We start from the raw sequence: 115343 nt of genomic DNA, 5'->3' as shown, positions 1-115343 counted from the left end.
CGGGTTGCGTGATCAGCCGCACCCGAGAAAACACCAGTGCACCATGAGTCACATCGGGATCGTCGCCTGCATCCTTGATCGTCCCGGCTTCGGCGCCATCGGCAAACACCCGGCAGAACTCCAAGCGCATCTGCACGTGCTTGCCCTTGGGCAACACGATTTGCACCGCGTCGTTGATTTCGCCATTTAAGAGTAATCGCGCCGCCGCCAGACAGGTCGCCGTCGCGCAACTGCCGGTGGTGTAACCGGATCGCAGGGGCGCGGGTTGTTCGGCGGTCTCGGCGCGCATCAGGGTTTGATCGCTTCGAGCAGGGTGATGGGCAAGGCTTGGCGCCAAGTGTCGAATTCACCCAGGGGCTTGGCCTGGGCCACATGCAGGCGGGTCAGTTCGCCGCCGAACTGCTCGCGCCAGACCACCAGCGTGGCTTCGCTTTGCAGCGTGACCGCGTTCGCGACCAGACGCCCGCCTGAGCGCAGCTTTTGCCAGCACACGTCGAGTACGCCGGGACGAGTGACGCCGCCGCCGATGAAAATCGCATCTGGGGTTTCCAGATCAAACAACACCTTGGGTGCTCGGCCGCGAATCAGTTGCAAGCCCGGCACGCCTAGCGCATCGCGGTTGTGCTCGATCAATAGCTGACGGCCTTCATCGGCTTCGATGGCCAGCGCGCGGCAGCTTGGGTGCGCGCGCATCCATTCAATGCCGATGGAGCCGCAGCCCGCGCCGACGTCCCAAAGCAATTCACCCGGCGTTGGCGCGAGGCGGGCCAGGGTGATGGCGCGGACATCGCGCTTGGTCAGCTGGCCGTCGTGTTTGAACGCGCTGTCGGGTAGGCCTGCCAGCATCGACAAACGCGGTGTGCCCACGTCGGCGCGGCATTCGATGGCAACCACATTCAGCGCGGCAATGGGCAGGTCGATCCATTGGCTGGCGATCCCTTCGATGCGGCGTTCAGTCTCTGCGCCTAAATGCTCCAATACTGTAATGCGGCTTGGGCCATAGCCTCGGGCATGCATGAGCTCGGCAATTGCGGCCGGGCTACTGCCGTCGTTGCTTAATACCAGCAAGCGCACGCCGTTATGGAATTGAGCATTCAACGCTGCCAATGGCCGGGCGACTACCGACAACGTGACCACGTCTTGCAGCGCCCAACCGAGGCGGGCGGCAGCCAGGGAATAGGACGATGGCGAGGGCAGCACGCGCATTTCCTCGGCATCGACCTGCCGTGCAAGGCTAGCGCCGACCCCAAACAGCATTGGATCGCCGCTCGCCAAGACGCAAATCGGCGTGCCGCGTTGTTCGAGGGCGGCGATCAGGGAGAACGGACTGGGCCAGAGGCTGCGTTTAGCGCGAATACAAGCAGGCAATAAATCCAGCTGACGCTGGCTTCCAAACACGTGAGCAGCGCTCAGTAGCGCGTGGCGAGCCGTCTTGCCCAGGCCTTTGAAGCCCTCTTCACCGATTCCCACGACTGTCAGCCACGGTGCCATGCATTTTCCTCAACCGACTTAAATAAGCAGTTCCGACAGAGCGGCTTTTCATGCCTGCGGACAAAGCAGGCATAATACCGCGCCCATAGGGCTGTAGCGTTTTTCAAATTCAGTTTGGGTGACCCTTTGAACAAGCCGACGTCCGCATCGCCTTTACGCCCCTCGGCTTGTCCGGGGTTGTGGCGCATCGTCCCGGCGCTGGACGGCGGCATCTGCCGCATTAAATTGGCTGGCGGTTCGATCACAGCGACCCAGGCGATAGCCGTGGCTGACGCAGCGGAGCGTTACGCCGGGGGCGTGATCGAGGCGACGAATCGCGCCAACTTGCAGATTCGTGGCATCGGTGCCGAACAAGATCCCATGGTCGCGCTGTTGTTGAGCGCTGGCCTGGGGCCGAAAAACCCCGCTGGCGACGATGTTCGTAATCTGATGCTGAGCCCTACGGCCGGGATTGACCCGCAGCAGTTGTTCGACAGCCGACCGTTGGCGGCGCAAATTCTCGACACGCTGCAGAATGAAAGCCGCTTCCATGACCTGTCGCCTAAATTCGCCATCTCACTGGACGGTGGCGAAGCGTTGATGATGCGCGAACATCCCCATGACCTGTGGTTGTCGGCGCTGGAAGTTGACGGGGAAGTCCTGTTGGCCTTTGGACTGGCGGGTTGTCCGGCTCATGATGCGCCGCTGGGTGCGGTGGCGTTGGCCGAGGGGCACGCGTTGGTGGTAGCGGTACTGGATGCGTTTCTTGAAATAGCGCGACCGGATCAAACGCGGATGCGCCACCTGCTGGCAGCGATGCCGGTTGAGGCGTTTCTTCAGGCCGTAGGGCAGCGGTTAATCGGTCCTCTTCGCAGGCAAGCCTGCTCCCACGGTGGCATGGAACTCCCAAATCCTGTGGGAGCAGGCTTGCCTGCGAAGGCGTTGGGTGTGTCCCACAGTGGCATGGAAGTCCCAAATCCTGTGGGAGCAGGCTTGCCTGCGAAGGCGTTGGGTGTGTCCCACAGTGGCATGGAAGTCCCAAATCCTGTGGGAGCAGGCTTGCCTACGAAGGCGTTGGGTGTGCCTTACAGTGCCATGGAAGTCCCAAATCCTGTGGGAGCAGGCTTGCCTGCGAAGGCATTGGGTGTGCCCCACAGTGCCATGGAAGTCCCAAATCCTGTGGGAGCAGGCTTGCCTGCGAAGGCGTTGGGTGTGTCCCACAGAGCCATGGAATTCCCAAATCCTGTGGGAGCAGGCTTGCCTGCGAAGGCGTTGGGTGTGTCCCACAGTGGCATGGAACTCCCAAATTCTGTGGGAGCAGGCTTGCCTGCGAAGGCGTTGGGTGTGTCCCACAGTGGCATGGAAGTCCCAAATCCTGTGGGAGCAGGCTTGCCTGCGAAGGCGTTGGGTGTGTCCCACAGTGGCATGGAAGTCCCAAATCCTGTGGGAGCAGGCTTGCCTGCGAAGGCGTTGGGTGTGTCCCACAGAGCCATGGAATTCCCAAATCCTGTGGGAGCAGGCTTGCCTGCGAAGGCATTGGGTGTGTCCCACAGTGGCATGGAACTCCCAAATCCTGTGGGAGCAGGCTTGCCTGCGAAGGCGTTGGGTGTGCCCTACAGTGCCATGGAACTCCCAAATCCTGTGGGAGCAGGCTTGCCTGCGAAGCCGTTGGGTGTGCCCCACAGTGCCATGGAACTCCCAAATCCTGTGGGAGCAGGCTTGCCTGCGAAGGCATTGGGTGTGTCCCACAGTGCCATGGAACTCCCAAATCCTGTGGGAGCAGGCTTGCCTGCGAAGGCGTTGGGTGTGCCCTACAGTGCCATGGAACTCCCAAATCCTGTGGGAGCAGGGTTGCCTGCGAAGGCGCTGGGTGTGTCCCACAGTGGCATGGAACTCCCAAATCCTGTGGGAGCAGGCTTGCCTTCGAAGCCGTTGGGTGTGTCCCACAGTGGCATGGAACTCCCAAATCCTGTGGGAGCAGGCTTGCCTGCGAAGGCATTGGGTGTGTATCAGCAGTCGGTTGCCGGGCGGGTTGCGGTCGGCGCCGCCGTACCATTGGGTCGTCTCGACGCGTCGATGTTGCGCGCTGTTGCGCAGCTGGCGACGGAGTGGGGCGACGGGACATTACGGGTGACGCCGTGGCAAAGCGTGTTGCTGCCCAATGTGCCTGCCGAAGACGCCACGACCGTCATCACCCGCCTGCTTGCGGCGGGACTGATCTGCGACGCCAAACAGCCTTTGGCAAACATCATCGCCTGCACCGGCTCCGATGGCTGCATCAAAGGCGTGGCCGATACGAAAGCGGATGCCGTAAAGCTGGCGTCGTTATTGGCGCTTCACGGCCTGAGCCTGCCGGTTCACCTCACGGCCTGCTCACGCACCTGCGCTGCCGCGCACATTGCGCCAATGACCTTGCTGGCAACCCGCGCCGGGCATTACGACCTTTATTTTCGCGACACGCAGCAGCCAGGTTTTGGCGCATTGCGGGCGCGTGACCTCACTATAGAAGCAGTCGGCGCGTTGTTCGCTGCCGACTCACGGAGCAGTACTGATGATTGATTACATCCGCGACGGTCAGGAGATTTATCGCAACTCCTTCGCGATCATTCGTGCCGAAGCCCGGCTCGATCAGATCCCGGCCGACCTGGAAAAACTCGCCGTGCGGGTAATTCATGCCTGCGGGATGGTCGAAGTCATCGAAGATCTGCGTTTCTCACCCGGTGCTGGCACCGCTGGGCGCAACGCCTTGGCCGCTGGCGCACCGATTCTTTGTGACGCCCGCATGGTGTCCGAAGGCGTAACCCGTACGCGCCTGCCCGCTAACAATCAGGTGATCTGCACCCTCAAAGACGACAGCGTCCCGGAGCTGGCTCGCGAATTGGGTAATACCCGCTCTGCCGCCGCACTGGAACTGTGGCGTCCGCATCTGGAAGGCGCGGTGGTGGTGATTGGCAACGCACCGACTGCGTTGTTCTACCTGCTGGAAATGCTCGATGCCGGTGCGCCAAAACCGGCGTTGATCCTCGGTTTTCCGGTGGGTTTCGTTGGCGCGTCCGAGTCCAAGGCGATGCTCGCGGCCAACAGCCGGGGCGTACCGTTTGTGATCATGCAGGGTCGTCGCGGAGGTAGCGCGATGGCCGCCGCTGCGGTTAATGCCTTGGCCACGGAGATCGAATGATGCAGCAACCCGGTCGTTTGATTGGCCTCGGCGTCGGGCCCGGTGATCCCGAGCTGATAACCGTTAAGGCCCTGCGCTTGCTTCGCGAATCCCCCGTGGTTGCCTACTTCGTGGCCAAGGGTAAGAAAGGCAACGCGTTCGGCATCATCGAAGCGCACCTGCAAGACGTGCAAACCTTGATGCCGTTGGTCTACCCGGTCACCACCGAAGCATTGCCAGCGCCGTTGTCCTATGAGCAAGTCATCAGTGACTTCTACGATGAGGCCAGTGAAGCCTTGGCTGCGCACTTGGACGCCGGGCGCGATGTGGCAGTGATCTGCGAAGGCGATCCGTTTTTCTACGGTTCATATATGTACCTGCACGACCGCCTCGCTGAACGTTATGAGGCTGAAGTGGTGCCCGGTGTTTGCTCCATGCTGGGCGGCGCTTCGGTGCTGGGCGCGCCGCTGGTCTATCGCAACCAAAGCCTGTCGGTGTTATCCGGCGTGCTGCCCCACGATGAACTCAAGCGGCGTCTGGCGGACGCCGATGCCGCCGTGATCATGAAGCTGGGCCGCAACTTCACTAAGGTCCGCCACGTGTTGGAAGAGTTGGGCATGGCCGACCGCGCTTTGTATGTTGAGCGCGCAACTATGTCCAACCAGAAAATCGTTCCGTTGGATCAAGTCGAGCCCATGTCGTCGCCGTATTTTTCGCTGATCATTGTTCCCGGCGAACGGTGGCAAGGCTGATGACTGCGCACGCACCGGCCATTGTCATTCTGGGCAACGGCAGCCTCGACACCGCGCACCGCATTCAACGGCTGTACCCGGATTCGTTGATCCATGGCCTCGAAACCCGAGTCGATGGCGCCGACCGGACCTACACCGAGTTCGGCTCTAGGCTGCGCCAGCTCTATCAACAGGGCACCCCGATTATTGCCCTGTGCGCCGCCGGGATTGTGATTCGTACGTTGGCGCCGCTGTTGCTGGAAAAGGGCGCCGAGCCGCCAGTGCTGGCGGTGGCCGAAGACGGCAGCGCGGTCGTACCTTTATTGGGCGGTCTGGGCGGCGTGAACATCATGGCTCGGGAGATCGCGCAAGGACTGAACGTGGCTGCGGCCATTACCACCAGCGGCGAATTGCGCTTTGGTACCTGCCTGCTGAATCCGCCCAGTGGGTACGCCTTGGGTGATCTTGAACTCGGTAAGCGCTTTGTCTCGGACCTGTTGTCCGGCGAACGCGTGCGTATCGAAGGGGCGGCACCCTGGTTGGCTGACGCGCAGTTACCCGAGGATGATCAGGCGCAGTTGGCGATTCATGTGACGTGCGCCGAGCGTGAACCTTCGGCCAATGAATTATTGATCTACCCACGTAGCGTGTTGGTGGCGGTGAGTGCGTCGATTCCCGAGCTGGCGTCCAGCGTTCGCGCTGCGTTGCTTAACGCTGGCATCGCTCTTCAGTCGTTGGCCTGTTTGTTGGCTAGCGATTCGGAGATGGCCAACCCTAAGCTGCATCAGGCGGCCGTTGAGTTGGATGTGCCACTGCGATTCATCGCTGCGCACGCATCGGTCAGTGAGCTGGCGCAGCACGCGCTGCCCCAGGTGTCGGGGCCGATCTGCGTCGGTGACGGCATCGCTATCGCGGTTGCTGCGCTGCCGTTGGAGGTGTTGAGCATCGGACGTGGGCGCGGGCGTTTGGCGGTGATTGGCCTCGGTCCCGGCGCGGCGCAATTGATGGTCCCGGCGGTCAAGGCTGAACTGGCGCGGGCTAACGATATTCTCGGTTACGAAACTTACGTGCGCATGGCCGGGCCATTTCGCGCCGATCAGGTGCAGCACTGCACGGACAACCGCGAAGAAATGCAACGCGCCCGGCATGCTTTTGAACTGGCTGCGCAAGGGCGTTCGGTTGTCGTGGTGTCGTCGGGCGATCCGGGCGTATTTGCCATGGCGTCGGCGGTGCTTGAAGCGCTGCATGAGTCGACAAACGCCCAATGGCACACCGTCGATCTGGAGATTTTGCCGGGGGTTTCCGCGTCCTTGGCAACCGCCGCGCAAGCCGGTGCGCCGCTGGGGCATGACTTCTGCGTGATGTCGCTGTCGGACAACCTCAAGCCGTGGGACGTGATTGAAAAACGCCTGGAACTGGCGTCTCAAGCTGACTTGGCCTTGGCATTCTACAACCCGATATCTCGTTCCCGGCCTTGGCAACTTGGCCGCGCACTGGAGATCGTGCGCCAACATCGAACCCCAAACACCCCGGTGACCTTAGGCCGAGACATCGGTCGCCCAGGGCAAACGCTGCGGGTGATTACATTGGGTGAACTGACACCGGACCAAGTGGACATGCGCACCATGGTGTTGATTGGCTCATCCACGACCTGCACCTTTCCCCGCGCCAATGGCGGGAAGTGGGTGTATACGCCGCGTTGGTACGGGGAAAAGCCGTAACCCGATCTGTAAGAGGGTCCGCCACGTCTTCGACGCCACGCTGTCGCGCAGCAAGCTGGGTGGCACTTGGTGTGGTTTAAGGTTGCAGGGTGTCAGGACTGAAGCCTTCCCGAATAAATTCGGTCCCACGGTTTTTGGCGCTACACAGATTCTGTAGGAGCTGAAGGCTGCGATAGGTCCGAAGGACCTTCGCCAACAAGTTGGTTCCTACAGGAGGGGCGACACTTCGTCTGTGACTTTCGGTGTTCAACACGTAAGAAAGGTCCCTGGTTATAGGGATGAAAGTCAGAGCGTTCTAAGGTGAATACCCACAAAGTAGTACCGAAAAATCACCGGGCCATGTATTTAGCCGCGTGACGGCACCGTGGGAATATTTAACTAAAGTTTTCTTGAAATAACGGAAATTAAAACGATCGGAAAAGTGCGCTAGTTTGATGACTGCCCAAGACGGGTGACTCTTAACTAAAAAGGAAGTTGCGCATGAATACGTACATGGATGCCCCTCTCAGTGCTGAAAACTGCCTGGATTATATTGAAGGTTGTCAGTTGCCTGAAGGGCACGTGCATCTGGCCAGGGCCACCAGCCCCTCGCTCCGCCGCTCGCGCCGTTCGTTGACACTGGAGGAGAAGAAAGAAAGTGCAGCAGTGGTTGCCAATAGCGTGATTGCCTTTGTTGCGGGTATGTCGATGCAGAACAAGGAAGATATCAAAAACGCCGTTCTGTTTGCGACCTTGGTGGCTAACAGGGCGGTCCCGAGCCTGACGGGCCCGCGCTGGTATGAAAAGTTCATGGAAGTGATGTCCCGGGCCTGCGGGTGGGTGCCAACCCGCCGGGAATATGCCAAGCACTCGGCCTCCGAAAAGCTGTTCACCATGGATCAGGTCGGCCTGAAAATCCTTGCATCGACCGTAGCGGCGGTTTCGGTCCCCGGCGCAACGGCTGTGGCAATGGTGGGTGTGGCGAAGCAAGCGCTTGAAGCACTTCAGTCCAGCGACAAACCGCTTAAGCTCTTTGAAAACCGAAGCCGCCGCCACAAGGGTGGGGTCTTCAATATCGCTTCGTGTGACGAATCGGTAGATGGCGAAGTGCAGATGTCCATGGGCTCGGTTGATTTTTCGTCCACGCTGAACGTCACCAATGTCCTGTTCTGGGACTGGAGTAGCAGCTCGGTCAGCATGTACCGAGCCGAGTCGCACCTGGTATTGAATCAGCGCATTTACGCGGAAGTTCGAGACACCATCATTCGCCGCCTGGGGGATAACGCTAAACAGGCCGTTGAAGACTACGAGATTTAAGGTCGCGAGTCCGCCACAGGAGACTGCGGCGGACTGCCGAGTCGACTATTAGGAGAATGTTATGGGCAATGGAATGCCAACTAGCTATATCAATGCGGGTTCGATGATGTTCTTCGACGATCCCGTCAAAGATGCTGATAAACGAGATATTCTCGACGCCAGTTTGTATACCCAGCTGGCGGCGTCGAAAAAACACCCCAAGTTTGCTGAGTTTGACGCCTGGTACACAACCTATCTAAAGGCGATGGCGACGTTTGGCTGGATAGTCTCTGAGCGCGGTTACTGCAGTGAACCGATACAAGGCCCCGGACCTTTTGACCTGTGGTTACTCATTGAAGCTGAGCTTGAGGGACGCGTACCGGTTTCACTTATTCAAACAGCTGAGCGCATCGCGGTGCATTCACCCGAACACGTTTTTAACCCGGCGGCTCAATCGCTGCTCGGAGAACACGCCTTGCGGTCTGATCGGCCCGAAGGGGGTGACCTGCTTTCCTCGGTGGTGCTGCAACTGAGCTTCGTACACGGCGCTCCGTCCATGACCTCAATATTTATCGCGTTCAAAACCCGAGCGAAAGTTGCAGAACACGCTTTGCTCAAGCCGTTTGATCGCAATCAGATAGTGGGCAACGTAGAACTGGCGTCGTTCTCGGCGCAACTGTCGGACCTTCGTTATTCTCAGTTCAGAGATACCTTTATTTCGGCACTCGGCGCTAGACGGTCGTCACTGATTTTGGCGCTTGAGGCGTCTCAACAATGATCACTAAAAAAACCCATATGGCCATAGCAGGCAATAATCTGGTCTCGTTTGTAGCGGGAATGTCGGTCCAGGAAAAGGAGGACATATTGGATTTGTTGTTGCACGCGGACTTTTTTGCCAGTCAGGCCTATGACCAGCACGTGCATTGGAAGAGTTGGCTGGATTACTACCGAAACAGGATGGTCAAACACGGCTGTCAGTTAAAAAGCCAGATTCTCAGGGCCCCCGTAGTCATAACCGACCCCTACGAGCTGGATCGACTGACCTTTAAAGTGGTGGGCACGGAAGGCTCAGCCAAGCTCGCCCGTTTGGTTCAAGCGTCATTTAACGCGATACGAGTCAATGAATACGCCCAGGCGTTTTTTCGACGAGGTACGGGGGCGGGGCGCATCGGCAGTTTTCAAATTGTGCCGTGCGAAAGAACCGCTAACGGCGAAATAAGGGTTTTCTTGTGTGCTTTGCGAATTAACGCGCTGGCCGTAATCGATGACAGCTGGTTTTGGGAGAGCACTCACCGTGACTTGGTGCTCCACTTGGTCGGCGGCGTTTACGCGTTCAGCACCGCTCGCTATGCGCCCTTTCGTGAGCAGATACGCACCAAGCTGGTTCAGAATTCCACCCGCTTCATCCAGGACATCGAGCTCTGAGGCCCCTAAGGCAACAAATACCCTCTGACCCCGGTAAAGATAATTTGCGCCGCCAGTGCACAGACGAACAACCCCATCAACCGACTGACGATCTGCAAACCCTGATCGCCCAGGATGTTTTCGATTCGGTTCGACAGGTACAACACAATGCCGACGGTCAGGCTGGCGAGGGCAATACTGAGGATGGCGGTGAGCTTGTCATCCCAGTGCGGTTGGCTCACGCCCATCACCAGCAACGCGCCGATGGTACCGGGGCCGACGGTCAACGGGATGGTCAGCGGGACAATGGTGACGTCCTGTTGAACGTTGTCGGTTTGCACCGCAGATTTGCCTTGGGCCATGCCCAACGCCGAAATGAACAAAACGCTGCCCGCACCAATGCGAAACGCGTCAACGGTGATCCCGAATACCGAGAAAATGACCCGCCCGAACAGGTAAAGCAGCACGCTGGAGACCAGAGTGGCCAGTGCGACTTTCCACGCCAGTCGACGACGTTCCTTGCTGGAGTAACCACGGGTAAGGCTGATGAAACACGACAGGACGAAGAACGGGCTGTAGAGCACCAACATCTTCAGGTAAACGCTGAACAACACGTGAAGCATGGCTTGGGCTCGCGCGACTAATTAAGGACGACGGGAAGTCTATCAGGCGCGGCAGCTTATCTCGTTGAGGAATATCAGTTCAACAGTGGGAAAAGCAGCAAGATCCCCGCTGCCGGGACTCAATGGGTCTCGGAATACGACTGACTCTGCTGACGCTTGGCAACCCACTGCTCGATCAGTTCGCGCAGTTGCGACAGTTCGACGGGTTTGGCCATGTGGCCATCCATGCCGGCCTGACGCGCGCGGTCCTTGTGTTCGCTCAAGATGTGGGCAGTCAACGCCACCACTGGCGTACGAACGCGTTGATTGGCAATTTCCCAAGCGCGTAACTGTTGGGTTGCAGAAAAGCCATCAAGGATCGGCATTTCGCAGTCCATCAGTACCAGGTCATAGCGCTGGGCCTTCATCGCGAGCAGGGCTTCTTCGCCATTGCTGGCGGTGTCAGGTTGTAAGTTCAGTTTGCCTAGCATGCCGCGAATCACTTTGGTCGATATGCTGTTGTCTTCGGCGACAAGAATACGGAAATCACTCGGTACGTTGATCGGGTTGATCAGCGGGTTGGCGGTTGCGTATGGCGTGCCGGTGGGGGTCCCTCGAGTTCGTTGGTTTAGCTCGTCGGCCAAGGTGGTCTTGAGGGTGTAGCCGGCCACCGGTTTTGCCAAGATGCGTTTGATGCCGGCATTGCGCGCAATGATTTTGCTTGGCGCATTACTGATACCGGTAAGCATGATCAGCAAGATATCGTGATTGAGGCTCGGGTCTTCCTTGATCTTGGCTGCGAGCTGCATACCGGTCATGCCCGGCATGTTCTGGTCGAGCAGCACCACGTCGAAATAGTCGCGCAGGTGGGCTTTGGTTCGCAGCAGTGCCAGTGCTTCTTTGCCCGACGGCACGGCGCTGACATTCAAACCCCAGGCGGTGCATTGCTGCACCAACACTTTGCGGCACGTGTCATTGTCGTCCACCACCAGGACCCGTGCGCCCTGAAGCGGGCCGTCCAGATCGGTGGTCGGTTGCTCAAGCCGATCCGGGTCCAGTGGTAACGTCAGCCACAGCGTGCTGCCATGGGAATTACCGGTTTGAATGCCAAATTCGCCATGCATCAACATGATCAATTGACGCGCAATCACCAACCCCAGATGACCGCCTAATTTGGTCGTGGCAAGAAAGTTTTTGCTGTGCAGCTCGGCATGGAGAAGGCTGTCGCGTTCATGGGCCGCTAAGGGCTCGCCACTGTCTTGCACCGCGATGCGCAAACGCGGCTTGCCGCTGCGCGAATCCAGCGCGACCACCAGCAGGATTTCGCCTTCGTCGGTCTTTTTCATGGCGTTTTCAAGCAGGCTGAGCAGCGCCTGGCGCAAGCGCGTCGGGTCGCCGCTGATCACCCGTGGAACCTGAGGCTGGATGAAACTGATCAGCTCGACATTTTGCTGCTCGGCTTTGGCTCGGAAGATATTCAGGCAGTCTTCGATCAATGCGTTGAGATCGAATTGCACATCGTCGAGTTCGATCTGTCCGGATTCGAGCTTGGTGATGTCCAGAATTTCGTTGATCAGTGTCAGCAGCTCGTTGCCTGCGCTGTGGATCGTCTGAACATAATCGCGTTGTTTCACCGAAAGCGGCGTGCCCAGCAATAGCTCGGTCATACCCAGGACGCCATTCATCGGGGTGCGAATTTCGTGGCTGATTTTGGCCAGAAACTCGGCCTTGGCGTTGATTTCAGCAGTGCTGGCGGCGAGGTCGCGGCTGACACTGAACTCGTCTTCGGTAATGCTCCGATGACGCTCGCTCAGGGCCACGCTCATGAACAGCCCAGAAGCGCAGAACACACCTAACAACGTAATGATCAGCCATTGTGGCGCTATCATCGTCAGGCCGAGCAAGGCGGGCATAATCACCAGGCAACCCAGGTTGAACACGACCATTCCCAGCACAAACAGGCGGGCCGGGTTGTAGCCCTTTTGCCAGTGATATACCGAGACAAACAGGATGCTCAGGCTCGCAAGCGCCACCACACCATAGGTGATCAGGTTCAGTGGCAAGCGGGTGACGAACAGCTCCAAGAGGCCAGCCAATGCAATGACCAGCATGTCGCCCAGCAGAAAACGATTCAAAATAATCGAGGCACAGGGCGCGAAGAAGCGGTACGCAAACATCAACCCACTGAGGGCGGCCAGAATCAACGCCCAATAGGCATTGGGGGTCTGGGCCACGTGCCAGTTCGGCACCCAAGGCGCCAGAAGATTGAGCAACAGCATCGCGCTCAGCGTCAGCATCGCTTCGCACGCCGCCAGCCATAAGCTGGTATGGGAGCGAGTGTGGGTGAAACGGGTAATGTTCTGCAGGATCAGCATGGCCAAGCAACCTAAAAACAGGCCGAGCAATAAAGGTTGGCGTTCATCCGCTGCGATTGAAATGGCGGACTGCAAGGTAATGTTGGGGCGCAGTTGTTGCTCTGAAACCAGGCGCAGATAAACGTCCAGCACACGGATGCTCTGCGGCATCGGCATCAGAAAGTCGGTGGAGTGCAACGAATGGGTGTCGCGTGGGATGTTATTGCCGGTGCGTGAATGAGTGATGAGCTTGTCGCCATCGAGCACGTAAAGGTCAAGGCTGGCCAAGTCCGGGGCAAAGACGCGTAGCAGCTGTTCGTGCTCGTCAGGGAGCAACCGATAATGAAGCCAGACAGCACTGTTTCGATCACCGGCGACGACTTGATCGAGGTCAATAGGGCTGAATTGATTAACGTAACGAGCTGAGCGTACGTCGCTCAATTGCAGGCTGGCCTGATCATCGAGCAGCGTTGACCAACCACCACGTTGCTCGGCATAGCTGGGAAGCATGCAGAGAAGCGTCAGCAGACTGAGGGTAAAACCTATGGCAATCCTGAGCCAGCGCACAGCGAAATCCCTTCGTAGGTGAATGCCAGATAACTATGCGCGGGGCTGCAATAAACAGGCAAGACCCCGTTGAGGCGCTTGCCTGAGTGGCTGTTTGCCTTATTCCAGGTCTTCACCACGCTCGCGAGCAATGGCACGATAACCAATATCCTTGCGATAGAAGCAACCTTCCCAATCAATTTCAGCAGCCAATTTGTACGCTTGTTCCTGTGCGTCGCTTACGCTGTCGCCCAGTGCTGTGGCACACAAAACACGTCCGCCGGACGTTACGACCTGACCATCCTGCAACGCCGTACCGGCATGGAATACTTTGCCGTTCATGCTAGCTGCGGTGTCCAGGCCTTTGATCGCAGCGCCTTTGGCGTAATCACCTGGATAACCGCCAGCGGCCAGTACCACGCCCAGACTTGGACGGGGATCCCACTGCGCTTCAACCTTATCCAGGGCCTTGGCCAGCGCGGCTTCGATCAACAACACCAGGCTCGATTGCAGGCGCAACATCACCGGTTGGGTTTCGGGATCGCCGAAACGGCAGTTGAATTCGATGACCTTCGGATTCCCGACTTTGTCGATCATCAAGCCAGCATAGAGGAAGCCAGTGTAAACGTTGCCTTCCTCGGCCATTGCGCGGACAGTCGGCCATATCACCAAGTCCATAACCCGTTGGTGAACCTCGGCAGTGACGACCGGGGCCGGAGAGTAAGCACCCATACCGCCGGTGTTGGGGCCGCTGTCGCCGTCGCCGACACGCTTGTGGTCTTGGCTGGTGGCCATGGGTAAAACGTTTTTGCCGTCGACCATGACAATGAAGCTGGCTTCTTCGCCATCAAGAAATTCTTCGATCACCACCCGTGAACCGGCTTCGCCAAATGCATTGCCGGCAAGCATGTCGCGCACGGCGTCTTCGGCTTCAACCAGGGTCATGGCGACGATCACGCCTTTGCCCGCTGCGAGGCCGTCGGCCTTGATCACGATGGGTGCGCCGACTTTCTGCAAGTACGCCAGCGCTGGCTCGACTTCAGTGAAGTTCTGGTAATCAGCGGTTGGAATCTTGTGGCGCGCCAGGAAGTCTTTCGTGAAGGCTTTCGACCCTTCCAGTTGCGCAGCGCCAGCGGTAGGGCCAAAGCAATCCAGACCACGGGAGCGGAACAAGTCGACAACGCCCGCCACCAGTGGCCCTTCGGGACCGACAATGGTCAGGGAAACGTTTTTTTCTGCGAAATCTGCCAGCTCGGCGAGTGCAAGGACGTCGATATCAACGTTTTCGCACTTTGCTTCGGTCGCGGTCCCGGCATTGCCCGGTGCAACGAAAACCTTCACGACACGCGGGTCCTGTGCGACTTTCCACGCCAACGCGTGTTCACGGCCACCGGCGCCAATGATTAGAACGTTCATTTCAAAAACCTCGATGACGCTGAATTCTGGGGGATGCAGCAAGCACTATCATCTGTAGGAGCCAACGTGTTGGCGAAGGTCTCGCCAATACGTTGGCTCCTACAGTAAAAATCAGTGCCTGAAATGACGCATGCCGGTGAAGACCATGGCAATGCCTGCTTCGTCGGCGGCAGCGATCACTTCGTTGTCTCGCATCGAGCCGCCTGGCTGGATGACGGCGGTGATGCCCGCCTTGGCTGCGTTGTCGATGCCGTCGCGGAACGGGAAGAACGCGTCCGATGCCATGACCGCGCCTTGCACCGACAATCCGGCGTGTTCTGCCTTGATTGCAGCGATGCGCGCGGAGTTGACGCGGCTCATCTGGCCCGCGCCGACACCGATGGTCTGGCGGTTTTTCGCGTAGACGATGGCGTTGGACTTCACGTACTTGGCGACTTTCCAGGCGAAGATCAGGTCATGAATTTCCTGTTCGCTCGGTGCGCGCTGGGTGACGACCTTCAGGTCGTCGCTGCCGATCATTCCGATGTCGCGGCTCTGAACCAACAAGCCACCGTTGACGCGCTTGAAGTCCCAGGCCGGGGTGCGCTCGGTTGCCCATTGACCGCTAATCAGCAAGCGGACATTGACCTTGGTTGCAATAATGGCTTGGGCTTGGGCGGTAACGCTCGGCGCGATAATCACTTCAACAAACTGACGCTCAACGATCGCCTGGGCGGTCTTGGCGTCCAGTTCGCGGTTGAAGGCAATGATGCCGCCAAACGCAGATTCGCTGTCGGTGGCGTAGGCCAGTTCGTAGGCCTGACGAATGCCGCCTTCGTCGTCCGGGCTGACTGCAACGCCACACGGGTTGGCGTGTTTGACGATGACGCAGGCCGGCTTGACGAAGCTTTTTACGCATTCCAGCGCAGCGTCGGTGTCCGCCACGTTGTTGTACGACAATTCCTTGCCTTGCAACTGAGTCGCGGTGGCAATGCCGACTTCGGCAGGATGGGCTTCAACGTAGAACGCCGCGCTCTGGTGCGGGTTCTCGCCGTAGCGCATTTCCTGGGCCTTGATGAACTGGCTGTTGAAGGTGCGTGGGAATGCGCTGCGGCCTTCAGTACTAAGGGTTTCAGCGGTCTGATCAATGCTACCCAAATAGTTGGCGATCATGCCGTCGTAAGCAGCCGTGTGTTCAAACGCCTTGAGCATCAGGTCGAAACGTTGGGCGTACGTCAGGCCGCCAGCCTTGAGGCTTCCCAGCACTGTGGCGTAGTCGCCGGCGTTGACCACGATGGCCACGTCTTTATGGTTTTTCGCGGCCGAGCGAACCATGGTCGGGCCGCCGATATCGATGTTTTCGATGGCGGTTGGCAGGTCGCAACCTGGCTTGGCAATGGTCGCTTCAAACGGGTAGAGGTTGACCGCGACCAGATCGATCGGCTTGATCCCGTGCTCGGTCATGATGGCGTCGTCGATACCGCGACGGCCAAGAATGCCGCCGTGGATTTTCGGGTGCAGGGTCTTGACCCGGCCGTCCATCATTTCTGCGAAACCGGTGTAGTCAGCGACTTCTACCGCCGCAATGCCGTTGTCCTGAAGCAGCTTGAACGTGCCGCCGGTGGAAAGGATCTCGACGCCCAGGGCGCTGAGTGCACGGGCGAAATCGACGATCCCGGTCTTGTCGGAGACGCTGATCAAGGCACGGCGGATCGGCAGGCGGGTAGTCTGGTCGGTCATTTCAAATTCCATCTAAAACAAAGGAGTCAGCAAAAAAAGGCGACCCCCTGAAGTGGATCGCCTTTTTTATTAAATGCTTACAGCAGGTCGTACTGCTTGAGTTTCTTGCGCAAGGTGCCGCGATTAAGGCCCAGTAATTCGGACGCTTTGGTTTGGTTTCCCTTGACGTAGTTCATCACGCATTCGAGCAACGGCGCTTCGACCTCCGACAACACGAGGTTGTACACATCCGTAACGGCAGCGCCTTCCAGGTGGGCGAAATAATTGTGCAGCGCCTTCTCTACACTGCCACGCAGGGTCTGACCCTCCTCGCTGGGCGTGTTGAGGTGCTGTTTCAAATTCACTTTTTCGCTCACGGGTGTTGTTCCACTCACTAAATTCTCGGTCATCATCGTCATGCAGCCACCTCTTCTCCGTCCCCTGTTTGCGGGCTCTCATAACGGTCGCTGAAGAACTCGCGAACGTTGGCGCACTGTGCTTCCGTATCTTCCAAACGATTGAAATGGGCACGAAACTCCCTGGCGCCCGGCAGGGTTGCGAGATACCAGCCGACATGCTTGCGTGCAATCCGCACACCCAGCACATCGCCATAGAAAATGTGCAACGCCGCCAAATGCTCTAGCAGAATGCGTTCCACCTCACTCAACTGCAGCGCGGGCAATAGTTCGCCGGTACGCAGGAAGTGTTCTATCTCGCGAAAAATCCAGGGCCGCCCTTGGGCAGCCCTGCCAATCAGTAAACCGTCTGCCCCGGTGGCTTGCAGCACGTACCGGGCTTTGGCCGGTGAATCGATGTCACCATTGGCGAACACTGGAATCGACACCGCCTGCTTGATCGCCGCAATGGTGTCGTATTCGGCTTCGCCGGTGTACAGATCTGCACGGGTTCGGCCATGGACCGCCAATGCCACAATTCCGGCTTGTTCGGCGATCTTTGCCACGGTCAGGCCGTTCTTGTTCGATCGGTCCCAGCCGGTGCGTATCTTCAGCGTGACCGGTACATCAACTGCGGCCACGACGGCGTGCAGGATCTCGGTGACCAGTTGTTCGTCTTTCAGTAATGCGGAACCCGCAGCCTTATTGCAGACCTTTTTTGCCGGGCAACCCATGTTGATGTCGATGATCTGTGCGCCCAGTTCAACATTGGCGCGTGCTGCATTTGCCAGCATTTGCGGATCACCACCGGCGATCTGTACCGAACGGGGTTCGGGATCACCTTCGTGGATCATGCGCAGACGCGATTTGCGACTGTTCCACAGGCTCATGTCGCTGGTCACCATTTCCGATACCACCAACCCTGCGCCGAGTTGGCGGCAAAGCTGGCGGAAGGGCTGGTCAGTAACTCCAGCCATCGGGGCAAGAATCAAGCCGTTTTGCAATGTATAAGGGCCGATGCGTACCGCCGACATAGGTGTGCCTGTTGTGGGGCCGATCATCGCTGGTCACGTGAAAACCATTGCATTCGTCGCTGCGTTCTCACGCGGCCCGAAGGACTGTTTTTAGGTGCTGAAGCGAGTTTTCAGTCGGAACCCAGAGTATGAAAAAGGGTTGGCATGATACCCGCTCTCGATGACTGGATAAAGGCTGAATTGGATAAAATCTGAGCAGTTATTTTCTTATCGCGGTCGGATTGGTTGTTCCGCTCGACGTCATAAATATGTCGCCAATCGCGGGTCGGAAATCCCCCGCGCATGTGGCTCGAATCTATCGATTGCTTACCAACCGGCGATTGCTCAACGTCGGGCAGGCTACCGCCTGCAGGCGCGCTTCAGCGCTTATTCCGGTGATCGAAAGCTTAGACTGTAATTGACCGCTTTGGCGCCTGGGTCGAGGATGTCCAGCGCAATATGAATGGGCGTTTGCGGCGGCATTTCGGCCTTGCCGGCCATTTCGCCACTCAGGTATTCGCTGGGCTTGAACCGACGACTGGCGATCAACTGACCATTGGGGTCGGCAAATCGCAATTCCAACAACGGGAAGGGTTGAGAAAACGACGCACGGTTATAGATGATCGCATCGACCACCAAGGCCCCCTTGAAGTCAGGGTGGCTGCGTACGATCAGGTTGCTGCTCTTAAGCAGATCGATATCCACCTTGGACGGCACGGTGCAGCCGACTTGAGGGCAGGCCAGTTGAAACCAAGGTCGGTATTGGTCCTGACGCGCCAGCTCGTCGAAGTGATACCAGATGTATTGTCCGGCCAATGCCGTGATGGCGAGCAAAATCAGCAGCCCCCAGACAAACCGACGACCCCAGCGTGGCTTTGGCTTTTGCCAGTCGAGTTGCAACGGGTCATCCGAGAGGTCGAGCATTGGATTGTTGCGCAGCACATGTTCTTGCAAGCCAGGTTCGGTGCGACTGCGTTTGAGTCGAGGCGCTTGGCGTTGAGCCGGTTCGTCCAAAGGCTGCTCGTCGTCATCAATGGCCGACATCCGCTCGCCGGGCTCATCGTAAACACTGTCCTTGCGTTGAGCCGTGCGTCCGGGAGTTTCAGCGATCAATGGCGGTGCAGGCGGCTTGGGTTCGTACTCGGGCCCGTCGAGGTCGTAGGACAGTGACGGTTCGGTGCGTCCATTTCGCGCCAAAGGCTCGTGTGCAGGTTTCGCCTCGGGCAACGCATCACTTTCCGGCGTTTGCTCATGTTCGCGATCGGCGGCGTCATCGTTCAGCAAGCTGTCGAACTGCTCGCTCTCGCCGCTGGCGTTGTCGCGTCGAGCACTCATCGCCGAGTCGCTGCTACGGGAATGACCGGTTTGACCAAAGGATTCCGGGAGCTGGATTTCTCGTTGCTCAAGCTTGGCCAGTGCCTCGTCAAGATCAAGGTTGTCCAGATCAAGGTTGGCGAAATCGAGTGCCCGGGTTTTCCACTCTTTGGCAGGCGGTTCGATCTTAGGGGGCGGATCAATTGGCCGTTCGGCCGGTGGCTCGTCCGGCTCTTGGGCGGGCGTAATCACCGGCGGCGGTAGCAGGGGCGCGGCCAGTGGCGCGGGAAGGGGCGTTTGAATCTCTTCGATCGCTTTGCCAGCGCGCTGTTCGAGCAGTTGTTTTGCTGCATTGAAAACTTGCAGGCAGGCGCCGCACCTTACGACGCCACGGGCCACACTCAATTGAGCATGACTCACGCGAAAACTGGTCTGGCAGTGCGGACACTGGGTAACGAAACTGTCGGTCATGCGGCGATCCGGTTCATGCAGGCGCTGATTCTAGCCTACGGCTTCAAGCAACGGTTAACGGCGGCGGCCCGTGATGCGAACCCAGCCATCACGGTCGGCAATCGGGTCCAGCACAAAGGTCTCGGCGTAAGCGGCAGCCACTTCCTTGCCCTGTTCAGCGAGAATCCCGGACAAGGCGAGGCGGCCACCGGTTTTGACCAGACCGGCGAGCGTTGGTGCCAATGACACCAAGGGACCGGCCAAAATATTGGCCACCAACACGTCAGCTTTGTCTTGAGGCAGGTCTTCAGGCAGGTACAGCGTGAAGCGTTCGGGCGCTATGTTGTTGCGTCCGGCGTTGTCCCGCGAGGCATCCAGCGCTTGGAAATCGATGTCAGTCCCCACCGCTTGCTTGGCGCCCAGCAACAACGCGGCGATGGCCAGAATTCCCGAGCCGCAGCCGAAGTCCAATACGTTGCAGTCTTTCAGGTCTTGACCATCGAGCCATTCGAGGCACAGCGCCGTCGTCGGATGAGTGCCCGTGCCGAAGGCCAAGCCGGGATCGAGCAGCAGGTTCACGGCGTCAGGTTCTGGCGCAACGTGCCAGCTTGGGACGATCCACAGCCGCTCGCCGAAACGCATGGGCTGAAAGTTGTCCATCCAGCTGCGTTCCCAGTCCTGATCTTCGATGACTTCGCTCATGTGTTCCGGCAGTTCGGCGCCAGTGAGCAGTTGCAGGTGGGCCAGTACTTGAGCGGCGTCGGTGTCGGCTTCGAACAACGCCAGCAAATGGGTGTGGGACCACAGCGGCGTGGTGTTGAGTTCAGGTTCGAAGATCGGCTGATCTTCGGCGTCCATGAACGTGACAGACACGGCGCCCACTTCAAGAAAAGCGTCTTCGTAGGTTTCGGCTTGTTCTGGGCTGATGGCGAGACGGACTTGCAGCCAAGGCATGGCGGGCACCTATGAGAAATGACGAAGTGCAGCGCGCGGCTGCGAGAAGCGCGCAAGTTTACTTGAGCGCGAAGGCGAAGGGCAAAAAACAACAAAGCCGCCGTTAGGCGGCGTTGAGAAAAAAGAGCCCAGGGCGGGCTCTTTAGAGTGCCGATCAGACCTGGCCGGGCGACACGATGATTTTGACGTTGTGCTCCTTGTTATGGACCAACTCTTCGAAACCATGACTGACGATCTCCTCCAGCCCGATTCGCCCAGTGACCAGTGGCGTTATGTCCAGGCTGCCGTCGGCTATCAGTGAGATGACGTCGGCGAACTCGCCGTTGTAGGCCAGCGAACCCATAACTTGTTTTTCAGTGGACACCAGATCGAAAAAGTTGAATTCGCTGGGCTCCTCAAAAATACCCACCAGCACGCATGTTCCGGCTTTGCGAATCACATCGATGGCGAGCTTGGCGGTGTGCTTATTGCCGATGCATTCAAAGCTCACATCGGCGCCCAGGCCACGGGTGACGGCCCTAATTTCAGCCAGCGCGTCGCACTCGGACGGATCGAAAACTCGGGTGGCGCCGACTTCTAATGCCTTGGCTTTGCGCGCTGAGGACATTTCCAGCGCGATGACCTGCTCGGCACCGGCTGCTTTGGCGCACATGATGGTGCACAGACCGATGGTGCCTGCGCCCACGACCACCACGGTTTGACCGTGCAGGCTTCCCGCTTTTTTGACCGCATGCATGCCCACCGCCAGGGGTTCGATCAGCGCGCCGGCCTCTTTGGGAAAGCCCGCTGGCAGTTTGTACAGAAGATTGGCGGGCACATTGACCCGTTCGGCGAAGGCACCGTTGTTCATCAGGCCAGTAAACGCCAGCTTTTCACAAATGTTGTAGAGCCCATGGGTGCAGTAATAGCAGGTGCCGCAATGCTGGCAGGCGTCGGCCGTGATCAGGTCGCCCACGGCAAACCCTTCAACACCGGCGCCGAGCTTGAGGATTTCGCCACAGAATTCGTGGCCCAGAATGCACTGGCCCTGAATGCCGGTCATCGGGTGCGGAACGTCCACCGGAATGAACACCGGACCTGCGACATACTCATGCAGGTCCGAGCCGCAGATGCCGCACCAATCCACCCGAATTTGTACCCAGTCGGCCGGTGGCTCGGACGGCAGCGGCACATCTTCTACGCGGATATCGTGGCGACCATGCCAAACTGCAGCGCGCATGCTGGCGGTGTTTTTCAATGAACTGTTCATTATTGTTTATCTCCTCACGACGGCGTGGAGGCTCTGGCGAGCGTCGGGCAGGCCAAAGCCACTGGTGTTATTGGCCCTGCAAGAAATCGAAGATCAGACGATTGACCTGCTCCGCTGCTTCCATCTGCACCATGTGACCCTGACCCGCCAACACCTCAACCTGCGCCTCAAGCCCTTCGGTGTGGGTGGCAGGGATGATGGCGTCGTTTTCGCCCCAGATCACCAGGCTCGGGTGCCGGGCGACCACGGAACGCAGGTCGGTTTGTTGCAGGCCATCGGTAAATAACCGGCTAGACAGCAAGCGCAGGGCGGCATCGACGCCTTCGAGACGCTTGTACTTGAGCATGTCTTCCAGCATTTGCCGGTTTACCAGCGCCGGGTCGGAAAACAGCTGCACCAGCTGTGGTTTCAATGCATTGCGGTTAGCGGCCTCGACAAAGCCCTGCAAATAGCCGCCGTTGATCTGTGGGCCAAGGCCGGCGCTGGCGATCAAGCTCAGCGAGCGAACCCGTTGTGGCGCAAGGCGCGCAGTATTGAGTGCAACGGCGCCGCCAAGTGAATGACCCGCCAAGTGCGCGGACTTGATCTCCAAATGATCCAGCAAGCCCAAGACGGTCTGGCTCAGTTCGTCCAGATCGCCCCGTTGCAGGGTTTTGCCTGACTCGCCATGGCCGGGCAGATCGAGGGCAATAACGCGGCGCCCTGCTGACAGTGTGTCGTGGTTGAACAGCCAATTATTCAAATCCCCGCCAAAGCCGTGAATCAGCACCAGCGGGATGTCGCCTTCGCCCCGGTCGAAGAACCGCAGGGTGCGACCCTCCAGCTGGATTTTTTGTGGCGCTGGGCCACTGTCTTCGTCGGCAGCGCCACCGGGTACAAACTCGGCCTGGAAGCGTTCGATCACTGCTTCGATTTCCGCTTCGCTGGCGTTGCCTTCAACGACCACGGCGAGCAGCGCGCCCACGGACAAGGTTTCATCCTGTTGCGCCACCCGGCGCCGCAGCACACCCGAAAACGGCGTTTCGACGCTGCTGGAAATCTTGTCGGTTTCGACATCGAGCACTTGATCGCCTTTCTCGATGCGCGCGCCTTCCTCCTTGAGCCACCTGTCGACGCGCCCTTCGGTCATCGACAGGCCCCATTTGGGCATGGTCAGCGTGTGAATCTGGCTCATGCCGCTTTCCTCCCCTCACAGATTCTCAACACCGCCGCTTCGATTTTCGCGGCGGTAGGGATGTAGAGGTCTTCCAGCGCGTCGGAAAATGGCACTGGCGTGTGGGGCGCGGTGACCATTTCAATCGGCGCTTGCAGGGAGAAAAAGGCTTTTTGCGCCACCAGCGCTGAGATGTCGGTGGCCACCGAACAACGCGGGTTGGCTTCGTCGATGACCACTAGGCGACCGGTTTTTTCCACGCTTTCCAAAATGCTGTCCAGGTCCAGCGGGCTGGTGGTGCGCAAGTCCAGCACATCACAGGAGATCCCTTGGCGGGCGAGGTTGCTGGCGGCTTCCATCGCCTGATGGACCATGCGCCCGTAGGTCACCAAGGTGACGTCATCGCCTTCGCGCAACACGTTGGCTTCGCCAAACGGCACGGTGTAAAGCTCTTCCGGGACTTCACCCTGCATGCTGTAGAGCATTTTGTGTTCGCAGAAAATCACCGGGTCGTTGTCGCGTATCGCCTGAATCAGCAAGCCCTTGGCGTCATAGGGTGAAGAAGGACAGACCACTTTTAGTCCCGGAATATGGGTCCATAACGACGTCAGCATCTGCGAGTGCTGGGCCGCGGCGCGCAGGCCTGCGCCGTACATAGTGCGGATCACAATTGGAGTAACCGCTTTGCCGCCGAACATGTAGCGAAACTTGGCCGCCTGATTGAGGATTTGATCCAGGCAGCAGCCCGCGAAGTCGACGAACATCAGTTCGCACACGGGCCTTACGCCTTGGGTAGCGGCACCAATGGCTGCGCCTACATAACCCAGTTCTGAGAGTGGTGTATCGAGTACCCTTCCCGGAAATTCGTGATAAAGACCTTTGGTGACGCCGAGTACGCCGCCCCAGGCATCCTGTTCTCCGGGTGCGCCCGCCCCGCCAGCAACGTCTTCGCCCATGATGAATACGGTAGGGTCGCGGCGCATTTCTTGCGCCAGCGCTTCGTTGATTGCCTGCTGATAGCTGATTTTTCTCGCCATGATGATTCTCCTGTTGTTCTTGTTGTGAGGTCGACTCAGGGATAGGACACGTACACGTCGGTCAGCAAATCGCTTGCCTGGGGTTTGGGGTCGGATTTCGCCAGACGTACGGCGTCCTCAATCAGCTGCTCAACGTCGTTGTCGATCTGGTCGAGTTGCGCGACGGTCAGCAGTCCGGCATTTAAGGTGCGGTCCCGAAACTGTTGGAGGCAGTCGCGGGTGTCGCGAAAGTTTTTCACCTCGTCGGGGGCGCGGTAGGTTTGGGCATCACCTTCGAAGTGGCCGTAGTAACGGGTGAGTTTCATCTCGATCAGTGACGGACCTTCGCCGGCCCGCGCGCGGGCGATGGCGGCGGCAGCCGCTTCGTGGACGGCGAAGAAGTCGAAACCGTCCACCGTGACGCCGGGCATGCCGAAGCCGGCTGCGCGGTCGGCGATGTGGTCACTGGCCACCGACCACACCGAGGCTGTGGCCTCGGCATAACCGTTGTTTTCGGCGACGAACACGCAGGGCAAGTTCCAGACCGAGGCGAGGTTCATGGCTTCAAACACCGCGCCTTCATTCGAACCGCCATCGCCGAAGAAGGCCACGGCCACCCCCTGCGTGCCTTTGAGCTTGGCTGCCAGCGCGGCCCCTGCGGCCAAGGGTGCTCCTGCGCCAACAATGCCGTTGGCGCCGAGCATGCCTTTCTCCAGGTCGGCGATGTGCATGGAGCCGCCTTTGCCGCCACACAAGCCGGTTTTCTTGCCATAGATCTCAGCCATCATGCTGTACACATCGACCCCTTTAGCGATGCAGTGCCCGTGGCCACGGTGGGTGGAAGCGATGCAATCGTCATCGGTGAGGTGGGCCATCACGCCTGCGGCGGAAGCTTCTTCACCGGCGTACAGGTGAACGAAACCGGGAATCTCGCCAGTGGCGAATTCAACGTGCAGGCGTTCTTCGAAAACGCGGATGGTGCGCATCACTTTATAGGCGTGTAGCAGTTGGTCGTGGGACAGGTGAGTGGACATTTTTTGTTCTCCAGGAGTGTCTCAACACAGAAGGTTTGCTGGGTGTTGCGGGTGCTCGCGTCCTATCGCTAACAGGCGATGGCGAGCGGCGTAGGCCAGAACGGCTTCAACGTCGATGCTGATCGGGCCGTAAGGGTCGAGGGTGACGGTGGGATGATCGTGGGCGCTGAATTCGATTTCACGTTCACCGTCCAGCGCAAGCGTGCCGCTGGTCAGGCTCAGCGGATACGCCACACCGGGCTGCATCGATCCGCATTCGCTGACAGCGCAGCCCTGTAACAAGCCGGGTGCCAACGGCACCAGCACCGCGTTTTCGGCGTCGGGGCTCAGGCGAATCCACGCGCCCAGCGGTGATTGGCGCGAGACCGGACACCAAAGTCCGCACAGAGCCGATAGGCCAATGGCGTGGGGTTCGGCAAAGGCGACGAAGACTTCGGCCAAGTCCTCGGCGCGGCTGATGGCACGGGCGCCGATGAAGGGTTGCGATGAGACCGCGACATCCACCAGTGCCCATTCGCATAGTCCCCGCCCAGGCTCGCGAACCAGCAGGCGTTTATTGCGCCGCAGACCGATCTCGGCAGGAATCCGCCCGCTTGCGCATAACCCGCCGGCCAGTCCCGCGCTGGTGGCTTCGCGCAACTCAGGGAAAGCATTGTTGGTGCCGGTTGAAAGCGTCAGCAGCGGAATGTCACCGACTTCGGCGGCCACGGCTTTATGGGTTCCATCGCCGCCAAGGACTGCGATCAGTGCGACGCCTTGTTCGGCCATCATTCGGGCGGCGAGGCGGGTGTCGTCGACGGTCTGGCGCAAGGGCATGTCAAGAAAGGTCAGGCGCGGCCAATGGCTTTTTCGGGCGTTGCGTCCTTGGCTGGCTTTGAGTACAGCGGCGGCGATGCCGGTCATGTCAGGCGCCAGCAGAACGTGTTCGATGCCGGTGGCGCCGAACGCGCCCAACAGGCGCTGGACCACGGACGCCTTCTCGGTGCTTGAGTAAACGCCGGCATTGGCCGTCAAGCGCCGGACATCGCGACCCGACGCCGGGTTGGCGATGATCCCCACGGTCAGCGCGGGTTCTGTCATGGCACACCTCTGATTTTTGTTTGTAACGGTCAGAGCAAGGCCGGTGCCAACCTGTGGGATATGGCCTGAAAAAGCCGGTACAGAGCGGTTTATGCGACGACAGCAAGGGCGTGCCGGAAGGGCCGGACGAGACGCGTGGTTTCACAATGCCGGGTGTTTGCGCGAGACGCTGAGACGCTCCGTCTCAAGGGCGGGTGTCTGGTTAGAAGGGTTGTCCTGCGGGAGTGAACGGCGCTTAATAACGCGCATAACAACAATACACCCCGAGGTGGAGAGGCCATGTTTGCCGCACACTCCAAAGCCCATGTGGACTGCGTCAGCCGTGTGCTGAAGCACGCCGGTCGCCAGCCACAAGCACCCGTGCCAGAGTTGATTCTCGACTCTTGGCGTCGCTCGATGGATCAGCATCATTTGGACCCGGCTTCACAGCAAGGTCCGCGCATCCTTTCCCACACCTTGCTCAAGGAATGCCGAGAGCGGGCCGATCTGTTCCTGCGCATTGCCACAGAGGAAGTCGCCAGGCTGCACGGCCGGGTTCGTGAAGCCGATTACTGCGTGCTGTTGACCGATGCCCAGGGCCAGACCATCGACTATCGGGTCGAATCGGGCATCCGTAACGACTGCCGCAAGGCCGGTTTATACCTGGGGACCTGCTGGTCGGAGGTCGAAGAAGGGACGTGCGGCGTCGCTGCCGTGCTGACCGACAAGACGCCGGTCACGGTTCACAAGAGTGATCACTTTCGCGCCGCCTTCATCGGCTTGACCTGTTCGGCGGCACCGGTGTTCGACCCTCAGGGTGAATTGCTCGGGGTGCTGGACGTTTCGGCACTGCAATCACCGGACGACCGGCGCAGTCAGCATTTGATCCGGCAAATGGTGGTGCAGAGCGCCCGCGTCATCGAAAACGCGTTCTTCATGCACAGCGCTCAGGGGCATTGGCTGTTGCGGGCGCACAGTGCGCCGGGTTACGTCGACAGTCAGCCCGATTACCTGTTGGCCCTGGACAACGATGGGCGTTTGTTGGCGCTCAATAGCATGGCCCGACAAGCGTTACGTCAGCGCTTCGGTCGTCTGCCGGAGCATATCAACGAGGTGTTAGGCCCTGATGCGTTACAAGCGGTGACTGACGAGAGGCCGCAACTGCTTCGCTGGGGAGGTGATGACGGTGAGCTGCACGTGAGACTCAGCGCGCCGCGCAGGTCGCATACGATTCGAACCGTGCCCGCGGACGACAGCGCCGCCGCGCAACTCGATCCGCGTATCGCCGACGGGTTGCGCCTCGCGGTGCGGGTCAAGGACTGCAACCTGCCGGTATTGATTCAGGGAGAAACCGGGGCCGGCAAAGAGGTGTTCGCCCGTCAGTTGCATGAGCTCAGCAGCAGAAGAAATAGGCCATTTGTTGCACTCAACTGCGCGGCAATACCGGAAAGCCTGATCGAGAGCGAGTTATTTGGCTACGTGGCCGGTGCGTTCACCGGGGCGTCGAACAAAGGCATGCGAGGGTTGTTGCAGCAGGCCGATGGCGGCACGTTGTTTCTCGACGAAATCGGCGACATGCCGTTGAGTTTGCAGACGCGGTTGCTGCGGGTTATGGCCGAAGGTGAAGTCGCGCCTCTGGGCGGCGCGCGTCGGCAAACGGTGGACATTCAAGTAGTCTGCGCGACTCACCGCAACTTGGCGACGATGGTGGAGGAGGGTAGTTTTCGCGAGGATTTGTATTTCCGGCTCAGCGGCGCCCGGTTTCAATTGCCGCCATTGCGCGAGCGCAGCGACCGGCTGGCGTTGCTCAATCGGCTATTCGAAGAAGAAGCACGGCTCTGCGGAGGGCGCACGGGCTTGAGTGCGTCGGCGTTGGAGTGCCTGCTCGGTTATGCCTGGCCAGGCAATGTCCGGCAAATGCGCCATGCCTTGCGTTACGCTTGCGCGGTATCGACCTCAATGACGATCCAACTGAGCGACCTGCCTGAAGACATCCGTGGCGCACAGCATGCCGGGCACTCGTTTGTTGACCGGGTTGAAGACTGCGCGAGTCCGCAACGTCAGCTGTTACTGGACGCGCTCATCCGCCATCGCTGGAAACCCGGCGAAGCCGCCCAGGCGCTAGGCATATCGAGGGCGACTCTGTATCGGCGAGTGAACCTGCACGGTATCGACATGCCCGGTAAAAAGCGGATTTGAAGGCAAAAAAAACCCTGGCTACGATGCCAGGGTCTTTTTACGGATTACGAACGGCTTGAGTAACGGAGACCGTTATTCGTTAGCCAGTTTGTGTTCCAGGTAGTGAATGTTGACGCCGCCTTCGCAGAAGCCTTCATCACGGGTCAGATCACGGTGCAGCGGGATGTTGGTTTTGATCCCGTCGACCACGATTTCGTCCAAGGCATTACGCATGCGTGCCATGGCTTCGTCGCGGGTTGCGCCCCATGTGATCAGTTTGCCGATCAACGAATCGTAGTTAGGCGGAACCTTGTAGCCACTGTAAAGGTGCGAGTCGACCCGTACGCCATTACCGCCCGGCGCATGGAAATGCTTGACCATGCCAGGGCTTGGCAGGAAGGTTTTTGGGTCTTCAGCGTTGATCCGGCATTCAATCGCATGCCCGCGAATGACAACGTCATCTTGGGTGTACGACAGTTTGTTACCGGCGGCGATGCTGAGCATCTCCTTAACGATGTCGATCCCGGTGACCATCTCCGATACCGGGTGTTCTACTTGAACGCGAGTGTTCATCTCGATGAAGTAGAAGTTGCCGTTCTCGTACAGGAACTCGAAGGTTCCGGCGCCACGGTAGCCGATGTCGATGCAAGCTTTGACGCAGCGAGCGAACACTTCTTCTCGTGCTTTTTCGTCGATGCCCGGTGCTGGCGCTTCTTCCAGTACCTTCTGGTGACGACGTTGCAGCGAGCAATCACGGTCGCCCAGGTGGATCGCATGACCCTGGCCATCGGACAACACCTGAACTTCCACGTGACGTGGGTTGGTCAGGAATTTTTCCAGATAGACCATTGGGTTGCTGAACCAGGCAGCTGCTTCTGCGCGGGTCTGCTTGGCTGCTTCGATCAAGTCTTCTTCGCGATGCACTTCACGCATGCCACGACCACCACCGCCGCCGGCGGCTTTGATGATCACGGGATAACCGACCTGACGGCCGATGTGCAAGGCGGTTTCTTCGTCTTCCGGCAATGGGCCGTCGGAGCCCGGAACTGTCGGCACGCCTGCGCGCTTCATGGCGTCCTTGGCAGAAACCTTGTCGCCCATCAGGCGAATGGTGTCGGCGGTTGGGCCAATGAATGCAAAACCGGATTTTTCCACCTGTTCGGCGAAATCGGCGTTTTCTGCCAAGAACCCGTAGCCAGGGTGAATCGCCGTAGCGCCAGTCACTTCGGCGGCCGCGATGATTGCCGGGATGTGCAGGTAAGACAGGTTGGCCGGAGCCGGACCGATGCAAACGCTTTCGTCTGCCAGGCCCAAGTGCATCAAATCTTTATCCGCAGTTGAGTAAACCGCGACGGTCTTGATGCCCATTTCCTTGCAGGCACGCAAGATCCGCAGGGCAATTTCACCACGGTTGGCGATCAGAACTTTTTCCAACTTCGCAGGTTTCAACATCGTTGTCTCTCCGCGGTTCAAACGATGGTGAACAGCGGCTGGTCGTACTCAACCGGCTGACCGTTTTCTACCAGAATGGATTCGATCACACCGCTCGTTTCAGCCTGGATGTGGTTCATCATTTTCATGGCTTCGACGATGCAGATGGTGTCGCCTTTCTTGATGGTCTGGCCCACTTCAACGAACGCAGGGGACGTCGGTGCCGGGGTGCGGTAGAACGTACCCACCATAGGCGACTTGACCACGGTGCCGTTCAGTTTCGGCGCAGCCGGTGCTTCGGCGACAACGGGAGCAGCGACTGGCGCGGCAACCGGGGCGGCCATTGGCGCAGGTGCGTAATACTGCTGAGCAGGGGTCTTGCTGTGACGGCTGATACGTACAGACTCTTCGCCTTCACGAATTTCAAGCTCATCGATGCCGGACTCTTCCAGCAATTCGATCAATTTCTTAACTTTACGGATATCCATGAATCGTCAACTCCCAAGGGTCGGTCAGGGGCGCATAGCTTGTTGTTCAAGCTGTTCCAGGGCGGCCTCCAGGGCCAGTCGATAACCGCTGGCGCCAAGGCCGCAGATCACTCCCACCGCTACATCGGAGAAGTAAGAGTGATGGCGGAAAGGTTCGCGTTTGTGCACGTTAGAGAGATGCACTTCGATGAATGGGATGCTCACTGCCAGCAACGCGTCACGTAATGCGACGCTTGTGTGCGTAAAAGCTGCGGGATTGATCAAAATGAAGTCCACGCCCTCATCACGAGCCGCGTGGATACGGTCGATCAATTCGTATTCGGCATTACTTTGTAGGCACAGCAGATGATGGCCGCCATCGCGGGCCCGTTGTTCCAGATCCTGATTGATCTGCGCCAACGTTACCGCCCCGTATAGGCCCGGTTCACGAGTGCCGAGCAGGTTCAGGTTAGGCCCGTGGAGAACCAGTAGCGTCGCCATCTGTTGTTCCTTGTTATGTGAGCTAGCATCGATGCGCAGCGACTATGCCGCAAAGTGCTGTGGACTGTCCAGTTAACCGCAATAGCCAGCACGATTACCGATGTTCGCGCGAAGTTTATGACTCGACCTTTAGGTTTGGTCATTTGCCTTGTTAATGCGCTTTACCAGGTCGGCGGCGTTGATCTCACCCACTACCCGAGCCTCGGCCTGCTCTGCGCCGTTTTTACCGAAGAACAGCAAGGCGGGCGGTCCAAACAGCCGGTAGCGGTCAAGTAAGGCGCGCTGCTCGGCGTTGCTTTCAGTCATATCAAAACGGATCAATCGATAACCGGCTAACTGACGCTTGACCTCCGGGTCGGGCAGTACGTCGTGTTCGATCACTTTGCAGCTGATGCACCAGTCCGCGTACCAATCCAGCAACAGCGGTTGACCGGCGGCTTTCGCTTCGCTGAGTGCCCGGTCCAGTTCCGTCGCGGAACTGATGGTTTGCCAGGCGTCAGCGGCGGTTGGCGGGCCATTGGCCGTCAATACCGGTTGCGTTCCTCCCAGCGGCCGGAACGGGTCGGTTTGCCCGCTGAACGCGCCGTACCAGCACGCCAGCGCGTAAACCAGCAGGAACACGCCCAATAACTGCGCTAACCGCTCGGCGGGCGTTTTCGGTGAGAACTCCAACGCCCCAAGAAACAAGGCCACCCCCGCCCACAGCAGACCCAGCAGCAGTAAGGTGATTTCGCCGGGAATAACGCGGCTGAGTAAGCCGATAGCGACTGCCAGCAGCAGCACGCCAATGATGTTCTTAACGGTGACCAACCACGGTCCGCTTTTGGGTAACCAAGCGGCCCCACCGGTGGCGACGATCACTAGCGGAGCGCCCATGCCGAGGCCGAGGGCAAACAATTTCATGGCGCCACCCAAGGCATCGCCGCTGGCGCTTATATAAAGCAGCGCTCCCGCCAATGGCGCGGAAACGCAGGGCGACACGAGCAAGCTGGAAACCACGCCTAGAACAGCCGCGCCCCACAGCGATCCGCCTTCCGTGCGACCTGCGACGCGGTGCAGATGGCTGCTGATGAAGTGCGGCAAACGCACCTGAAACAGGTCAAACATCGCCAGGGCAAACACCACGAAGAACAGCGCAAAGGGCACCAGAACCCAGGCCGATTGCAGGCGCGCCTGTAGATTCAAACTCGCGCCGAACATGCCCATCAACGCGCCCAACACCGCGAAGCAGACCGCCATCGGCAACACGTAAGCCAGCGAAAGGCTAAACCCGCGCACGCCTCCAATCTGACCGCGCAATACCACGCCGGATAGAATCGGCAGCATCGGCAGTACGCACGGCGTAAAGGTCAGCCCGATGCCAGCGAGGAAAAACAGGGCCAGTTCTTTCCAGTTCCATGCGTTTCTGCTGGGGAGGGAGGCAGGCAAAGCGGAGGTTGTTGCTGCAACATCGCCAATGGCCAGTCGTTCGGTTTCAGGCGGATAGCACAGGCCTTTGTCGGCGCAGCCTTGATAGGTTACCGCGAGGGTGAACGGGCGGTTGTCGCCAGGTTTGCGTGGGATGTCGACGTCCAGAATGCCGTGATAGACCTCGACGTCGCCGAAATACTCATCGTGTTTCTTTTCGCCGGGGGGCAGTTGTGCCTGGCCCAAACCAATGTCGGCGGGCTCTGCGCGGAACTGAAAGCGATGGCGGTAGAGGTAATAGCCTTCGGTGGGGACGAAGCGCAGCTTGATCGATTTATCGGTGACTTCGATCAGGTTCAGGCGGAACGCTTCATGCACTGGCAGAAAATCACTGCTGTTGTTCAGTGATGAACCACCCAGCGTGGTGCTCGGGCGACTGTCCAACAAACTCGCGCCGACGGCGGGCAGGGCGAGGATCAACAGCATCAGGCAAAGCAGGCGGCGCATAGCGGTCTCGCATGTCGAAAGTTCGCGCATGATAGCGGACTGTTTCCTGTCGTGCTGCGGCGGGAGTTGTAAGGGCGAGTTTCAGGGGGCAAGGAGCCGGCCCATTCCCCGTGGGACCGAATTTATTCGGGAAGGCAGCGATACGGTTTTCCTGACATACCGCGTCGCCCGCTTCCCGAATAAATTCGGTCCCACAGTGATTTGTACAATCAGGTACGCCGGTTCGCGAACAAGGTTGAAATCAGCCGCTACTGCGCAATCACCGCATCGGCCAATTCTTCAAGAAAGCTGGCGTTGGGCTTGAGATGACCGGCATGCACTTGGTTGCGGCCCGCATCTTTGGCGCGGTACAGCGCGTCGTCCGCCAGGGTCGCCAGCATCAGGCTGTCGGCACCGTCGCAAAGCTCGACGACGCCAGCGCTGAACGTGCAGCACAAATCCACCGGTTGCGCCGGGTAATGAATTTCAGCAAAGCGCTGACGAATCTCATCGAGTACCCGGTGAGCGTTGTGCAGGTCAGTGTCCGGCATCACCACGGCAAACTCTTCGCCGCCGTAACGACCGATATAGTCAGTCTTGCGCAGCCGTTGCTTGAGAAACAGCGCCAGGCTTTTGATCACGCGGTCGCCCATGGGATGGCCGTGGGTATCGTTCACGCGCTTGAAGTGGTCGATATCAAGCATCGCAAAGCTCAGCGGCTTGCTTTCGCGTCGAGAGCGGAAGCTACAGTCTTCCAGCAGTTGCAGGATATGCGTGTGGTTATATAAGCCGGTGAGACTGTCGCGGACCATGCGTGACTTAAGGTTGCGCGCCCGTGCCGCACGATTGCGCACAGTGGTGATCAGGTGACGCGGCTTGATCGGCTTGGTCAAGAAGTCGTCACCGCCCTCGCTCATTGCATCCAATTGCTTGTCCAGATCGTCTTCGGCCGACAGATAAATGATCGGTACGCTGACATAACGGTCGTTATGGCGGATCACTTTGGCCAATTCCGGGCCGGTGCAGCCTGGCATGTACATGTCGAGAATGATCAGATCAGGCTGGAAATCCGCAAGTTCAGCCATTGCCTGAATCGGGTCGAGCAACGTCCGGGTGACGATCCCGGCGCTATTTAGCAGCCGCTCGGTGTGAGTGGCCTGGGCGCGGGAGTCATCGATGATCAGCACTTTATAGGGTTCGTATTGCGCCACGCAGGTGAGCACTTCGATTTTTTCCAGCAGGCTTGATGCCTCAAGGGTGCCGGTCAAAAACTCTTGGCCGCCCGCGCGAACCGCGGCCAATCGAGTGGGAGTGTCGGTTTCAAGTTGACTGAAAAACAACAGCGGCAGCTTGAGTTCAAGCCCTTCCTGAACCTGTGCCGCCAGTTTCAAACCTTGGCCGGCACCGCCGAAGTCAACGTCCATTACGATAGCCGCAGGATGACGCTCGGCCATGCTGGCGTGAAACAAGGCGGTGTTTTCAAGTGCAACGGCGCTGAGTCCGAAAAATTCAAGTTGCTTGGCCAGCCGATCGGCCCGCTCATGCTCCTGCAGCATTACATAGATTGGCTTGCGCAACGGCGGCAACGACGTTTGTTCGAGTCGATCGCCATGACGCAGACCGGTGCGGGACAAACGCTGCATCAATTGATTGAGTTCGGTAATCAGCCCACTGCTCAAGCGCCCGCGATTGGCCTCAACCGCAGCGAGCGCCAGGCTGATGCTGCGCGCCAGTTGAACATGTTCGAACTGCTCGAAACGCTCGGCAAAGCGCATCAGGCGCAGCGTAGACTCGGCAAGTTCGGCCATGTCGGCGGCCGACCATTCACTTTGTTGCAAGCGCTGCCAGACCTCAAGAATTTGACGTGCCTGATGCGTTACCCGCTGGGCAAAATGATGCTTGAGGCGATCACGACTCGGGTCTTCTGGCTCGTTCATATCCTGGCTACTGATTATGGGTGCGCTGAGGTCGACTGGTGGCGGTATGCTAGCACTTCTTTGGGGCGTCTAGCGTGTCGTAGGTCAATTAACTGCTGTCATTAGGCAAAATTGGCGTCAAAAAATAGGGGTGGTATGTAGGTTGTTTCTTGGGGATTCAGGGAGCCAGCCGATCTGCTTGTAGGACGCTTCTGGATTTTTAATTGCGTGCCTCAAGCGGAGATTTGGCTGATAGGTTTTCTACAACCTATTCAGGAGATATACCGATGCCAATCCCCGCATATATGACCATCCATGGAACCCATCAGCATCTTATCAGTGCCGGAGCGCTTGGCGCGGATTCGGTTGGTAACGCATGGCAGCAAGGTCGAGAAGATCAGATTCTGGTGCAGGCATACGACCACGGAGTTGTTATCCCTGGCGGCGTAGCCGGGCGTCGTATGCACAAGCCGCTGATTATTACCAAGGCAATCGACAAATCCTCGCCTTTGCTCTTTAACGCAGCAACCAACGGTGAAGCGCTAAAAATTTGCCAACTGCATGTATATCGTCCTTCCGGCAGTGGGGTAGAACATTTTTATACCATTGAGCTAGAGGGCGCGGTCATCGTAGCCTTCAATCAAACTATGCCCCACTGTCAGAACCTCAGCACCGCCCATTTTACTCAGCTGGAAACAGTGCACTTTGCCTACCAAAATATTGTGTTAAGGCATGAGAGTGGTAAAACCGTTGGCTATGACGAATGGCGATCAGAGGGCAAACAGTGAAGATGGTCAGCGCGTTATACCCGTCATCGTCTGAGCTAAAGCACGCTTGTTCTGTAGGTGAAGCGCTGAGTATTGTCAGGCAATATCTTGACGGGCGCGCCGAAATTGAAGGTGTAGATGTGCTTCGTCACGGTCTAATGCTTCCGTTTGATAGTGAGGTGTTAAAGCAAGTCGAAAGTGGCGAATGGTTGTTGATAATGGATGAGGCGTATTGTTTCGACGCGGGGGAAATTCACAATTCGGTGGGCGCAAAAATGTTTGACCACCGGGTGAAGGAGTTAATGAATCCTCCAAGGAACGAAAAAAAACGCTACGGTTTTATATTTCGAGTGATTAATTTCGAGACTAGAGAATCACTTATTGGTCGACCATACATTGCTAAGGTAGTTGGCGAAATTATAGAAGGTCAGACCGATGGCGAAGGTTTGGTTCATGTATTGGCACCTTCGGATAGTGTGCCCATTTCTATACGCGTCGCTTTTAGAACACCTCTTCAGCATGCAGGCGGTTTTTTTCAAAATCATCCGATGCGACTCTGGTGACTGAGCTGATGGCGCATGAGTTAAATGCCAACGCTTGGATTTGTCGTATTGCGGTCAATGATCGAGCTATGACTAGGGAATTTATCCTGAATGCAATGGACGTCGCTGGTTTTAAAGTGCAGGCGCGATCATCGTGGGGGGCTAAATCAGCCAAAGATTGGATGGCCCAAGACTGGAATTACTCCATGATTGCGCTGCACCATGCAGGAAGGAGCTATGGGTGCGGAGACTTTGGCGCAATGGAGATGAGGAAGGCGCAGAACGAACATCTGGGCAGAGGTTACGACGATATTAGATATCACTTTGGAATAGATTGCGCCGGTCAGATTTTTGAAGGAAGAGATATTCGCTGCAAGGGCGCTAGTGTTGATGAATATAATACGGGTGTTATTGGGGTGGTGCTTTTAGAAGACTTGACTGTTACAGGTGAGGTAGGCGATTGGACTGACAAGTGGCGCAGCGGCGTTGAAGTATGGAAACTGAATACTCAAAATGTGCCCCCTGCCATACAGATTGAATCTCTAAATTCATTGGTCAAGGTTTTGCGCAGCGTTTTTGGGATAGCGGTTCTGGGCGGTCATAGAGAGTACCCCCATCAAAAAGGAGAGGATAAGTTTTGTCCTGGTAATACCGGTATGGAGTTGGTAGAGCAATTGAGGGGGTCGACGGGGTTGCGCAGACCTTCTGCTTCATGAAACTGGTCACGGTAATTGTCTTGGCGGGTATAGCCATCTGCCTATCAACGGGCTATTACACTTCTGCCGGTATGCATGGTCCGGTGAAAGTGCATTTTTTTATTAAAAGTTCACCAACTTTCAAAATTAAGTTTACTAATTTATTTGCAAAGTCTGGAGATTATCCACGATTTTACTATTTAAGTGAGGCTGAAAAACGCCTGATCATTGACTATTGTAAATATCGGTTGGGGATCGAAACGAACCTTCAGAGCCAAGAGGAAATGTTACGATGCAGCGCTCGATAGGGGCGTTGAGTGGGGCGTACTGATCGTGGTCATTCTAAATGTTGGTTGTTACAGCTGTGGGCGAGGATATGATCCCAACGCTAACACTTGTGGAAGAAATTACCCGCGCTCCAGATTAAAACTGTCCGCCCGTGATTGGGGTGGGGAGTATCGAATGCTGGATGGCGACCTGGAGAGTGGTAGTTGAAGTATCTAAGTTGCGGTGTTCCAACCCGCTACGTTTTCGGATTAACAGTGCCCCCGGTTTATCGCTGTCAACTGAATTAGCCGTAAATCTGTAGCCGCGCGCTTGCACGTGATGGGGCGCGGAGCGGTCCCAACATGTTTGATTCAATATCAGCCGGAACTAATGTGCTAGCTATTGCCTGGCCAATCGCGGGCAAGCGTGTTCCTACAATCAGCCAGGTTTTCTGCGGGCGTGCCCCTGAGACCGATAGTCCCACTCCCACCCCAAGGCACGTTGCTGTAAGGTTGCGGTCGAACCATTGAATTCGTGATTGAAGGGACATAGCCATGCTGGACTGGAAGAAGCGCGCGGGTAGCGCGGGGGATCGGGTTGATGAACCTGCGGTAGGGACTCGCTCCCGAGGCTATTGGGGGGGTGTTTTTTTTAGCCGCGCGTTAGGCATCGTTCTTGCCATTTATTTGGTGGTAATGGGCTTGATCGGTTGGTACTGGAGCCATGAACCCGCTCTGTTTCCAGTTCAGCAGAACGCCCAAGCGGCGGCTGAGCGCGAAGGTAAGCAGATGGTGATCGGTTACACCACGGTCGAAACACTGAAGACCGTGGCGAGCACCTTGCTGGATAAGCGCGGTGGCTATATCTCCAATGACCGCCTGCCGCCGGGTATGTGGCTGGACAATATCTCTCATTGGGAATACGGCGTGCTGGTTCAGGTGCGTGACTTGAGCCGTGCGCTGCGTAAAGATTTCGCCCGCTCGCAATCGCAGTCGGCAGAAGACCCGGACTTGGCCCGGGCTGAGCCGCGCTTCAACTTCGACAATAGAAGTTGGGTGTTGCCTTCCAGTGAATCTGAGTACCGCGAGGGGATTAATTCGCTGAGCCGCTATCAGGCGCGCTTGTCCGATCCTAACCAGAAAGGCGCGTTGTTTTACGCCCGTGCCGACAACCTGAATAACTGGCTGGGTGATGTGGCGACCCGCTTGGGCTCGTTGTCGCAGCGACTCTCGGCCAGTGTCGGTCGGGTCAAACTCAACAGCAGTTTGAAAACTGAATCGGTCATCCCCGGCCAGGCGCCAAAGGTTGATGAAGAAATAGTAGAAACCCCGTGGCTGCAGATCGATGACGTATTCTATGAAGCGCGCGGTCAGGCGTGGGCGCTGTCGCATTTGCTGCGGGCCATCGAAGTAGATTTCGCTGATGTCTTGGCGAAGAAGAATGCCACCGTCAGCGTGCGTCAGATCATTCGTGAACTGGAAGCTTCGCAAGCACCGGTCTGGAGTCCGATGATTCTTAACGGCAGCGGTTTCGGGATATTGGCTAACCACTCGCTGGTCATGGCCAACTATATTTCCCGGGCTAACGCTGCAGTGATCGACCTGCGCCAATTGCTGTCACAGGGGTAAATGATGCCGGTCTCTCCTCAAGAGGCTGCGCACCGTGCCGCCTCTGATGCCGAACAAATCGCCTGGGTTGATGAACAGGATCTGCCATTGGGCTCCATCGAGCGGGCCCAGTTGCGTGAACAAGGTCTGATCGGGCGGGGCACCTATATATTGCTGTTCAATTCTGCCAGTGAGCTGTGCGTGCATCGGCGCACCCTGAGTAAAGCCATTTATCCCGGCTACTGGGATGTGGCAGCCGGGGGGATGGTGCTCTCCGAGGAAACCTACGCCGAGTCGGCGGCCCGGGAGCTGGAAGAAGAATTGGGCGTGAGCGGCGTTCCGTTGCATGCCCACGAGCGTTTTTTCTTCGATCAACCGGGTAATCGCTTGTGGTGCGCGGTGTTCAGCGCGGTGTGGGACGGCCCACTGACCTTGCAGCCTGAGGAAGTGCTCGAAGCGCGCTTTGTCCCGGTCGCGGACGTTTTGCAGGAAGCGTTGCTCAAGCCTTACTGCCCGGACTCCTTGGCGGCATTGAAGCGCTATTTGAATCAGCTCGCGACTCACGGATAAAAGATGATGGCCGGCGTGTATTTGCGCTTAGCATCTGCTCTTTTTGCCGTTACACTGCGCGACCTTTTCAAGCTGAGCCATTATTGGCTCAGTAGCGCTGCCCCTGCCTGAGTGGGGCTTCGCGGTCGGTCCACCGCTACGCCGGAGCCGACCCGTCTTTATCCTCAAACAAGAGGATTGCCGGTGGCCAAAAAAGCCGCATCCTTCGCCGCCCTTGGCGGTCTGGTATTTTCCACCGACGCAGGACGGCATTGTCCAGACTGTCGTCAGCCCGTGGATGCCTGTGTCTGCAAGCAAACCGCTATTCCCGAAGGGGATGGCATCGCCCGTGTGCGCCGCGAAAGCAAAGGTCGCGGCGGTAAAACGGTGACCACCATCATCGGCGTGCCGTTGGCCGAAGACCCCCTCAAGGATCTGGCGACGACGCTCAAGCGTCGTTGCGGAACCGGCGGTGCGATCAAGGACGGCGTCATCGAGATTCAAGGTGATCACGTCGAGCTGTTGCTGGCAGAACTGGTGAAGCTGGGGTTCAAAGCGAAGAAGTCTGGCGGCTAGGCCCCGATTTCTAAACTCTGTGCTTCAAGGCGTGTCTATCCTCAACCTCGGCCAAGTCGGCTCGGCGCTGACCGACGCGACAGTGCCAAATCGTCATTTCTTCTCTTTACACTGCGCCAGCCCATTGCGGCTGATGCCACATGACTTCTTTTATAGGGGACTTCGATGTCCGTACGACGCACACGCAAAGACGATGGCAGCCAATGGACAGTTGCGGACAGCCGCAGTGTTTATGGGATTCGTCATTGGGGAGCCGGTTATTTTGCAATCAACGAAGCCGGCCGTGTTGAAGTCCGCCCGAAGGGCCCGAGCAGTTCGCCCATTGATTTGTACGAGCAGGTCGACGCGCTGCGTAAAAGTGGCTTGTCCTTGCCGTTGCTGGTGCGCTTCCCTGACATTCTGCAAGACCGCGTTCGTCAACTGACCGGCGCATTCGATTCCAACATCGAGCGCTTGGGATACCAGAGTAAATACACCGCGTTGTACCCGATCAAGGTCAACCAGCAAGAAGCCGTGGTTGAAAATATTATCGCCACTCAGGACGTGTCCATCGGCCTGGAAGCGGGGTCCAAGCCCGAGTTGATGGCCGTGCTGGCCCTGGCGCCTAAAGGTGGGACGATTGTCTGCAACGGTTATAAAGACCGTGAATTCATTCGTCTGGCATTGATGGGGCAAAAGCTGGGTCACAACGTTTTCATCGTGATCGAGAAAGAATCCGAAGTGGCGCTTGTAATCGAAGAGGCTGCGGAACTTAAAGTCGCCCCTCAGATCGGTTTGCGTGTGCGGCTGTCTTCCTTGGCGTCCAGCAAATGGGCTGACACCGGCGGTGAGAAATCCAAGTTCGGTTTATCGGCGGCGCAGTTGTTGTCAGTGGTCGAGCGTTTCCGCAAGGCCGGACTGGATCAAGGCATCCGTCTGCTGCACTTCCACATGGGTTCGCAGATCGCTAACCTGGCTGACTATCAACACGGCTTCAAAGAAGCGATTCGTTATTACGGCGAACTGCGCAACCTCGGGTTGCCGGTGGACCATATCGACGTCGGCGGCGGTCTCGGTGTGGATTACGACGGTACTCACTCACGCAACGCCAGCTCGATCAACTACGACATGGACGATTACGCCGGGGTCGTGGTCGGCATGCTCAAGGAATTCTGCGACGAGCAAGCGCTTCCGCATCCGAACATCTTTTCTGAAAGCGGCCGTTCGCTGACCGCACACCACGCGATGTTGGTGGTTCAGGTCACAGACGTCGAAAGCCACAACGACGAAGTGCCGAAGATCGCCGACAAAGAAAGCCTGCCGGAAACCGTGCAATGGCTGGTTGATCTGTTGGGGCCAACCGACATCGAGATGGTCACTGAGACCTATTGGCGTGCCACGCACTACATGAGCGACATCGCTACTCAATACGCTGATGGCAAAATCACTCTGGCGCAAAAGGCCTTGGCCGAGCAGTGCTACTTCGCGGTATGCCGCCGCCTGCATAACTCGTTGAAGGCCCGCCAGCGTTCCCATCGCCAAGTGCTGGACGAACTCAACGACAAGCTCGCTGACAAGTACATCTGTAATTTCTCGGTGTTCCAGAGCCTGCCAGATACCTGGGCGATTGGTCAGGTGCTGCCTATTCTGCCGTTGCACCGTCTCAACGAAGAGCCAATGCGCCGCGCGGTCTTGCAAGATTTGACCTGCGACTCCGATGGCAAGATCAAGCAGTACGTTGACGAGCAGAGCATCGAAACCAGTTTGCCGGTTCATGCACTTAACGAAGGCGAAGACTATTTGTTGGGGATTTTCCTGGTGGGCGCCTATCAGGAAATCCTGGGCGACATGCACAATTTGTTCGGTGATACCGACTCGGTGAATATTTACCAGAGGCCGGACGGCAGTGTTTACCACGGCGGGATCGAGACCCACGACACCATCGAAGACATGCTGCGTTACGTTCACTTGTCGCCTGAAGGGCTGATGAACCAATACCGCGACAAAGTGGCCAGCGCCAAAATAACCCCGCGTGAACGCACCCAATACCTGGATGCGCTGCGTTTGGGGCTGACGCGGTCGTCGTATTTGTCTTCTTGATCTGGGTTAACTGACACGACCGCGTCGTCATTCTTCGCCAACTTGTTGGCGAAGGTCCTTCGGGCTTTCGCAGCCTTCGGCAGCTCCAACAGTTGTCGCGGGTTTGCTGCACGACGGACAAAATGTGATGGTTATCTGCCCGTCCGGTCCTATTCTTTTGTAGGCTCTTTCCTATTCTGCATTTTGGCCCTCTACTCCGGTGGTTCTCTCGGCGAGAATCCCCGGCTGTCCTTTAGTAGAGCAATAGCCGATGTTCGATCCAGTCAGCGAACCTTTTTTTCGTCTGGATATCCCGAACCTGACTCACTCACTCACTGTGCTTTCGTTTACCGGTACGGAAGCGATCAGCAGGCCTTTTGCCTTTGAGTTGGAAGTGGTCATTGAATCCCCCGATCTGAACCCGAAAAGCCTGATGTACCGCTCGGCGTGGCTGAGCTTCGCCGGAACTCAAACCGGCTTCAACGGACAAATTCAACGTGTGGGCCTTATCGACCACGATTCGAGCGCCCACCATTACCGCTTAAGCCTGGGCCCACGGCTGGGCTGCCTGGCCCACCGCTACAATCAGCGCATTTTTCAAGACCTGTCAGTCCCGCACATTATCGCCAGGGTGCTCAAGGAACACGGTATCCACGCCAACGCGCATCGCTTTGAACTCAACGGCACCTACCATGAGCGCCTTTACTGCGCGCAGCACGATGAGTCGGATTTGCAGTTCGTTCAGCGGCTGTGTGACGAGGAGGGCATTCATTACCACTTTCAGCACTCCAAACGGCGACACGTGTTGGTGTTTGCCGATACTCAAGGTGGGTTTCGTCGAGGGCCGACGTGTTTTTTTGAAACCCGCCCCCGGCGTCTGAAACCGGGCAAGGCCGAGCCTACCCGGCATCAGGTTGATCAGTTCAACGTCGGCAGCCTCGGCGATGAGCAGCCCGGCCTTCGGTCCCTGGAACGGGCCGAAGGTGAAAGTACCTCGCCTTATTTGGGCGCGGGTTTGTTGCTGTCGTTAACGGAGCACCCGCGTCAGGAATGGAACCATCTCTGGCTGCTGACCGAAGTCCAGCACCGAGGCCAGCAGGTGCAGATGCTCGATCAGCTACTGGCGGCGGATGTTAGCGCATTGCCTTATCGCAATCGATTCAAAGCGACGCCCTGGGAGATCGGTTTTCGTCCTGTTCCGCCGGAACCGAGGCCAAGGATGTTGGGCGTGCAGCGCGCACAGGTGATGGGGCCGGTCGTGGGTCAGGAGCATTGCGACGCGTCGGGCCGCATTTGGGTGCAGTTCGATGGGGGGCGCCAAGGTCAGGGCGCGCACTACGCCAACTGCTGGGTGCCGGTGTCATCGACGTTGGTGGGTGAGGGCGAGCATCGCACTCGGCTTCGGGTCGGAATGGACGTGGTGGTGGATTTCGTCGATGGCGACCCTGATTTGCCCATGGTCACCGCCTACTTGGAAAATCCCGACCTTGCACCGTTCGCCAACGGCTCCGTCACTGAGCCCATCAGTGAGGTGGCCGAACAGCCTTCCCTTGAACTGCGCCTTGAGCTGGACAGCTTTGTCAGCGCTGGGCAAAAGATCGAGATCACCGGCGGCATCACGCTGATGTTCGATAACGGCGCGCAGCTGGCGTTCAGTGTGGGCAACAGCTCACTGCACGTGGAAAACGATCACCTGACCCTTCGCAGCCAGCAGATCACCTTAGACACTCAGGAAGTGACAGCGGCGGTCGCCGATACTGTCGACGAACCCCTTGCGAGGGTGTTGAGCACGCGCACTCAGCATTTGCTGGAGTTGATGCAGGACAGCCATCCATTGATCTTGCTGTGTCGGCAGCCGTCTGGCGGCAGTTTCGCCCATTGCCAATTACACCCGTGCGCCTGTCGGACGGGGCTGCTAGTGACGCAAGGGGTTTGCGATGAGTAACCGCCTTGAGGAGGGTTGGCTTTTGCTCGATACACCGGGCGTGCCGGGACTGGCGGAACGTTTCAAGCAGCAATTTGGAGACAGCCACGTATGGGACGAGTTGCTCGCGGACACCGAACTGCACCTGATTCGTGATCAGGGCCCGTTGTTGATACAGCTCCCGCTGGGAGACCCGTTGAACAATGTGCTCGCGCAAGCGTCAGCGCCATGGCCCGGCTTGCGTATTGTGTGCGCGGCGCCCAAGCGGCAATTGCTCGAACATTTACGCCGCATGCTGACCGTGCGTTTCGGTCGTCACTACAAAAGCCTGCTGACGTATTACAACGTGCAAACCGCGAGTTATTTTTTCGACGCAATGGACCCGCTGGAGTTGAGTCGCTGGCTGGGGCCCATCGAGTCGCTGACCTGGTACGGCGGCCCGTGGGCCGCCAAAGTAGAAGACACTCAGGGACGAAAATCTGTCATTAACCCCACGCTCTCGGTCACGCCGCTGACCGTCGAGCCGGAACTCAGTGTCAGGCAGGAAAATAATCTGCGGCAGTGCCTGTTGGAGCGTCACGCTTATGTGTGGAGTCGCGCCACCGGCAGTAACTACCGCACGACCCTCGACCATATTCACGAAGGACTGCGCCACGGCTTCTACGACAGCACAGTGCTCGATAACTGGCTGACGCTGCGCGCACGATTTCCGTCAGCCTCGGTTCCTCCGACACTTCCCGGTGACAACCCGCAACAGCGTTTCGCGAACCTTGCCAACTATTGGCTGGGCGGGTGGTCGTAGTTGTACTGCCCTTCACGGAGCTGCCGCTTTCGGCCAATACCGTCATCGGTCCAACGCTCGCAAACCTGAGACCGTGCAATGACATCCAATGTATTCAAAGCGATGCTGACCGGGTTGCTAGCCGCCGTGCTGGCGGCCTGTTCACCGGTCAATCTGATAAATGCACTGACGCCTGGAAGCACGTTTACTCGGGTTTCCGACATCGCTTACGGCGACGATCCGCGTAACAAACTGGATGTCTACACCCCGGCGCAGGCTCCGACTAACGCGCCGGTGGTGGTGTTCTTTTACGGCGGAAGCTGGAACAGCGGCTCAAGAGTTGATTATAAATTCGTCGGTGAAGCGCTGGCTTCACGGGGAATAGTGGTGGTCATTGCTGACTATCGCTTGTACCCGCAAGTACGCTATCCGACCTTTCTGGAAGATTCCGCTCGGGCGGTAGCTTGGGCATATCAGCACGCGCATGAGTACGGTGGCGACCCGCAAAACCTGTATGTGATGGGCCACAGCTCGGGTGCCTACAACGCGGCGATGATTGCCCTCGACCCAGCGTTCCTTGAAAAAGTCGGGCTCAAGCCGTCGATACTCCGAGGCTGGATCGGACTGGCCGGGCCTTATGATTTCTTGCCCATCGACAACGAAGACGTCAAACCGGTGTTTTTCTTTCCCAACTCGCCGCCTGACTCCCAGCCGATCAATCACGTCAGTCGTGACTCACCGCCTGCATTGTTGATCGCATCGAAAGACGACAAAGTCGTCAATCCGACCCGTAATACCGGTGGCTTGGCTGCGCGGTTACGGTCGGATGGTGTGCCGGTACGCGAGTTGTACTTCTCTCGAACCGGGCACGCCACGCTGGTCGCCGCCATGTCTCGACCGTTACGCGCATTAGCGCCGGTACTGGATGACGTGGTTGATTTCATTCATGCGGATTTGCGCGCGCAACCCGTCGCCACTCAATGACCTGCCCTTAATGCACTGAACCGGCAAACCAACCATCCCGGCGGTTCAGGCCCCAGGCAACCAAGCCGAGGGTCGCGCCGCGCAACAGCATGAACAGGATGAATGTCAGCCACAGCCCATGATTACCCAAGTCTTTGGCGAACCAGGCGAACGGTGCAATAAGGGCCACGCTCACTAGCATGGCATTGCGCATTTCCCTCGCCCGCGTAGCGCCGATAAACAGACCATCAAGCAGGTAACTCCACACCGCAACCATCGGCAACGCGGCCAGGTACGGCAGGTATTCGAAGGCCGTTTCCCGGACCTCGGGAATGTTGGTCTGCATTTCAATGAACAAATGTCCGGCGAACAGAAACAGCACTGCGAACGCCAGGCTGGCGAGCAATGACCAGCCGGCGGCGACAGTCAATGATCGGCGCAACGAGGCGCGGTCGTGGGCGCCGATGGCGTGACCACACAATGCTTCGACCGCGTGAGCCAATCCGTCCAGTGCGTGGGCGGTCAGCAGCAGGCCGTTGAGCAACAAGGCATTGGCGGCCACCGTCGCATCACCGAGGCGTGCGCCTTGCACCGTGATCAGGAAAAATACCGATTGCAGCGCCAGGCTGCGAATGAAAATGTCGCGATTGACCGCCAGCAGTGGGCGCCAATTCTTCCAGCGCTTGAGGGCGGCCCACGCCACATGGCCAGGAAACGCGCGCAGGCCTTTGTGCGTCAACGCCAGACCCAGCAAGGCGCCGATCCATTCAGCCAACACCGAGGCTCGAGCCGAGCCCACCACCCCCCAATCCAGGCCCATGACGAACCACAAGTTCAGCGCGATATTCACCAGATTGGTGGTCAACAGAATCGCCAGTGGCGCTCGGGCATTTTGGGTGCCGAGGAACCAGCCAACTAACGCATAACTCGCCAGCGCGGCGGGCAGGCCAAATAAACGGGTATGGAAAAAGTCCAGGGTCAGCGCTTTGAGGTCGGCTGAGGGCTGCATCATGTCCAAGGCCAGATGGCTAAACGGCAGTGCGAAAACGCCCAATATCACCGCCAGGATCATCGCCAGAAGCAACCCTTGCAACAGGATTTGCCTGAGCGCTGCACCGTCATTGCGCCCGGCAGCCTGTGCGGCAAACCCGGTGGTGCCCATCCGCAGAAAGCCCATCGCCCACGCGAGAAAGGTGTACAGCGTGGCGCCGACGGCCACCGCACCCAGTTGGTGGGCGTGGGGCAAATGACCGATGACGGCGCTGTCTACCAACGCCACCAAGGGCACGGAAATGTTCGAGAGAATCATCGGTGCGGCCAACGCCCACACCCGTCGATGGGTTGTGCGATCGCGCCAATCGGTCAGCAACATGGACATGGAAGCTCCTTGGAAGGCGCGCAGTGTAACAACCGCGCGCCATGAGCTTCTATCCGTGGCTCCTACAGATGTGTAATTGATACGGGGATCAATGGATGATCCAACTCAACAACCACAAGCCAAGAATCATCCAGATGATCCCGGAGATAATCGAGGCACGCATAAAGGCGCGAATAGCGGAATACAAGAACATTAAGCCGACAATCAGCGCGATAAGGCTGATCAGGGAGGTGTTCATGCCCAGGGTGCGCGACAAGCCCTCGACAAAATTGCCCCCGGCGTGGCCCAGTATCTTGAACAGCCAATCCAATCCATCAACCACAAACCGAATGATGGCGCCTAAGGTTTGGCCGAGCCATTCGAAAAAGCTTTCTACCTGCATATGTATGCCCTGATGAAAAAGGAAGTCTGCTCGCTTGGGCTATCCAACGGCTCATCGAGTTCCGTGGAGCATAGGGGCTCTTTGCCATAAATTTTCGAAAATTGCGCGAGGGTCCTCGAAAACGCGTTGTCATGCGCCCGCACGACACCCTCTGTAGGAGCCGAGTTGTTGGCGATCATCCGGACACTGAGGCGTTTCGGATAAACCTCGTTGCAGCGCTCGCCAACACGTTGGCTCCTACAGAGGGTGTTGGCTTATTAATTGTGAATATATAACTTAAGTTTAAATAAATAACCGGTTTTCGATAACGCTTTGAATGCGTTGATATTTATTAAACAAATACCCAAAAATAATCTTTTGGTATTAGTCACTAAGGCCAGGAAATTTCACCCTGTATATAAGTTGTTAATACCAAGTTGTGAATTGCTGAACAGCTGACAAAAGAATGTTATGGGCTTACGAACGAAAACAACCGACGCAGTGGTCAGTTTTCAAGAATAACGGTCCGCCGCCACAAGGATTCTCCCCATGAAAACTCAGGCATTGTTGAAAGTAAGTACCGCACTGGCCCTCGTCCTTGCTGTCAGCCTGAGTGGTTGCAGCAGTGGCGGCGGTGGTTCGAAGAGCCATGTAGACAGCGCGTCGCCAGACGCCGGAACAGCCGGAGCGGGGGCAAGTGAGGCGGTTGGGGCCGGGACCCCGACGGGCAGTGCGGCTGATGGAAGTTCTGGCAGTGCCAGTGGAGTCGCTGGTGGAATCGCAAACGGCAATTCGGGCACCGGAACCGGAACGGTCAGCGGAGTGGGCGGCGGCACCCTCGGTGGCGACTCCTCCTCACCCTTGGTTACTGGGCAAGTCGTTGCGGCGGTGGGTAACGCCGTGGGTGGCGTTGGTTCAGGCATTGTTGGTATCGGCGACGTCCTCAGTACAGTGCCGGTGCTGGGAAGTACGGGTCTGACCCGTACGGCCGGTGGTTTGGTAGCCTCGGTCGGGACAGCTGTTAACAGCCTGGGTGACGGAATAACCAGTGGTCTGGGGACACTGGGTTCTCAGAGCGATGCGCTGGGCATCACCTTGGCCCATGTCGGCACTGCGGTCGCTGACCTCGGCAGCGGCGTCTCTTCAACAGGTAACAACCTTTCCGCAATGGGGGTTTCTGCCGCGATTGAACAAGTGCCGTTAGTGGGTCCGTTACTCAGCACAACCGGTGGGCTGGTGAACGGTGTCGGCGAAAAAGTCACCATGCTCGGTGATACCCTCAATGTGTCTAGCACCAGCGGTACCCTCGGTGACGTGAGTAACGGCTTGGGCGACAAATTGGTTCCCGTTGTGGCATTGCTTGAAAGCACTACCGGCAACATCGGCACCGCAACCGGCCTGGGCGCCCCCATCAACGGCGTGCTGCAAGGCACAAGTACCGCGTTGGGTGGTGTGGGCAGCAAGCTCGATGCGTCGGGTAATCCAGTGGCGACAACCTTGGGCAGTGTGATCAATGGCGTAGCCGGGGTTACCGGCAAAGCCGGTGGGTATGTGGCGCCAGTGGGTGGTTTGCCAGCAACGGGCTTGCTGGAAAATGCCGGTGGTCTGGTGGCCGCAGCGGGTAATGGCCTGAACGCGGGGAGCAGCAACGGCTTGCTCAGCGCGGCGGGTGTCAATGTCGGCACAGTGGGTGGCACGGTCGCTTCGTTGGGAACACTCGTCGGTGGCAGCGGCGCACCTAACCTCGCAGCGGCAGCACCCATCGCCGCTTTGACCAGCAGTATGTCGGCAGCGGTGACGCCTGCGGTGACTGGCGTGACCTCTTTGACTCAGCAAATCGGTGGTGCAACTGGCTTGGGCAGCCCGGTCAATGGCCTTCTGGCCTCGGTGGGCGGCGGGGTTAGCGGTGTCGGAAGCAAGATAGATGCAGGCAGCAATAATCCAGTGGTTAACCAAGTGGGCGGCACCGTCATCGCGCTGGGACAGACCGTCGCTCAAGTGGGTGGATTGGTGAATGGCGGCACGGTGATTAACGGTGGCCTGCTCGGCGGTGTTACAAGCGGCTTAGGCGGTGGTCTGGGTGGAAGTTTGTTAGGCAGTAAGAAGTAAAACGCTAGCAAGTTTTCAAACAGCGCCTACGCTTGTGGAGACGAGGGAGTTAATAAGTCCTCGTCTTTTTTTGTATGTGAAATGCCGCTGCTGTTGGCCTTGGAGGTCTTATGCGTGCTTTTGCTTGCGTGTGCGTTCTCGGTATTTGTTTATACCCTTTCGTTTTGAATGCAGAACCCTTGCCCAGTTTTCTTAACAGTAACGACACCGAGCGTAACTTGCCGGTGCCCAATCTTCCCGCCGACGCCTATCGCCCCATCACCCCTAATTTACAGTTGCCTACTCCCACCGCTTCTGAAGCGCAACCTTTATTGATGGGTACAAAAGTTACCGTGCGCAAAGTGCGCATAGAAGGCGGCACGGTCTATCCACTCAAAGAGTTGAGTGAAGCGTTCACGCCGTTGATTGGACGGGAGGTTACACTCGCGAAGTTAATTGACGCCACCCGGGGTATTACCCAGCGCTACCAGACAGATGGTTATTTGTTGTCCTACGCGTTTTTGCCACAACAAACCTTCGATCAAGGCGTGGTTCGGGTTGTATTGGTTGAAGGTTACATTCGGGACTACCAGCTACAAGGGAATATCGGACCGGTTTCCGCGTACCTGGAAAAGCTGGTGGCCAAGTTAAAACAGGAACGTCCGCTGACCCGCAAGACTTTTGAGCGCTACACCTCATTGATGAGCCGTGTTCCGGGCGTCACGGTGCAAGCTCAAGTGCCGCCGCCGGGCACTACCGATGGCGCGACTACCTTGGTCGCCCAAGCCACGCGAAAGCCATTCACCAGTAGCTTAGGCAGCACTGACGACAACCGCGACGGCTTACAGGCGTTGCTCGGTGTCTCCAGCAATGCCCAAACCGCCATGGCTGAGCAAGTGAGCGTCAGCGGGCTATTTCCGCCGGGCAAGGACGACGAACATTATTACCGCCTCGACTACAGCCAATATCTGAACGACGAAGGCACTCAGATGAGCCTGTCCGGCGCAAGCTACAGCGCCGACCCTAGCACCACAGTGCAGTTGGACAACGGTCTGCAGTTGAAGCAGCACCATGACAACGATCGCTTGTCCATCGGCTTCAGCCACCCATTGATCGCGGCACAAAACGAGTGGCTGAGCGCCGGTGTGCGGCTGTATGCGGTCAATGACAAAACCCGCTATCAGGTGGTGGGCGTTCCACTGACGGTAGAGACCCGAACCGACCTTCGCGCCTTGGCCTTTGAGGGTGACTGGCGCAAGTCCGATGACAAGCAACTGCGCATCCTGAGTGCTGGCATATACCAAGGCATCAATGGCATGGGAGCCAAGACCGACGATGCCCTGTACGACCTCGATTTCTTCCGCCTGCGCCTGTCAGGGGTGCAGAGCGACAAGTTCTTAGAGCATTGGCAGGGCGTGGCCTCGGCGGCGCTGTACTGGAGCAATGACAACCTGCCGGACAGTGAACGGGCAGTTTTTGGTGGACAAAATTTCGGCCGCGGTTATTCCAGCGATCAGGCGTCTGGGGACAAGGGTTGGGGCGTGGCGTACGAGGTTAACTACAGCATCAACCGCGAGGGGACTTGGGTTCGGGTGTTGCAACCCTACGTGGTGCTGGACGCGGCGCGGACCTGGTTCAACGACTTGGCCGCGCCGCAATCGAAGCTGTCTTCGCTGGCAATGGGCCTGCGTTTTGGTGACTCCCACTACTACAACATCTCGCTGGAAGCCGCCAAACCCATGTCCGACATCGCCTTAGACAGCCTGAACCGCGACCCTCGGTATACCGTTAGTTTTAGTTATCAGTTGTGAGGTGCTGCAAAGACCATTCCCTGTAGGGAGGGGCGCCATGTCTTCGACTCCGCGCCGTCGCGCAGCACACTGGGGGGCACTTTGTTTAGCTTGAGGTTGCAGCGTGTCAGTACTGAAGCCTTCCCGAATAAATTCGGTCCCACGGTTTTTGGCGCTGCACAGATTCTGTAGGAGCTGCCGAAGGCTGCGACAAGTCCGAGGCAAGAATGCCGAGTAAGCCGTGCGCGGCCAGGGACGGCCGCTCACGGCGCCCCCCGTAGCGACGCCGGAGTGAGGGAAAACCAAGCCTAAGCGAGGGCCCGCATGGTGGGGCAAGCGTTTTGGGTTACCTTTTTGCGGTTCGGCGCTCCGACGGTTGAAAAAGGTGACTCGCTGTAAAAGCGAAACCCTACTTTCAGCACTCATAGAGGCCGGATATACCTACAAAAACTAGCGACAACCCATTGTTTTTAAAAGATTAAACAGTAGCTTTATAAGAGCCAGCTTGTTAGCGAAAATCCTGGCGTGGTTTGTCTGGCCCTCCGCCTCGCCAACACGTTGGCTCTACAGACGGCGTTGACGGTTTATCGACCGAATGTGGCGGTGTCTTCGCGAGTGAATTCCTCACCAGAGCTTGCAGGTTCTGGGAACAGTGCGTTGAGGGTTTCCAGCAGTCGGACGTGGTAGATCGGTTTGCGAAACAGGTCCAAGACCTGCAAGCGCAGGAGGTCGCTGACGTCTTCCATGTCGGCGTGGCCGGAGGTCACGATCACCGGCAGGTGTTGGCGTGAAGTGTGTTCGCGCAAGCGCTTGATCAGCGACAGGCCGCTTTCATCGGGCATGCGCAGGTCGGTGATGATGAGGGCGATGTCCGGGTGCAGCGCCAGTTGATGCAGGGCGACGTTTACCGACGTCGCGATAAAGCAAATAAATCCCTCGCCCTCCAGCAACTCTGCCAGTTCGTCGATGGCCTCCACTTCGTCATCCACCAGAAGCAGTTGTTGGCGCGTAGGGGCGGGGCTTGCCATATGCAACAGCCTTCTTGAGAGCGCCGTGAGTTAAGTGTTAGCGGTCATAGAGCGGTCCCACCCAGCCCTACCAGCACTTTATTGAAAATAATCTTAACTTCGGCGCCCACCGGCGCAATGAACGCGACGGCAATAACGGCCACCATGGCGGCCACGATTGCATACTCGATCGCCGAGGCGGCTTCTTTATCTTCCAGGAAAAGTTTGAACCGCAACATCATGTAATTAAGGGACATCTGATTCTCCTCGCACCCAAGGGCACTGATACAGCAATAGTGCAGTGTCACTCCCCAGCGTTGTTACAGCATTGGCGTCTACTCAGAACTAAGCAACTGTAATAAAGCATTAATCATAAAGTTATAGGTGCCACGCTGGCGTCAAAAATAAGCAGGCTTGTTGTCGAATGCTTTATAGAACATATTTTTGGCATATCAAGACATTTGGCTTCCGCTGGGCTACCTTCAATGAGCGAAGTAGTTACTTGTTCATAGCCGCCCGATTGCGAAGTTGACTCGTTTGTTAAAGCGGGGTTGTGCAGTGGGAAAGGGAGAGCCGTCATGAACAGTCGCGTCACCTTGGGATTTGCTGTTTTTTTGTTGCTCGGCGCGTTATTCGCCGGGTATTGGGGGCTGGTTCTCAGTCGCCCGACCTCTGCACCCATTGCGGTGCCTGTTATTCAAACACCGGTTCCTGTGGCGGTCACCCCGGCGGTTCAATCGGTAGAAGACTCGCTGCGCCAACCCGTATTAGTGCTGACGCGAGACTTGCCGCCGGGCACACCGATCACTGCGGCGGATGTGCTGATCGAGCGGGTAATCGTCGCCCCCGTCGGCATTTTCAATAAAGTCGAAGACGCCGTGGGTCGTAGCGCCCTGAGGGTGTTGTCGGCGGGCACGTGGCTAAGTGACAGCAGTTTCGACGCTGGCGGCGCCTTGGCGCGAATGATTCGGCCCAGCGAACGCGCGTTGGCGGTGGCCATTGACGAAGTGATCGGCGCTGGCGGCCAGCTGAACCCTGGCGATTATGTCGACGTGATGCTGTTTCTGCCCCAGGACGGACTCAACGTGGACAGGTCGGCGCAGTTGGTCATACCGGCCCTGCGGGTATTGAGCGTCGGTGAATTGCTGGGGCCGACCCTCGATGGTCAGGCAGCCGGTAGAGCGTTGAGCGATGACGATAAGCTCAAGCTCGAACAACGCAGGAGCTCGGCGCGCAACGTGGTGTTGGCAGTCCCGGAGCAACTGCTTAGCCGGCTGATGCTGGCCACTCAATCGGGCACCTTGCGTCTGGCCGTGCGCAGTGCCGAGGAAAAAAACCTGCAGCGTTATTGGGCGGGGGAAAACGATCTCGCGGCACGTCTGGATTCGACCAACCGCAACCTTATGCACTTCGAACAACTGAGCCTCGGCGGTCCGGGCAAAACGAATCCAGTCACCAGCGCACCCCGTGGAATGCGACAGGTCGAAATCATACGTGGCAACCAAATCACGCAACAAACCCCCTGATTGAAAGAGGAATGCCGTTGATGAGTAGTTGTTTCATGCGGATGTTGAAGCGAGTGATGGCGGTCCTGATGCTGACGGGGCTGCACCTCGGACATGCCATCGCAACGCCCGGCAGTTGCGTAGGATTGGGCGCGCTGCCTGCGGTGATCGAAGTGGGGCAGGGCTTGCAGCAAGACATGCATTCGGCGGTAGCAATTACTCGGCTGGCAGTGGGCGACGCAAAAATTGCCGATGTGAACGTCAAAGGTGATCAGGGCTTTTTGTTGACCGGCATTGCTCCCGGCGCAACCAGTTTGATGGTCTGGACCGAGTGTTCGTCATCGCCTCGGCAAAGCATGGTGTTTGTCCAGGGGCGGGCCACAGCAGCCCTGACCAATACCTTGGTGGCACCCTCGGAAGATATAACGCTGCCCAATCAAGTGCAGACCGACATTCGTTTCGTGGAAATCAGCCGTACCAAACTGAAGGAGGCCAGTACCTCGATTTTCGGCAAGGGCGGCAACTTTCTATTTGGCTCGCCGGGAACGGTGGCGGGGGCCGGGGTAACGCCCGGAGCAATCGGTATCCTGCCGCAGATCCCGCTCAACAACAGCACCTTCAACATTGTCTGGGGCAACAGCAAAGTCCTAGGCATGCTCAATGCACTTGAAAGCAGTGGCTTCGCCTACACCTTGGCGCGACCAAGCCTGGTGGCCTTGAGCGGACAAAGTGCGAGTTTTCTGGCCGGCGGTGAAATTCCGATCCCGGTGCCCAACGGCCAAGGCAACGGCATCTCCATCGAGTACAAAGAATTCGGCGTGCGGCTGACCCTGACGCCTACCGTGATCGGCCGCAATCGGATCGCCTTGAAAGTCGCCCCGGAGGTCAGCGAGTTGGACTACACCAACGGCGTCACTATCGCAGGCACCACCGTCCCGGCACTCAGTATTCGACGCACCGATACCAGCATCAATCTGGCGGACGGTGAAAGCTTCGTCGTCAGCGGTTTGATCAGTACCCACAACACCTCGACAGTGGGGAAATTTCCGGGGTTGGGAGACATCCCGATTATTGGCGCGTTATTTCGTAACTCTCAAGTCAACCGTGAAGAGCAAGAACTGCTGATGATCGTCACCCCGCATCTGGTCCAGCCGCTGGCGGCGAACGCGCCACTGCCGTCGCTGCCCGGCGAACAGTTACGCAACTACGACCCGAATTTCTATCAGATGTACTTTCTCGAAAATGGCAACTTCGACCGCCGTAGCGGGCTGTCGCAATGAGCCAAAGCCTGAGTCAGACATTCCTAGCGATTACCCGCACCAGCACCGATCTGGAATGGTTGCAGGGCGCGCTGGCGCCGTTGGGCCAAGTGGTCGGCGCCAGTACCGGCAATCTGGATGAGCTGTTGGCGCTGGTCGACGTAACCTTCGCCAGCTTGGTGTTTGTCGGTCTTGACCGTGAACATCTGGTCACCCAATGCGCGCTGATTGAAGGTGCGCTGGAGGCCAAACCGATGCTCGCCATCGTCGCGTTGGGCGATGGCATGGATAACCAGTTGGTGCTCAATGCCATGCGTGCTGGGGCGCGGGATTTCGTTGCCTATGGCTCGCGTTCCAGCGAAGTGGCGGGCCTGGTTCGGCGTCTGGGTAAGCGCCTGCCGCCGGTGGCGCCCAACCCGAACATGGGCGGTCTCACGGTTCTGTATGGCGCGCAATGTGACGCCGACGGCGCAATGCTTGCAACTCACTTGGCCTTGGTGGTGCAGCGCTGCGGTCAGCGCACCTTGCTGCTGGACCTCGGCTTGCCGCGCGGCGACGGCTTGGCGATGCTTGGCCTCGAAGCGTCCTTCCATTTCGGCGACGCGGTGCGTCATTTACGACGGCTTGACGCGACCTTGATGGACAGCGCGTTCACCACTGAACCTTCCGGGCTGCGCATGCTGGGGTACGCCGACGGTGATGACCTGTTGGAAAATACCAGCGCGGCCGAGTTGTACATGCTCCTCAGTGCGTTGCGGCAACACTACCAGCACGTGGTGGTGAATCTGGTGGGGCAGCCCGACAGCGAAGCGTTGCGCACCTTCGTCATTCACTGTGACCAGTTGTTGTGGTGCGCCGATCAGAGCGTGCTCGAATGCCGCCGTAACTTGGCGGTGCTCGGTGTGTGGCGAGAAAAAGGCATGAAGCTGCAACACGCTGGGCTGCTGATTGACCGCTACATGCGCCCGGTTGCGCCCAATTCCGAGGACCTTGGTAAAACGTTCGGCTTGCCGGTTTTCGCCGTATTGCCCTTCAGTCCGGAGCTGCGCCTGAATGCGAAGAACCAGGGCGTAAGGCTGTCTGAGTTATCGCCGCGCGATCCGTTGTGCCTGGGTCTACGGACATTAGGCGAGCGCCTCGCCAAGCGTTCCGAAGCGCCGGGTAAACCTCAAGAAAGCTGGCTTAATCGGCTATGGGGAAGTAAATGACCAAAGAAAAACTGTTCGGTGTGGCCCCTCGATCCTCGGGTGGTAACGAAGCCCAGGGCCTGAAGCTGATCCTGCATCGCTACATCATCGACGCCATTGAAGAGAGCGGAAAAAACCTGCTGGAAGGCTCGCGTCCGGCCTTGGCGCAGTTCGTCACCGACAAAGTAGGGGAGTACATCGGCAGGCTGCACCTGGCGATTTCACGTTACGAAATGGAGCGCCTGGCGGAAGAACTGGTCGATGAGTTGACTGGCTTCGGCCCATTGGAGGTGCTGCTGCGGGATCCGTCGGTGACTGAAATTTTGGTCAACGGCCCGCACAAGGTGTTCATCGAGCGCGACGGGATGCTGCACCAAACGGACCTGCGCTTTATCGACGCACACCACGTCGAACGGGTGATGCAGCGGATTCTTGCGCCCTTGGGCCGTCGTTTGGACGAGTCCTCGCCCATGGTCGATGCGCGGATGCCCGATGGCAGCCGGGTCAACGCGATCATCCCGCCGATTGCGTTGGATGGTCCTTGCCTGTCGATTCGCAAGTTCCGCAAAGACATGCTCAAAAGTGCTGATCTGATGGCGATGCAAACCATCGATCAACCGATCTTTGAATTCTTCGAAGAGGCCGTGAGCAAGCGCTGCAACATTCTTGTCAGCGGCGGCACCGGCACCGGAAAGACCACGTTGCTCAACGTCCTGAGTCAGTTAATCGCCCCGCACGAGCGTTTGGTGACCATCGAAGATGTGGCCGAGTTACAGCTCAGTCATTCCCATGTCGTGCGCCTGGAAACCCGACCGCCCAATGCCGAAGGTCATGGCGAAGTCCGTGCCAGTGACTTGATCCGCAACGCGCTGCGAATGCGTCCGGACCGAATCATCCTCGGCGAAATTCGCGGTGTGGAAGTGCTGGATGTGGTGACCGCCATGAACACCGGGCATGACGGCTCCATGAGCACCGTTCACGCCAACAATGCCCAGGATGCGTTGCTGCGCCTGGAAACGCTGGTGGGGTTGACGGGTCGCCAAGTGGCGGAGAAAACCCTGCGCCAGATGATCTGTGCGGCGCTGGATGTAGTGATTCAACTGACCCGGATGCCGGACGGCCGACGCTGTGTCAGCGAGGTGGTGGAAGTGGTCGGTGTGCGCGATGACGTGTACGTGACCAACACGTTGTTTCGCCTGGATCGACGCAGCGGTTTTGGTTTCTTTCGTGACGCGGTGAATCCGGCCGGAGACAAGCTTCGGCGGGATCATTAGTCCGGTTGTGTTGTGGGTCGAGGAGGTACAGAGATGGCAGGGCCGATTGCATTAGCGCTGACGTGCCTGGTGTTGCTCATGGCGTCCATGTCGCTGTTCTATCGCAGCTGGCGCAAAAGCGCTGCCGAGCGGGTGATGGTGCGACTGGCCCACGGGCAGCCGTCGGTACTCATCGAGCGTCCAGGCTGGGCCCGTATGGAATTGGCTTTTTTACGGGCGGGACTGGGGCGTCCGACTGACCAATTGACGGTTTCGCTGGTGGCATGGCTGTCGATGTTGCTGTTGGGTTATTGGATGGGCACATGGGTTGGCCTGTTACTGGCAGTGGTGGGTCCGCCCTTGCTGCTGCGGTTGTACATTTCCTGGCGTTATCAGCGTCGGGTGCGGCGGATGATCGAGCAATTGCCGCCGCTGCTCGATCATGCGGTGCGCAGTCTTAAATCCGGGCGCACGTTGGCCGATGCGGTGCTGCACGGTATCGAATCCGCAGCGAATCCTCTGCAGTTGGCCATGCGTCGAATTCAGCGCAGCGTACAACTGGGCGTCAGCTTGCCCGACGCCGCGCAGGATTTTGCCGACCTGTATGAGAAGGAAGAATTTCGTCTGTTCGCTCTGGGCCTGCGGGTCAACCATCGCTATGGCGGCAATGCCAGTGAGTTGATGGAAAACCTGATCACGCTGATTCGCGAACGTGAGCAAGGCGCCCGACAGCTGCGGGCCATGACCGGTGAAACCCGAATGACGGCCTGGGTTCTGGCACTGTTGCCGTTGGGCATGGTTGGCTATTTTTTATCGGTCAATCCCAACTACCTGATGAACATGTGGAATGAAACCAGCGGCCAACACATGCTGCTCGCGGCGTTCATCTTGCAAGTTGTGGGTTGTCTGGTGCTGTGGCGCATGTTGCGGAGTATTTGATGGCCCTGTTGATCAGTGCGTTGTTGTTGGTGGCCGCTGCCGTGCTGCTGCTTAACCAATTCGCCAACCGCCAGCGCGGCAAGCGCGAGGTGGCGCGACGGCTGCAAGGACAGATGGCCCGGGACAGCCGAGTCGGCGGCTGGCTGCGTTTACTGGGTGATACCCGGTTCGGCCAGCGCTCGGTCAGTCTCGACAGCGAAACTCAACTTATGCTTAACCGTCTGGGATGGCGACGAGCCCACGATCGCTCGCTATACGCGGCGTTTCAAGTCGGTGCGCCGATGGTGTTGCTGGGATTTGTGTTGCTGGGTCAGTGGTTGTTTTATCCCGAAGTGACGTACCCGTTTCTCGCGCCACTGTTCGCGTTGGGCATCGGCTATTTGCTACCAAAACGTCTGTTGGCGCTGGCGGCGGCGCGTCGACAAAAGGGTCTGGCCCTCGAGGTGTCGAGCTTTATCCCGCTGCTGCGCATCTTGTTTGAGTCGGGCATGGCGGTGGAGCAGGCATTGCGGGTGCTGAGCGGTGAAGGTCAGCAACTGCTGCCGATTTTGTCGGGTGAGCTTCGCATGGTGTTAGTGCGCGTCGATTCGGGTTTGGAATTGGGCGAAGAGCTGAGCAAGACCGCAAACCTTTTGGCGGTGGACGAGTTCAGCGACACATGCGTGATTTTGAATCAACTGATCCACCAAGGCGGTGGGGCGATGAAGTCACTGCTGACGTTGAAGCAACTGCTCGATGATCGGCGGCTGACCCAGCTGCAGGAATACATCTCCAAACTCTCGGCCAAGATGTCCATCGTGATGATGGTGTTTTTGTTTCCTGCCCTGTTGATCGTGCTGGCAGGGCCGGGATTCACCGCGATTGGTCGTGCGCTGAGTTCTTCGTAGGAAAACGCAGCTCCTACAATTTAATGAAATTGAGAGGCGTGAAATGAAACGAATCATCGTGGTCTTCGGGTTATTGCTGCTGGGCGGTTGCGCCACCGATGGCGGCTCGCCGTGGATGCCGTTTCCGGTCGCGGCGTCCAGTTGCGCCAAGCTAAGCGCTGACGATGAGTTAGCGCTCAATCTTGCTCAAGACATGGCCAACGAAGGACGTTTGCACGCGAGCCTAGCGAACCTGGAAGCGCTGCCCGATAACCTCGGCGAAGTCCGCTTGCGTAAAGCGCGGGTGCTGCGTTTGTTGGGCAGTGGTGACGCGGAGCCGTTGTACCGCAGCTTGCTGGGTACGTGCCGCGCCGCGGAGGGTGAACATGGGTTGGGCCAGTTGTCGGCCGCGCGAGGCGACAACAGTCAGGCATTGGCGCATCTGACCAATGCAGTGAAATTGGCGCCCACCGATGAAAAAATCCGTAATGATCTCGGTGTCGTTTATCTCAATCAATTGAAGCTGGAACAGGCCCGGTTCCAATTCCTCACCGCCATTGAATTGAAACAGTCCGACCCGCTGGCCGCCGTCAATCTGGTCACATTATTACTCTACCAAGACGACTGGAAACAGGCGGCAGAGTTAGTGTCTCGGATTGGCCTGAGCCCGCAACAATTCAGTGAGGCGCAGGCACGTGCAGAACACCTTAAAGGATCGGGCGACAAGAATGCGACGGCACCTGATCGGGTCGCCGCCGCTTCCAAATGACAGGGAGACACGCGATGAAGGCTTCAGTGTTCGGCGGCATGGTGATGTTGCTTCTATCAGCAAACGCGTCAGCCATTGAGGCTGGGCCTTCATCCGCGCAGCAGCAAGAAACCGAAAACTGGCTGCAATTACAGCCACAAGGCACGGCGGCTTCGCCAATCAAACAGGTTTCGACCCAGACCGAACGCGACCTGAGCTTTCAGCGTTGGCTAAACAACTACACCCACGAAATTCCGGAATTTTATGACCAAGAGAAAGGCGGGAAGATTTCTGGCGGGAGTAACCATTGAGGCACTCATCATGTTCTGTAGGAGGGTCCGCCACGTCTTCGACGCCGCGCTGTCGCGCAGCAAACTGGGTGGCACTTTGTGTGGTTTGAGGTTGCAGGGTGTCAGGACTGAAGCCTTCCCGAATAAATGCGGTCCCACGGTTTGGCGCTGCACAGATTCTGTAGGAGCTGCCGAAGGCTGCGATAAGGTCCGAAGGACCTTCGCCAACAAGATGGCCCCTAAAGATGGGGGGGGTGTTTTTAATGCGCCGTTGCGCGGTGATGCGGGCCCGCGTTGCTGGGTGACAGTGCCAGCGCCAGTTGGGTGCGATTGTGCATGTGGGTCAGGCGTAGCACTTGGGACACATAGAGCTTCACGGTGTTTTCAGTGATGCCCAGTTCACAGGCGATTTGGTAATTGGTCTGGCCTTTGCCAACCAGATGAGCAACGTCCATTTGGCGGGGTGACAGTTGGTTGAAAATCGCCGGGATTTCGACCGTGTCGCGTTCACCATCGACGTCTCTGTTTTGGTCTGCTGACGAACCCGAAGCCGGTTTGCGCCGAACTTTATCGAGGTCCTGATAAATGTCATCAATAGACGCCGACAGAAACTTGAGTTTGTCGTTTAAATGGCCCAAGTGCTGATGGCTCTTATGCCGATCTTGCAACGCTAGCTCTTGGCGTTGCACCCCTTCAAGTAGTTCATTTAAATCAACCGGTTTTTGATAGTAATCAGCAATGCCCGCACGCAGCGCCTTTATTACATCCTGTTTATCGGCTCGTCCGGTCAGCATGATCGATTCGAATACTCGAGTTTTACCGGAAATACGTTTAAGTTCGTTCACTAACTCGATGCCATTCATACCCGGCATGTCCAGATCGCATACCACCAGACCTACCTGACTTTCATGGGTAAAGCGCTCGACGGCGTCTCGGCTGGAATAACATCGAACGCAGTTATAACCACTGCCCTCCAGGAATTCGCTAAGCTCATCCACAATAAGCGGTTGATCATCGACAACAAGGATTTTCACAGCTGAATGCTTGATCACGCGCTACTCCATGTTTGCTTGGCTTCTACTGACCAGACGTCGAGTGCCGATGCAATTTCCCGACAGCTTTCTAGGCTGCGAACCTTCAAAAAGCCGTTGTAAACGGCGGACCAGCGAGTGCACTCGTTTGGGTGCATTTGGCTTACCGTAGTCGTACTTTCGTACTATGTATATAGCGCTAGCGTGCGTTTTAGACTAGTGGGTGAGGATTTCGAAAAAAATAAATCCGACCAATAAAAAAGGTACAAACGGGTATTTGCCTGAGGGGCTCGATGCGTCCGGCGTATAGCGGTCTGTAAGGCGTCGCGGCAAACGAAGCCATACCGTTCGGCGCATCGTCAGCCATATCAAACTGGAAACCCCAGCCCCAATAAACGTACCCAATAGATGCAAACTGTCACTGGCGAGGGCCACGGCTGCCAATAACTTCACATCCCCTGCACCCAATCGATTTAAAGCATAGCCCGGCAGCGTAAAGGCAAGTGCCAGTAGTAACGCCCACAGGCCGTCGGCCTCAGTTGCGCCGAGCCATGTATGACCGTTAATCAGTAAAAAAAATAGAAACAGGGCACCGGCGCCAAAGGTTAGCCCATTCGACAGTTGCCGGTGTCGGGCGTCCCGCTCAGCACATACCGCGAACCAGACCAATAATAAAAAAAGCTGCATACGTAAATAAAATCCTGATTCAGAGAAACAACCTATGCATCAGTTGATGCCGCATTGTCAGGGTAGATGTCGACATGCAAAACACCTCTTTTAAGTCTCGCACGTATTTAACATTCAACCGCAAACAAAAGGGCGCAGCTGCCATCGAGTTTGCGGCGGTGTTCATCACTTTCTTTGCCGTGTTTTATGGGTTGGTCAGTTATAGCCTGCCGTTGCTAATGATGCAGTCATTCAATGCAGCGACCACCGAAGCGGTTCGCCGGGCGGTGGCGGTCAGTCCAACAGTAAGCGGTTACCAAGGGGTCATACAAACGCAGGCCAGCGCCACGGTCCTCAGCCAATTGGCCTGGATGCCAGCCGCGTTGGGGTTCGATCAGACTAGCGTGACTGCCGTGTATAACACCGCCAGCAAACTGCTGACGGTCTCGATCAATTACCCCGTCAGTAAACTGGCCAATGTCGTGCCGCCTCTGGTGCTGCCTGTTATTGGTCAGGTGCCTAGCTTACCGACCTTTTTAACCGCTCAAGCGAGTCTGCAACTTGGCCCTTAAGAAAGTATTACTGGGCCGACTCTTGGGGCGCGCAGAGCCGCGTCCGGCAGAGCTGGCTGTTGTCGTCCCCGAAGAGTCGAGCGCGGGTCTTTATTTGCAGCTCGACGACGACGGTCGCGTCGTGCAGCTCAGCGATCCGCTGCGTGGGCTGTTGGCCCCCGCCCATGCTGATCGCAGGTTGTTGATGGACTATCTGACGCCCGACAGCGCGCTGGTGGTCGAAGGTATCCCCAAGGACTGGTTCGGGCTCACGTTGGACCTGGATTTCAAAGGCGCTGGCGGCCACGTCGTGCATACCCGTGGCTGGGTGCAAACCCATGAATCTCGAAACCGCGAACACGGTTGGCGTTTGCAACTGCTGGACGTTGGCGATTTGCTGCGTGAAACCTTAGCCGCTCAATGCCGTCAGCAATGTTTGTTGAGTGCCGGGCGCATGGCGGAGAAAATCCGTGCATGCAGCTTTGCGCGTCTGGTGGATGTGGTGGGTGAGCAACTGCAGGATTTGGCCCAGCGTTGGCGAGTGCCCTGCCTGGCGTTGGTACTGCCCGAACCGAATGGGCGGGGCTGGCAGGTGTATAGCCACTTCAATGCGCACACGGCACCGACTTTGTGGCAAGCCGGCCAACGCTTAGGCCATGAGCTGAACAGTTTGGACGGTGCGGTCGCGCATCAACTCGCGTTTGGCGCCCACGGTGAACTACCGCATTTGCAAAGTGCATTTGGCAACGCCGACGGTTTTTTGTTGCCTTATCGAGAAGAAGCCGGGGCCATGGCGTGGTTGCTCTTCGGTTTCTATCAGGCCGATGAACAGGCGCCGGACCTGAGCCAGCGTGAATGGCTGCAACTGTGCGTAGCCGTGGCCGGATCGGTGCTCGTTCGGCTGGCTGAAGACCAGCACCAGCAGCAGTTGGAACGTCTGAATGTGCTGCAAGAGTTGCTCGGTACGGGATGGTGGGAATGGCTGCCCAATGGTGAAATGCAACTGGCGCCGCAATTAGCGCAAGGGCTTCGTTTGGCGACTGGATGTGATCGGTTGTCGCACAAGGATTGGCTGGACATGATTCACCCGTCCGATCGTCAGGAGCTTGCCAGTCGCCTCATTGAGCTGCGAGATCGAGGCACCCCGTTAGTGGCCTGCGTGCGGATGCGCGCGCCTGACTTGGCGCATCGGGTGGTTTGGCAACGCATTCAGGGGCAATTGGTCGTCAGTGGTCAAGTGCGGCGGGTGTTGGGTTTTATGCTCGACGTCAGCGATATCAAAAATCAGGAGACCCAGGCCGCCGCCGCCCATGCGCGTCTGGACAACCTGGTCGCCAGTTCGCCGGCGGTGATCTACGTGCAGCGCTATGTAGAAGGCGCGCTGCTGCCGACCTTTTTTAGCCACAGTTTGAAGCCGCTGCTGGGGCTGACCTTGGCCGATTGCAGCGACGGCCAACTCGGCAATTACATTCACCCGGAGGACCGCGACCTGTACTTTGCGCACACCCGTGAGTTGCTGCGCGAAGGCACCGTGCGCAGCCGATACCGGTTGCGTGACGCGCTTGGTAATTACCACTGGCTGCTCGATGAGGCCAAGCTGCTGCGCGATGATCTGGGTATCCCGATAGAAGCAGTGGGACTGTGGCTAGACGTGACCGAGGCCACATTGGCTGCTGAACAGGTTCGTCAAAGCGAAGAGCGTTATCGGATTTTGGTCGAAGACTCTCCGGCTATGATCTGCCGTTATTCGCCGGCACTGATTCTGAGCTTCGGCAATCGACCCTTGGCCAAGTACCTGGAGTGTTCGTCGGACGCACTGGTCGGAATCAACTTGGGCGATTGGCTGTCGCCTGATCAGCGCGAGGCGTTTATGCAGCGCATCAACCAGCTCAGCCCGGCCTCGCCAGTGAGTACGGCGGAAATATGCTTGGAGCTGCCCGGTCGTGAACATGCCTGGTGGATGTGGACCGACCGGGGCGTATTTGATGGCGCCGGCGCTTTGCTGGAAGTTCAGGCCGTGGGCCGCGACAACACCGAAATACGCCGCACCCAGATGCAACTGACGCAAAGCGCGAAGATGGCGACCCTGGGCGAAATGGCAACCGGGCTGGCCCATGAAATTAACCAGCCGCTGCACGTGATGAGCATGGCGGTGGTGAACGCGCTTAAGCGCTTGAGTAGCGGCGAGGTGGAGGTCGAATACCTGACTGAAAAACTCAACCGTATTGATGCGCAGGTCAAGCGCGCGGCACGGGTCGTTGATCACATGCGGGTGTTTGGCCGTCGTTCGGAAATCCATCAGCAATTGTTCGGCCCGGCGCAGGCAATTGAAGGCACCGTGGCAATGCTGACGGAAGGCCTGAAAGGCAAGGGTGTCGAGCTGCGCGTATCAGTGTTGAATGGGCCCTTGCTAAGCGGACCGGTGCAGGTTCGCGGGCATGCGGATCAGTTGGAGCAAGTGTTGATCAACCTGGTCATCAATGCTCGCGATGCCCTGCTGTCTAAACTCGACATCGACCGTGATTTCCAGCCATGGATCGGGTTGCAGGTCGAGCATGACGAACAGATGGTTTGGTTGTCCGTGGAGGACAACGGTGGCGGCGTCGATCCGCGTTTGTTGGAGCGAGTTTTCGAGCCATTTTTCACCACCAAACCGGTGGGTGTGGGCACCGGCCTCGGGTTATCGGTCAGCTATGGCATTGTCGAGCTAATGGGCGGACGCCTCAGTGTGACAAACACAGCCGAGGGCGCTCGATTCCGTATCGCGCTGCCGCTGGCTATTGGCGAATTAGATCACTAACGAGGCTTGGCCAGCACCGCACGTGAGATTGGCGCCGACGTCGACCTCGTTAAGGTTGATCCCAAGACTCGCGAGCAAGGTGTTAAGCAGCGTGTCGAGCAACGGGCTCAAAACGCTGGCTACCACCGTTTGCAACGCGCTGGTAATGCTGGTGAGCAGCGTGCCTAGCCCCGTCACTAACGGCCCCAATACACCGTTATTGCCGGCGGTCGGCGCGTACATATTCACCTGAACCCCGGCGATGGTGCTCGACAGACTGCTGACAATATTGGCCGTGCTGTACACCCGGTAATAAGGCGGCTGCGTGATTTCCGGCAAGTTGGGTGAGCTAAACGTTGGCGGTGTGCTGTTATCAATCGACTGTGCAACCGTGCTGTTGGCGCTGATACCAATGCCACCGCCCACCCAGGGTATACGGGGGACCGTGCACACCGGGATGACTACGAGTATCGAGCACTTGCGCGTACCAATATCGAGCACGGGAATTGGCAGGGCGACAACCGCAGGTGGCGCGGTACTGCCAGGGGGAATGACGCTGGTGGGTATCGAACCGATATTGAGGGCTGCGGCGACAAGGTTCGTATGGGTGGTCAAGGTTTTGTTAGTGCTTGAAGCGCAGCTGTAATTGGTCACGTAGCTTTCACCGCTGCCAACGTCGAGGCTCACGTCGATCTCGGGGGTCGGCAGCAGCAATAAGTTGGTGTATGTGCAAGGAACGCCGATGGCGCAGGCTAACGCGCCAACGGCACCAGCAAGGTTCAGGCTGAGCAAGCTGTTTAGGGTATTGGTGATGGGTGCTGTCAGGTTCGCAACCGCGCTGACCAACGGCGCTACGCCGGTCAGGAGCGGCAAATTAACCGATAACAGCGCACGGACTTGCGCGGTCCGCACGTAGATCTTGTCCGGCCCCAAAGGATTTAGTGCCGCAAGTGCCGGATTACCGACGGCTGAAATCTGCGCTGGTTGCAGCACTTTGAGGTTGGATGTGATGCTGAGCACGCCTAGGTTAATCGTCTGAACGGCGACCAGGCCGTTGCTCTTGTTGGCCAACTGCACAAGGCCTTCAACCAATTGGAACAGTTGCAGGTTGGAGGTGAGCGCGGCCGTTTCTGTGCCGCCTTTGACCTGAAGTAAATCCCCCAGCATTACGGTGGTTGAGCCGGCAGCGGCCTTGAGTGCTTGCAAGCTGCCGATGGACGCGGTCGCACCCAGCGTGCCGGTGGGGTCTAGGACGGTGATCGCCGATTGTAATAGCTGGCTGACGGATACCGTGGTGCTGAGCAGTTGGGAGTAACCGACGGCGGTGATCCCGAGATCGAGTTTTAGCTGATTCAGATAGCCAAGCAGGCTGATGTTGCTGTTAATCAAACCGTTCCAGCCAACTGCGCTCAGGTTGACAGTTGAACCAAGCAAGCCCCCGAACAATCCATTCAGAATGATCGAATTGCTGCTGTCGGCCACCAGTAATGTGCTGCGGATGGTCAGCATTGCCACGGGGGGTGGAACCGCTGCGACTGCCGTTGCGCTGAGATTGATCGTCGTGCCTGAGCTGCCTCCGGGAAACAAGGCGCTGATTCCGCCCGCGATGCTCTGATTGACCCAGTGTGTGACCACCACTCGGATGGCCTGATTTTGAGTGGCGTTGACACTGAAGGCGCGCAGGTTGTTGGCGGCGAGGGCAACCGTGCCGCAATCGGTGGTGAGGGTTCGGGTGCTGTCGGTGACGGTGAAGCCGTTACGCGTTGCGGCAGCAATGGCGTAGGTAGCGGCGGTGTTCGCTGGCGTACACTGACCCAGACGCGTGGCCGCTTCCAGCGCTGCCATGTCGGCCACCCGTTGCAGGTTGCGTTTTTCCAAATAAAGCGTGCCGCTGTCGATCACCAACAACATGCACAGCACGGCCAGACCCAACGTTAGCGCCGCCATCAAGCCAATGGCGCCGTGTTGCCGAACTCTGCCAGAGAAAGCGCTGATCAGGGGAGACATCTAGCGCTCCTTCGGCAGAACCGTGGCTAACTCACCCGTATGCAGAGCAGTGTAGTCAAACCGCTGGATGTCGCGCAGGTGATCGAGGCCGATACGGTCACGCAGCGACGCGGGACCCTGTAGGAGCCCGGTCCTACCGTTTTAATATTTACAATTCAAATCCGGTGTGTCTGGTATCCCGCCTCCACAATCAATGCGGCGGATACTGTTCCAGGACTTTGGCTACTGTTTCTCGAATGGCGGCGTCACGGGCGGCGGGGTTGGTTTGGCGGGTGTTGACCACTTGTTCGGTACTGCCGCGCCACACCAGTTTGCCGTCTTTGCCATCGAGCAAGTCGATTTGCAGGGTCGAGACTTTGTAATCAACATTTCGGGTCTCAGTGATCCCGCCACCCCAGCCACCCCAGCCGCCCCAACCGCCACCCCAGCCTCCGCCCCACGGACCGCCGCCGTAGTTGGTGCTAACCATTTGCTGGCGGTCCTCGATGATCAAATAGGTCTGCACCTTGACGTCGGCACGGTGCCCCTTAGGGGCCATTCGCAACCCCCGCTGATCCAACTGCTCGCTCACCGACTCACGGATACGCTGATCGGTCAGGTCGCTTTTTATTCGGGGATCGTCTGGGCGGTATTGCACGCCGGGCTCTTTCCAGCTCCAGCTGCGGTACGCGCCAAAGTCCCGCGCCGCGTCGAAGTCATGATTGACCTGAGGGGTGACGCAGGCGCTCAGTATCAGTGCGGCGGACAACAGAGAGAGGTGGCGCAACATAATGTGTCTCCGTTCAGCATTACGAGGGTGGATACGTCGTCAGCGCTCGGTTGACCGCTTGACGCAAGGCTTTGGCGCGGCCCGACTCATCGCCACCGGTGGCGGTTTCCGCGCTGGCACTCCATACCGGTTGATGGCTTCGGTTGTCGAACAGACTGATGCGGACCACTAGCACTTGAACCTGATACGTGCGTTCAACCGGCACCGTTGCATAGCCGAAACCACCGCTGCGATAGCCGCCATAGCCGACCCCTCCCCCATAGGCGTCCTCACGGACCTGGCGCAGGCGGGTTTCCACGTGCACGTCGGCGACTACGCCGAGGTCTGCGGGTTGATTGCTCATGGCTGGACGCAGGCCGCGTTGATCAAGCCCATTACTAACCGCGTCGGCAAGCTGCTCCGGGCTGGCAAAGGGTGATCCACCGGGAAGTTGGCCGTTGACCCAGGTCCAATTGCGGTATCGACCAAAATCGATGGTGGGCGCAGGGTATGCGCTGGTGTCCACGGCCGTCGTCGCCAGCTGAGGCGCAGGCGGTAAAGGATTCGAACTGGCGACGTAGGGATTGCTGCTCTGGCAGGCGCTGACGCCCAAACACAGCAAAAGTGTAGCGAACCGGCGATTCATGATGGTCTCCGCAATAAACCGTATAGCGATGAACAACTTACAGTGGCCGGCATAACCAGTGCAGATAACGGCCCAGGCCGGCAAAGCTTGGGTGACGACGATGGGCCAGTTCCATTTCCAACAATGCCGCAAGTTCGACCTTGGCCTGAAACTCGACTGGCATGTAATCGTGGAAAACCCTTACGCCACTTTGAGCTTCGACTCGCCACGTTCCTTCAAGTTGCGCTGACAATTCTCGCGGGTCTAGGGGTTGCTGCGGGGTCAGGCTTTGCTTCTCTCCGGCCATGTCATTATTGCGCATCTTGCGGAAGTGGCCCTTGAGCAGATTGCGGTAGATCAAGGCGTCGCGGTTATAAAACGCCAGCGACAGCCAGCCATCGGCTTTGGTCAATTGATGCAGCACCGGTAAGATCGCATGGGGCTCGGCCAACCATTCCAGCACCGCGTGACACAGCACCAGGTCATACGGTTCGTGGAGCTGGCCGAGCAGTTCCTGCCACGGCGCCTGAATAAAGGTCGCAGTCTGGCCGGCGTCGGCAAAGCGTTGAAGAGCGCCGTCGAGCATCGGCAGCGCCGGTTCTGCCAGCGTCACGTCATGCCCGCGCTCTGCCAGCCACAACGACATATGGCCGAGCCCGGCACCGATGTCCAACACCCGTAATGGCCTATCTGGCAGCACTTCCAACAGGTCGGCTTGCAGTACCGCCAGACGGATTGCGCCTTTGGCCCCGCCATAGATTTTTTCGGCGAAACGCGTCGCGAGCAGATCGAAGTGGCGGTCGCTCATTTGCTAAACCGCCGTTCGTTATCGGCCAGCTTGCTGCGCACCACTTGCTCCATGTCCAACCCCAACTCACTGCACATCATCAGCAGGTACATCACGATGTCGCCCACTTCCTGACCGGCATGTTCCAGCTTGTCGGGTGGCAACTGCCGCGATTGGTCCTCGCTGAGCCATTGGAAGATTTCCACCAGCTCAGCCATTTCCACACTGGCCGCCATCGCCAGGTTTTTCGGGCTGTGGAATTGCCGCCAGTCATTCTGGTCACGGATGCGGTGCAGGCGTTGAGTAAGTTCGTCGAGGTTCATCGGTCTCTCCTGAAGGCGTGTAGCTTAAACGCAGTGCCTCAAACTCAACGCATAACTTGTTGAAAATACACCTATCAATGTTAGGCGCGCCCTTGCCTGGGATGGACAGACGATCCGCGGTCTGTAGGAGCCGTCTTGCTGGCGATTGAACAGGCATACCGCGTTTAGCCCTTCGCCAACAAGTTGGCTCTACAGGGGCGTGCGATTCCGGTGGGACCGAATACAAGCTAAACCAATGGCTGCCAGCTGCCGATCATGTGCACCAGTTCGGGGTTTGCACCGGTCACTCTAAATTGCCCGCTTGAGCCCGCCGCGCTGGCTGACAACGTAACTTCAGTGGGCAGTCGCACCGGCTTTTGAAACTCTACGCTGATGTGAAGATTCGACGCGGGAAGGTGATTGTCCAGGGCCGCGAGGGTTCGTGCTTTTAGCCAAAGGCCGTGGGCGATGGCGGTGGGGAAACCGAACATTTTGGCGCTGGTTGCACTCAGGTGGATCGGGTTGTAGTCGCCGGATACTTTTGCGTAATGCCGACCAATGTCCGCAGGCGCCTGCCAGCGGGTCACTTCGCTGAGCGGCAATGGGGAGGGTTCGAAGTCGTTCAATGGCTCGCCGGGCAACTGAACCCCACGGCAAAGCATGGTGCTGTCTTCATCCCAGAGCGGCCCGAGTGCGTCTTCGACTTGGGTGATCAAGCTGAACGTTGCGCCTTTGGCATGGGATTGCAGGTTGCCTACGTGAACGCTCACCCGCACTTGGCCAATACCGCCCAAAGGTCGATGAACGCTGATGCTGTTGCGCAGGTGGATCAGGCCCAACAACGGGAACGGAAAATTTTTGGCGGTCATCAGCTGCATTTGCAGGGAAAAGGCCAGCACATGGGGATAGGTCGGTGGCATCAAGCTGCTGTCCGAAAACCCACAGACTTTGCGGTAGGCTTCTACCTGCTGGCGGTTGACGGACACCCAGCAGCGCAGGCCTTCGTCGGGCAACACCGTTCCCGTAACTCTACGTCGAAGAGCAGCATGCACAAACAACCCTGGCAAGGCAGGTGGTGCGTTGAGGTAGCTCCATTGGGAAGCCATAGGTCGTCTCCTTCTTATTCTAAAATCGAACAGCCAAACATCAGGCCCCAACGATGCTCTGGCCACACACTCGTATTACCTGACCGCTCACAGCGCCGGTTCCCGGTTGGCTGAGCCACGCTACGGCTTCGGCGACGTCTTGCGGCAAGCCACCTTGGCCAAGGGAACTCATGCGCCGGCCCGCTTCACGCAGGGCAAACGGCATGTCTGCCGTCATCTTGGTTTCTATGAAGCCCGGCGCGACGGCATTGATGCTGATGCCGCGCTGTTGTAATAAAGGCGCCCAGGCTTTGGCCATGCCGATCAGCCCGGCTTTACTCGCGGCGTAGTTGGTTTGCCCGCGATTACCTGCGATGCCGTTGATTGAAGCCATCAGGATGATCCGACCGTTATCACGTAATGCGCCGCTGTCGAGCAGGGTTTGAGTCAAAACCTGCGGAGCATTGAGGTTCACCGCCAACACGGAGTCCCAGAATTCGGCGGTCATGTTGGCCAGGGTTTTATCCCGGGTGATGCCCGCGTTGTGAACCACGATGTCGACGCCGTTCGGCAGCGCTTCGGTCAACTCCAATGCGGCGCTTTCTGCGCAAATATCCAAAATTACACTTTGCCCACCCAGGCGTGCGGCTAGTGCTTCGAGGTCGGCTTTGGCCTGGGGAACGTCCAGCAACACGACGTCGGCACCATCCCGAGCCAACGTTTCGGCAATTGACGCACCAATACCGCGTGCCGCGCCGGTGATCAGCGCGCGTTTGCCGGAAAGCGGTCGGCTCCAATCCTGCACCTGCGTGGCGCACGGGCTCAGGCGGATGACTTGGCCCGAAATGAAAGCGCTTTTGGGTGAAAGGAAAAACCGCAACGCGCCTTCCAGTTGATTTTCCGCGCCTTCGTCGACCTGCAGCAGCTGCACCGTGCCGCCGTCGCGCATTTCTTTGGCCAAGGAACGGCTGAAACCTTCGATGGCCTGCTGGGTGCTGGCCGCCAAGGGGTCTTCGTTCAGGGTGTCCGGTGCGCGGCCGAGGATCACCACATGGGCGCTGTGATCGAAACTTTTCAAGATCGGCTGAAAGAATTCACGCAGCTGTTTGAGCTGGTCGGTGTGGGTTAGGGTGCAAGCGTCGAACAGCACGGCCTTGAGTTTCGGCCCCTGCTCGGCGACCCACGCGGTGGCGCCCGGTTGATCGCTGCCGAAGCTGTACAGCGAGTCGGTCAAGCGCTGGGCAAAAATCCTCACGTGATCGGCCAGGGGCCCGGCGCTGATCAACAACGTGCCCTCGATCGGACGCAGACGCCCGGCTTGCCAGCGTTCCAGACGCGCCGGGGTTGGCAGGCCCACTGCGCCAATCAGGCGGCGGCCGATGTCAGAGTTGGCGAAGTCAATGTAGCGGTCGGACGACATGGAACACTCTCCTTGAGTCGGGGTTCAAAACAATTGACCACCTGAGCCTGACGGCGTTCGCTGCAATCCGACCTACGCTGTGCTCTACCTTCGGCTCGATAAAAAGCGCTCAACAACAAGGAAGCTTTTATGAATCTGCCACGTCGCGTCGCTATTGTTGGCGGCAATCGCATCCCGTTCGCCCGTTCCAATGGCGCGTATGCCACCGCGAGTAATCAGGACATGCTGACCGCTGCATTGGAAGGCTTGATTGAACGGTTCAATCTGCACGGTGTGCGCATGGGGGAAGTGGCAGCCGGTGCGGTGCTCAAGCATTCGCGAGATTTCAATCTGACCCGCGAGTGTGTGCTGGGCTCGCGACTGTCGCCGCAAACCCCCGCGTATGACGTGCAGCAGGCTTGCGGCACGGGGCTGGAAGCGGCGTTGCTGGTGGCGAACAAGATTGCGTTGGGACAGATCGACTGTGGGATAGCGGGCGGCGTAGACACTACCTCAGATGCGCCGATCGGGGTGAACGAAGACCTGCGGCACATCTTGTTGCAGTTAAATCGCAGTAAAACCGGCGCCGACAAATTCAAAGTGTTACTGCAATTACGTCCGCACAACCTCAAACCTGAACTGCCGCGCAATGGCGAACCGCGTACGGGGTTGTCCATGGGTCAGCATTGCGAGCTGATGGCGCAAACCTGGAACATCGCTCGAGATGCGCAAGACGCGCTGGCGCTGGAAAGCCATATGAAGATGGCCGCCGCCTATGCCGACGGCTGGCAGGACGACCTGCTGACGCCGTACTTGGGGTTGACCCGAGATCAGAACCTGCGGCCAGACTTGACGTTGGCCAAGCTCGCCAGTTTAAGGCCGGTGTTTGAGCGCGGCGCTAAAGGCACGCTAACAGCGGGAAACTCGACGCCGCTGACCGACGGCGCTTCGCTGGTGCTGCTGGCCAGTGAGGAGTGGGCTAAAAAACGCGGGCTGCCGGTGTTGGCGTATCTACGTGACGGCGAAGCGGCGGCGGTGGATTTCGTCAACGGCGCCGAGGGATTGTTGATGGCCCCGGTGTACGCAGTGCCGCGCCTGCTGGCACGAAACAACCTTCGATTGCAGGATTTTGACTATTACGAAATTCATGAAGCGTTCGCCGCGCAGGTGTTGTGCACATTGAAAGCTTGGGAAAATGAGGATTACTGCAAAACCCGCTTGGGCCTGGACGGCGCGCTGGGGTCGATAGATCGTAGCAAGCTCAACGTTAAAGGCAGTTCGTTGGCGGCGGGCCATCCCTTTGCTGCCACCGGAGCGCGGATCGTCGCCAACCTAGCGAAATTGCTGAACGTCGCCGGGCAGGGTCGCGGCTTGATCTCCATCTGCGCGGCAGGCGGGCAAGGGGTTACGGCGATTATTGAGCGTTAGGCTTTTTCGATTGTAGGACTGCGCTTGCCTGCGATGGGCCCGGATACGCCGTGGGGCTTATCTAACCAGCACCGCTTCACTTTCCTGCACCTTCAGCAAGCGGTGCCGGGTCGCGTAGCGCTCGGCCATGATCGAGCAGACGATCAACTGCATCGGGTGATAAATCATGATTGGCAATAGGATCAGCCCAAGCCCCGGGTTGGCGCCGAAGATCAGCGCGGCCATCGGCGCCCCTGCGGCCAATGACTTTTTGCTCGCACAAAACACCGCTGCCACTTCATCCGCATGGTTGAACTTGAGTGCGCGGGCGGTGCGGGTGGTCATGAACAGAATGACCGCCAGCAGCAGCGCGCTGCCAATGAACGCACTGAGAATCACCGAACTGCCTTGCTTCTGCCACATGCCCGAGACCATGGAGTTGCAGAACGCCGAATACACGAGCAACAGGATCACGACCTTGTCGACAATGTTGGTGTAGCGCTTGTGTCGGGTGAAAAACTTGCCAAAAAACGGCCGTACCAATTGCCCCAGTATCAACGGCAATAACAACATGGCGCAGAGGTCGAGCAAGGTTGCCCCAAGGTCGATCCCGCCCGCGCCGGAACCCACCACCAGACTTACCAGCCACGGAGTCATGAAAATTCCGAACACGCTGGACATGCTGGCATTGAGAATCGCCGCCGGGACATTACCGCTCGCGCTACCGGTCAACGCGACGGACGAAGAAATGGTCGAGGGCAGGGCGCACAGGTAAAAGAAACCCAGCATCAGCAACGCGGGCAGGTGCGAGCCGAACAGTTTGCTGCACGCCAGCCAGACCAATGGAAACACCACGAAGGTGAAGCCCTGCACCATGACGTGCAGCTTCCAGTTCTTCAGCCCGTGGCTGATTTGTTCACTGGACAGGTTTACGCCGTGCAGGAAAAACACCAGAAACACGCCGACGTTGATCACGTATTCGGAATGCATTGCGCCGCCAGCGCTGCCAAAGCCGGGGAAAAAATAAGCCAGCAGCGTGGCGAGCAGCATTCCGCAGAGAAACCAGTCCGTCACAACGCGCTTGAGGTGCATGAATATGTGCATAAAGGGCCCGACCTGGATTCTAAAAAGAGTTTTTGTAAAAAATCATGTCGGCAGGTTAACGTAGGTGCTTTATAGCCGTCTTGCGACACAAGGCCAATCGATGCCGACTAACGGACAACGTGGGGCTGAACGCCAGATTCCGGTGCTGGAGACATTGCCGCGCCCGCTGTATGCCCGTGTTGAAAGTTTGGGGGCAGGATCATGGACCCCGCCGCATCGTCACGACTGGGTACAGTTTGCGTACGCGATCAGCGGCGTATTGGGCGTGCACACCGCCGAAGGCAGTTTTTTCGCGCCGCCGCAGTGGGGCGTCTGGATTCCCGCAGGGCTTGAGCATGATGTCGTGACCTCGACGTGCGCCGAAATGCGCAGCCTGTACGTGCGTCAAGAAGACTGTACATGGGCACCGCAGCGTTGCCGGGTGTTGGAAGTTACCTCGCTGGCCCGCGAGCTGATCAAGTCGTTTTGTCTGCTGCCGTCACGTTATCCCCAAGGTGACAGCCGTGAGGAGCGCCTGGTTAAAGTGCTGCTTGATCAATTGGCCGAATTGCCGGAGGTCGAGTTCTCTCTGCCGTTACCGAGCCACCCGCGATTACTCGGGTTGTGCAACGAATTGATCGCGGACCCCAGCCAGGTCATCACCTTGCAGCGCTGGGCCGAGCGCTTGGGCATGTCGGAAAAAACCTTGATGCGTTTGTTTCAGCGCGAGACCGGTTTGAGTTTTCGGGGTTGGCGCCAGCGTGCACGATTGCTGTCGTCGCTGAGTGCGCTGGAGGGGGGCGAGAGCGTTACAAACACCGCGTTATCCTGCGGTTATGATTCGACTTCGGCGTTTATTGCCGCCTTCAAAAGCCTGTTTGGCTTCACGCCGGGGGAGCTGTTCAAAAACTGAGACTTGCGCAGCCCTGCCGGTTGATGGTTGGCTATGCGCTGCTCGGCATAAAAGCTGCTAAAAAATTGAAGCCTTACACACATCCGTGAAGGTCAAAGGTCGGCATCTACTACTCGCTGTGCGAGGATTGCCGTATAACGAGCAACCATTGCGTATTTGGCCACGAAGGACCCACAAAAAAAGCTGATGAAGACTCCAAAACGCATTGAACCCCTGATCGAGGACGGTCTGGTCGACGAGGTGCTGCGCCCACTCATGAGTGGTAAAGAGGCAGCTGTTTATGTGGTGCGCTGTGGCGAAGAGCTGCGGTGTGCCAAGGTTTACAAGGAGGCGAATAAACGTAGTTTCCGGCAGGCCGCGGAATATCAGGAGGGTCGCAAGGTTCGCAACAGCCGTCAGGCCCGAGCGATGGCCAAGGGCTCCAAGTTCGGTCGCAAAGAGACCGAGGACGCCTGGCAGAATGCCGAAGTGGCAGCATTGTTTCGTTTGGCCGCCGCTGGCGTGCGGGTGCCCAAGCCATACGACTTCTTGGAAGGCGTGTTGCTAATGGAACTGGTCGCCGATGAGTTTGGCGATGCGGCACCGCGTTTGAACGATGTCACCCTTGAGCCGGATCAGGCGCGTGAATATCACGCGTTTCTGATCAGTCAGATTGTGCTGATGCTGTGTACCGGTTTGGTGCATGGCGACTTGTCTGAGTTCAACGTGTTGTTGACCCCGGACGGGCCAGTGATCATCGATCTGCCACAAGCGGTCGACGCGGCAGGCAACAACCACGCGTTCAGCATGCTGGAGCGGGATGTTGGCAACATGGCGTCTTACTTCGGGCGTTTTGCGCCGGAGTTGAGGCTCACAAAGTACGCGAAAGAAATGTGGTCGTTCTACGAAGCGGGCACGTTGTCACCGGCAACGGTGCTGACGGGCGAATTCGACGAACCGGAAGAAGAAGCCGATGTTGGCGGAATCCTGCGAGAAATCGAAGCCGCACGTATGGACGAAGACCGTCGTCAAGCCGGTCGCGCTGCCGATGAGGCTCCGCCCAACAAAGCCGAAGAGCCGCCTCCACCCTGGATGCAGTGATGGGCTAATGAAAAATCCGGCTCAGGCCGGTTTTTTTATGGAAAATATTCGACTTTCTGTAGGAGCCAACTTGTTGGCGAGAGGGTTATATGTCTAACCACGTAAACCGCCTCGCCAACCAGTTGGCTACAGGCTCAACAGCCACCCGACGCAAGGTCCTTGAGGATTGGGCAATCGGGGCGGTGGTCGCCGTGGCAGTGCTCGACCAGCTCTTGCAGGGTATCGCGCAGGCTGGCCATTTCTGTGATCTTCTGATTCAGATCGCTGATGTGTTTACGTGCCAAGCTCTTCACGTCACCGCTGGCCCTGCCTTTGTCTTGCCAGAGCGTCAGCAACCTTGAGACTTCTTCCAGTGAAAACCCCAAGTCTCGCGAGCGCTTGATAAAGGCCAGCGTGTGCAGATCATCTGGCCCATACAAGCGATAGCCGCTGTCAGTACGATGCGCGGCCTTGAGCAACCCGGTGGACTCGTAATAACGAATCATTTTGGCACTCAGGCCACTGTTTTTCGCCGCTTGACCGATGTTCATCGGATCCCCCGGTTCAATGACTGACTCAATATCCCAGCGAGGCAGGCATCAGGTACATGCCGCTTGGGCCGTTAGCTATTCGGTATTTAACGATGTCGCCGGCGTGCAGCTGAATAACGGTGAGCCGTGGGACGGTCATGCCCGGCTCGCAACCGGATACCTGGCCCGGCAACAGGCGCAGACGCACGTCGGTTTTTCCGGGTGCCAGGTTGAACGAGGTCGACTCTTCCTGAAACAGGCGACCGACCAATTGGTCTTGGATGTAAATGCCAATCTCGCACGACGTGGCCACTTCCAGTCGCTCACGGGAGATGATCAGTACGCTGTAGTCCTGCGATTCGGCTTGAGCCCAAGGTGCTGTAGCCATAAGGCCGAGAGTGCTGAAAAGACTCAATACTGACCAGCGCATCGCTGATACTCCTGCGTGAAATACGGTGATGACGCAGCTTGGCCGAGCGGCGCGATGAATACCAGCCTGGCAGATAAAACAGACGCTTGACCTTGCCATCACAGGAAGGTTGAAGATGCCCATCATCTTACTGAGGAGTAGCGTTATGCAACGATTCAATGTTCAAGGTATGACCTGCGGCCACTGCGTGCGGGCAATCACTCAAGCCGTTCATCGCGACGATCCCGCTGCCGACGTCAAAGTGGATCTCGCCACAGGGCTGGTGCAAGTGGAGAGCACACTTGCCGCTGACGCGCTGATAGGTTTGATCAGCGGTGAAGGGTATGTGGTGACTCCCCAAGCCGTCTAACCGCTGACCTGTGAAAAGATTTGAATAATTTGGCGTTCAGGACGCTCTGAGGTTTTAGGACGGTTAGACTAGTCAGCTGCGCTGGACACAGTCTTGGAAACCCGATGAACCTCAGAATAATATTGATACTTGGCGCGTTGAGCGCTTTCGGTCCATTGGCCATCGATTTTTACCTGCCTGGTTTTCCGGCCATTGCCTTAGGGTTTGGGACCGACGAAAAACACGTGCAAATGACCTTGGCGGCCTACTTTTTAGGCTTGTCCATTGGTCAGTTGGCCTATGGTCCGGTTGCAGACCGCTTTGGTCGCCGGGTTCCGCTGTTAGTTGGCGTCGGGCTTTTCACCTTAGCCTCATTGGCCTGTTCGTTTGCGCCGAGCCTTGAATGGCTGATTGCCGCGCGTTTTATTCAGGCGCTGGGCGGATGTGCGGGGATGGTCTTGTCTCGGGCCATTGTCAGCGACAAATGCAACCCGATTGAATCGGCGAAAGTGTTTTCCCAGTTGATGTTGGTCATGGGCTTGGCGCCGATACTCGCGCCAATGCTCGGCGGTCTGCTGGTCAACCTGTACGGTTGGCACTCGATCTTCCTGGTGCTGAGCGGTTTTAGTGCCTTGTGCTGGCTGGCGGTTTTTCGAGGTTTGCCCGAGAGCATGCCTGCCGAACATCCTCGGCATCCCTTGGCCGGCGCGCTCAAGCAATACCGTCGGTTGCTGGGCGACAAGATTTTCATCGGTCATGCCCTAACCGGTGGTATCGCCATGGCGGGCATGTTTGCCTACGTTTCCGGTTCGCCGTTCGTCTTCATCAAGCTGTATGGCGTACCACCGGAACATTACGGCTGGCTGTTTGGCTCCAATGCCGCAGGTTTCATTTTAACGGCGCAGGTCAACGCTCGGATCCTTAGCCGGCGTGGCCCGGCGTTTTTGCTGGCGCGTGCGGTGTGGGTCTATGTCACCGCAGCTTTGGTTTTGCTCGGCGTGGCAGCGTTGCACACCCAATCCCTCTGGCCGTTACTTATTCCGTTGTTCATCTGCATCGCCAGCCTCGGTTGCATCATCCCCAATGCCTCGGCGTGTGCGATGAATGGGCAATGGAAACGAGCAGGCAGCGCGTCGGCGCTGCTCGGGTGCTTGCAGTTTAGCGTCGCCGCCGGCGCTTCGGCATTGGTCGGTGTCCTGCACGACGGTACGGCCATGCCGATGGCGATGGTGATCAGTTTGTGCGGAATATTGGCTGTTACTGCGGCGCTGTTGACCCACCGCCTGCAACGAAACCGGGATGCATCAGCGACAGAAATAGCGAGGGCTTGAAGGGGTCGACGGTATAGCGGGCTTAACTAGCCCGCTGCTTGTTGCCGTACGCTGGGAAATGTGTGCGGGGCTTGAAGACGAGACTCAAGCGTGCTGACAAATGCGCGGGCTTGGGCTTCGCTGCGGAAGCTAACGACATGTTGGTCCAGACGGACCTGCCATCGGTTTCCTTCTTGGGATCTTGTTGATTCACTCACCAGGACTTTCATGCTGACTTCCTCGACGGTTGGCAAACGCAAGCAAGTGTAATCCGGGTTTTGAATAACGTATTGATCCCGATCAAGCGTCGGACTGACGGCGCTGTTCGTATAAACAGTACGCCGTCACGAAGGGTCAGAAGCCTTCAAGCACGATCTTGCCTTTGGCTTTGCCGCTTTCCAGCAGCGCATGAGCACGACGTAAATTCGCCGCATTGATAGTACCGAAGTGCTCACCGAACGTGGTTTTCAGGATACCGGCGTCGACCAATTCTGCAACGCGATTGAGCAGTTTGTGTTGCTCGATCATGTCGGCAGTTTCGAACAATGATCGCGTGTACATGAACTCCCAGTGCAGGGAGATGCTCTTGCGTTTGAGCAGGCCAACGTCGAGGGACTTGGGGTCGTCGATCAACGCCAGACGACCCTGCGGCGCCAAGGCGTCGACCAGTTGACCCAAGTGCTTATCGGTGTGGGTCAGGCTGGCAACATGAGTCACCTGAGGCAGCCCGGCGCGGGTCAACTCTTCGTTCAGAGGCTTGCTGTGATCAAGCACATGGTGGGCACCCAGCTCCCGGACCCACGCGTGGGTCTCAGGACGAGAAGCGGTGCCGATGACATTCAGGCCAGTCAATTGGCGGGCCAGTTGAGTGAGTATCGAACCGACCCCCCCCGCAGCGCCGACAATCATCAGGCTTTGCCCCTTGTCTGCCTGGCCTTCGGCTATTTGCAGGCGCTCGAAAAGGAGTTCCCACGCGGTGATGGCGGTCAGTGGCAGGGCGGCCGCGTGGGCGAAGCTCAGGGATTTTGGCATGTGCCCGACAATGCGCTCATCGACCACGTGCAGTTCACTGTTGGCTCCGGCGCGAGCAATCGAACCGGCGTAGAACACGTTATCACCCGGTTGAAACAGTGTGACCTCCGTGCCCACCGCTTTGACGATGCCCGCAACGTCCCACCCCAAGACTTTAGCCGCGCCGTTTTCCGGCGACGCATTTTGACGAACTTTGGTATCGACTGGGTTGACCGAGATGGCTTTGACTTCAACAAGCAGCTCTCGTGGCCCGGCAACGGGGGCTTGCAACTCGATGTCCTGCAGTGACGCGGGGTCGGTTATGGGCAGGCAATGGTAATAAGCGATGGCTTTCATGGGGGCTCCAGAAAAATGGAAAGTGAGCGGATGCTAAAGAACTAATCATCAGGCCAGATGCTGAACACGCTTGAGAATGAAGTGTTCGAGGTGCTCGCCGACTTCTGCCCTGAAAGCCTGGATATGCGCACTGGCGGAGTGGGTTTGGAGGGCCGCATCGTCGTTCCAGCGCTCGATCATGTAAAAAGACGCGCTGTGTTCCAAGTCCTGGTGCAAGTCGTAGCCCAGGCAACCTGCTTCGGCGCGAGTCGGTTCGAGGATCCCGCGCAGGCATTTTTCCAGGTCTGCTTCATGACCCGCTTTGGCGATGAGGGTGGCGATGACGGTTAACGGTTGGGACATGATGAATTCCTAAAAAGGGCGCTGGGCCGCTGAAGAAAGTGATGGGGCAAATGATTGGCTATTTCCTCGAAAGATAAAACCCGCTAAAACGGCAGTCTCTTTCAATAATTTATTGATAATTCGGGCCTTATGCTGCGTTTTGATGATTTGCAATTGTTTGTACGTGCCGCTGATCTGGGCAGTTTGTCCGGGGCTGCGCGGGTGATGGATATGTCGGCAGCCGTCGCCAGCGCGGCGCTTAAACGTATTGAGCAGCAACTGGGCGCGCGGTTAATGGCGCGTTCGACCCGTAGCCTTCGTCTCACTGCCGAAGGTGAAGGGTTTCTGGAGTACGCGCGGGCGGCGTTGAGTAGTTTGGAAGAAGGGCGTCGCTTGTTGGCCAGCAGCCAGGATCAGGTGAGTGGGGTTTTGCAGTTGTCCGCACCTTCTGATTTTGGTCGTAACGTTCTACTACCTTGGCTCGATGAATTTCAGCGTGAACATCCTCGGCTAACCTTGCGCTTGCTATTGGGCGACCGGATCGCCGATCTGTTTCGTCAGCCGGTAGACATCGCCTTGCGTTACGGCGAGCCGGAAGACTCCAGCCTCGTCGCTTTGCCCATAGCGCCTGACAATCGCCGCGTGTTGTGTGCGGCCCCGTCTTATCTGGCGCGTCAGGGGCATCCGCAGCACGTGGAACAGCTGGCGCAGCATAATTGCTTGCTGTTTATGCTGGGCAATCGGGTGCATGACCATTGGCGCTTCCATGATGGCAAGCGGGAAATGAGCCTGACGGTGCACGGGGATCGTTTCAGTGATGATGCCGACGTTGTTCGGTTGTGGGCGGTGGCGGGCGCCGGCGTCGCGTATAAATCCTGGCTGGATGTCGCCGCTGACGTTCATGCCGGGCGCTTGAAAGTGTTAATGCCAGAGCTGCAAGGCGAATTAGCACCACTCAACTTGTTGTGCGCCCATCGTTTGCAATTGAGTAAGCCGGTCAATCTTCTGCGCGAAATGCTCAAATTACGCTGCTCGGCATTAGCGCCGCTATGTCCCACTATCCAATAACATCACGCATAAGTTTCGAAGTCCTACTTACTGTAAGGAAAGGTCTGACGTCATATGCAAAGTATTGAATTACTAAAAACCATAGATCATAGGGGCAAGTGCAAAAGGTTCCGTTAAGTCGTCGTATTTTCTTGCGTGTTTTGTGTGTTTCTTTTGTAGGCAATTCCCTTAGGGCAATCGAGTAAGTTTTGTCGTGCAGCCCTTAAGTGTCCGGCCAGCAGCGCTTTCAAGGCAGATGGTCTGTTCGTAAGATGTTTTTTTTTGGACGTGATAATGACCGACTTTGGCTATAGGGTGTCAGCGTCGAGCGGATCGCGAGTTTAATCACCATTTCGTAAAAGAGCGCTGGGCTTATACTTGACGCGCTCGGCCGAGTCCGTCTGCTATCAAGCAGGACGTACCTGTAGGACAGATTACGGCAGGCTAGATTGATGTGGAGGTAGGCGGCGCCAGAGGCTCAATGTTGCGTCATATAGATTTACACATGACGTTTTCGCGACTTCGGTGTAATACAGCCCTCATTTTGGCTGCTTAGCGTCTTGGCTGGATCCAATTTGCTGTTCACTATGTCAGTGCGATAGATGAATGTTTCAACAGGGAGTGAATACATGGAATATGCACCTTGCATTAGCCAGATTGCCACGTTGTTGGCTGACCCAAAACGCAGTGCAATGATTTGGGCGTTGATGGATGGGACCGCCCGTGCGGCGGATGAACTGGCCCTGCTGGCGGGTCTATCCACGTCCTCGGCCGGCGCCCATTTGGCACGCTTGGCTACCGGTGGTTTATTGAAGCAGGAGGCCCGAGGCCGAAAGCGATTCTTCAGGCTGGCTGGACCCGAGATCGGTGCTGCGGTCGAGGCATTGGCCAGCGCTTCATTGGTCAGCATTGATCGCGTGAGCAAAAGTGTCTCGCAACCTGTCCTGTCCACGCCTTTGCCGCTGCGTCGCGCCCGGATCTGTGCCGATCATTTAGGTGGCGAGTTAGCCGCTGAGCTTTATCAACGCCTCTTGGGGGCCGGGTGGATCGAGCAGCAGGAACAACGTATCGAAGTCACCAGTAAGGGGGTTGCGCAGTTTGCCGAGCGCGGGATTTATGTCCCCGCCCTGGCGCACAGGAAGCGACAGACCGTGTGCGCATGTCCGGATTGGAGCGAACGTACGCCGCACTTAGGCGGCGCCTTGGGTGCGGGCTTGCTGCAATTGTTTATTCAGTTAGGTTGGCTACGCACCACGGACGAATCCACCGCCTTGCAGGTCTCGTCCAGCGGGCAACGTGAAATCAGCAAAATAGCGTCCGCTGCCTGATGCTGCCTCGTTGATGTGTTCCCTTTTCCACGGGAACACATCAACGGCCTATCACGGTTTGACCAATCGAGCATCCAGGCTGTTTTGCGCCAAGCGCTTGGCTTGGTCCTGCGTCATGCCGAGGTGGGTGTACAGCGCATGGAAATTTTCCGTCACATAACCCCCGAAGTAGGCTGGGTCATCCGAGTTGACGGTGACTTTTACGCCACGCTCTAGCATGTCGAGAATGTTGTGCTTAGCCATGTCGTCAAACACGCAGAGTTTGGTGTTGGACAGCGGGCATACCGTTAGTGGAATCTGTTCATCGATGATCCGTTGCATCAGCCGCTCGTCTTCGATAGCGCGTACGCCGTGGTCAATGCGTTCGATTTTCAACAGGTCCAGCGCTTGCCAGATGTATTCAGGTGGCCCTTCTTCGCCTGCATGAGCAACCGTTAAAAAGCCTTCGCCGCGCGCGCGATCGAATACTCGCTGGAACTTGCTCGGCGGATGGCCCATCTCGGAGCTGTCGAGCCCAACGGCGACGAAGGCATCGCGAAATGGCAGCGCTTGATCCAAGGTTTTTTCGGCCTCTTCTTCGCTCAAGTGGCGCAGGAAGCTAAGAATCAAACCACTGCTGATGCCGAGCTTTTCCTGGCCGTCCTTTAACGCACTGGCGATGCCATTGACCACTACCTCGAACGCCACGCCTCGGTCGGTGTGGGTCTGGGGATCAAAAAAAGGTTCGGTATGAATGACATTTTGCGCTTTACACCGTTGCAGATAGGCCCAAGTCAGGTCGTAGAAATCCTGCTCGGTGCGCAGTACGTCGGCCCCGCGATAATACAGATCGAGAAATTCCTGCAAGTTGTTGAAGGCATACGCCTTGCGTAGGGTTTCGACATCCGCCCATGGCAAGGCTATTTTATTGCGATCAGCCAAGGCGAAGAGCAGCTCGGGCTCCAATGAGCCTTCAAGGTGTAAGTGCAGTTCTGCCTTGGGCAGCGCGTTCAGCCAATCGTACATGTGCGTTTTCTCATCAAGAGCAGATGGTGGCATTCTACAGCGGATGCTCCATTGGGGAGCAAAACCTGACCAGCCGGTTAAAATGTTCAGCCTCCGATCATTACTGCTACCGTTAGCAAAGAAACATTGAGTGACTGCCAGCAGTCTGCAGTGCACTGCACTGCGCTGCACTTCACCTTCCTCTTGCTCGACACTTTCACGCCAAGGGCACCAATGCTGACCTATTTGAAAGACGAGAAGTTTCTGCTGTTGGCAATTCTTGCTGCTTTTGTTGCATTCCCCTTTGAGCATTGGTTGCTGAGTCATGGTCAGGGCATAGCGCTGGCCGGCGGGATCGCGTTAATTGTCGCAATCGTCTGCGCCTCTATGCGTGTGGCCCATCATGCTGAGTTACTGGCCCATAAAGTGGGTGATCCCTACGGCACGATGATTTTGACGTTGGCGGCGGTGTTAGTTGAAGTGGTGATCCTAGCGATCATGATGAGCAACGAGCCGTCGCCGACGCTGGTTCGTGACACGATTTATTCCGCGGTGATGCTCGATATCAACGGCATTCTCGGCCTAGCCGCCTTGATGGGGGGGCTCAAGCACGGCGAGCAGTCGTATAACGACGATTCGGCGCGCACCTACAGCGTGATGATTCTCACCGCGATGGGCGTCTCCATGGTGGTGCCAGAATTTATTCCAGAAGGTGACTGGAAAATTTATTCGGCGTTTACCATTGGCGCGATGGTGGTGTTGTACGCGCTGTTTTTGCGGATGCAGGTGGGACCGCACAGTTACTTTTTCAGCTACAGCTATCCCCAGAAGAAACGTAGAAACCAACCCACTGAAGACGAACCGCCGATCAACTTGAGCCGCTCTGTCGGCACCTTGGTGTTCGGCGTTGTGGTGATTGGTGCGCTGGCGGAAGTGATGTCGAAAACGGTAGACCTCGGTTTGGAAGGGACGGGCGCACCTCCGGTGATGACGGCCATTTTGGTAGCAGCGATTTCTGCCGCGCCGGAAATACTGACCGCGTTACGCGCAGCCTTGGCTAACCGCATGCAATCGGTGGTCAATATTGCGTTGGGCGCGTCGTTGTCGACGGTGATCCTGACCGTCCCGGTCATGGAGGCGATGGCGCTTTATAGCGGTCAGCCGTTCCAGATGGCGATGACGCCGGTGCAAACGGTCATGGTGTTCATCACCTTGCTGGTAAGTGCGATCAACCTGAACGATGGCGAAACCAACGCCATCGAAGGCATGACCCATTTTGTATTGTTCGCGACCTTCATCATGCTGTCGCTGCTAGGGGTTTGAGGCGCCGTTGCGGCGCCTTCCGCCAATAGCGCGTTTGGCCTACCAGGGGATGGGTTCTCCCTTGTAGTTGATGAAGTGATGCCCACCTTTGCCCGCATACGCATTTATCTGCGTCACTATTCCTTCGGTACTGGTGTGCACGTCGATGTCGGCGCCTTCGCCACCCATGTCGGTTTTCACCCAGCCCGGATGCATGGAGAGTACCGTCGGCCGTGGTTCTGGAAGTTCGGTAACGAAACTGTTGGTGATTGAGTTCAACGCCGCTTTGCTGGCTTTGTAGAGCGCCATGTCATTGCCTTGCGGGCACATAACGCTGCCAAGCACCGAGCTCATGAATGCCAACACGCCGGTGTCCGGGCGAATTTGTTGAATCATCCGTCCAGCCAACCGGACGGGCGCTGTCGCGTTGGTCAGGAACAAATCACCCAACTCTTGCGCGGTCGCTTGCGCAGCGCTTTGGGGTCTAGGCCCGCTGACGCCTGCATTGACAAACAACAGATCGAAGACTTGGCCCTTAAGCTTCGCAGTAAAGGCGTCCACGGAGTGGAGGTCATTGATGTCCAGCGTCTCGACCGATACTTCTGGAATGGTTTGCGGACCACCGGGTTTATGCAGATCCCGCACCGTGGCAGTCACCTGCCAACCTTGTTCGGACAGGCGCTGAACCAAGCCAAGGCCTAAACCTCGGGAAGCGCCAATGATTAATGCGGTTTTGTTAACGGGCATAGATGAACTCCTTGTTTCGATGCGTGAGGGTCTGGAGTCAGTGGACAACGCGGGTCCACGTCTTGTTGCAGAAAAGATAAGCCGTTCGGCCTTTGTACGAATTGCGCAAAAATCGAACACTAAGGCGCACGCCATGAAACGCCTGTGTTTACGGCACTCTTGCACGGGTTATCCACAGAGTGGTCCACAGTAATTGTGTGCAAGCCCAAGTTGACGGAATAAGCGCTTGGCGTATTGGATCGTGTTGCGATAAGTCGCGCTAACTGCCTGTTTTATCGGATTTTTCTCCATCAGTGAGAAATATGGTCAATAAGTAATCAATCGGCGCGAAGCCATATGCACTGGGGGGTGCAGGCGGGTGTACTCAGGTTATCCACAGCCGGGTGCACAACAGATGTGGGCAACTTAATGTCCGCTGTGTTCGTCGTCAGATCCGCGTTGGACGACAATCCGTCCACGGCTGAGATCAGCCAGTTGGCGTTGGAGGGTTTCAATGTGTTCAGGGCCGAGCGAGATGTTAAGTTCCACCCCGTTGGCGGTAAATGCTTCGTTAAGCACCAGCCCGTTCAGTTCGGCCAGGCGTACTTTAGCCATCGCAAGCTCGCTGAAACCGCAATCAAAGCTGAGTCCTACTCGATGAATGAGAGGTACGCGTTCAGCTTTTTGCAGGCATTTGTTGGCGCCGCCGCCGTACGCCCGGGCTAAACCGCCAGTGCCCAGTTGGATACCGCCGTACCAGCGAATGACCAGCACAACAACTTGGTCGAAATCTTGCGCTTCAATGGCTGCCAGGATCGGGCGACCTGCTGTGCCGCCGGGCTCGCCGTCGTCACTGCTTCGGTACTGATCGGCCAGTTTCCACGCCCAGCAATTGTGAGTAGCGTTCAAGTCGCTGTGTTGCTCGATGAACGCTTGGGCATCGGCAGCGCTAAGGATGGGTGCGGCGAGGGTGATGAAGCGGCTTTTGCGAATTTCTTCCCGGTACTCGCAAGCGCCGATGAGGGTAAAAGGCATGACTAGGTTCCAACTATCGACGAGACAAAAAACGCCGCTGAGAGCGTGCGCGCTCAGGCAGCTGGAGGCGTTAGCCCGCAGCCTTTGAGAATGATCCGAATCAAGTTGTCACCGGCGTCTTCCATGTCCTGCTTGGTCAGGCGCGTACGGCCGGTTACGCGACAAATCTGAGTGGCGAAGTCCGCGTAATGTTGGGTGCTGCCCCACAGCAGGAAGATCAAATGCACGGGGTCGACCGGGTCCATTTTTCCAGCGTCAATCCAGCTCTGAAACACAGCAGCCCGACTTTGGAACCAAGCGCGGTAGTCCTGGCTGAAATATTCGTTCAAGCACTCGCCACCGCTGATGATTTCCATCGCGAAGATCCGCGAAGCTTGTGGCTGACGACGAGAAAACTCCATTTTTGCGCGGATGTAACGGGTTAAGGCCTCGGCGGGATCATCATCTCCGTTAAGGGAGTTAAAGGTGCTGTCCCACAACTCGAGGATGTTGCTCAAGACGGCGATGTACAGCCCGAGTTTGTTGGTGAAGTAGTAGTGCAGGTTGGCTTTGGGCAGCCCCGCATTCTGCGCAATGGTATTCATACTCGTGCCTTTGAAGCCGTGACGGGCGAACTCGTCTTCAGCAGCTTTAATGATCGTCTCTTCGTTTTTCTGACGAATACGGCTGGCAGGTTTAGCGATGGCGTCTGTGCTGTGCGCTGGGACTTCAAAGGTCATTGGGCGGTTCCAAACGGAGTATGGGCTGCATCATGTGAACAGATAACGCACCCGCATCGATCCGACAAGTGGTTACAGTGCAAATTTAATGCTTCAACGCATCAGGTCCCGGCTCGGGATGGGCCGCTTGAGTCGGGATATGACGTTCAGGTAACAGTATGCACATCACAATGGCGGTAATGCCGCCACTTGTGATGGCAGAGTCAAACAGTGTCTGGATTATTTTTGGCAAATGACTGAGCAGTGTCGGTTGCGCAGCGATGCCCATGCCTACCCCGAATGACACGGCAATGATGAGCATGCTTCGACGGTCCAGCGGTGCTTGGGACAAAATACGCACACCCGCCGCTGCGACGCTGCCAAACATAACGAGGGTTGCGCCGCCGAGTACCGGTTTTGGAATTTGCTGAAGCAGTGCGCCAATCATCGGGAACAACCCCAGCACGAACAGCAATACGCCGATATACAGGCCGATATAACGGCTGGCAACGCCGGTCAGTTGGATTACGCCATTGTTCTGGGCGAAGGTCGTGTTGGGGAAGGCGCCGAAGGTGGCAGCAATAAGGCAGCTTACCCCGTCCCCTAGTACGCCGCCTTTGAGCCGGCCAATATAGGTTGGGCCAGTAATGGGTTGCCGCGACAACATGCAGTTGGCTGTCAAATCACCCACGGTCTCGATAGTGCTGATCAGGTAGATCAGCGCCACGGGTAGAAAAGCCGTCCAATCAAAGCTAAAGCCAAATTTAAACGGTATCGGCAAATTGATGATCGGGCCGCCAGTGATGGCGTGAGGCACGAGTTTTCCGCAGAACCAGGCGGCGAGACTGCCAAATGCCAAGCCGAGGATGATCGCGCAAAGACGTATCCAAGGGGTATTCGAGCGGTTGAGCAGTACGATGACCAGCAGCACAAAAACACCAAGCCCCACATTCACCGGCTCACCGAAGTCAGCGGCATTGAAGCCTCCACCCAAGTCGGTAACGCCGACATTTATCAGGCTTACGCCAATCAGGGTGATGACGATGCCCGTCACCAAGGGCGTGATGACCTTGCGCAACTGGCCAATAAATCGGCTGAGGACGATTTGCACCAGCGCCCCAAAAAAGCAGAGACCAAAAATCATCGCCAAGACGTCTTCTGGACTGCCGCCCCGTTGTTTGACCATAAACCCCGCTGACAGTATTGCGCCCAGAAAGGAAAAGCTGGTGCCTTGGAGACAAATCATGCCTGCGCCAATGCCGAAAGGGCGTCGGGCCTGAATGAAGGTTCCTACGCCGGATACCATCAAGGCCGTGCTGATCAGGTAGGGCAGGTAAGCCGTCAATCCCAGTGCCGAGGCAATGATCAGCGGTGGGGTAATAATCCCCACGAAGCTGGCGAGGACATGTTGCAAAGCTGCGAGCATGGCCGGCAGCGGTTTGGGCCGATCATTCAACCCGAAGATCAGGTCTGTGTGGGATGAAGCTTCAGGCTGCATAGCGCTCTCTCGGTGCGGAAAATTAAGGATTGGCTGAGGCTCTGCAAAAAGCTGTCCAAGTGTTCAGCTAATAATGTTTGTTGTCGTAATAAATATATACAAATCAATCAGTAATAATTTATTAAGAGGGTTTGGTATGACCTGACTTGACAGAAAATCAGGACGCAGTGCATCAGCGTGTTGCGGCAAGACTGTTTAGAAAGCTTTCCAGCACCAGATGAGGGCGTCGGCCTTTGCGTGTGACTGACGCCAGTGTCAGGTCATAAAAGCGTGTGGAGGGTTTTAAGGCGCGAAGTCGGCCTTGCTGCACCCATAAGTTGGCGTAGTGATCCGGCAAGTAACCGATGTAGCGTCCTGTGAGAATAAGGAAGGCCATCCCTTCGCGATCAGAGGCGCTGGCGGTGCAGTTCAGCGCTTGGTAATGCGCTTGAATGTCGGCTGGCAATCGGAAGGTCGGTGTGATGGCGTCTTGTTCATCTAATCGGGCGTCGGTGAGTGCCGCATCGTCCATATAGAAGAGCGGATGACCTACTGCGCAATAGAGCAGTGATCGCTCGCTGTACAACGGTTGATATTCAAGTCCGGACAAAGCACTGGCCTGAGGGACGACGCCCAAGTGCAAACGCCCATCAAGCACGCCTTGTTCAACTTCGTTGGGCGCGATCATTCGGATGTTGATATGTACGTCCGGCCCACGCTCCTTCAATTGGGCCAGTGCATGGGTAATGCGCATATGGGGGAGGGTGACGAGGTTGTCAGTCAAGCCAATGTTCAGTTCTCCGCGTAAATGCAGGTGCAGGCCGTTGACCTCAGTGCGAAAACTTTCCAGTGCGCCCAACAGTTGCAGAGCTGATTGATAGACTTCCCGGCCTTCTTCCGTCAGAGAAAACCCCGCCCGCCCCCGCTGGCACAGGCGTAATCCCAAGCGCTGCTCTAGGTCGCTCATTTGCTGACTGATCGCCGAGCGGCCTATACCCAGCGCACTTTCGGCGGCCGAGAAGCCGCCGCATTCGACTACGCTTCGGAAGATACGCAGCAAGCGCACGTCGAAGTCGCTGACTTGGGCCAATGGATCGGGCCTACGAGTACTCATAGTTTAGTCATCGGCTAACTGAAGATCTTAAAAGTAGGGTTTTTCAAACTTTATGCCCATGGCAACGTAGCTGCAACAACGCCGCTCAATCGGCTGCCCCTTCGCCCTCGAGGTAGTTGCACCCATGAATCTTCCCGAAACTGCTGAAACATCGTTGGCCAGCCAATTGAAGCTCGACGCTCATTGGATGCCGTACACCGCCAACCGTAGTTTTCAGCGAGACCCTCGGCTCATCGTTGCAGCCCATGGCAGTTACCTGACTGATGATCAAGGCCGCAAGATTTACGACTCATTGTCTGGGTTGTGGACCTGTGGTGCCGGGCATACGCGCAAGGAGATTCAAGAGGCTGTATCGCGCCAGTTGGGGACGCTCGATTACTCGCCGGCGTTCCAGCATGGTCACCCGTTGTCGTTTCAGTTGGCAGAGAAAATCACCGAGCTAACTCCAGGTAATTTGAACCACGTCTTCTATACCAACTCTGGTTCCGAATGTGCGGATACGGCGGTCAAGATGGTGCGGGCTTATTGGAGGTTGAAAGGGCAGGCCACCAAAACCAAGATGATCGGCCGGGCCCGCGGTTATCACGGTGTCAATATCGCGGGCACTAGCCTGGGCGGCGTCAACGGCAACCGCAAAATGTTTGGCCAGCTCATGGATGTCGATCATCTGCCCCACACCTTGTTGGCCAGCAACGCTTTTTCGCGGGGTATGCCCGAGCTGGGTGGTATTGCACTGGCGGATGAAATGCTCAAATTGATTGAGCTGCACGACGCGTCCAACATTGCCGCTGTGATTGTCGAGCCCATGGCCGGTTCGGCCGGTGTGTTGGTGCCGCCACAAGGCTATCTGAAACGTCTTCGGGAGATTTGCGATCAGCACAACATCTTGCTGATCTTCGATGAAGTCATCACCGGGTTTGGCCGTACTGGCTCAATGTTTGGTGCGGACAGCTTTGGCGTAACGCCGGACCTTATGTGTATTGCCAAGCAAATCACTAATGGCGCGATCCCCATGGGGGCAGTTATCGCCAGTACTGAGATCTATCAAACCTTCATGAACCAACCGACGCCGGAATATGCGGTCGAATTTCCACACGGCTACACCTACTCAGCGCACCCGGTTGCGTGCGCTGCTGGACTGGCTTCCCTGGAGTTGCTGCATCGGGAGAATCTGGTTCAACAGGTCGCCGAGGTTGCACCGCATTTTGAAAAGGTGTTGCACGGCATCAAGGGTACGAAAAACGTCGTGGACATCCGCAACTACGGCCTGGCCGGTGCGATCCAAATCGCCCCGCGTGATGGCGATGCAATTGTGCGTCCATATGAAGCAGGGATAAAACTCTGGAAGGCTGGCTTCTATGTACGCTTTGGCGGCGACACGCTGCAGTTTGGGCCTACCTTTAATAGCAAGCCAGAGGACCTGGATCGGTTGTTCGATGCGGTGGGCGAGGTGCTGAACCAGATCGACTGATCTCCTATATAGAAGGGCCGCTTGAAAGAGGGGGTGAGCCGAGAGGCCCACCCCTTTTTATATCGATGTAATCTAGCAATGTGACAGATAGTTGAAATTAGCTATTGACGTAACTTTTCCTGGGCCTATAATTCGCACCTCTTCCGGAGCAGATGAAACGGAAACTCCTTGGTAATCAATGAGTTAGCCAGATTTGTCAGCGAGGAAGAGGCTTCGGTCGCGGTGATCGGAAGCGGTGAAAAAAGGCAGTTGACAGCGAGTTGAAACGCTGTAGAATTCGCCTCCCGCTGACGAGAGACGCGAAGTTGATCGAGGCGCAAGTGGTTGAAGTTGCAAAGGAAACTTTGAAACGTGTTTGAAATAACCGCTTGACAGTAACGGGCGCCGCTGTAGAATGCGCGCCTCGGTTGAGACGAAAGAATCAACCCACCGCTCTTTAACAATTGAATCAAGCAATTCGTGTGGGTGCTTGTGCCGTAAGACTGAAGTCAACTGATTATCAGCAGTCACCAGTTACTCCGCGAGAAATCAAAGAATAACCAACGATTGCTGAGCTAAATTTAGGGTTTTTTAAAAACCCAAAGATGTTTGAACTGAAGAGTTTGATCATGGCTCAGATTGAACGCTGGCGGCAGGCCTAACACATGCAAGTCGAGCGGCAGCACGGGTACTTGTACCTGGTGGCGAGCGGCGGACGGGTGAGTAATACCTAGGAATCTGCCTGGTAGTGGGGGATAACGTTCGGAAACGGACGCTAATACCGCATACGTCCTACGGGAGAAAGCAGGGGACCTTCGGGCCTTGCGCTATCAGATGAGCCTAGGTCGGATTAGCTAGTTGGTGAGGTAATGGCTCACCAAGGCGACGATCCGTAACTGGTCTGAGAGGATGATCAGTCACACTGGAACTGAGACACGGTCCAGACTCCTACGGGAGGCAGCAGTGGGGAATATTGGACAATGGGCGAAAGCCTGATCCAGCCATGCCGCGTGTGTGAAGAAGGTCTTCGGATTGTAAAGCACTTTAAGTTGGGAGGAAGGGCAGTTACTTAATACGTGATTGTCTTGACGTTACCGACAGAATAAGCACCGGCTAACTCTGTGCCAGCAGCCGCGGTAATACAGAGGGTGCAAGCGTTAATCGGAATTACTGGGCGTAAAGCGCGCGTAGGTGGTTCGTTAAGTTGGATGTGAAATCCCCGGGCTCAACCTGGGAACTGCATTCAAAACTGACGGGCTAGAGTATGGTAGAGGGTGGTGGAATTTCCTGTGTAGCGGTGAAATGCGTAGATATAGGAAGGAACACCAGTGGCGAAGGCGACCACCTGGACTGATACTGACACTGAGGTGCGAAAGCGTGGGGAGCAAACAGGATTAGATACCCTGGTAGTCCACGCCGTAAACGATGTCAACTAGCCGTTGGGAGCCTTGAGCTCTTAGTGGCGCAGCTAACGCATTAAGTTGACCGCCTGGGGAGTACGGCCGCAAGGTTAAAACTCAAATGAATTGACGGGGGCCCGCACAAGCGGTGGAGCATGTGGTTTAATTCGAAGCAACGCGAAGAACCTTACCAGGCCTTGACATCCAATGAACCTGCCAGAGATGGCGGGGTGCCTTCGGGAGCATTGAGACAGGTGCTGCATGGCTGTCGTCAGCTCGTGTCGTGAGATGTTGGGTTAAGTCCCGTAACGAGCGCAACCCTTGTCCTTAGTTACCAGCACGTTAAGGTGGGCACTCTAAGGAGACTGCCGGTGACAAACCGGAGGAAGGTGGGGATGACGTCAAGTCATCATGGCCCTTACGGCCTGGGCTACACACGTGCTACAATGGTCGGTACAGAGGGTCGCCAAGCCGCGAGGTGGAGCTAATCCCAGAAAACCGATCGTAGTCCGGATCGCAGTCTGCAACTCGACTGCGTGAAGTCGGAATCGCTAGTAATCGCGAATCAGAATGTCGCGGTGAATACGTTCCCGGGCCTTGTACACACCGCCCGTCACACCATGGGAGTGGGTTGCACCAGAAGTAGCTAGTCTAACCCTCGGGAGGACGGTTACCACGGTGTGATTCATGACTGGGGTGAAGTCGTAACAAGGTAGCCGTAGGGGAACCTGCGGCTGGATCACCTCCTTAATCGAAGACTCAGCTTCTTCACAAGTTCCCACACGAATTGCTTGATTCATTGAAAAAGACGATTAGTCAGTCCGCACCCGAGATTGGGTCTGTAGCTCAGTTGGTTAGAGCGCACCCCTGATAAGGGTGAGGTCGGCAGTTCGAATCTGCCCAGACCCACCAATTTTGTGTGTTTGGTTGAGGTTGTGTAGCAAACGCCTGTAGCAATACGGGGCCATAGCTCAGCTGGGAGAGCGCCTGCCTTGCACGCAGGAGGTCAACGGTTCGATCCCGTTTGGCTCCACCACTTACGGCCGATGACGCAGCAAAGCCTAGAAATGAGCATTCCATCGCAGGGTGGTGAATGTTGATTTCTGATCTTTGATTAGAAAGTTTAATCGTTTTAATCGTTCTTTAAAAATTTGGGTATGTGATAGAAAGTTAGACCGGGCAGCGCTTTCACTGGCGGTGTCACGGGCTAAGGTAAAATTTGTGAGTTGCTCTGTCATGGAGCGAATGCGAATTTTCGGCGAATGTCGTCTTCATAGTATAACCAGATTGCTTGGGGTTATATGGTCAAGTGAAGAAGCGCATACGGTGGATGCCTTGGCAGTCAGAGGCGATGAAAGACGTGGTAGCCTGCGAAAAGCTTCGGGGAGTCGGCAAACAGACTGTGATCCGGAGATGTCTGAATGGGGGAACCCAGCTGTCATAAGACAGTTACCTTACACTGAATACATAGGTGTATGGAGCGAACCAGGGGAACTGAAACATCTAAGTACCCTGAGGAAAAGAAATCAACCGAGATTCCCTTAGTAGTGGCGAGCGAACGGGGACCAGCCCTTAAGTTGCATTGAGATTAGCGGAACACTCTGGAAAGGGTGGCCATAGTGGGTGATAGCCCTGTACGCGAAAATCCCTTTGCAATGAAATCGAGTAGGACGGGGCACGAGAAACCTTGTCTGAATATGGGGGGACCATCCTCCAAGGCTAAATACTACTGACTGACCGATAGTGAACTAGTACCGTGAGGGAAAGGCGAAAAGAACCCCGGAGAGGGGAGTGAAATAGATCCTGAAACCGTATGCGTACAAGCAGTGGGAGCCCACGTTGTTGGGTGACTGCGTACCTTTTGTATAATGGGTCAGCGACTTATTTTCAGTGGCGAGCTTAACCGAATAGGGGAGGCGTAGCGAAAGCGAGTCTTAATAGGGCGTCTAGTCGCTGGGAATAGACCCGAAACCGGGCGATCTATCCATGGGCAGGTTGAAGGTTGGGTAACACTAACTGGAGGACCGAACCGACTACCGTTGAAAAGTTAGCGGATGACCTGTGGATCGGAGTGAAAGGCTAATCAAGCTCGGAGATAGCTGGTTCTCCTCGAAAGCTATTTAGGTAGCGCCTCATGTATCACTGTAGGGGGTAGAGCACTGTTTCGGCTAGGGGATCATCCCGATTTACCAACCCGATGCAAACTCCGAATACCTACAAGTGCCGAGCATGGGAGACACACGGCGGGTGCTAACGTCCGTCGTGAAAAGGGAAACAACCCAGACCGTCAGCTAAGGTCCCAAAGTCATGGTTAAGTGGGAAACGATGTGGGAAGGCTTAGACAGCTAGGAGGTTGGCTTAGAAGCAGCCACCCTTTAAAGAAAGCGTAATAGCTCACTAGTCGAGTCGGCCTGCGCGGAAGATGTAACGGGGCTCAAACCATGCACCGAAGCTACGGGTATCACTTAGGTGATGCGGTAGAGGAGCGTTCTGTAAGCCTGTGAAGGTGAGTTGAGAAGCTTGCTGGAGGTATCAGAAGTGCGAATGCTGACATGAGTAACGATAATGGGTGTGAAAAACACCCACGCCGAAAGACCAAGGTTTCCTGCGCAACGTTAATCGACGCAGGGTTAGTCGGTCCCTAAGGCGAGGCTGAAAAGCGTAGTCGATGGAAAACAGGTTAATATTCCTGTACTTCTGGTTATTGCGATGGAGGGACGGAGAAGGCTAGGCCAGCTTGGCGTTGGTAGTCCAAGTTTAAGGTGGTAGGCTGGAATCTTAGGTAAATCCGGGATTCTAAGGCCGAGAGCTGATGACGAGTGTGCTTCGGCACATGAAGTGGTTGATGCCATGCTTCCAAGAAAAGCTTCTAAGCTTCAGGTAACCAGGAACCGTACCCCAAACCGACACAGGTGGTTGGGTAGAGAATACCAAGGCGCTTGAGAGAACTCGGGTGAAGGAACTAGGCAAAATGGCACCGTAACTTCGGGAGAAGGTGCGCCGGTGAGGGTGAAGCATTTACTGCGTAAGCCCACGCCGGTCGAAGATACCAGGCCGCTGCGACTGTTTATTAAAAACACAGCACTCTGCAAACACGAAAGTGGACGTATAGGGTGTGACGCCTGCCCGGTGCCGGAAGGTTAATTGATGGGGTTAGCTAACGCGAAGCTCTTGATCGAAGCCCCGGTAAACGGCGGCCGTAACTATAACGGTCCTAAGGTAGCGAAATTCCTTGTCGGGTAAGTTCCGACCTGCACGAATGGCGTAACGATGGCGGCGCTGTCTCCACCCGAGACTCAGTGAAATTGAAATCGCTGTGAAGATGCAGTGTATCCGCGGCTAGACGGAAAGACCCCGTGAACCTTTACTATAGCTTTGCACTGGACTTTGAATTTGCTTGTGTAGGATAGGTGGGAGGCTTTGAAGCGTGGACGCCAGTCTGCGTGGAGCCAACCTTGAAATACCACCCTGGCAACTTTGAGGTTCTAACTCAGGTCCGTTATCCGGATCGAGGACAGTGTATGGTGGGTAGTTTGACTGGGGCGGTCTCCTCCTAAAGAGTAACGGAGGAGTACGAAGGTGCGCTCAGACCGGTCGGAAATCGGTCGTAGAGTATAAAGGCAAAAGCGCGCTTGACTGCGAGACAGACACGTCGAGCAGGTACGAAAGTAGGTCTTAGTGATCCGGTGGTTCTGTATGGAAGGGCCATCGCTCAACGGATAAAAGGTACTCCGGGGATAACAGGCTGATACCGCCCAAGAGTTCATATCGACGGCGGTGTTTGGCACCTCGATGTCGGCTCATCACATCCTGGGGCTGAAGCCGGTCCCAAGGGTATGGCTGTTCGCCATTTAAAGTGGTACGCGAGCTGGGTTTAGAACGTCGTGAGACAGTTCGGTCCCTATCTGCCGTGGACGTTTGAGATTTGAGAGGGGCTGCTCCTAGTACGAGAGGACCGGAGTGGACGAACCTCTGGTGTTCCGGTTGTCACGCCAGTGGCATTGCCGGGTAGCTATGTTCGGAATAGATAACCGCTGAAAGCATCTAAGCGGGAAACTAGCCTCAAGATGAGATCTCACTGGGACCTTGAGTCCCCTGAAGGGCCGTCGAAGACTACGACGTTGATAGGTGGGGTGTGTAAGTGCTGTGAGGCATTGAGCTAACCCATACTAATTGCCCGTGAGGCTTGACCATATAACACCCAAGCAATTTGCGATGAAGCAAATTGAGGTGTGTGAAGACGACACAACCGAAAATTCGAAACCCACAGATCTATCACATCCCCATTCGCTGGCACGTGAACTCGCAGGAGGGCACGCACTGGCTACTGAATTTCTTGACGACCATAGAGCATTGGAACCACCTGATCCCATCCCGAACTCAGCAGTGAAACGATGCATCGCCGATGGTAGTGTGGGGTTTCCCCATGTGAGAGTAGGTCATCGTCAAGATTAAATTCCAGAACCCCTGATCGCTTATGCGTTCAGGGGTTTTGTTTGTCCGCAAGAAAAAATGCATGGCGAAAACGGCGTTATCCGTCACACCAATATGGCAATCCTCGCCACATCCCCTTAAGGTTCGGCCATCAGTTTTATACAATTCATGAGCCGTCCTCTCGCGACACTCACTGACGGTATCAGTCAAGGAAGCAGCTATGCCGGTTACACCGACGCTCATTGCTGGATTCATGGTTGTCCATGGCAACCGACTGGACGTATTGCGCAGTCTGGTCGTTTCCTGGATGCGCCGTTATCCGCTGGCCCCGCTGGAGAATGAAATTGCCTTGGTACAAAGCAACGGCATTGCCCAGTGGTTGAAGCTAGCGTTAGCTGAAGATCCCCAGGAAGGCGACCTTGGCGGCTGCGGCATCTCTGCGGCGATAGACGTTCAACTGCCAGGAAGTTTCATGTGGCAACTGTACCGAATAGTGCTAGGTCGCGATGAAATTCCGGCGGCCTCGCTGTTGGACAAAGCCCCGCTGACGTGGCGTTTAATGCGATTGCTACCGTCGCTGATTGATCAGCCACATTTCGAACCCTTACAGCGCTTCCTCACGGCCGATACCGATTTGCGAAAGCGCTATCAACTGTCCGAGCGCTTGGCAGATCTGTTCGACCAATACCAGGTCTACCGTGCAGACTGGTTGGAAGACTGGGCCGCAGGCCGGCATCAGTTACGCAATGGCCGAGGCGAAGCTAAAGCCCTGACCTCCGCCAATTGCTGGCAAGCCGAATTGTGGCGTGCGCTGTTGCTGGACGTCGGTGAAGAAGGCATGGGCCAAAGCCGAGCCGGTGTTCATCAGCGCTTTATCGAATGCATTAATACCCTGACCGAAGCCCCTGCCGGATTACCCTCGCGAGTCATCGTTTTCGGTATCTCCTCGCTGCCTGCGCAAGCGCTGGAAGCACTGGCCGGTCTGGCCAAGTTCAGCCAGGTTTTGCTCTGCGTGCATAACCCTTGCCGTCACCATTGGGCAGACATCGTCGCCGATAAAGACTTATTGCGGCACCAATACAAGCGCCAGGCGCGAAAAGCTGGAATGCCAGTCGTGCTGGATCCCGAAGCATTGCATCAACACGCGCATCCGCTGCTCGCGGCATGGGGCAAGCAGGGCCGTGACTACATTAATCTGCTGGACAGCTACGACGACCCGAACAGCTATCGTGCTGCGTTCAGGGATGGGCGTATCGATTTGTTCAGTGAGAGCGAACCGCACACGCTCTTGAACCAACTCCAGGACGACATTCTGGAGTTGCGCCCACTCAATGAGACCCGCGCGCTCTGGCCAGCCGTTGATCCCGCCCATGACCGCTCAATCCGTTTCCACGTCGCCCACAGCGCGCAACGTGAAGTCGAAATTCTTCACGATCAGTTACTGGCTCGCTTTAGCGCTGATGCGAATCTGCGACCGCGAGACGTCATCGTCATGGTCCCAGACATCGACAGCTACGCCCCCCACATTCGCGCCGTGTTCGGCCAACTTGAGCGCGATGACCGACGTTTCATTCCCTTCACCCTGGCCGACCAAGGCCAACGCGGTCGTGATCCATTGCTGATCGCGGTCGAACATCTGCTGAAGATCCCCGACAGCCGCTTCCCCGTCAGTGAGATTCTCGACCTGCTCGACGTTCCGGCGTTGCGCGCACGTTTTGGTGTTGAAGAGCGTGACCTCGCCACCCTGCACCGCTGGATCGAAGGCGCTGGCGTGCGCTGGGGGCTTAATGCTCGGCAACGCGCCGGCCTTGGTTTGCCTGATGAGCTGGAGCAAAACAGCTGGCATTTTGGCCTGCGCAGAATGTTACTTGGCTATGCCGTGGGAGCAGGCGCCGCCTTTGACGGCATCGAACCCTATGACGAGATCGGCGGATTAGATGCTGCGCTGATTGGTCCGCTGGTTTCCTTGATTGATGCCCTGCACGTCGCGCACACGGAACTCTCAATTCCGGCGCCCCCCCAGGTCTGGGGCATGCGCATGCAAGCCATGATGCAGTTGTTCTTCAAGGCTGACAGTGAGCATGACGATTACTTACTCGGCCAGCTTGAACAGCTCCGAGAAACCTGGCTGGAAACCTGCGAATCGGTGGGTCTACTGGACGACCTGCCGCTGACGGTTGTGCGTGAAGCCTGGTTGGCAGGCCTTGATCAAGGGCGTCTGTCGCAGCGCTTTTTGGCGGGCTCGGTGAATTTCTGCACGCTGATGCCAATGCGCGCAATTCCGTTCAAGCTGGTGTGCTTGCTGGGCATGAACGACGGCGATTACCCGCGGGCACAACCGCCGCTGGATTTCGACCTGATGGGCAGCGACTACCGTCCTGGTGACCGCTCGCGCCGGGAAGATGACCGTTATCTACTGCTGGAAGCCGTGCTCTCGGCCCGGGATCAACTGTATATCAGCTGGGTCGGTCGCAGTATTCGCGACAACAGTGAGCGTCCGGCGTCGGTGTTGATTGGTCAGCTTCGCGATCACCTCGCCAGCGGTTGGACGCTGCAAAACGCCGTTCAACCTGAGGACGAAAAGAAGCGCGATCCCGGCCAACAACTGCTGCACAAACTCACCCTTGAGCACCCATTGCAGCCGTTTAGCCGAGAATACTTTCACCAGGACACCGGCTTTTTCAGTTTCGCCCGTGAATGGCAAATGCTCCACGAGCCGCAAGCCGCCATCGACGACGCCCCACCGCTGCCCGAGTACGAGCAGGACGAACCCATAAGTCTCCTGCAACTTCAGGACTTTTTGCGAAACCCGGTTCGCCACTTTTTTAGCCAGCGCTTGAAGATTTATTTCGAAGTGGCCGAGGCACCGTTGGCTGATGAAGAACCCTTTGTGCTAGACGCGCTTGAGCGCTACAGCCTTAGTGAAAGCTTGCTCGGCGCCGCATTGACGCATCCCGAACAGGTGAGTGAAGCGTTAACCGCTCAAGCCCATAGGCTGCAAGGCAGTGGACTACTGCCCATGGCCGGTTTCGGTACGAGCTTGCAAGAGGAGTTGATCGAGCCGTTGCCGGACCTGCTTCAGCGTTACCAGGATTTACTGGTCCGCTGGCCCCAACCGCTGAACACCGCGCTGCCGGTGAATTTCACTCACGGCAGCGTCACTCTGGACGGTTGGCTGAGTGGCCTGCACCAAAACAATAAGGGCGATTTGCTGGCCGTAACCGCGATTCCCAACTCCATTGGTTCGAAGAAAACCCGTAAGTGGCATCGACTGACTCGGCCGTGGGTTTTGCACCTGGTCGCCTGCGCCTGCGACCTGCCGCTGAGCACCGCCTTAGTCGCCAGCGATGAAACATTGCTATTGGCGCCGCTAGAAAAACAGGCTGCCATCAAAGCGCTGACCTATCTGCTGATGGCTTGGCAAACCGGCATGCAACGACCGTTGCCCGTTGCCGTTAAAACCGCATTCGCCTGGCTCGGCCAAAGTGATGAGAGTAAAGCCGAGGCCGCAGCCTGCAAGGCCTACGAAGGCGACGGCGTGAACACCGGTGGCGAGCGACGGGAAAGTACCGCGCTGGCCCGTCAATTCGCGGATTTCGCTGCACTTAACGGCAGCGAAGAGTTTGTCGGCTGGTGTGACGCGCTGTATCGACCGCTCTACGAAGCGGACTGGCAATCCCTGTCTACCGAGGAGGCCAGCGCATGAGCGCCGATCAATCCTTGCACCCCACCGGTTCACTGGCCTTACGCTTCCCGTTGCACGGCAGCCAACTGATTGAAGCCAGTGCCGGGACCGGTAAAACCTTCACTATTTCTGCGTTGTACCTGCGTTTGGTGTTGGGGCACGGTGCGGAGTCAGGTTTCGGCCGCGAACTATTGCCGCCGCAAATTCTGGTCGTCACGTTCACCGACGCTGCCACCAAGGAGCTGCGTGACAGAATTCGTACGCGCTTAGCCGAAGCCGCCCGATACTTGCGCGACGAAATCGCTTCGCCGGACACCCTGATCGCTGAGTTGCGCGACCAGTTCGCCCCCGAGCAGTGGTCGGCTTGTGCCAGCCGGCTGGACATCGCCGCTCAATGGATGGACGAAGCCGCCGTTTCGACCATCCACAGTTGGTGTCAGCGCATGCTGCGTGAGCACGCGTTCGACAGCGGCAGCTTGTTCACCCAAACCCTTGAAACCGATCACAGCGAATTGCTCAGCCAAGTGCTGCGCGATTATTGGCGACGCTTCTGCTACCCCATGTCCGGCTACGCGTTGAAGTGGGTCCGCGAGCATTGGGGCAGCCCAGCGACACTGCTGCCTCGAGTCCGCGCGTTATTTGGCAGCGACCGAAACGTCACCACTCAAGAGCCCGCCGAGCTGATCGAGGCGTCTCTTGAGGAGCGCCGCGAAGCACTGCGTATTCTAAAATTCCCGTGGACTAATTGGGCCGCCGAACTCCACGTCATTTGCCTCGACGGCGTGGCCTGCAAACTGGTCGACGGCCGCAAAATGCAAGAGCGCTACTTCAGGCCGTGGTTTGAAAAGCTCATCGCCTGGGCTGCCGATGAAGATCAAGAGGACCTGGATTTAGGCACCGGCTTCACCCGGCTCACCCCCGATGGTTTCGCCGAAGCGTGGAAGGGGCAAGCGCCCTCACACCCAGCGCTGGAGGCCATGATGGTGCTCAAAGCCAGCCTCGATACGCTGCCGACGCCGGACGCCGCGGTGCTTGAACACGCCGCGCAGTGGGTGGGCGTGCGGTACGAAGAAGAGAAGCGCCGGCGTGCGGAAATGGGTTTCGACGACATGCTGTTGCGGCTGGAAGCTGCGCTGCGCAGCACTGGCGGGGAGCGCTTGGCGACGTTGATTCGTGAGCAGTTTCCGGTAGCGCTGATCGACGAGTTTCAAGACACCGACCCCGTGCAGTACCGGATTTTCGACAGCATTTACCGACTCGAAGAAAACGACCCTGAGACTGGATTGTTTCTGATCGGTGACCCGAAGCAGGCGATCTATGCCTTCCGGGGTGCGGATATCTACACCTATCTGCGCGCCCGGATCTCAACCACAGGCCGTTGGCACAGCCTGGACACTAACTTTCGATCGAGTCAGGCCATGGTCGACGCGGTCAATCATGTGTTCGAGCGTGCTGAGCAAAATCCCGCCGGGCGCGGTGCGTTTTTATTTCGCGTCGGCCAAGACAATCCAGTGCCGTTCGCCCCGGTTGCAGCTCAAGGTCGCAAAGAGCTGTTTACCGTCGAGGGCCACACGGTTGCGGCGTTAAATGTATGGCATCTGCAGAGCGAGCAACCGTTGTCCGGGGCGGTCTACCGGCAGCAACTGGCGGCGGCCTGCGCCAGCGAAATAGCGCAGTTGCTCAACCAAGGCCAACAAGGTCGTGCCGGGTTCGCCAAACCGGGTGAGCCGGTGCGCGGTGTGAAGCCCGCCGACATTGCGATTCTGGTACGTGACGGTAAAGAAGCTCAAGCCGTGCGCGGTGAATTATCAGCCCGAGGCGTGCGCAGCGTATATCTGTCCGACAAGGACTCAGTGTTTGCTGCCCAGGAAGCCCACGACCTGTTGGCCTGGCTCAAAGCCTGTGCCGAGCCCGACTCCGAGCGCACATTAAGGGGAGCGTTGGCCTGTATCACCTTGAACCTCTCGCTGATCGAGTTGGAGCGGCTGAATCAAGACGAACTGGCCTGGGAAGCGCGGGTCATGCAGTTCCGGGGTTATCGCACTGTTTGGCGAACTCAAGGCGTGCTGCCGATGCTGCGGCGTTTGCTCCACGACTTCCAATTGCCCCAAGCGCTGATCAGCCGCAACGACGGCGAACGTATCCTCACTAACCTGTTGCACCTTTCTGAACTGATGCAACAAGCCGCCGCCGAACTGGACGGTGAGCAAGCGCTCATCCGTCATCTCGGCGAGCATTTGGCGTTGTCCGGGCAGGCGGGCGAAGAGCAAATCCTGCGGCTGGAAAGCGACGAACAGTTGGTTAAAGTCGTGACCATCCACAAGTCCAAAGGCCTGCAATATCCGTTGGTATTTCTGCCCTTCATTTGCTCGTCGAAGCCGGTGGACGGCAGCCGGTTGCCGTTGCATTTTCACGACGCGGATGGCAAAGCCCAGGTCAGCCTGAAACCCACAGCGGCCTTGATCGAGCAAGCCGATAACGAGCGCCTGGCCGAAGATTTGCGCCTGCTCTATGTCGCGCTGACCCGAGCGGAATCTGCCTGTTGGTTGGGCGTAAGCGATCTCAAGCGCGGCAACACCAGCCGTTCAGTGCTGAACAGTTCCGCACTGGGTTATTTGCTGGGCGGGGGAGCGCCGTTGGCTGAATCCAGTGCGCTTGCTCTATGGCTTCGAGACTTGGGCGAGGGCTGCCCGGCCGTAGATGTCATGCCGCTGCCCATGCCAACCGCTGATACCTTCAGCCCGCCGCGTAACGACGCGATACTGCTCAAGCCGCGTCAGCCAAAACGACGCGCTGCCGAGAATTGGTGGATCGCCTCCTACAGCGCGTTGCGCATTGGCGACACCCTTACCGATGGCGATGAATCCCCGGACAGCCCGCAAGCGCAAAAGCTGTTTGACGATGAACGACTCGATCCCGACGCGCCTCGCGACGTGTTGGTCAGCGGCGGTGATATCCATCGCTTCCCCCGTGGCCCAAACCCCGGCACCTTTCTCCATGGCCTGTTGGAGTGGGCCGGGGTTGAGCGTTTTGCCGTGGTTGCAGCCGATCCGGCCAAGCTCGCAAAAGCCGTTGGCAGTCGCTGCAATCGCCGAGGTTGGGAGGGCTGGATTTCCACGCTGACTGATTGGATGCAGCACTTGCTGACAATGCCGCTACGCTTGGCGGCGGATGAGCAGCCCGTGTCATTGAGCGCTTTGGACCAGCCGCACCAGTACCGGATCGAAATGGAATTCTGGTTTGCCTGCCACAAGGTTGATGTGGCGCAACTGGACGCGTTGGTCCGGCGCTATACCCATAACGGCGCACCTCGGGCCAAGGCGGAAACCTTCTCGCTCAACGGCATGTTCAAGGGCTTCATCGACCTGACGTTCGAGCACCAAGGGCGTTATTACGTCGCCGACTACAAATCCAACTGGCTCGGCCCCGACGACGATGCTTACACCGAACACGCCATGATCGCGTCGATTCTGGAAAATCGTTACGACCTGCAATACGTGTTGTACCTGCTGGCCCTGCATCGCCAGCTCAAAGCACGCATGGCCGATTACGACTACGACCAACACATGGGCGGCGCGGTGTACCTGTTCTTGCGCGGCAGTCGAGCGCCGAGTCAGGGCCTCTACTTCACCCGCCCGCCACGTGAATTGATCGAAGGTCTCGACCTGCTGTTTCAAGGCCAAACCATGCTTCAAGAAGATGCGCTGTCAGGAGAGCCCGCATGAGTCGCTCATTCGCCGAACTGTTGCCCACTGCGCTGGACGCGCCGAGCCTGTCTTCGCTGACGCCATTGAGTCGGGTTGACGATCTGCTGCTGTTGCTGGAGCGTTGGGTCGAACGCGGTTGGTTGCGCGCACTGGATCGCGCGTTTGTGGCGTTCCTCAGTGAGCTGGACCCGCACGCCGACTCATTGGTGTTGCTTGCGGCGGCGTTAACCAGCCATCAATTGGGTCATGGGCATGTGTGCCTGGACCTTTATGAAACTCTGAAGGAACCGGATTTCGCGCTGTCGCTGCCACCTGAGGGTGACGCGCAAATGGGCCCGATGCTGTTGCCGTCGCAACTGCTGGAGTCATTGGACGGTAGCGACTGGTGCCACGCCTTGGCTGCAAGTGCCTTGGTGGCGCAAGCCGATGATCACACTGAGTCGGCAGCGCAAAAACCCTTGGTGTTGTCGGAACGACGTTTGTATCTGCGCCGCTATTGGAGCTACGAACGACGTATCGACAACGCGTTGCGTCAGCGTTTAGCGCAGCAAGACGCAGCACCGATGGACTTGGCGCAACGTCTCGACACGTTGTTTGGTAAAGCCAACCCTGCGCCTGACGCCCTGATCGATTGGCAAAAACTGGCCTGTGCCTTGGCGACACGTGGCGCTTTCAGCATCATCACCGGCGGTCCCGGTACCGGTAAAACCACCACCGTGGTTCGCTTGTTGGCCTTGCTCCAAGCGCCAGCGGTAGAGAGCGGTCAACCGTTGCGCATTCGTCTGGCGGCGCCCACCGGCAAAGCAGCGGCGCGGCTGACTGAATCCATCAGTCATCAAGTGCAATCGTTGGACGTGACAGAAGCCGTTCGACAGAAAATCCCCAGCGACGTCGCCACTGTCCACCGCTTGTTAGGCAGTCGTCCGGGCACTCGGCACTTCCGCCATCACGCCGGTAATCTGCTGCCGCTGGACGTGTTGGTGGTCGATGAAGCGTCGATGATCGACCTGGAAATGATGGCCAACCTGCTGGACGCATTGCCGCCCCACGCGCGGTTGATTTTGCTCGGCGACAAAGACCAACTGGCCTCTGTAGAAGCGGGCGCGGTATTGGGCGATCTGTGTCGTGATGCCGAAACAGGCCGATACAGCCCGCAAACCCAAACATGGCTACAAGCGGTCAGCGGCGAAGACTTGGGCCGCAGCGGTCTGCAACAGGGTGACGCCCTGCAATTTCCATTGGCGCAACAAGTGGTAATGCTGCGGCACTCGCGGCGTTTTGTGCAAGGCAGCGGCATTGGTCAATTGTCCCGGCTGGTCAATCAACAGCAAGCGGGGGAAGCACGGGCCTTGCTCGCGGCACGGACCCACAAAGATCTTTTTGCGCTGGGCTTGAAAGGCGAGCAGGACCACGCATTTGAGCGCGTGTTGATCGAAGGGCACAGTCAAGGCACCGAAGGGCCGCAAGGCTATCGGTATTACTTGGGCCTGCTGGCGGATCAACGCCCGGCCGCAAGCGCTGCACTTGAAGACCCCTGCTGGACCCTTTGGGCGCGCTCAGTGCTAGAAGCGTTCGATTCGTTTCAGTTGTTGTGTGCCGTGCGCAAAGGCCCCTGGGGTGTTGAAGGACTGAACCAGCGCATCACTCACGCGCTGTTCGACGCGGGGCTGATCGAAAGCGCCCAGCACTGGTACGAAGGCCGCCCGGTGCTGATGACGCGTAACGATTACGGGTTGGGGTTGATGAACGGCGACATCGGCATCACCCTGCGCTTGCCCGAGCGCGATGGTGTTGAGCCCAGCCACCAGGTGTTGCGCGTTGCATTTCCGCGTAATGACGGCAGCGGCGGTGTGCGTTTTGTCCTGCCAAGCCGTTTGAATGACGTCGAAACCGTGTACGCCATGACCGTGCATAAATCCCAAGGCTCGGAATTTGCCCACACTGCGTTGATCCTTCCGGAAGTGCTGAACCCGGTGCTGACCAAGGAATTGATCTACACCGGCATCACCCGCGCAAAACACTGGTTCAGCCTCATCGAACCCCGTCCCGGCGTGTTCGAAGACGCCATCAAGCGCAAGGTCAAACGGCTCAGTGGTCTTATGTTGGGTGTGTAATCCCCCTGTAGCAGCCAACGTGTTGGCGAGGGTGTTTACCTGATACGCCGCGTATAACCCTCGCGAACAAGACGGTATCCACAGATTTAGTTTCTCTGTAGGAATTCATTGCCTATCAATGCACCAACCCCATAAATCTGCGCACCCGATGCCCAGCGTCGTGTGCGCGGATCACTTGCGGCGCGGCGTCGACTTGAATATTGCCGTCTTCCATAAAAATCACCCGGTCAGAAATCGACATCGCGAATTCCATTTCGTGGGTAACGATAAGCATGGTCATGCCTTCTTTTGCCAGATCGCGAATCACATTCAACACGTCGCCCACCAGCTCTGGATCAAGGGCCGAAGTCGGTTCGTCAAACAACATGATCTGTGGGTCCATTGCCAGCGCGCGGGCGATGGCCACCCGCTGTTGCTGGCCGCCAGATAGCTGATGCGGGTATTTGTGCGCGTGAGCCAGCAGCCCGACCTTATCCAGTAACGCGTAGGCACGCTGCTCGCTTTCGTCTCGATCCTGCCCGTGGTAGCGCGGCGCTAGGGTGATGTTGTCGAGAATGGTGCGGTGCGGGAACAGATTGAAGTTCTGAAACACCATTCCAATCCGCTGCACGCCCTGGCGAATTTGTAGGCTGTTAGGGTTGTCGCCTGCATGAATAAAGCTTTCGCCGAACAGAATAATCTCGCCCTGATCAATACTTTCCAAGCCGTTGATGGTGCGTATCAACGACGTCTTGCCTGAGCCGGACGGGCCAATAATAGAAATCACTTGCCCGGCGCGAACGTCCAGATCGATGCCCTGAAGCACATCATGCTGGCCGTAACTTTTATGGATGTTATTTAACTGCAACGCAGGCGCTGCACCGGGGCCGACATGCGAACGAACCAACGACGGCTGGGCGGTTAAATTCCCTCTCAGCGCGCTCAATCCGTACTCATCCAGCGTCTGCGGAGTACGGTTGCTCATTTCCAGATACTGTTCGAACCGCTGCAACAGCCAGCCAAAAACCGTCACGATCAGTACGTAATACACCGCCACGGCGGACAAGGTTTCCATCACCAGAAAATTCGTCGCATACAGCCGTTGGCCCACGGTCAGAATCTCGGTCAGCGAAATCACCGACACCAGCGAGGTTAGCTTGACCACGGTGATGTATTCGTTGATCAGCGTCGGCAGGGAAATCCGAAATGCCTGTGGGATAACGACCAGCCGCTGCAAACCGATCAGGCCGACACCCAATGCCCGTCCGGCTTCTTTTTGGCCCTTGGCCACCGAAATCAAACCGCCGCGATGGATTTCCGCCATGTACGCCGCCTCGGTCACGATCAAGGCGAACAGGCCGGAGTTGAATGGGTTCGACAACACCTCACGGGTAAACGGAAACAGCTGCGGCAGGTTGTAGACGAACACCACCAACACCAACAACGGAATACTGCGAAAGAACCAGATATAAATCGACGCCGGTATGCGCAACCAGCGCGAAGTCGAAAGCTTGGCCGAGGCCAGCAGAAACCCGAGCACCATGCCGATGAACCAGCCTAATGCGCTGAGTTCGATAACGGTGATGCACGCTTCCCAAAAATCCGACACAGAAAACAAAGAAAAAAAGTAGGGCCATTCGAATTGCATGCACACCTCAAGCTGCCGGCTTCGTGGGAAGCCGGCGGGTCAAACGGGGAGAAGAATCAGTTGCTCGGTTCTTCGAGGTTGTATTTCTTCAACAGGGTGGCGTATTCACCGGATTTCTTGCTGTCATCGAAGGCTGTCAGCAACGCTTTATACAGCTCTTCATTTCCTTTTTTGACGAAGATGCCCAAGGTTTGTTGGTAGATGGAATGTTCGGTGCTGACCATCACCCGGCCTTTGGTGTGTTCGGCGATCATGCCGGCCGCCCCGTCGATTTCAACCTGAGCCTGAACGTTGCCGGACAGTAGCGCTTGGGTCACTTCCGGTGCAGACGGGAATTCGCTGACTGCGATGGCGCCCTTGTTGTTCGGCACACAGTAATCAGTGGACAGCTTGTTGAATTGGGCTACCCAGGTCGTGCCCTTTTCCAGGCCGACTTTCAGACCGCAGAGGTCCTCGGGGACTTTCGGTTTAACCGTGCTGTCTTTGAGCACCATGATCGCTGCGCCGGTCTTGGCATAAGCAATGGTTTGAGCTTGAGTCTGACGTTCCGGGGTGATGTACATCCCGGAAATGATCGCGTCGTAATGGCCAGAGTTCAGGCCGAGGATCAGGCTAGGAAACTTGGTGTCGACGAAATCAGTCTTGAGGCCCATGTGTTTGCCCAGCATTGTGGACAGCTCAGGGTCCGAGCCTACGACGTTCTTGTCTTTGTCATACGACTCAAACGGCGGGTAGGTAATTTCCATGCCCACCTTGAACTGGCCCGGTGTCACGGTCGCTGCTGCTTGCGCCACTGTCGCGCCGAGGAGGGCGACGGCCAATACGGTCAAGCGAACGGCAGTGTTGTTCTTGTTGCGCATCGTCGGTGACTCCACAGTAGGAAAGGAACTGCATTGATCAAATGAATCGTTAAGGCACTGCATTTACGGCGCGTCCGGGGTCTGGTTTTTCAAATGCCCGAAACTCGAGGGTTTACGGGCTTTTTCCGGCAGGATGATTTCGCCGTTTTCCACCCGCTTGCGTAAGTACTGATAGGTTTGCAGCGCCTGGCCGAACATGTGCTCACCGATGGCGATTTCCTCGTAATCCTTGCCGGCCTGCGCAAAACTGGGCAGCGGCTTGATCTGCGTGTGGAAGTCGCAGGCGTAGAACAACGGAAAAGAATACCGCTCCCGACTCACTGTTCTAACCCGATGAGCCGTTGCAACGAACGTACCAGCGGTCATCACCTCCAGCATGTCGCCAATGTTCACAACGAAGGCGCCTTCCACGGGCGGCGCGTCGATCCATTGGCCTTGATCGTTCATCACTTCAAGGCCCGGCTGATCGGCGAGCAATATCGTGAAGCACTCGTAGTCGGTGTGCGCACCAATACCGGGCGCGTCTTGAGCTGCGTCGTCGAATGGATAGTGGATCAGGCGTAGCTTCGACGGCGGGCGCGTCACCATCGCATCGAAATAGCCCTCTTCCAGGCCCAATGCCAGTGCGAAGCCATCGAACAACCGGCGGCCCAGGGCAAAGATCGCCGCGTAATAGGCTTGCACCGATTCCTTGAAATTGGGCAGCAGCGGCCACTCGTTAGGGCCAAGCAATGGCGTGTTAGCCAGTACCAAAGGGTCATTGGCGGGCACTTCGAAACCGACGTCGAAGGCTTCTTTGTGATCCGGCTTGCCCTTGGCGTACACCTCTTCACCTTCGGGAACGAAACCTTTATGGGTTTTCGAGGTGCCGATGTAATGCTGCATCTTGGTCTCGAAAGACTGATCGAAAAAATCCTTGGCGGCCTGATACAACCCGTTGATCAACTGCGCTTCGATACCGTGGTTCTTGATGTACAGAAAACCGACGTCACGGGCCGCGGCGCCCAGTTTTTCGGCCACTGCTTGACGCTCTTCAAGGTCGGCGCTGAACAGCCCGGCAATGTCCACCATTGGGATGCTGTTGAAGTTAGCGGCCAGCGAGGGCGCTGCTTTGGGTAACGATTCAGGCATGGAAAAGCGCTCCTTAATGGCGGGACGAATGAGTAAAACGTTTGAAATGCTCGCGTTCGGCCTGTGCCATCCACACGTTCAGCGACCACAGATCGGCCACCGGAACATTGGTAAATGGCAGGTGATGCAAATAGCCGTCGGCGCCAAACTCGGGGGTCAACGTGCTGACCTGATAGCCACGCGCTTGTTGTGAGCGCCAGATCGCTTCCCAGTGCTGTTGATGGAAAGCCAACTCTTTGGCGTATTCCGGCGCGGCGGGGTGAGGGACTTGCGGGCCTTGGTCATACCCGACCCGAGCCTGAATGTGATGGACCCGCTCAACGAAGGCGCTCAGGTCGTCCTCGGGATCGTCGAGCAAACGTTCGCAGGTGACGATCCAGTGGCTGATGTCGCTGGTGAACCGCAGCTCGGGCAATTGGCGAATCAGTTCGAGGGTGACCCACGGGTTGAACAACGAGCGCGATCGATGGGTTTCAAAGCTGCACACTTGGCCATGCTTGTGCGCCAGCTCCAGTGCGCGGCCGAAAAAATCTACCTGCTGCGGCAACTGCCAGCGGTCATTGCCGGCTAGCACATTGACGAAACGCGGCGACAGCTCTGCTGCCCAAGCGAGCTTTTTGTCGAGGTCCTGGAGGTGCTCGTCGACCGGCGCGGCTTGCTCGGGCAACACGTTATAAGCGGTGAACACGGTGCTGATGTAGCCCAGCCGATTGGCCCGCAGAAACGTGGCAAACTCCGCTCGTTCGCTGGCTTCCAGTGGAAGGCGCGCTTCGATGCCGTCAAAACCGGCTTCGAGCAGCTCCTCCAATGCTTGGACCTTACTGGCGGTGTAACCCCAAAGCGTTCGGAATATTTCCAGTTTCATCAACGACCTCAAAGATTCCTCGGGCTACGGCACAGCACGACAACGGCAAGACCGGGTCGGGCAACGGGGGCAGCAGCAGAAAGAGGTAATCCTTGGGCCGAATCTCTGGGGTTTCGGTCCCGTGTGAGAATGATCTTAGGTGGGGTGCGGGACAGGAAAGAATAGGAAAGCTCAAATCGATAGTTCAGAGATTTCTAAACTAAACCGCTTCGATGACTTCTTCAGAACTACCCGAACCGCGCCAGTCCCACAGACGCGGTCATATTTACCCTCCCTGAGTCCTTGCAGACTACTCCGAAGCAAACACCGTCCCCTTAGTTTCCCCCAGCAACAGCGGGCGGTTCTGCTCAGTTACCGCGCGGATGTAATCCCACAACAAGGTGATCCGCTTGAGCTTCCTCAGGTCTTCCCGGCAGTACATCCAAAACTGCCGTGTGATATTCACTTCGTCCTCCAACACCGGCAGTAGCCGCGAATCTTGCGCGGCAAGAAAACACGGCAGTATCGCCAGCGATCGGCCTTGCAGCGCTGCGACGTATTGGGCGATGACGCTGGTGCTGCGCAGGTTGGCGCTGGCGCCGGGCAGCAGGTTGCTCAGGTACAGCAACTCAGAGCTGAACGCCAAGTCATCGACGTAACTGATGAACGAATGGTTAGCCAAATCGGCGCTGCGTTTGATCGGCGCATGGCTATCGAGATAATCCTGAGTCGCGTAGAGCCGCAGGCTGTAATCGCACAGCTTGCAGCACACATAAGGCCCATGTTCCGGACGCTCCAGCGCGATCACGATGTCGGCCTCGCGCTTGGACAGGCTGATGAAGTGCGGCAGTGGCAGGATGTCCACCGATATCGCCGGGTAGGCATCGAGAAAATGGGTCAGTTGCGGGGTGATAAAAAAGCTGCCGAACCCTTCGGTACAGCCCATTCGAATATGCCCAGACAGCGCCACGCCGGAGCCTGAAACTTGCTCGCACGCCAAGTGCAGCGTACTTTCAATCGACTCGGCATACCCCAACAAACGCTGGCCTTCGGCGGTCAGAATGAAGCCGTTGCTGCGGGATTTTTCGAACAGCAATGTGCCCAGCGCCGCCTCCAGTGAATTAATCCGTCGCGACACCGTGGTGTAGTCCACCGCCAGGCGTTTGGCTGCAATGCTGGCCTTGCGGGTGCGGGCGACTTCCAGGAAAAATTTGAGGTCGTCCCAGTTCAGCAGGTTCAAAGAGGTGATGTTTTTTTGCATGTTGATCCGGTTTTTATGTGCGTTCTTATTAGATGTTTGCACATCTATACTCCAAAACACGCCCATGACCAAACTCAGGATCAGTGGCTCAGGAGACCTAATCAGCAAGGCCGCTCACCACATCGCTAAACGAAGCTACATGCCATAACACCCTGCACAAAAATAATAAGCGGAGGAGTTTATGAAGAACGCTACAACTGTGGGCGCAGGTTTCGCTGGCGCCAGTCCTGCAAAAAAGATCGCATCCTATCGGCTCGCCGGTATGGCAAGCATGGCCGGTACCACCATCGAGTGGTATGACTTTTTCCTCTACGGCACCGCTGCCGCGCTGATCTTCGGCAAAATATTTTTTCCTGCGCTGGACCCGATCACTGGAGTGTTGGCCGCTTTCGCCACCTACGCCGTGGGCTTTCTTGGCCGGCCGTTGGGTGGGGTTATCTTCGGCCACTTTGGTGACCGCATCGGGCGTAAGTCCATGCTGTTGCTCACGCTGATGATGATGGGAATTCCGACTATCGTTATCGGGCTGATCCCGAGCTACGATCAAATCGGCTACTGGGCCGCGTTGATTCTGGTGTTGATGCGCTTTCTACAAGGCATGGCGGTGGGCGGTGAATGGGGCGGGGCGGTGCTGATGGCCGTCGAACATGCTCCCGAAGGCAAAAAAGGTTTTTATGGCAGCCTGCCGCAAACCGGTGTTGGTGCAGGCTTGGTATTGGCGTCGTTGGCCATGGGCCTGGTGGCGAAACTGCCTGAAGCGGACATGCTCACCTGGGGTTGGCGCCTGCCGTTTATTGCCAGCGTCGTGTTGCTGGGCATCGGTTGGTTGATCCGTCTGAAGGTCCCTGAATCACCCGCGTTCGAAAAAATCAAAGCGCAGAACATTGCGGTCAAAATCCCGCTGTTCCAAGTGCTGCGTCAACACCCACGGGAAACCCTGACAATTATCGGCGCCCGCACCGCGGAAAACGCCTGGTTCTATATGTCAGTGACTTTCGCCCTGGCCTACGCCGCCAACCAGTTGCAGATCCCCCGGGCCGATGTGCTCTATGCGATTACCTGCGGTGCGGCCTTGTCGCTGATCACCATGCCGTTCTGCGGGTACCTCTCAGACAAGGTTGGCCAGCGCCGCTTGTACTTCGCCGGATTGTTACTGCTCTGCGCCTTCATCTATCCATTCTTTGCCATGCTCGAAACACGCGAGCCGGTGCTGGTCTGGTGGGCGATGGTGCTGGCGGTCGGGGTGGTCTTCCCGATCATGTATGCCCCTGAATCACTGTTGTTCGCTCGGCAATTCCCTGCGGAAATTCGTTACAGCGGCATCTCGGTGTCCGTGCAACTGGCCGGCGTACTGGGTGGCGGGTTCGCGCCGATGATTGCTACTAAATTGTTAGCGTATGCCGACGGCAGCCCGCACTACGTCATTGTTTACCTCATTGGCATGGCCGTGATTGCGCTGTTCTGTACGGCGCTGATGAAACCCGATCCGGCGCGGTATCGCGCGCCCTGAACAGATCTTGAAGGCGTACTGCTTGATCTGAATTTATCGCCGCCCCTGACGGGGCCGCTCGAACACTGGAGAACGTGCATGAACGCTTTACAGAGCCTTTCCATCAACAACACATCCGGCGCGGTTGCCCGGGTCAAACTGCTGATCGGTGGTGAGTGGGTCGATTCGAAAACCACTGAATGGCGCGACATCGTTAACCCGGCCACCCAAGAAGTACTGGCGCAAGTGCCGTTCGCCACTGAAGCCGAAGTGGACGCCGCCGTCGCTGCCGCGAAACTGGCGTTCCAGACCTGGCGCCATACGCCTATCGGTGCGCGGATGCGCATCATGCTCAAGCTTCAAGCGCTGGTGCGTGAACACTCCAAGCGCATCGCGGCGGTGCTGAGCGCTGAGCAAGGCAAAACCATCGCCGACGCCGAAGGCGACATCTTTCGCGGCCTAGAGGTGGTTGAACACGCGTGTTCTATCGGCACCTTGCAGATGGGCGAATTCTCGGAAAACGTCGCAGGGGGTGTCGATACCTACACCTTGCGTCAACCGATCGGTGTCTGCGCCGGGATCACCCCGTTCAACTTCCCAGCCATGATTCCGCTGTGGATGTTCCCGATGGCCATCGCCTGCGGCAACACCTTCGTGCTTAAACCGTCTGAACAAGACCCCATGTCGACCCTGTTGTTGGTTGAGTTGGCAGTCGAGGCCGGCGTACCGGCTGGCGTACTCAATGTGGTGCACGGCGGCAAGCAAGTGGTGGATGGCATCTGCACCCACAAAGACATCAAAGCCGTCTCCTTCGTCGGTTCAACCGAAGTTGGCACTCATGTTTACAATCTCGCCGGTCAGCACGGTAAGCGCGTGCAATCGATGATGGGCGCGAAAAACCATGCCGTGGTGCTGGCTGATGCCAACCGTGAGCAAACCCTTAATGCGCTGGTGGGCGCAGGTTTCGGTGCCGCCGGTCAACGCTGCATGGCCACCTCTGTGGTGGTGTTGGTGGGCGCGGCTAAACAATGGCTGCCGGACCTCAAAGCGCTGGCGCAGAAACTTACGGTGAATGCCGGTAGCGAAGCGGGCACCGATGTCGGT

Annotated in this window: 93 protein-coding genes, 2 tRNA genes, 3 rRNA genes and 2 pseudogenes (2 of these 100 running past the window's edge); 50 read left to right on the top strand and 50 right to left on the bottom strand. The window is 57.3% G+C overall.

Features of this window, described 5'->3' with window-relative positions; genetic code table 11:
• Together RHM59_RS13620 and cbiE are read right to left on the bottom strand one after the other, a co-directional pair.
• A protein-coding gene (locus RHM59_RS13620) for a cobalt-precorrin-5B (C(1))-methyltransferase (RefSeq protein WP_322224350.1) crosses the window boundary here: on the bottom strand, positions 1 to 289 show its 5' end (the start). The gene continues 800 nt to the left of window position 1, outside the view; the window shows 289 of its 1089 coding nt (coding positions 1-289); it begins with the start codon at positions 287 to 289; its stop codon lies off the left edge, out of view.
• Positions 289 to 1491, bottom strand: coding sequence for a precorrin-6y C5,15-methyltransferase (decarboxylating) subunit CbiE (gene cbiE / locus RHM59_RS13615; protein WP_322224348.1), 1203 nt, complete (start codon positions 1489 to 1491; stop codon positions 289 to 291). The genes RHM59_RS13620 and cbiE overlap by 1 nt, the downstream gene beginning before the upstream one ends.
• A 114-nt stretch (positions 1492 to 1605) precedes the next feature.
• Here cbiE and cobG point away from each other — a divergent pair.
• The 8 genes and pseudogenes from cobG to RHM59_RS13575 form a co-directional block, all read left to right on the top strand.
• Positions 1606 to 2325, top strand: a pseudogene (gene cobG / locus RHM59_RS13610) (precorrin-3B synthase); the annotation flags it as partial.
• 1143 nt (positions 2326 to 3468) lie between these two features.
• A pseudogene (locus tag RHM59_RS13605) lies at positions 3469 to 4029 on the top strand (precorrin-3B synthase); the annotation flags it as partial.
• Positions 4022 to 4648 (top strand): precorrin-8X methylmutase, encoded by a 627-nt coding sequence (locus RHM59_RS13600; protein WP_322224346.1) that lies wholly within the window; start codon positions 4022 to 4024, stop codon positions 4646 to 4648. The pseudogene RHM59_RS13605 and the gene RHM59_RS13600, both read left to right, overlap by 8 nt.
• The gene (locus RHM59_RS13595) at positions 4648 to 5379 is read left to right on the top strand and encodes a precorrin-2 C(20)-methyltransferase (RefSeq protein ID WP_322170696.1); all 732 of its coding nucleotides are present in this window, start codon (positions 4648 to 4650) and stop codon (positions 5377 to 5379) included. Before RHM59_RS13600 ends, RHM59_RS13595 begins: the two co-directional genes overlap by 1 nt.
• Positions 5379 to 7079 carry a precorrin-3B C(17)-methyltransferase gene (cobJ, locus tag RHM59_RS13590; RefSeq protein ID WP_322224345.1) on the top strand — a complete coding sequence of 567 codons (1701 nt, stop codon included), beginning with the start codon at positions 5379 to 5381 and terminating at the stop codon, positions 7077 to 7079. The genes RHM59_RS13595 and cobJ overlap by 1 nt, the downstream gene beginning before the upstream one ends.
• A 480-nt stretch (positions 7080 to 7559) precedes the next feature.
• Complete coding sequence (locus RHM59_RS13585) at positions 7560 to 8375, top strand: hypothetical protein (RefSeq protein ID WP_322224342.1); 816 nt, start codon at positions 7560 to 7562, stop codon at positions 8373 to 8375.
• A 73-nt stretch (positions 8376 to 8448) separates the two neighbouring features.
• Positions 8449 to 9132, top strand: a complete 684-nt coding sequence (locus RHM59_RS13580) for a hypothetical protein (RefSeq protein ID WP_322167479.1) — start codon at positions 8449 to 8451, stop codon at positions 9130 to 9132.
• Positions 9129 to 9779 (top strand): hypothetical protein, encoded by a 651-nt coding sequence (locus RHM59_RS13575; protein ID WP_322224340.1) that lies wholly within the window; start codon positions 9129 to 9131, stop codon positions 9777 to 9779. The genes RHM59_RS13580 and RHM59_RS13575 overlap by 4 nt, the downstream gene beginning before the upstream one ends.
• A 5-nt stretch (positions 9780 to 9784) precedes the next feature.
• Here the strand turns inward: RHM59_RS13575 and RHM59_RS13570 are convergent, their stop codons facing one another.
• From RHM59_RS13570 to RHM59_RS13510, 13 genes are all read right to left on the bottom strand, one after another.
• Complete coding sequence (locus tag RHM59_RS13570) at positions 9785 to 10381, bottom strand: MarC family protein (RefSeq protein WP_322167481.1); 597 nt, start codon at positions 10379 to 10381, stop codon at positions 9785 to 9787.
• Positions 10382 to 10500: 119 nt separating this feature from the next.
• On the bottom strand, positions 10501 to 13281 hold the full coding sequence (locus RHM59_RS13565) for a response regulator (RefSeq protein WP_322224338.1): 2781 nt from the start codon (positions 13279 to 13281) through the stop codon (positions 10501 to 10503).
• 99 nt (positions 13282 to 13380) lie between these two features.
• Positions 13381 to 14676, bottom strand: a complete 1296-nt coding sequence (gene purD / locus RHM59_RS13560) for a phosphoribosylamine--glycine ligase (RefSeq protein WP_322224336.1) — start codon at positions 14674 to 14676, stop codon at positions 13381 to 13383.
• A 111-nt stretch (positions 14677 to 14787) separates the two neighbouring features.
• Complete coding sequence (gene purH / locus RHM59_RS13555) at positions 14788 to 16395, bottom strand: bifunctional phosphoribosylaminoimidazolecarboxamide formyltransferase/IMP cyclohydrolase (protein WP_322224334.1); 1608 nt, start codon at positions 16393 to 16395, stop codon at positions 14788 to 14790.
• 77 nt (positions 16396 to 16472) lie between these two features.
• Positions 16473 to 16793, bottom strand: coding sequence for a DNA-binding transcriptional regulator Fis (fis, locus tag RHM59_RS13550; RefSeq protein ID WP_322167485.1), 321 nt, complete (start codon positions 16791 to 16793; stop codon positions 16473 to 16475).
• A complete protein-coding gene (gene dusB / locus RHM59_RS13545) occupies positions 16790 to 17803 on the bottom strand; it encodes a tRNA dihydrouridine synthase DusB (protein WP_322167486.1) in 1014 nt (337 codons plus the stop codon). Before dusB ends, fis begins: the two co-directional genes overlap by 4 nt.
• Before the next feature lie 366 nt (positions 17804 to 18169).
• On the bottom strand, positions 18170 to 19567 hold the full coding sequence (locus RHM59_RS13540; RefSeq protein WP_322167487.1) for a DUF3426 domain-containing protein: 1398 nt from the start codon (positions 19565 to 19567) through the stop codon (positions 18170 to 18172).
• Between the two features lie 54 nt (positions 19568 to 19621).
• The gene (gene prmA / locus RHM59_RS13535) at positions 19622 to 20500 is read right to left on the bottom strand and encodes a 50S ribosomal protein L11 methyltransferase (RefSeq protein ID WP_322224332.1); all 879 of its coding nucleotides are present in this window, start codon (positions 20498 to 20500) and stop codon (positions 19622 to 19624) included.
• A 154-nt stretch (positions 20501 to 20654) separates the two neighbouring features.
• Positions 20655 to 21719: a 2,3-butanediol dehydrogenase gene (locus tag RHM59_RS13530; RefSeq protein ID WP_322286703.1), complete on the bottom strand. Its 1065-nt coding sequence runs from the start codon at positions 21717 to 21719 to the stop codon at positions 20655 to 20657.
• A gap of 97 nt (positions 21720 to 21816) precedes the next feature.
• A complete protein-coding gene (locus tag RHM59_RS13525; protein WP_322224330.1) occupies positions 21817 to 22923 on the bottom strand; it encodes an acetoin dehydrogenase dihydrolipoyllysine-residue acetyltransferase subunit in 1107 nt (368 codons plus the stop codon).
• On the bottom strand, positions 22920 to 23939 hold the full coding sequence (locus RHM59_RS13520; protein WP_322224328.1) for an alpha-ketoacid dehydrogenase subunit beta: 1020 nt from the start codon (positions 23937 to 23939) through the stop codon (positions 22920 to 22922). Before RHM59_RS13520 ends, RHM59_RS13525 begins: the two co-directional genes overlap by 4 nt.
• Positions 23940 to 23974: 35 nt before the next feature.
• Positions 23975 to 24952 (bottom strand): thiamine pyrophosphate-dependent dehydrogenase E1 component subunit alpha, encoded by a 978-nt coding sequence (locus tag RHM59_RS13515; protein ID WP_322167491.1) that lies wholly within the window; start codon positions 24950 to 24952, stop codon positions 23975 to 23977.
• A gap of 21 nt (positions 24953 to 24973) precedes the next feature.
• A complete protein-coding gene (locus tag RHM59_RS13510) occupies positions 24974 to 26032 on the bottom strand; it encodes an ATP-NAD kinase family protein (protein WP_322224326.1) in 1059 nt (352 codons plus the stop codon).
• Between the two features lie 279 nt (positions 26033 to 26311).
• On the opposite strand from RHM59_RS13510, the gene RHM59_RS13505 reads away from it, so the two are divergent.
• Complete coding sequence (locus RHM59_RS13505; RefSeq protein WP_322224324.1) at positions 26312 to 28210, top strand: sigma-54-dependent Fis family transcriptional regulator; 1899 nt, start codon at positions 26312 to 26314, stop codon at positions 28208 to 28210.
• Between the two features lie 72 nt (positions 28211 to 28282).
• Here RHM59_RS13505 and accC read toward each other — a convergent pair whose 3' ends face one another.
• The 5 genes from accC to RHM59_RS13480 form a co-directional block, all read right to left on the bottom strand.
• Positions 28283 to 29641 carry an acetyl-CoA carboxylase biotin carboxylase subunit gene (gene accC / locus RHM59_RS13500; RefSeq protein WP_322184217.1) on the bottom strand — a complete coding sequence of 453 codons (1359 nt, stop codon included), beginning with the start codon at positions 29639 to 29641 and terminating at the stop codon, positions 28283 to 28285.
• A gap of 17 nt (positions 29642 to 29658) precedes the next feature.
• Positions 29659 to 30108: an acetyl-CoA carboxylase biotin carboxyl carrier protein gene (gene accB, locus RHM59_RS13495; RefSeq protein ID WP_322167495.1), complete on the bottom strand. Its 450-nt coding sequence runs from the start codon at positions 30106 to 30108 to the stop codon at positions 29659 to 29661.
• Positions 30109 to 30132: 24 nt separating this feature from the next.
• Positions 30133 to 30588, bottom strand: a complete 456-nt coding sequence (gene aroQ, locus RHM59_RS13490; protein WP_322167496.1) for a type II 3-dehydroquinate dehydratase — start codon at positions 30586 to 30588, stop codon at positions 30133 to 30135.
• A gap of 129 nt (positions 30589 to 30717) precedes the next feature.
• Positions 30718 to 32502 (bottom strand): protein-disulfide reductase DsbD, encoded by a 1785-nt coding sequence (locus tag RHM59_RS13485; RefSeq protein WP_322286702.1) that lies wholly within the window; start codon positions 32500 to 32502, stop codon positions 30718 to 30720.
• Positions 32503 to 32750: 248 nt separating this feature from the next.
• Positions 32751 to 34418 carry a PleD family two-component system response regulator gene (locus tag RHM59_RS13480; protein ID WP_322167498.1) on the bottom strand — a complete coding sequence of 556 codons (1668 nt, stop codon included), beginning with the start codon at positions 34416 to 34418 and terminating at the stop codon, positions 32751 to 32753.
• 266 nt (positions 34419 to 34684) lie between these two features.
• On the opposite strand from RHM59_RS13480, the gene RHM59_RS13475 reads away from it, so the two are divergent.
• The 10 genes from RHM59_RS13475 (at position 34685) to RHM59_RS13430 (ending at position 45147) form a co-directional block, all read left to right on the top strand.
• On the top strand, positions 34685 to 35185 hold the full coding sequence (locus RHM59_RS13475) for an Hcp family type VI secretion system effector (RefSeq protein ID WP_322167499.1): 501 nt from the start codon (positions 34685 to 34687) through the stop codon (positions 35183 to 35185).
• A complete protein-coding gene (locus RHM59_RS13470; protein ID WP_322224322.1) occupies positions 35182 to 35727 on the top strand; it encodes a hypothetical protein in 546 nt (181 codons plus the stop codon). The genes RHM59_RS13475 and RHM59_RS13470 overlap by 4 nt, the downstream gene beginning before the upstream one ends.
• Positions 35724 to 36422, top strand: a complete 699-nt coding sequence (locus tag RHM59_RS13465; protein ID WP_322224320.1) for a peptidoglycan recognition family protein — start codon at positions 35724 to 35726, stop codon at positions 36420 to 36422. Before RHM59_RS13470 ends, RHM59_RS13465 begins: the two co-directional genes overlap by 4 nt.
• Positions 36423 to 37222: 800 nt before the next feature.
• Positions 37223 to 38296: a DUF2333 family protein gene (locus RHM59_RS13460; RefSeq protein WP_322224318.1), complete on the top strand. Its 1074-nt coding sequence runs from the start codon at positions 37223 to 37225 to the stop codon at positions 38294 to 38296.
• 3 nt (positions 38297 to 38299) lie between these two features.
• Entirely contained in the window at positions 38300 to 38845 is a 546-nt protein-coding gene (locus RHM59_RS13455; protein WP_322224316.1) for an NUDIX hydrolase, read from the top strand.
• 183 nt (positions 38846 to 39028) lie between these two features.
• On the top strand, positions 39029 to 39400 hold the full coding sequence (locus RHM59_RS13450) for a translation initiation factor Sui1 (protein WP_322224313.1): 372 nt from the start codon (positions 39029 to 39031) through the stop codon (positions 39398 to 39400).
• A 165-nt stretch (positions 39401 to 39565) separates the two neighbouring features.
• Positions 39566 to 41479, top strand: a complete 1914-nt coding sequence (gene speA, locus RHM59_RS13445; protein WP_322224310.1) for an arginine decarboxylase — start codon at positions 39566 to 39568, stop codon at positions 41477 to 41479.
• A 250-nt stretch (positions 41480 to 41729) separates the two neighbouring features.
• Entirely contained in the window at positions 41730 to 43403 is a 1674-nt protein-coding gene (locus tag RHM59_RS13440; RefSeq protein ID WP_322224308.1) for a contractile injection system protein, VgrG/Pvc8 family, read from the top strand.
• Positions 43396 to 44184 carry a DUF4123 domain-containing protein gene (locus RHM59_RS13435; RefSeq protein ID WP_322224306.1) on the top strand — a complete coding sequence of 263 codons (789 nt, stop codon included), beginning with the start codon at positions 43396 to 43398 and terminating at the stop codon, positions 44182 to 44184. The genes RHM59_RS13440 and RHM59_RS13435 overlap by 8 nt, the downstream gene beginning before the upstream one ends.
• Positions 44185 to 44262: 78 nt before the next feature.
• The gene (locus RHM59_RS13430; RefSeq protein ID WP_322224304.1) at positions 44263 to 45147 is read left to right on the top strand and encodes an alpha/beta hydrolase; all 885 of its coding nucleotides are present in this window, start codon (positions 44263 to 44265) and stop codon (positions 45145 to 45147) included.
• A 7-nt stretch (positions 45148 to 45154) separates the two neighbouring features.
• Here the strand turns inward: RHM59_RS13430 and RHM59_RS13425 are convergent, their stop codons facing one another.
• Positions 45155 to 46504 carry an MATE family efflux transporter gene (locus tag RHM59_RS13425; protein WP_322224303.1) on the bottom strand — a complete coding sequence of 450 codons (1350 nt, stop codon included), beginning with the start codon at positions 46502 to 46504 and terminating at the stop codon, positions 45155 to 45157.
• Positions 46505 to 46592: 88 nt separating this feature from the next.
• Positions 46593 to 46886 (bottom strand): hypothetical protein, encoded by a 294-nt coding sequence (locus RHM59_RS13420; protein ID WP_322167508.1) that lies wholly within the window; start codon positions 46884 to 46886, stop codon positions 46593 to 46595.
• 528 nt (positions 46887 to 47414) lie between these two features.
• Here RHM59_RS13420 and RHM59_RS13415 point away from each other — a divergent pair.
• Both RHM59_RS13415 and RHM59_RS13410 read left to right on the top strand, forming a co-directional pair.
• The gene (locus tag RHM59_RS13415; RefSeq protein ID WP_322224301.1) at positions 47415 to 48974 is read left to right on the top strand and encodes a collagen-like triple helix repeat-containing protein; all 1560 of its coding nucleotides are present in this window, start codon (positions 47415 to 47417) and stop codon (positions 48972 to 48974) included.
• 110 nt (positions 48975 to 49084) lie between these two features.
• Entirely contained in the window at positions 49085 to 50764 is a 1680-nt protein-coding gene (locus RHM59_RS13410) for a ShlB/FhaC/HecB family hemolysin secretion/activation protein (protein WP_322224299.1), read from the top strand.
• A 563-nt stretch (positions 50765 to 51327) separates the two neighbouring features.
• Here the strand turns inward: RHM59_RS13410 and RHM59_RS13405 are convergent.
• Both RHM59_RS13405 and RHM59_RS13400 read right to left on the bottom strand, forming a co-directional pair.
• Positions 51328 to 51771 carry a response regulator gene (locus RHM59_RS13405; RefSeq protein WP_322224297.1) on the bottom strand — a complete coding sequence of 148 codons (444 nt, stop codon included), beginning with the start codon at positions 51769 to 51771 and terminating at the stop codon, positions 51328 to 51330.
• A gap of 44 nt (positions 51772 to 51815) precedes the next feature.
• The gene (locus tag RHM59_RS13400; protein ID WP_322224295.1) at positions 51816 to 52007 is read right to left on the bottom strand and encodes a Flp family type IVb pilin; all 192 of its coding nucleotides are present in this window, start codon (positions 52005 to 52007) and stop codon (positions 51816 to 51818) included.
• Between the two features lie 321 nt (positions 52008 to 52328).
• Here RHM59_RS13400 and cpaB point away from each other — a divergent pair, with 321 nt between their 5' ends.
• The 8 genes from cpaB to RHM59_RS13360 are packed head-to-tail and all read left to right on the top strand — an operon-like array spanning position 52329 to position 59818.
• Entirely contained in the window at positions 52329 to 53276 is a 948-nt protein-coding gene (gene cpaB / locus RHM59_RS13395; RefSeq protein ID WP_322224293.1) for a Flp pilus assembly protein CpaB, read from the top strand.
• 20 nt (positions 53277 to 53296) lie between these two features.
• Positions 53297 to 54535 carry a type II and III secretion system protein family protein gene (locus tag RHM59_RS13390; protein WP_322224291.1) on the top strand — a complete coding sequence of 413 codons (1239 nt, stop codon included), beginning with the start codon at positions 53297 to 53299 and terminating at the stop codon, positions 54533 to 54535.
• On the top strand, positions 54532 to 55722 hold the full coding sequence (locus RHM59_RS13385; protein WP_322224289.1) for a pilus assembly protein: 1191 nt from the start codon (positions 54532 to 54534) through the stop codon (positions 55720 to 55722). The genes RHM59_RS13390 and RHM59_RS13385 overlap by 4 nt, the downstream gene beginning before the upstream one ends.
• Entirely contained in the window at positions 55719 to 56975 is a 1257-nt protein-coding gene (locus tag RHM59_RS13380) for a CpaF family protein (RefSeq protein WP_322224287.1), read from the top strand. The genes RHM59_RS13385 and RHM59_RS13380 overlap by 4 nt, the downstream gene beginning before the upstream one ends.
• Positions 56976 to 57008: 33 nt before the next feature.
• Complete coding sequence (locus RHM59_RS13375) at positions 57009 to 57893, top strand: type II secretion system F family protein (RefSeq protein ID WP_322224285.1); 885 nt, start codon at positions 57009 to 57011, stop codon at positions 57891 to 57893.
• Positions 57893 to 58780, top strand: coding sequence for a type II secretion system F family protein (locus RHM59_RS13370; protein ID WP_322224283.1), 888 nt, complete (start codon positions 57893 to 57895; stop codon positions 58778 to 58780). The genes RHM59_RS13375 and RHM59_RS13370 overlap by 1 nt, the downstream gene beginning before the upstream one ends.
• A gap of 43 nt (positions 58781 to 58823) precedes the next feature.
• Positions 58824 to 59528 carry a tetratricopeptide repeat protein gene (locus RHM59_RS13365; RefSeq protein WP_322224281.1) on the top strand — a complete coding sequence of 235 codons (705 nt, stop codon included), beginning with the start codon at positions 58824 to 58826 and terminating at the stop codon, positions 59526 to 59528.
• Positions 59529 to 59542: 14 nt separating this feature from the next.
• Entirely contained in the window at positions 59543 to 59818 is a 276-nt protein-coding gene (locus tag RHM59_RS13360) for a DUF3613 domain-containing protein (protein WP_322224279.1), read from the top strand.
• Between the two features lie 239 nt (positions 59819 to 60057).
• On the opposite strand, the gene RHM59_RS13355 is transcribed toward RHM59_RS13360, so the two are convergent.
• On the bottom strand, positions 60058 to 60849 hold the full coding sequence (locus RHM59_RS13355; protein WP_322224277.1) for a response regulator transcription factor: 792 nt from the start codon (positions 60847 to 60849) through the stop codon (positions 60058 to 60060).
• Between the two features lie 195 nt (positions 60850 to 61044).
• Complete coding sequence (locus tag RHM59_RS13350; protein WP_322224275.1) at positions 61045 to 61515, bottom strand: prepilin peptidase; 471 nt, start codon at positions 61513 to 61515, stop codon at positions 61045 to 61047.
• Between the two features lie 74 nt (positions 61516 to 61589).
• On the opposite strand from RHM59_RS13350, the gene RHM59_RS13345 reads away from it, so the two are divergent.
• Together RHM59_RS13345 and RHM59_RS13340 are read left to right on the top strand one after the other, a co-directional pair.
• The gene (locus tag RHM59_RS13345; protein ID WP_322224273.1) at positions 61590 to 62066 is read left to right on the top strand and encodes a TadE/TadG family type IV pilus assembly protein; all 477 of its coding nucleotides are present in this window, start codon (positions 61590 to 61592) and stop codon (positions 62064 to 62066) included.
• Complete coding sequence (locus tag RHM59_RS13340; protein WP_322224271.1) at positions 62056 to 64845, top strand: ATP-binding protein; 2790 nt, start codon at positions 62056 to 62058, stop codon at positions 64843 to 64845. Before RHM59_RS13345 ends, RHM59_RS13340 begins: the two co-directional genes overlap by 11 nt.
• Here the strand turns inward: RHM59_RS13340 and RHM59_RS13335 are convergent.
• From RHM59_RS13335 to RHM59_RS13305, 7 genes are all read right to left on the bottom strand, one after another.
• Positions 64834 to 66831 (bottom strand): pilus assembly protein TadG-related protein, encoded by a 1998-nt coding sequence (locus RHM59_RS13335; protein WP_322224269.1) that lies wholly within the window; start codon positions 66829 to 66831, stop codon positions 64834 to 64836. The genes RHM59_RS13340 and RHM59_RS13335 overlap by 12 nt on opposite strands.
• Before the next feature lie 190 nt (positions 66832 to 67021).
• Positions 67022 to 67600 carry a DUF4136 domain-containing protein gene (locus tag RHM59_RS13330; protein ID WP_322224267.1) on the bottom strand — a complete coding sequence of 193 codons (579 nt, stop codon included), beginning with the start codon at positions 67598 to 67600 and terminating at the stop codon, positions 67022 to 67024.
• Positions 67601 to 67619: 19 nt separating this feature from the next.
• Positions 67620 to 68225, bottom strand: coding sequence for a DUF4136 domain-containing protein (locus RHM59_RS13325; RefSeq protein ID WP_322224265.1), 606 nt, complete (start codon positions 68223 to 68225; stop codon positions 67620 to 67622).
• A 37-nt stretch (positions 68226 to 68262) separates the two neighbouring features.
• Positions 68263 to 69012 carry a methyltransferase domain-containing protein gene (locus tag RHM59_RS13320; RefSeq protein ID WP_322224263.1) on the bottom strand — a complete coding sequence of 250 codons (750 nt, stop codon included), beginning with the start codon at positions 69010 to 69012 and terminating at the stop codon, positions 68263 to 68265.
• A complete protein-coding gene (locus RHM59_RS13315; RefSeq protein ID WP_322167512.1) occupies positions 69009 to 69314 on the bottom strand; it encodes a nucleotide pyrophosphohydrolase in 306 nt (101 codons plus the stop codon). Before RHM59_RS13315 ends, RHM59_RS13320 begins: the two co-directional genes overlap by 4 nt.
• Before the next feature lie 227 nt (positions 69315 to 69541).
• Positions 69542 to 70399, bottom strand: coding sequence for a MaoC family dehydratase (locus RHM59_RS13310; protein WP_322167513.1), 858 nt, complete (start codon positions 70397 to 70399; stop codon positions 69542 to 69544).
• Positions 70400 to 70439: 40 nt separating this feature from the next.
• Positions 70440 to 71798 carry a 3-oxoacyl-ACP reductase gene (locus tag RHM59_RS13305; protein ID WP_322224261.1) on the bottom strand — a complete coding sequence of 453 codons (1359 nt, stop codon included), beginning with the start codon at positions 71796 to 71798 and terminating at the stop codon, positions 70440 to 70442.
• Between the two features lie 129 nt (positions 71799 to 71927).
• Here RHM59_RS13305 and RHM59_RS13300 point away from each other — a divergent pair, with 129 nt between their 5' ends.
• Complete coding sequence (locus tag RHM59_RS13300; RefSeq protein ID WP_322167515.1) at positions 71928 to 73205, top strand: acetyl-CoA C-acetyltransferase; 1278 nt, start codon at positions 71928 to 71930, stop codon at positions 73203 to 73205.
• Between the two features lie 57 nt (positions 73206 to 73262).
• On the opposite strand, the gene RHM59_RS13295 is transcribed toward RHM59_RS13300, so the two are convergent.
• Complete coding sequence (locus RHM59_RS13295) at positions 73263 to 74288, bottom strand: bile acid:sodium symporter family protein (protein ID WP_322224259.1); 1026 nt, start codon at positions 74286 to 74288, stop codon at positions 73263 to 73265.
• Between the two features lie 100 nt (positions 74289 to 74388).
• Here RHM59_RS13295 and RHM59_RS13290 point away from each other — a divergent pair, with 100 nt between their 5' ends.
• Both RHM59_RS13290 and RHM59_RS13285 read left to right on the top strand, forming a co-directional pair.
• Positions 74389 to 75180 carry a helix-turn-helix transcriptional regulator gene (locus tag RHM59_RS13290; protein WP_322167517.1) on the top strand — a complete coding sequence of 264 codons (792 nt, stop codon included), beginning with the start codon at positions 74389 to 74391 and terminating at the stop codon, positions 75178 to 75180.
• Positions 75181 to 75366: 186 nt separating this feature from the next.
• The gene (locus RHM59_RS13285) at positions 75367 to 76260 is read left to right on the top strand and encodes a PA4780 family RIO1-like protein kinase (RefSeq protein WP_322167518.1); all 894 of its coding nucleotides are present in this window, start codon (positions 75367 to 75369) and stop codon (positions 76258 to 76260) included.
• Positions 76261 to 76394: 134 nt separating this feature from the next.
• On the opposite strand, the gene cueR is transcribed toward RHM59_RS13285, so the two are convergent.
• Both cueR and RHM59_RS13275 read right to left on the bottom strand, forming a co-directional pair.
• Positions 76395 to 76790 (bottom strand): Cu(I)-responsive transcriptional regulator, encoded by a 396-nt coding sequence (gene cueR, locus RHM59_RS13280; protein ID WP_322167519.1) that lies wholly within the window; start codon positions 76788 to 76790, stop codon positions 76395 to 76397.
• 25 nt (positions 76791 to 76815) lie between these two features.
• A complete protein-coding gene (locus RHM59_RS13275; protein WP_322167520.1) occupies positions 76816 to 77199 on the bottom strand; it encodes a hypothetical protein in 384 nt (127 codons plus the stop codon).
• A gap of 145 nt (positions 77200 to 77344) precedes the next feature.
• Here RHM59_RS13275 and RHM59_RS13270 point away from each other — a divergent pair, with 145 nt between their 5' ends.
• A complete protein-coding gene (locus RHM59_RS13270) occupies positions 77345 to 77548 on the top strand; it encodes a heavy-metal-associated domain-containing protein (RefSeq protein WP_322167521.1) in 204 nt (67 codons plus the stop codon).
• A gap of 104 nt (positions 77549 to 77652) precedes the next feature.
• Positions 77653 to 78858: a Bcr/CflA family multidrug efflux MFS transporter gene (locus RHM59_RS13265; protein WP_322167522.1), complete on the top strand. Its 1206-nt coding sequence runs from the start codon at positions 77653 to 77655 to the stop codon at positions 78856 to 78858.
• Between the two features lie 26 nt (positions 78859 to 78884).
• On the opposite strand, the gene RHM59_RS13260 is transcribed toward RHM59_RS13265, so the two are convergent.
• From RHM59_RS13260 to RHM59_RS13250, 3 genes are all read right to left on the bottom strand, one after another.
• Positions 78885 to 79067, bottom strand: coding sequence for a hypothetical protein (locus RHM59_RS13260; protein ID WP_322224257.1), 183 nt, complete (start codon positions 79065 to 79067; stop codon positions 78885 to 78887).
• A 124-nt stretch (positions 79068 to 79191) separates the two neighbouring features.
• On the bottom strand, positions 79192 to 80205 hold the full coding sequence (locus RHM59_RS13255) for a zinc-binding alcohol dehydrogenase family protein (RefSeq protein ID WP_322167524.1): 1014 nt from the start codon (positions 80203 to 80205) through the stop codon (positions 79192 to 79194).
• A 48-nt stretch (positions 80206 to 80253) separates the two neighbouring features.
• Positions 80254 to 80547: a putative quinol monooxygenase gene (locus RHM59_RS13250; protein WP_322167525.1), complete on the bottom strand. Its 294-nt coding sequence runs from the start codon at positions 80545 to 80547 to the stop codon at positions 80254 to 80256.
• 129 nt (positions 80548 to 80676) lie between these two features.
• Here RHM59_RS13250 and RHM59_RS13245 point away from each other — a divergent pair, with 129 nt between their 5' ends.
• Both RHM59_RS13245 and RHM59_RS13240 read left to right on the top strand, forming a co-directional pair.
• A complete protein-coding gene (locus RHM59_RS13245) occupies positions 80677 to 81594 on the top strand; it encodes a LysR family transcriptional regulator (protein WP_322167526.1) in 918 nt (305 codons plus the stop codon).
• A 608-nt stretch (positions 81595 to 82202) separates the two neighbouring features.
• The gene (locus tag RHM59_RS13240) at positions 82203 to 82901 is read left to right on the top strand and encodes a helix-turn-helix transcriptional regulator (protein ID WP_322167527.1); all 699 of its coding nucleotides are present in this window, start codon (positions 82203 to 82205) and stop codon (positions 82899 to 82901) included.
• A 51-nt stretch (positions 82902 to 82952) separates the two neighbouring features.
• Here the strand turns inward: RHM59_RS13240 and RHM59_RS13235 are convergent, their stop codons facing one another.
• A complete protein-coding gene (locus tag RHM59_RS13235; RefSeq protein WP_322167528.1) occupies positions 82953 to 83906 on the bottom strand; it encodes an adenosine deaminase in 954 nt (317 codons plus the stop codon).
• A 213-nt stretch (positions 83907 to 84119) separates the two neighbouring features.
• On the opposite strand from RHM59_RS13235, the gene RHM59_RS13230 reads away from it, so the two are divergent.
• Complete coding sequence (locus tag RHM59_RS13230) at positions 84120 to 85208, top strand: calcium:proton antiporter (protein WP_322167529.1); 1089 nt, start codon at positions 84120 to 84122, stop codon at positions 85206 to 85208.
• A 39-nt stretch (positions 85209 to 85247) separates the two neighbouring features.
• Here RHM59_RS13230 and RHM59_RS13225 read toward each other — a convergent pair whose 3' ends face one another.
• The 5 genes from RHM59_RS13225 to RHM59_RS13205 all read right to left on the bottom strand — a co-directional run bounded on the left by RHM59_RS13225 (position 85248) and on the right by RHM59_RS13205 (position 90237).
• Entirely contained in the window at positions 85248 to 85934 is a 687-nt protein-coding gene (locus RHM59_RS13225) for an SDR family oxidoreductase (protein ID WP_322167530.1), read from the bottom strand.
• Between the two features lie 405 nt (positions 85935 to 86339).
• A complete protein-coding gene (locus RHM59_RS13220) occupies positions 86340 to 86948 on the bottom strand; it encodes a YigZ family protein (protein WP_322167531.1) in 609 nt (202 codons plus the stop codon).
• Between the two features lie 53 nt (positions 86949 to 87001).
• A complete protein-coding gene (locus RHM59_RS13215) occupies positions 87002 to 87667 on the bottom strand; it encodes a TetR/AcrR family transcriptional regulator (RefSeq protein ID WP_322224255.1) in 666 nt (221 codons plus the stop codon).
• Between the two features lie 85 nt (positions 87668 to 87752).
• A complete protein-coding gene (locus tag RHM59_RS13210) occupies positions 87753 to 89144 on the bottom strand; it encodes a nucleobase:cation symporter-2 family protein (RefSeq protein ID WP_322167533.1) in 1392 nt (463 codons plus the stop codon).
• Positions 89145 to 89316: 172 nt separating this feature from the next.
• Positions 89317 to 90237 (bottom strand): LysR family transcriptional regulator, encoded by a 921-nt coding sequence (locus tag RHM59_RS13205; RefSeq protein WP_322167534.1) that lies wholly within the window; start codon positions 90235 to 90237, stop codon positions 89317 to 89319.
• A 124-nt stretch (positions 90238 to 90361) separates the two neighbouring features.
• On the opposite strand from RHM59_RS13205, the gene RHM59_RS13200 reads away from it, so the two are divergent.
• The 9 genes from RHM59_RS13200 to recD all read left to right on the top strand — a co-directional run bounded on the left by RHM59_RS13200 (position 90362) and on the right by recD (position 107027).
• The gene (locus RHM59_RS13200) at positions 90362 to 91708 is read left to right on the top strand and encodes an aspartate aminotransferase family protein (protein WP_322167535.1); all 1347 of its coding nucleotides are present in this window, start codon (positions 90362 to 90364) and stop codon (positions 91706 to 91708) included.
• A 590-nt stretch (positions 91709 to 92298) separates the two neighbouring features.
• Positions 92299 to 93837: ribosomal RNA gene (locus RHM59_RS13195) — 16S ribosomal RNA — on the top strand.
• Between the two features lie 85 nt (positions 93838 to 93922).
• A tRNA-Ile gene (locus RHM59_RS13190) sits at positions 93923 to 93999 on the top strand.
• A gap of 48 nt (positions 94000 to 94047) precedes the next feature.
• A tRNA-Ala gene (locus RHM59_RS13185) sits at positions 94048 to 94123 on the top strand.
• Between the two features lie 267 nt (positions 94124 to 94390).
• Positions 94391 to 97281 (top strand): 23S ribosomal RNA (locus tag RHM59_RS13180).
• Positions 97282 to 97422: 141 nt separating this feature from the next.
• Positions 97423 to 97538: ribosomal RNA gene (gene rrf / locus RHM59_RS13175) — 5S ribosomal RNA — on the top strand.
• The 16S, 23S and 5S rRNA genes sit together here with 2 tRNA genes alongside, the layout of an rRNA operon.
• 203 nt (positions 97539 to 97741) lie before the next feature.
• Positions 97742 to 101227: an exodeoxyribonuclease V subunit gamma gene (gene recC / locus RHM59_RS13170; RefSeq protein WP_322224253.1), complete on the top strand. Its 3486-nt coding sequence runs from the start codon at positions 97742 to 97744 to the stop codon at positions 101225 to 101227.
• On the top strand, positions 101224 to 104931 hold the full coding sequence (gene recB, locus RHM59_RS13165) for an exodeoxyribonuclease V subunit beta (protein ID WP_322224251.1): 3708 nt from the start codon (positions 101224 to 101226) through the stop codon (positions 104929 to 104931). The genes recC and recB overlap by 4 nt, the downstream gene beginning before the upstream one ends.
• Positions 104928 to 107027, top strand: a complete 2100-nt coding sequence (gene recD, locus RHM59_RS13160) for an exodeoxyribonuclease V subunit alpha (protein WP_322224248.1) — start codon at positions 104928 to 104930, stop codon at positions 107025 to 107027. Before recB ends, recD begins: the two co-directional genes overlap by 4 nt.
• A gap of 115 nt (positions 107028 to 107142) precedes the next feature.
• Here the strand turns inward: recD and RHM59_RS13155 are convergent, their stop codons facing one another.
• From RHM59_RS13155 to RHM59_RS13135, 5 genes are all read right to left on the bottom strand, one after another.
• A complete protein-coding gene (locus RHM59_RS13155) occupies positions 107143 to 108654 on the bottom strand; it encodes an amino acid ABC transporter permease/ATP-binding protein (RefSeq protein ID WP_322224246.1) in 1512 nt (503 codons plus the stop codon).
• 56 nt (positions 108655 to 108710) lie between these two features.
• Positions 108711 to 109514: an ABC transporter substrate-binding protein gene (locus RHM59_RS13150; RefSeq protein WP_322224244.1), complete on the bottom strand. Its 804-nt coding sequence runs from the start codon at positions 109512 to 109514 to the stop codon at positions 108711 to 108713.
• Positions 109515 to 109577: 63 nt separating this feature from the next.
• A complete protein-coding gene (locus RHM59_RS13145; protein ID WP_322224242.1) occupies positions 109578 to 110645 on the bottom strand; it encodes an isopenicillin N synthase family dioxygenase in 1068 nt (355 codons plus the stop codon).
• Between the two features lie 13 nt (positions 110646 to 110658).
• Positions 110659 to 111510: a sugar phosphate isomerase/epimerase family protein gene (locus RHM59_RS13140; RefSeq protein ID WP_322167542.1), complete on the bottom strand. Its 852-nt coding sequence runs from the start codon at positions 111508 to 111510 to the stop codon at positions 110659 to 110661.
• A gap of 289 nt (positions 111511 to 111799) precedes the next feature.
• Complete coding sequence (locus RHM59_RS13135) at positions 111800 to 112750, bottom strand: LysR family transcriptional regulator (RefSeq protein WP_322170705.1); 951 nt, start codon at positions 112748 to 112750, stop codon at positions 111800 to 111802.
• A 181-nt stretch (positions 112751 to 112931) separates the two neighbouring features.
• On the opposite strand from RHM59_RS13135, the gene RHM59_RS13130 reads away from it, so the two are divergent.
• Positions 112932 to 114260, top strand: a complete 1329-nt coding sequence (locus tag RHM59_RS13130) for an MFS transporter (RefSeq protein WP_322167543.1) — start codon at positions 112932 to 112934, stop codon at positions 114258 to 114260.
• Between the two features lie 78 nt (positions 114261 to 114338).
• On the top strand, positions 114339 to 115343 hold the 5' portion of the coding sequence (locus RHM59_RS13125) for a CoA-acylating methylmalonate-semialdehyde dehydrogenase (RefSeq protein WP_322167544.1). Its footprint extends 534 nt past the window's final position; 1005 of the gene's 1539 nt are visible here — the first part of the coding sequence; it begins with the start codon at positions 114339 to 114341; the stop codon falls past the right edge of the window.

Source organism: Pseudomonas sp. MH10 (assembly GCF_034353045.1).
Taxonomy (GTDB): domain Bacteria; phylum Pseudomonadota; class Gammaproteobacteria; order Pseudomonadales; family Pseudomonadaceae; genus Aquipseudomonas.
The sequence above is the reverse complement of the archived record's forward strand: the minus strand, read 5'-3'. Positions and strand labels throughout refer to the sequence as shown.

What these genes read in the sequence shown, in the direction of transcription:
- cbiE (WP_322224348.1), bottom strand. Translation starts at nt 1,491, where the DNA reads ATGGCACCGTGGCTGACAGTCGTGGGAATCGGTGAAGAGGGCTTCAAA.
- RHM59_RS13600 (WP_322224346.1), top strand. Translation starts at nt 4,022, where the DNA reads ATGATTGATTACATCCGCGACGGTCAGGAGATTTATCGCAACTCCTTC.
- RHM59_RS13595 (WP_322170696.1), top strand. Translation starts at nt 4,648, where the DNA reads ATGCAGCAACCCGGTCGTTTGATTGGCCTCGGCGTCGGGCCCGGTGAT.
- cobJ (WP_322224345.1), top strand. Translation starts at nt 5,379, where the DNA reads ATGACTGCGCACGCACCGGCCATTGTCATTCTGGGCAACGGCAGCCTC.
- RHM59_RS13585 (WP_322224342.1), top strand. Translation starts at nt 7,560, where the DNA reads ATGAATACGTACATGGATGCCCCTCTCAGTGCTGAAAACTGCCTGGAT.
- RHM59_RS13580 (WP_322167479.1), top strand. Translation starts at nt 8,449, where the DNA reads ATGCCAACTAGCTATATCAATGCGGGTTCGATGATGTTCTTCGACGAT.
- RHM59_RS13575 (WP_322224340.1), top strand. Translation starts at nt 9,129, where the DNA reads ATGATCACTAAAAAAACCCATATGGCCATAGCAGGCAATAATCTGGTC.
- RHM59_RS13570 (WP_322167481.1), bottom strand. Translation starts at nt 10,381, where the DNA reads ATGCTTCACGTGTTGTTCAGCGTTTACCTGAAGATGTTGGTGCTCTAC.
- purD (WP_322224336.1), bottom strand. Translation starts at nt 14,676, where the DNA reads ATGAACGTTCTAATCATTGGCGCCGGTGGCCGTGAACACGCGTTGGCG.
- purH (WP_322224334.1), bottom strand. Translation starts at nt 16,395, where the DNA reads ATGACCGACCAGACTACCCGCCTGCCGATCCGCCGTGCCTTGATCAGC.
- fis (WP_322167485.1), bottom strand. Translation starts at nt 16,793, where the DNA reads ATGACGATGATGACCGAGAATTTAGTGAGTGGAACAACACCCGTGAGC.
- dusB (WP_322167486.1), bottom strand. Translation starts at nt 17,803, where the DNA reads ATGTCGGCGGTACGCATCGGCCCTTATACATTGCAAAACGGCTTGATT.
- RHM59_RS13540 (WP_322167487.1), bottom strand. Translation starts at nt 19,567, where the DNA reads ATGACCGACAGTTTCGTTACCCAGTGTCCGCACTGCCAGACCAGTTTT.
- prmA (WP_322224332.1), bottom strand. Translation starts at nt 20,500, where the DNA reads ATGCCTTGGCTGCAAGTCCGTCTCGCCATCAGCCCAGAACAAGCCGAA.
- RHM59_RS13530 (WP_322286703.1), bottom strand. Translation starts at nt 21,719, where the DNA reads ATGCGCGCTGCAGTTTGGCATGGTCGCCACGATATCCGCGTAGAAGAT.
- RHM59_RS13525 (WP_322224330.1), bottom strand. Translation starts at nt 22,923, where the DNA reads ATGAGCCAGATTCACACGCTGACCATGCCCAAATGGGGCCTGTCGATG.
- RHM59_RS13520 (WP_322224328.1), bottom strand. Translation starts at nt 23,939, where the DNA reads ATGGCGAGAAAAATCAGCTATCAGCAGGCAATCAACGAAGCGCTGGCG.
- RHM59_RS13515 (WP_322167491.1), bottom strand. Translation starts at nt 24,952, where the DNA reads ATGTCCACTCACCTGTCCCACGACCAACTGCTACACGCCTATAAAGTG.
- RHM59_RS13510 (WP_322224326.1), bottom strand. Translation starts at nt 26,032, where the DNA reads ATGACAGAACCCGCGCTGACCGTGGGGATCATCGCCAACCCGGCGTCG.
- RHM59_RS13505 (WP_322224324.1), top strand. Translation starts at nt 26,312, where the DNA reads ATGTTTGCCGCACACTCCAAAGCCCATGTGGACTGCGTCAGCCGTGTG.
- accC (WP_322184217.1), bottom strand. Translation starts at nt 29,641, where the DNA reads ATGTTGAAACCTGCGAAGTTGGAAAAAGTTCTGATCGCCAACCGTGGT.
- accB (WP_322167495.1), bottom strand. Translation starts at nt 30,108, where the DNA reads ATGGATATCCGTAAAGTTAAGAAATTGATCGAATTGCTGGAAGAGTCC.
- aroQ (WP_322167496.1), bottom strand. Translation starts at nt 30,588, where the DNA reads ATGGCGACGCTACTGGTTCTCCACGGGCCTAACCTGAACCTGCTCGGC.
- RHM59_RS13485 (WP_322286702.1), bottom strand. Translation starts at nt 32,502, where the DNA reads ATGCGCCGCCTGCTTTGCCTGATGCTGTTGATCCTCGCCCTGCCCGCC.
- RHM59_RS13480 (WP_322167498.1), bottom strand. Translation starts at nt 34,418, where the DNA reads ATGAACGAGCCAGAAGACCCGAGTCGTGATCGCCTCAAGCATCATTTT.
- RHM59_RS13475 (WP_322167499.1), top strand. Translation starts at nt 34,685, where the DNA reads ATGCCAATCCCCGCATATATGACCATCCATGGAACCCATCAGCATCTT.
- RHM59_RS13460 (WP_322224318.1), top strand. Translation starts at nt 37,223, where the DNA reads ATGCTGGACTGGAAGAAGCGCGCGGGTAGCGCGGGGGATCGGGTTGAT.
- RHM59_RS13455 (WP_322224316.1), top strand. Translation starts at nt 38,300, where the DNA reads ATGCCGGTCTCTCCTCAAGAGGCTGCGCACCGTGCCGCCTCTGATGCC.
- speA (WP_322224310.1), top strand. Translation starts at nt 39,566, where the DNA reads ATGTCCGTACGACGCACACGCAAAGACGATGGCAGCCAATGGACAGTT.
- RHM59_RS13440 (WP_322224308.1), top strand. Translation starts at nt 41,730, where the DNA reads ATGTTCGATCCAGTCAGCGAACCTTTTTTTCGTCTGGATATCCCGAAC.
- RHM59_RS13435 (WP_322224306.1), top strand. Translation starts at nt 43,396, where the DNA reads ATGAGTAACCGCCTTGAGGAGGGTTGGCTTTTGCTCGATACACCGGGC.
- RHM59_RS13430 (WP_322224304.1), top strand. Translation starts at nt 44,263, where the DNA reads ATGACATCCAATGTATTCAAAGCGATGCTGACCGGGTTGCTAGCCGCC.
- RHM59_RS13425 (WP_322224303.1), bottom strand. Translation starts at nt 46,504, where the DNA reads ATGTCCATGTTGCTGACCGATTGGCGCGATCGCACAACCCATCGACGG.
- RHM59_RS13420 (WP_322167508.1), bottom strand. Translation starts at nt 46,886, where the DNA reads ATGCAGGTAGAAAGCTTTTTCGAATGGCTCGGCCAAACCTTAGGCGCC.
- RHM59_RS13415 (WP_322224301.1), top strand. Translation starts at nt 47,415, where the DNA reads ATGAAAACTCAGGCATTGTTGAAAGTAAGTACCGCACTGGCCCTCGTC.
- RHM59_RS13410 (WP_322224299.1), top strand. Translation starts at nt 49,085, where the DNA reads ATGCGTGCTTTTGCTTGCGTGTGCGTTCTCGGTATTTGTTTATACCCT.
- RHM59_RS13405 (WP_322224297.1), bottom strand. Translation starts at nt 51,771, where the DNA reads ATGGCAAGCCCCGCCCCTACGCGCCAACAACTGCTTCTGGTGGATGAC.
- RHM59_RS13400 (WP_322224295.1), bottom strand. Translation starts at nt 52,007, where the DNA reads ATGTCCCTTAATTACATGATGTTGCGGTTCAAACTTTTCCTGGAAGAT.
- cpaB (WP_322224293.1), top strand. Translation starts at nt 52,329, where the DNA reads ATGAACAGTCGCGTCACCTTGGGATTTGCTGTTTTTTTGTTGCTCGGC.
- RHM59_RS13390 (WP_322224291.1), top strand. Translation starts at nt 53,297, where the DNA reads ATGAGTAGTTGTTTCATGCGGATGTTGAAGCGAGTGATGGCGGTCCTG.
- RHM59_RS13385 (WP_322224289.1), top strand. Translation starts at nt 54,532, where the DNA reads ATGAGCCAAAGCCTGAGTCAGACATTCCTAGCGATTACCCGCACCAGC.
- RHM59_RS13380 (WP_322224287.1), top strand. Translation starts at nt 55,719, where the DNA reads ATGACCAAAGAAAAACTGTTCGGTGTGGCCCCTCGATCCTCGGGTGGT.
- RHM59_RS13375 (WP_322224285.1), top strand. Translation starts at nt 57,009, where the DNA reads ATGGCAGGGCCGATTGCATTAGCGCTGACGTGCCTGGTGTTGCTCATG.
- RHM59_RS13370 (WP_322224283.1), top strand. Translation starts at nt 57,893, where the DNA reads ATGGCCCTGTTGATCAGTGCGTTGTTGTTGGTGGCCGCTGCCGTGCTG.
- RHM59_RS13365 (WP_322224281.1), top strand. Translation starts at nt 58,824, where the DNA reads ATGAAACGAATCATCGTGGTCTTCGGGTTATTGCTGCTGGGCGGTTGC.
- RHM59_RS13360 (WP_322224279.1), top strand. Translation starts at nt 59,543, where the DNA reads ATGAAGGCTTCAGTGTTCGGCGGCATGGTGATGTTGCTTCTATCAGCA.
- RHM59_RS13350 (WP_322224275.1), bottom strand. Translation starts at nt 61,515, where the DNA reads ATGCAGCTTTTTTTATTATTGGTCTGGTTCGCGGTATGTGCTGAGCGG.
- RHM59_RS13345 (WP_322224273.1), top strand. Translation starts at nt 61,590, where the DNA reads ATGCAAAACACCTCTTTTAAGTCTCGCACGTATTTAACATTCAACCGC.
- RHM59_RS13335 (WP_322224269.1), bottom strand. Translation starts at nt 66,831, where the DNA reads ATGTCTCCCCTGATCAGCGCTTTCTCTGGCAGAGTTCGGCAACACGGC.
- RHM59_RS13330 (WP_322224267.1), bottom strand. Translation starts at nt 67,600, where the DNA reads ATGTTGCGCCACCTCTCTCTGTTGTCCGCCGCACTGATACTGAGCGCC.
- RHM59_RS13325 (WP_322224265.1), bottom strand. Translation starts at nt 68,225, where the DNA reads ATGAATCGCCGGTTCGCTACACTTTTGCTGTGTTTGGGCGTCAGCGCC.
- RHM59_RS13320 (WP_322224263.1), bottom strand. Translation starts at nt 69,012, where the DNA reads ATGAGCGACCGCCACTTCGATCTGCTCGCGACGCGTTTCGCCGAAAAA.
- RHM59_RS13315 (WP_322167512.1), bottom strand. Translation starts at nt 69,314, where the DNA reads ATGAACCTCGACGAACTTACTCAACGCCTGCACCGCATCCGTGACCAG.
- RHM59_RS13310 (WP_322167513.1), bottom strand. Translation starts at nt 70,399, where the DNA reads ATGGCTTCCCAATGGAGCTACCTCAACGCACCACCTGCCTTGCCAGGG.
- RHM59_RS13305 (WP_322224261.1), bottom strand. Translation starts at nt 71,798, where the DNA reads ATGTCGTCCGACCGCTACATTGACTTCGCCAACTCTGACATCGGCCGC.
- RHM59_RS13300 (WP_322167515.1), top strand. Translation starts at nt 71,928, where the DNA reads ATGAATCTGCCACGTCGCGTCGCTATTGTTGGCGGCAATCGCATCCCG.
- RHM59_RS13295 (WP_322224259.1), bottom strand. Translation starts at nt 74,288, where the DNA reads ATGCACATATTCATGCACCTCAAGCGCGTTGTGACGGACTGGTTTCTC.
- RHM59_RS13290 (WP_322167517.1), top strand. Translation starts at nt 74,389, where the DNA reads ATGCCGACTAACGGACAACGTGGGGCTGAACGCCAGATTCCGGTGCTG.
- RHM59_RS13285 (WP_322167518.1), top strand. Translation starts at nt 75,367, where the DNA reads ATGAAGACTCCAAAACGCATTGAACCCCTGATCGAGGACGGTCTGGTC.
- cueR (WP_322167519.1), bottom strand. Translation starts at nt 76,790, where the DNA reads ATGAACATCGGTCAAGCGGCGAAAAACAGTGGCCTGAGTGCCAAAATG.
- RHM59_RS13275 (WP_322167520.1), bottom strand. Translation starts at nt 77,199, where the DNA reads ATGCGCTGGTCAGTATTGAGTCTTTTCAGCACTCTCGGCCTTATGGCT.
- RHM59_RS13270 (WP_322167521.1), top strand. Translation starts at nt 77,345, where the DNA reads ATGCAACGATTCAATGTTCAAGGTATGACCTGCGGCCACTGCGTGCGG.
- RHM59_RS13265 (WP_322167522.1), top strand. Translation starts at nt 77,653, where the DNA reads ATGAACCTCAGAATAATATTGATACTTGGCGCGTTGAGCGCTTTCGGT.
- RHM59_RS13260 (WP_322224257.1), bottom strand. Translation starts at nt 79,067, where the DNA reads ATGAAAGTCCTGGTGAGTGAATCAACAAGATCCCAAGAAGGAAACCGA.
- RHM59_RS13255 (WP_322167524.1), bottom strand. Translation starts at nt 80,205, where the DNA reads ATGAAAGCCATCGCTTATTACCATTGCCTGCCCATAACCGACCCCGCG.
- RHM59_RS13250 (WP_322167525.1), bottom strand. Translation starts at nt 80,547, where the DNA reads ATGTCCCAACCGTTAACCGTCATCGCCACCCTCATCGCCAAAGCGGGT.
- RHM59_RS13245 (WP_322167526.1), top strand. Translation starts at nt 80,677, where the DNA reads ATGCTGCGTTTTGATGATTTGCAATTGTTTGTACGTGCCGCTGATCTG.
- RHM59_RS13240 (WP_322167527.1), top strand. Translation starts at nt 82,203, where the DNA reads ATGGAATATGCACCTTGCATTAGCCAGATTGCCACGTTGTTGGCTGAC.
- RHM59_RS13235 (WP_322167528.1), bottom strand. Translation starts at nt 83,906, where the DNA reads ATGTACGATTGGCTGAACGCGCTGCCCAAGGCAGAACTGCACTTACAC.
- RHM59_RS13230 (WP_322167529.1), top strand. Translation starts at nt 84,120, where the DNA reads ATGCTGACCTATTTGAAAGACGAGAAGTTTCTGCTGTTGGCAATTCTT.
- RHM59_RS13225 (WP_322167530.1), bottom strand. Translation starts at nt 85,934, where the DNA reads ATGCCCGTTAACAAAACCGCATTAATCATTGGCGCTTCCCGAGGTTTA.
- RHM59_RS13220 (WP_322167531.1), bottom strand. Translation starts at nt 86,948, where the DNA reads ATGCCTTTTACCCTCATCGGCGCTTGCGAGTACCGGGAAGAAATTCGC.
- RHM59_RS13215 (WP_322224255.1), bottom strand. Translation starts at nt 87,667, where the DNA reads ATGACCTTTGAAGTCCCAGCGCACAGCACAGACGCCATCGCTAAACCT.
- RHM59_RS13210 (WP_322167533.1), bottom strand. Translation starts at nt 89,144, where the DNA reads ATGCAGCCTGAAGCTTCATCCCACACAGACCTGATCTTCGGGTTGAAT.
- RHM59_RS13205 (WP_322167534.1), bottom strand. Translation starts at nt 90,237, where the DNA reads ATGAGTACTCGTAGGCCCGATCCATTGGCCCAAGTCAGCGACTTCGAC.
- RHM59_RS13200 (WP_322167535.1), top strand. Translation starts at nt 90,362, where the DNA reads ATGAATCTTCCCGAAACTGCTGAAACATCGTTGGCCAGCCAATTGAAG.
- recC (WP_322224253.1), top strand. Translation starts at nt 97,742, where the DNA reads ATGCCGGTTACACCGACGCTCATTGCTGGATTCATGGTTGTCCATGGC.
- recB (WP_322224251.1), top strand. Translation starts at nt 101,224, where the DNA reads ATGAGCGCCGATCAATCCTTGCACCCCACCGGTTCACTGGCCTTACGC.
- recD (WP_322224248.1), top strand. Translation starts at nt 104,928, where the DNA reads ATGAGTCGCTCATTCGCCGAACTGTTGCCCACTGCGCTGGACGCGCCG.
- RHM59_RS13155 (WP_322224246.1), bottom strand. Translation starts at nt 108,654, where the DNA reads ATGCAATTCGAATGGCCCTACTTTTTTTCTTTGTTTTCTGTGTCGGAT.
- RHM59_RS13150 (WP_322224244.1), bottom strand. Translation starts at nt 109,514, where the DNA reads ATGCGCAACAAGAACAACACTGCCGTTCGCTTGACCGTATTGGCCGTC.
- RHM59_RS13145 (WP_322224242.1), bottom strand. Translation starts at nt 110,645, where the DNA reads ATGCCTGAATCGTTACCCAAAGCAGCGCCCTCGCTGGCCGCTAACTTC.
- RHM59_RS13140 (WP_322167542.1), bottom strand. Translation starts at nt 111,510, where the DNA reads ATGAAACTGGAAATATTCCGAACGCTTTGGGGTTACACCGCCAGTAAG.
- RHM59_RS13135 (WP_322170705.1), bottom strand. Translation starts at nt 112,750, where the DNA reads ATGCAAAAAAACATCACCTCTTTGAACCTGCTGAACTGGGACGACCTC.
- RHM59_RS13130 (WP_322167543.1), top strand. Translation starts at nt 112,932, where the DNA reads ATGAAGAACGCTACAACTGTGGGCGCAGGTTTCGCTGGCGCCAGTCCT.